Raw genomic sequence first — 97,614 nt, 5'->3', positions numbered from 1 at the left:
CCGACCGCGTGGCGCTGACCACGACCTGCAGCTTTCACAAAAATGCCTGGTACCTCGACCCGCAACTCAGTCAGCAGGCCGGTTTTGCCTTCACCCTTGAATATGCCTGCCTGAAAGACATTTGCCGAAGCGACGAAGCCTGCGATCAACTGTATGCATTCATCGAGCGCCATCCGCAATTTAGCCGCCCGCTGTACTACACCTTGCCCTACAGCGAACAAACCGGCTTATGGGTGCAATACGCCTTTTTGAATGCGGCGGGCATGACCGTATTTAACAACTCCCGCGGGTTGTTCGAGCAACTGCGCAGCATTGAACACGGGCGTTTACCGGCCTTGGACGACCTGCCTGAAAGCAAGCGTATCGTCGCCAACGCCGCGCAAAATAGCTTGGCGCCGGCCCTGAACCGCGGGCTGGAAAAATTATTGGCCGAATTTGCGGAGGTGTTCAAAGGGCACACCATGCCCGACCTTGATCAACTGTTTCGCAACCTGCCCTTTGCGTTGAAATCGAAAATTCTGCAAGCCGCAAAAACCGAAGGCGTGACCTTTAAATTTGCCACCCCGGAAGAAAAAGCCAGCCTGCGCTACACGCTGCAAGAAGTACTCAAACAACGGGCTGAAATGAGGAAGCTTAAACGCGAGCGTAAACAAGCCAACAAGATTGCGCGGAGCAAGGGAGGAAAGGGACACACATCGGCTCAATCGGTTGAAGTTCAGCAGAAGATTAATTACCTGAACTGGCAATTGGACTCGGGCGAAAAGCGACTGGCAGCAAGTATCAGCCCGATAGTGGAACTGCCGGATGAACAGGCACGGCTGTTCGGGGCAACCCCCGAGCGCGCCGGGTTGACGGTCATCTTCCCGAACGAAGGCCAACGGCAAGCTGCCGGGTTAATGAGGGATTTTCGCAATGGCGTGAAGAGTGCGTCGGCATTGAGTGTGCTGGGGGATGGGGCGGCGTTGTTGCTGTTTGTGGCGCAGGCGGTGAATTTGGCGCAGATATTTAAAGAAACGTACTCATTGCCAGCACATGAAAAGCAATGGGGTGCATTTTTGATTGCTGCAACTGCTACAGGAGCTGCTGGTTTTGCGGCAGCGCAGGGAGTATTTGATACGGCACTTAGTGCGCAGGCAAAAGCTTTGGGTGTCAGTCTGAAATCGAATGCCCTCAGTCGTTTGCTAGTCACAATAGGTAAGTTGCATGTTGGGTTGGGGTTTGGGACTTATGTTTTTGGCTTGATTGCAGCGATCGTTAGTTTTAAAGGCTATCACGGCCAATGGTTACAAGCGGTGCGTAGTGGCAATCGTGGCGCACAGCAGGGTGCTGTTTTGTCGATGATCGGTTCGGGAGGCTTGGCTCTTAGTAATACCTATGGTCTGTATAACACCACGAAAGCAGGCCTGAACGTACTGATGGCCGCTAAAGGGGCAGCCCGAGAAGCTGCGTGGGTTGCTTCAGGCACACGTCTGGCAACAGTGTTTTTTCGGGCCAATTTGTTCGGTGGAATGTTCACTCTCTTGGAGTTGGGCGGAACTTGGTTATACAACCGCTACAACACCAGCCCTCATGATGAGTGGTTACAAAGCACTCCATGGAGTCGCGATACAGATAAGCGTAGACGCTTGACTCTTATAGAGTTTCAGAACCATTTAACCAAACTTTTACAGGCCCCGTTCGTGCAGATTAAGGGCGTTTCTGGTGAATCGTTCTGGCTTAGTCTCTTACCCAACACTAAGGTGGGGGAAATTTTCATGATTGTCCCGGGTTTGAGTGTCGCGGATTTCCACGCTTCACTGGAGGGGGAAATAAGGAATAAATTATTTATAGGTGCTCAGCGTATTACAAAAATAATGCATGGCGGTCGTGAACGTCCTGCGGAGCAGTGGGAAGTGATCAGTGATGAAGTGTGCTTGGGTCTGCAGCAGGCGGTGAGTAATCAAAAGGAGAAGGGGAATACCGAACCATTGATGTTGAAACTGAGCTATCCGCGAAATCCTGAACCAGTTGTTGGCAAAGTTTCAGAAGAGTTATTGCTGGTGATTAACCTTCAGTATTTCGATGAGAATGAACAAGTGATGGAGCAGACACGCTGTATCCGTTTCAATATTTTGGAAGAGGGGCGCTTTCCTTCGGTGGAATACTCAATAACTGTTCAGAAGACACCGCTGGTTGGTGTGGAAGTAACTGCATTGGACGTGTCGCAATGAGTGGGCCGGTAAAGAACAGCGCTTCTAATAATCGCGCGGGCGATGTCGAATATTTCCCCTCAGGTCGCCAAACTTATTTAGCCCCCTTGCCCTTGCCGACATGTGAGCATCCGTTCTGTCCCTATATCAGTGGATATAACGACACCTTTCTGGATTTCGGTGGAGGAGAACCCAATGTTTTTTCCTATCAGATCTGGCTGGGGGGACCTTTTACGTGTGCATGTATCGCTGCTTTTGGATTTCCACTCCTAGGTGGCTGCATGGGACTTATGCTGGATGGTAACTTTGAAAAAAGTTTGCAGGCTATGGTAGGGATATTCGAAGCTTCTTGGGGAACTGCTTTGCTAATGTGGCTACTATCCTCAGCCATTTGCCTATTCGTCTGGTTCCAAGCCCACAATCTCTTCACCAAAGTCATCCCCACCCGTTTCAACCGTCAGCGCCGTGAGGTGTGCTTTATGCCCGATGGCGCCACTGAACCTTTGTTCGTCCCCTGGGAATCGCTTTCTGCGTGGGTCGTTCAGGCCCAAGGCGCCACCCAATATGGCGTCACCCGCCAATACGGTATGGGCATGGGGTTTGAGCATGAGGGGGAGTTAGTCCGGGTCGAGTTCCAGTGCGGCAGTGTGCAGTTGGCAATTTCCAACTGGGAGGCTGTTCGCGGGTATATGGAATACGAACTCAACGACCTCTCTACCCTTCAAGATCCCCTTGGACTGCAAGAACCCGGCGATCCGCCTCACGAAGGCCTTCATACCTTCCGCAATGCCCGCGCCGGTATGCATCGGCGCTTGCGCGATAAGGAAGTGGGCCGGATCTACGCTTTCTTTTGGTACGTCTACCACGTCATGACGCTGTGGACGCTGCCTAACCGGTTGGTGGAATGGGAAATAAAACGCATCGCCAAAGTCGGCCGCCGGGCGTTGCCGCCCGCCATGCAAGCATGGTCCGAGCCGTTGCCGCCCGAACAATGGGCCAAACCCAGCAGTGAACTGTTGCAACTGAGCGCCAAGGTCAAAGCCCTGATCAAGCGCTACCCGCGTAAGCCTATTACTGAGGTATATGCCGAGGTGTACCGCAATGACAGTCGGACTTAAAAGTAAATCCGGGGCTAATCGTGCGGGAGATGTCGAATATTTCCCTTCGGGTCGCCAAACTTGTTTAGCTCCCTTGCCTTTGCCAACCAGTGAGCATCCCTTCTGTCCCTATATCAGTGGTTATAACGATGCTTTTATGGATTTCGGAGGCGGGGAGCCGAAGGTATTTACGTATCAGTTTAATTTGGGCGTTCCATTTACATTCGTGTGGTTGGTTGCATTCGGTTTTCCGTTATTAACCTTTCTCATTATTTTTTTGGTTGGTAAGACTAATGTCAGTAATAGTTTTCAATTTTCATTGGAGTTTTTTCATGTGATGTGGCCGCAAGCTTTAGGGATGGGACTATGCCTTTCAGTAGTGTTACTTATCATCTGGCTCTACCATCACAACCTCTTCACCAAAGTCATCCCCACCCGTTTCAACCGTCAGCGCCGCGAAGTGTGCTTTATGCCCGATGGCGCCACTGAACCTTTGTTCGTCCCCTGGGAATCGCTGTCCGCGTGGGTCGTGCAGGCTCAAGGCGCAAGTCAATACGGTGTCACCCGCCAATACGGCATGGGCATGGGGTTTGAGCATGAAGGCGAGTTAGTCCGGGTCGAGTTCCAGTGCGGCAGTTTGCAGTTGGCGATTTCCAACTGGGAGGCTGTTCGCGGCTATATGGAATACGAACTCAACGACCTCTCTACCCTTCAAGATCCCCTCGGACTGCAAGAACCCGGCGATCCGCCTCACGAAGGCCTTCACACCTTCCGCAATGCCCGCGCCGGTATGCATCGGCGCTTGCGCGATAAGGAAGTGGGCCGGATCTACGCTTTCTTTTGGTACGTCTACCACGTCATGACGCTGTGGACGCTGCCCAACCATTTGGTGGAGTGGGAAATTAAACGCATTGCCAAGGTCGGCCGTCGGGCATTGCCACCAGTCATGCAAGCATGGTCCGAGCCGCTACCGCCTGAACAATGGGCCAAACAGAGCAGTGAACTGCTGCGACTGAGCGCCAAGGTCAAAGCCCTGATCAAACGCCACCCGCGCAAACCTATGACTGAGGTCTTTGCCGAGGTGTATCGCAGTGATCGGTGAGGCTTCACTGCGACACTGAAGGGAGGGGCTGCCCGCCAGAACAACGCTGCGTTAGCGCAGGCAAACCGCTGTGACACCTTGCTTAAAACTCGAACTGATACTGCGCGTTAACGCTTTGTTCCCGTGACCGGTTGCCGCGCTGGTCGGCAATGTTCAGGCTCAAGGCGCTGTCACGTGTTAGACGAGCAACAGCGCCCGCATTGATGTTTACAACCGAACGGTTGAGCGGCGCACCGGCAATGCGCATGCTGCTGGCACCTTGCCAGGAAGCATCCACAGTGGGGCTCAAGTCGCCACTGGCGCGGGTGTACGCAACACCGCCGTTTAGGCTTAGCCACGAAGGGCCCATGGACGTTTTGCCCATGTCGAGACTGAGGCGTACACCGCCTGTGTTCAGGTTGACAGCCTGGCTGGCGGGTTTGCCCTTCAAGGCTGTGGTACCAGCGGTTTCACTGAATCCGGCGCTACGGGTGTTGATATGAGCAAACTGCACATAGGGCTGCACGTCCCATGGGCCAAGCGCCCAGCGGTAAGTGCCTTCGGTAAAGAGTTGTCGGGTGTGATTCACATACCGGGTAGACAGGCTGTCATCAATATCGCTGAAACTCACTCCACGCTTGCTGTGTATTGAGTTTCGGTCGTAGGCGACCCCGCCATAGACGCCGAACGCGCCCCACGTGTGGCCCGCATGCATGCCTATCTGGTAGGTGTCGACCGTGGCTTTGCCTGCGTTTGCAGTGGTCACGCTGCCTTCTGTGCTCGCCAGCAGCACGCCAGCACGCGTGCCTTGATCGAAGTCACGGTCTGCGCCGATCATCACGCCTTTGCGCGAGTGGCTGATACGTGCGGCGTTGCCGTCACCGTCGAATCGACCGGTACTGTGGATCGACTGTACCCATACGGCTTGACCGGCAGAGCCAGACGGTCGCCAGGTGTTGTCCCCCGCGCTGCGTGCCCGCTGCAAGGCAGCTTCACGCATGACGCGGCTGTCTTCGATCATGGCCGACTGGATGCCGGGGTACAGTTCGCCGCTTAATTGATCCAGTGCGCGGGTGGCTTCCTGCGGGAAGAGCGAGGTCAGGCGCTGCGCCAGGGGTTGCGACATGTCCAGCGTATCGGCTGCATGCGCCGTGGCGCGTTGGTTGGCGGTGTTAGCCGCTGTAACCAGTGGCAGGCCACGACCCACATCAAACCCTAATGTGTGTGCATCACGGGTCTGGGTAAAGCTTAGAAACGGCGAGAACTGGCGATGGTCTATCGAAGTGAACTGGCCATGGATCCCTGCATCGGCTTGTAATACGCCGTAATGCTTGCCCAGAGGAAAAGCGTCGTGCAGAGGTGTCAGGCGCAATGTCCCGCCCTCAATGTGCGCCAAGCCGCGCACCTGTAGCGAGATGGACGCCGGGTTAAGGGCTTGGCCTACAACCATGGTTGACCCTTCGATCTGTCGATACTCGCCGTTGATCGTCAACGGACGATGATCGCTGCCGGGCACAATCGTACCTTGGACGTGGGTATCAGAGAGCTGGCCATCTCCACTGAGCACGCCCGCCACACTGACGCGGGTCAGCCCCCGCTGTTGTCTGCCATTGATCTGTGCGATCCCCCCTTTTACGTTCAGATCGGTGTCCTGCAAAGACCCGTTAAGTCGCAGTAACCCTCCCTGAACCGTTAAATCGCGGCTCAACCGGTTGTGACCATCAAGCTCTAAAAGGCCGGCATAAACGGTTGCACCGGCAAAACTGTTGTCACCGCTCAGCCTGAGCCAGCCTTCACCGGCTTTGCTTAGGTGCCCGGGGCCACTGATGTCGTTGCGCCAATCGTCCCAGGCATTCCCTTGCCAAACCACGGCGCCGCCCGCACGGCGATCCATCACCACGGTGGTGTCGACGCGTATTTGGCCGGGACCGTCGATGGCTTTTTTCAGGTCTATCAAACCCCAGCCATAGACGTCATCGACGCCAGGCTCGCCCAAATCCTGCGCAGTGGTCAGTAACACGTCACGGATTTGCGGGTTATCGAGGTAAGGGAATCGTTCTATCAGCAACCCCAGCGCGCCGCTTACATGCGGCGCTGCCATAGAGGTTCCCGTATAGGTGTCGTAATCAAAGTCCAAGCGCTCATCTATCACCTTGAATCCTTGCACCTCATCGTTTTCGTCGTAAATGTTTTCGACCTTGACCCAGCCATCGATCACGGATGAATGAATACGGGTACCTGGCGCAGCCACGCACCAATCCTTGCTGTACCCGCAACGGAATGAAGTGGGATCAAGCGTCAGGTCTTGATTGAGGTTGACCACGGTTAGCCAGTAAGGCTCCAGTTCGGGCATGGCGCGCGGCAGCGAAGCCAGCGCATCCGCGAAGGGCGCCGTGTCAGGCGTTTGATTTCGGATCACCGAGTTACCCGCCGCCCAGACTTGTAACAAGCCGCCGTCCAGGGACATGTTGCCCAACACAGTGCCGAGCGATGAGCGCTGCACGCTTAGAGCTGCATCCAGTTGCTCAACGGTATCAAGGTCTTCAGGAATACCCCAACTGTGGTTGATGACGCGCACGTTCTGTTCTTGCATGTGCTTATACGCAGTTGCGTACGCCTCGTTACTCGCGCTAACCGTCTTGATTCGATTGAGTGAGTAGGGCGCATCGTTATAGAGGTGACTGAAAAGCCGGATCGGACTCAGGTTTGCCCCGTAAGCCACGCCGTGCATGCCATTGCCGTCACGATTGGCCAGCATGGTGCCCGCCACGTGGGTGCCATGAGGCTCGTAAGACGCGCCCAACATGCCTTTGTATCGATGAAGTTCCAGGCTGGACAGGGTTCCGTTGGCGACCATGTCTTGCAACATAGCCAATGTTTTGGGGGGTAAATCGTTGTATTCGATACTGGCCCGATCGCCCTCTGAATAGAAGCAGCCGGGCTGAGTGGCGGTCGGCATTATTTCCCTGTGGCAGCCTTCATCCGCCAAGCGAATCGGACGATGATCTTTTGCGCCAAACTCACTGTGACGCAGGTCAGTACCAGAATCAGCCAGGCTCAGACGAACGCCATCACCGCTCAGTCCTCGGGCATAGGCTGCATCCGCCCCGATGGCCGCTAACCCCCAATTCGAGGTGAACTCATGGCTGCGCCAACTGGCCGTGTCATGCAGACGCCCTTGCTCGGAATAGGCCAGCGCGTGCGACGCGAAGGCCCACACACCCGCCATCAGGCTCAAGGTAAGAGGTGTCTGGGAAGGGTGTTTCAAGTTCGGCATAGGTAAAGCTCCATTGGAATAAAGTCCTCCAAGGAGCGTGGGGAAGTTGCAACAGAATGCGTATCGGACGGAGTTGGATTGCGCGGCAGACGGCTCCGTTTCAATCGTAGGGGAATGCAATTCTTCTTACATTTATAGCTAGATCGCTACTGGAAGGGCAGTGGACGGAAGGGCGGCGGGCGCACGATTATCGTCATACGTGATCGTACAACCGCCTTGAGCTATTATGTGGGCATGTTTAGCCCCCGATACCTCTGAATTCGAGAACGATCTACACCATGGAAAACCCAAACGACATACCGCGCCTTCCTCGCAAACGCCGTAGCCTCGCGCAGGAATTGGTGACGGTACTGTCCGATCAGATTCGCGACGGTTTGCTTAAGCGTGGCGATAAGCTGCCCACCGAGTCCGCGATCATGGAAGCGCATGGCGTTAGCCGAACGGTCGTGCGCGAAGCGATTTCCCGCCTTCAGGCCGCTGGCCAAGTCGAAACCCGGCACGGCATCGGCACCTTTGTGCTGGACACGCCGAGCCCCAGCGGCTTTCGCATTGACCCTGCCACCATTGTTACTTTGCGCGATGTGCTGGCGATTCTTGAGTTGCGCATCAGCCTCGAAGTGGAGTCAGCGGGCTTGGCTGCACAACGTCGCAGCCCTGAGCAATTGGCGGCGATGCGTGCCGCACTCGATGCCTTGAACGAAAGTACCGCCCGCGACGGGGACGCAGTGGCTTCGGACTTTCAGTTCCATTTGCAGATTGCGCTGTCGACCGGTAACCGTTACTTCACCGACATCATGACGCATCTGGGCACCAGCATTATTCCTCGCACGCGGCTTAATTCGGCGAGCCTGGCCCATGATGACCAGCAACGTTACATGAACCGTCTGAGCCGTGAGCACGAAGAAATCTACACCGCGATTGCTCGTCAGGACTCCGATGCGGCACGTGCGGCCATGCGATTGCATTTGACCAACAGCCGTGAGCGTTTGCGTCACGCCCATGAAGAGGCCGAAGCGCGAGGGTAAGTCTGGCGCGATTGCCCGGCCGGCCGGCCAAATACCTGTAGACGCTGTCGAGCGTTGCGATGCTGTGATCAGAGGCAAAGCGGTCGTAAAGGCTGACGTACGATCTGTCTTTAAATTAAATTTTCTAACTTATTTCGCGATTGAAGCGCTCTAGATCAGGCTATCTATGGTTTGGAGTGCGCCAATTTAGCGGCCATTGAAAGAAATGGGATTGACGATTGTTTTTATAGTTGTACGATGACGTACGACACAGCCAAGCGCTGCTGGCTTTTTAATAACAACAAGCTCCCAGGGTGTTCGAATAATGAATCCACAAGAACTGAAGTCCATCCTCTCTTCCGGCCTGCTGTCTTTCCCGGTGACCGATTTCAATGCTCAGGGTGATTTTCACCGTGAGGGCTACATCAAGCGTCTGGAATGGCTGGCGCCGTATGGTGCTTCGGCCTTGTTCGCAGCGGGCGGCACCGGTGAGTTTTTCTCCCTGGCGGCCAGCGAATATTCGCAAGTGATCAAGACTGCCGTCGACACGTGCGCCACCAGCGTACCGATTCTTGCCGGTGTCGGCGGCTCGACTCGCCAAGCCATTGAGTACGCTCAAGAAGCCGAGCGCCTGGGGGCTAAAGGTCTGTTGTTGCTGCCGCACTACTTGACCGAAGCCAGCCAGGATGGCGTTGCCGCCCACGTTGAAGCGGTATGCAAGTCAGTCAAAATCGGTGTGATCGTCTACAACCGTAACGTATGCCGTCTGACCGCACCGTTGCTGGAACGTCTGGCTGAGCGCTGCCCTAACTTGATCGGTTACAAAGATGGCCTGGGCGATATCGAGTTGATGGTTTCGATTCGCCGTCGTCTTGGCGACCGATTCAGCTACCTGGGCGGCTTGCCGACCGCAGAAGTTTACGCCGCTGCCTACAAAGCATTGGGCGTGCCGGTTTACTCCTCGGCCGTGTTCAACTTCATCCCGAAAACCGCGATGGACTTTTACCACGCCGTGGCCCGCGAAGATCACGCCACCGTGGGCAAAATCATCGACGACTTCTTCCTGCCGTATCTGGATATCCGCAACCGCAAAGCCGGTTACGCCGTGAGCATCGTCAAGGCTGGCGCGACTATTTCCGGTTACAGTGCCGGGCCTGTGCGTACGCCACTGACCGACTTGTTACCAGAAGAATACGAAGCACTGGCCGCCTTGATCGACAAGCAGGGTCCGCAGTAAGCAATTATCAAAGCCGCTGAGAAATCAGCGGCTTTTTGCGTAAAGGAATACGTTGGCACGCTGCACCGCCCCAAGCGACACCCGAAGAGATTCACCCGCGTATAAAAATAATCAGTGGGAGTAGTTTTTACATGCAAGCGACCAAGCCTACGCATGTCCGTTATTTGATCTTGCTCATGCTGTTTCTGGTGACCACGATCAATTACGCCGACCGTGCCACCATCGCCATCGCAGGCTCCAGCCTGCAAAAAGACTTGGGTATCGACGCCGTCACCCTGGGGTATATCTTCTCCGCCTTCGGCTGGGCCTACGTGGCCGGGCAAATCCCCGGCGGCTGGTTGCTCGACCGCTTTGGCTCGAAAAAAGTCTATGCGCTGAGCATTTTCACCTGGTCTCTGTTTACCGTGTTGCAAGGCTTTGTCGGTGAGTTCGGCATGTCCACTGCCGTGGTTGCGCTGTTTATGCTGCGCTTTCTGGTGGGGTTGGCCGAAGCGCCATCCTTTCCTGGTAATGCCCGCATTGTCGCCGCGTGGTTCCCGACCGCAGAGCGGGGCACCGCGTCCGCCATATTCAACTCGGCGCAATATTTTGCCACCGTGCTCTTCGCCCCCCTGATGGGCTGGATCGTTTACTCCTTCGGTTGGGAACATGTGTTTATCGTGATGGGGATGTTTGGCATCGTCTTCTCGGGTATCTGGTTGAAAGTGATCTACAGCCCGCGTGAACACCCACGTATCAACGAGGCCGAGTTCAAGCATATTGCGGAAAACGGCGGCATGGTCGACATGGACCAGAAAGGCAAAAAAGCTGACGGTCCCAAGTGGGATTACATACGCCAACTGCTGACCAATCGCATGATGCTGGGCGTTTATCTGGGCCAGTACTGCATCAACGGCATCACCTATTTCTTCCTGACCTGGTTCCCGGTGTATCTGGTGCAAGAGCGTGGCATGACCATTCTCAAAGCGGGCTTTATTGCCTCATTGCCGGCCATCTGCGGGTTTGTCGGCGGCGTACTGGGCGGGGTGATTTCCGATTACCTGCTGCGCAAAGGCCATTCGCTGACGTTCGCCCGCAAGGCGCCAATCATCGCCGGCCTGTTGGTCTCGAGCAGCATTGTGGCGTGCAACTACGTGGACATTGAGTGGATGGTCGTAGGTTTCATGGCCTTGGCGTTCTTCGGCAAAGGGGTTGGCGCGCTGGGTTGGGCGGTGGTGTCGGACACCTCGCCCAAGCAGATTGCCGGCCTGAGTGGTGGCCTGTTCAACATGTTTGGCAATATCGCTTCGATCACCACCCCGATTGTCATTGGTTACATCATCAGCGCAACCGGATCGTTCAAGTGGGCGCTGGTCTTCGTGGGCTGCAATGCATTGGTCGCCGTGTTCAGTTACCTGGTCATCGTCGGCCCGATCAAACGCGTAGTCCTCAAAGAACCACCGGCCAGCGGTCCGACAATCGTTGAACTTTCACCCGCCCATAGTTAAGGAACGGCGCCATGACGTTGATTGAACATTCCGACTCACCGCGCTCGATCCGCTTGCACCCGCGCGATAACGTGGCCGTGGTGGTCAACGACCAGGGCGTGCCGGCTGGTACGGTGTTCGCCGACGGGCTGGTGACACTGGATTTCGTGCCGCAAAGCCACAAAGTCACCCTGGTGGACATCCCGCAAGGGGGCGAAGTGATTCGCTACGGCCAGACCATCGGTTACGCCTTGCAAGCCATTGAGCGAGGCCGTTGGGTCAATGAAGACCAACTGCGCATGCCCACCGCCCCGCCCCTGGACAGCCTGCCCATGGCCACCGAAGTGCCTGAAGCAGCGGCGCCGCTGGAAGGTTATACCTTCGAGGGGTTTCGCAATGCGGATGGCACCGTCGGTACACGCAACATTCTGGGCATCACCACCACCGTTCAGTGCGTGACCGGGGTGCTCGACCACGCGGTCAAACGCATTAAGGAAGAACTGCTGCCGCGCTACCCCCACGTCGATGACGTGGTGGCGCTGACCCACAGTTATGGCTGTGGCGTCGCCATCACGGCGGCCGATGCTTACATCCCGATCCGTACAGTGCGCAACCTGGCGCGCAACCCCAATCTGGGGGGCGAAGCGCTGGTGATCGGTCTGGGTTGCGAAAAATTGCAGGCCGGGCAGGTCATGCACGAAAACGATCCCTCGGTGGATTTGAGCGACCCTTGGATGTACCGCTTGCAGGATTCCAGTCACGGTTTTACCGAAATGATCGAGCAGATCATGGCGCTGGCTGAGATCCGTTTGAAGAAACTCGACCAGCGCCGCCGCGAGACGGTGCCCGCATCCGAACTGATTCTGGGCATGCAATGTGGTGGCAGCGATGCCTTTTCAGGCATCACCGCCAACCCGGCGCTGGGCTATGCCTCGGACTTGCTGCTGCGGGCGGGGGCCACGGTGATGTTCTCCGAAGTCACCGAAGTGCGCGATGCCATCTACTTGCTGACCTCGCGTGCCGAAACCCAAACCGTCGCCCAGGAACTGGTGCGCGAAATGGACTGGTACGACCGCTACCTGGCCAAGGGCGAAGCGGACCGCAGCGCCAATACCACACCGGGCAACAAGAAAGGCGGCTTGTCGAACATCGTTGAGAAGTCGTTGGGCTCCATCGTCAAATCCGGCAGCAGCGCGATCAACGGCGTGCTCGGCCCTGGTGAGCGAGTCACCCGCAAGGGCCTGATATTTTGCGCGACGCCGGCCAGCGATTTTGTCTGTGGCACCTTGCAACTGGCGGCCGGGATGAACCTGCACGTATTCACCACGGGCCGCGGCACGCCCTATGGGCTGGCGATGGCGCCAGTGGTGAAGGTCTCGACCCGTACCGAACTGGCGCGCCGCTGGCCCGACTTGATCGACATTGATGCCGGACGTATTGCCACGGGACGGGCCTCAATCGAAGACCTCGGTTGGGAGCTGTTCCGTTACTACCTAGACGTGGCCAGCGGCAAAAAACACACCTGGGCCGAACAGCACAAACTGCACAACGACATCACCCTGTTCAACCCGGCGCCGATTACCTGAGTGGACCCAGACCCGTAGCAGCTGCCGCAGGCTGCGTTCGATTGCGCAGCGATCGCAAATCTGAAAACTCGGTAGAACCGACATCCCGAGTTTCCTGGATTTGCGACGACTGCGTCGTCGAACGCAGCCTGCGGCAGCTGCTACGTGAGAAAAGCCGTTTCACTTCGCCGTAATCACCGACAGTTTGGTGATGCCCGCCCGTTCAATCGAGGCCATGGCGCGGGCCACTTCGCCGTAGTTCACGCCGTTGTCAGCCTGTAGTTGCACACGCACTTCAGGGTCTTTGGCTTTGGCCGATTTAAGGTTGAACTCCAGCACGTCCGGCTGCACTTCGTCCTTGTTGATGAACACTTTGCCCTTGTCGTCGATGCTCACCACCAACGGGTCTTTTTGCTCCACCGGGGCGACCGATTCGGTCTTGGGCAGGTTGATCGGGATCGAGTTGGTCAGCAGGGGCGCGGTGACGATAAACACCACCAGCAGCACCAGCATCACGTCCACCAGTGGCGTGACGTTGATTTCGCTCATCACTTCATCGCTGTCTTGCGTCGAGAAAGCCATATCAGGAAGCCTCTTTGACGTTTTGTCCGGCGCCGGTGGTCGCAGGCTTGTTCAACACCGGGTGCAACAGCACGCGGAATGCATTCTTTTGCGCAAGGCTGTAGAAGTCGTGGGCAAAGTCATCCAGGTCAGCAGCGGTCAGTTTCAGGCGGCGCAGAAAGTAGTTGTAAACCAGCACCGCGGGCACCGCGACCGCAATACCCACCCCCGTGGCCACCAGTGCCGCACCAATCGGCCCGGCCACGGTTTCGAGGCTGGCAGAACCTGCGGCACTGATGCCTTTAAGCGCCGACATGATGCCCCACACCGTACCGAACAGGCCGATGAACGGCGAAGTGCTGCCGATACTGGCGAGGACTGCCAGACCGGTTTCCAACGAGCGGCGTTCGCGCACGATTTGCTGGCGCAGTGAGCGTTCAAGGCGGTCTTGATGGTTAATCGCGTGGCTCAAGTCGGTGGCGTGAGTGCTTTCACCTACTTGAATGGCGGCATAGCCCGCCTGGGCGACACGGGCTGCTGCGCCGGGCAACTGGCTGGCGAGTTCGGCGGCCGAGTCCAGGCTGGTGGCCCCCCAGAATTGTTTAAGAAAGCGTTTGTCCTGACGTTTCAGGCGGTTGAACTGCACACCCTTGAGCAGGGCCAAGCCCCAGGTGGCGACGGAGAAAATAATCAGCAGCCAGATGACCGCATGTTCGATGGATTCAAAAGGGGACGCGATCAGGTTCATGGTGTGGCTCTCCAACAAGGCATTGAGTCGTGTGTAGCGATGCGCCTTTTGTCAGGTAGCCCGCAGGGTTCGATAGGGGTGTAATCAGTTGATCTTGAAGTCGATGGGCACGCTCACCCAGCCGTCCTGGGCCACATCGCCCTGTTTGGCCGGGACAAAACTCCAACGTTTAACAGCGGCCAGTGCGGCGTCATCCAGTGGGGTGCGGCCACTGCTTTTCTGAATCTGGATCTCGCCGGGTTTGCCGCTCGCCAGCACGTGAATACGCAGCAGTACTGTGCCTTCCCAGCCGCGGCGCATGGCCAGTGACGGATATTCCGGCGCCGGGTTGTGCAAGTAGCCGGCGTTGGCGGATGCCGGGGTCACCGGTTTGGGCGCTGCGGGAGCAGGGGGCGCGGGTGCAGCAACGGGCGGCGCGGGCGGTGCTGGAGGTTGCTCGACCGGTTTGGCCACAGGTTTGGCGACCGGCTTTATGACTGGCTTAGGTTTTGGCTTTGGCTTTGGTTTGGGGGCCGGTTTCGCGGCCAGTTCATCGACGACAGGCGGCGGCGGTTCCACGACGGGCTGTACCACAGGTTCAGGCGGTGGGGGCGGTGTTTCAATCACCGGCGCTGGCGCGGAAAACTCGATGGTCATCGGTGGCACTTCCGGCGGCACGATGGGCAACACGGTGGTCGGTGACTGGCTGACCCAATAAATCACCGCGCCGTGCAGTGCCAGGGCGAACAGCCCGAGCAACACGGCTTCGCCACGGCTCAAAATCCGCTTGGGTGTGCTTTGCAGGCGTAACAGCGCCAGCGGTCCGCGATAGATCTGCCCCAGATCGACCAACTCGCCGATCGGTGCCTGGCGCCACAACGCCTGCGGCACAGCGCCTGCGGTTTGGACATTACCCATTGAATGACTCCACAGTGAAGGTCGTTTAATGGGTCAGAGCAATAAGTGTGCCCGCACCTGCTGTAGCCGCTGCCGCAGGCTGCGATCGGATGCGCAGCGCCCGTAATACGGCGCCGTGAATGGCCATGACACACCACGGTGTCAGGTCGCGACTGCTGCGCAGCCGAACGCAGCCTCGTACCTCGTCAGCGGCTACACGGCACTCACACAACAACAATGTTGCTGCGCTGTTGCTAGGCCAACACTTGCGTAGGCTCGATTAGAGGTGGTGTCCGGGTGGGTGAGGTGGCAATATGCTACCCCTTTTTGAGCGCCCCTCTTTTTCCACTGCTCACTGCCGCCATTCTGACAAGGACTCGTTGGATGTTCGTCGCACTCGTCGTCTTGAACGCGATCTATCTGATCTGCAGCCTGTTCTTCAACGCTGAACTGTTGAACATGGCCGGGGCCGACATCCCTCTCAAAAAACTCGAAGCATTGGAAACCTTCAGTCAGATCCTGGCCTCGACCAGTATGTGCTTGCTCGTTTGGGGGTTGTGCCACGATCGTTTCAAAGATAAAGGGCGGGTGTTGTGGATCTGGCTGGCCGCCTCAACGCTGATCGTCACCCCCGCCACCTGGTGGTTTCAAGGGGCTGCGCCGGACTGGATTGCCGAACAATTCCCGGCCCCGTTGCGGGTGAGCAGCCTGTACGCCTACGTGACTAAAAAAGGTCTGCTGTACGACTCGCTGACCATTCAGGGCTTGCCCTACAAAGCGTACAAGGACCGGGGCGAAGGCAAGGCCTTTATCGCCAATATTGGCGTGCTGATGAGCGTGCAGGGTTCTTATGTAGAGCGTATCGACAGGAATTTTCAGGGCTTTGCCGCCGCCGTTTTTCGGGGCTATACCGTGCGAAATGGCGAGGCGTTGTACGAGCGCCTGACAGAAAACACTGTGCCTTCAGCTGAGGACATCATCCGGGCCTACGCAAAACTTGAGGGCCTGCGCGCCGCAGGGATAGGTGGCAACGACCACAAGCCGATCCCTTGGCCCCGTGCGGGACGCGATCTGGGCTACACGCCGTCAATTGACGAATACGCCCGCTCTATCCAGCCGGGTATCCGCAGTCGCGACGCGTTGATGACCACCCCCGAAATTCGCCATATGGCCCAAACCACACTCGGCCCGCTGTATGTGAAGGGGATGAACCTGTTCGCCACCCGCGAGCAATTCCAGCGTTACCTGCCCGCCATTGCCGACAACATGGCCGTTGATGTCGCCCACACAGACATCAAGGGGCTGGAAGGCCTGAATGTGGTCAAAAACATGTGGTTTATCCCCTTTTCGCTACTCAGCGGTTTGTTCTATAGCGCGATCAGTCTGGTGAAGTTGGTCATCTCCAGTATTGAAGCCAATAGACCGCTGCGCCGGCGTATCCGCTTTGTGCGGCCGCTGGCGATCGCCGTGATCATCAGCGTGCCGCTGGCGCTCAGCAACGGCATCGTCGACTCCGCGGGTTACCGCGATGCCTTCAGAAGTCAGGGCCGGCAACCGGTGTTGGTGGCTTCGGTATTCGACTGGGCCATGACCTCACAAGCCATGCTTTACAACCTTACAAAACCTCTGCTGAGAGCGGAGTGATGCGACACACAAGGGAGAGTCACCGTGCGTAAAAAGTTCATCGTATCCATGCTCGCTGTAGCGATTGCGACCAGCTCTGGCTGTGCCCAAATGGGCAATATCAACAAGCAGCAATACGGCACCGCCATTGGCGCTGTCGCGGGCGCTGTTGCTGGATCGTTCATCGGCAGTGGCAACGGCAAAATCATTGCGGTGCTGCTGACCACAACCCTCGGTAGTTTGATCGGCAACAAGATCGGCGCCATGCTCGATGAACAAGACAAGCAAGCCTTGGCACTGCGCACTCAACAAGCGTTGAACCAGTCGGCCACGGCGTCTGCACAGCCCGTGAAGTGGACGTCTGCTCACTCGGGTGCGACGGCCGAAATCGTGCAGGGTAAAGAGTTCACGCAGAGCAAAACGGTTGAAGTGAAGCGCGCGCCGAAGATCGCAGCGGTGCCTTCGCTGCAATTGATCAACGAGCCGTACATGACCAAAAGCAGCTCCAACGTGCGCTCGGCTCCTAACAAGAATGCCAGCAAGGTCGGTGGCCTCAAGCCCGGCACCGAGTTCACGGCCGTGGGTTCGACGGGCGACTGGATTCTGGTAGGGCGCAAGGGCGTGACCGTGGGTTACGTGCACAAGGATTTGGTGCAACCGTCCTCGGTAGCTCTGGCCAAAAACATCAAACCGGCGGTCAACCTCGACGACATGAACGTCTCAGCCGACAAAGAAACCAAAGCGTTCGACCTGGACGCTATCCCGTCGCTGCAAACCCAGCAAGTGGTCGCAGAGACCTCGTGCCGCCCGGTGACCGTCAGCCTCAAAGCGGCCAACGGTGATAACGAGCAAGAGAACAACACGTTCTGCAAACAAGCCAACGGCACCTGGGAACTCATTTAAGGACCCCCATGAAGAACCATGCACTCGCTCTCGCAGTGGTGAGTGCTTGCGGCCTTGTGCCTCAAGCGTACTCACATGAATTAGCGTATTCCAAGTCTGAACAGATCCACGTGTTGGTAGAAGGGGACGCGACCAACTGGTGCAAGCCTGAAATCGCCATCACCATGCAACGTCCCGTTTGGGATGATCAGAAACCCTTGAACGGCCTGCTCAGCAAGCTGCCCTTTATCCTTGGGCAAGAATGCCCGAGCGCCAAGGTCAGCTGGAAAGCCGTTGATGCCAAGGGGGCGGTATACGCCACAGGCGTCGGCACGGCGACTCAAATGGGCCTCGCGACTTTGACTGCGGCCCCAGCGGTGGTTGAAGCGCCGGTGGCCGCACCCGTTGCGGCTCAAACGCAAGCGCCAGCATCCGTGGCGGCGCCGGTTGTTGCGCAAGCAGCCGCTCCTGCTGCTGCGCCGGTTGCGGCTCCAGCACCGGCTCAGGTCGCTGCTCCGGTGGTTGCCGAAGTGCCAGCTCCGGTTGTTGCCGCACCTGTTGCACAAGCGCCAGCAGCAGTAGCGCCCCCGGTTGTCGCTCAAGCCCCAGTTCCTGTTGCCGTCCCAGCGCCGACCCCGGCGCCTGTGGTCACGCCGGTCAGCATCGAGCCTGCTGTTGTCGCACCACAAGCGCCCAAAGCGGCAATTGCCGCAGCCCCCACGGCTGATTTCGGCCGCTCGCTGGTTGTGGGCAACAAAAACCTGATGACGATCACTGACGGCGCAGGCTGCAAGTGGCTGCTCAGTAAAACCGCCATGGACTCCAGCGACCCAAGTATCGCGTTCGCCTCGTCACCGGCCATGCCTTGCGCAGCTTCCGGGTACGCCGAAGGTGAGTTCGACAAGGTGCGTTGGTCGATCCCCAACACCTATCGCGGCGACTCCTGGAACCGTGCCTACGCCCACCCAAGCGGCCTGATGTTCGGTCAGTCGACAGCCTCGGTGGTCAAGGGCAAGTCGCTGTCGTACCTGAGCCCCAATGCCGATCAAGCCTTGTTCGAGTTAGGTGAAATCCCGGCCCGCAGCATGAAGGTCTACCTGGCATTTGATCGCTCGCGCTACCGCGTGCTGACACCGTTCAACAGCGACCCGTATTACGTGGCGGTCACCACGAACGAAGCGTTTGCCCTGGACCCGGTTCAGTACAAACAGGCCGTGACCGAGATTTTCCAGCTGATCAAAACCCTCTCGCCGACCACCGCGCGGGTTAACAACCTGTTTATCGCCAAGAACTTGGACACGCTCTACCCAGAGGGTTACAGCTCCAGCGACGACCTGAAAATCGTGCGCACCCGCATGGGTGAAAACCGTGGTGAGTTCTATTTTGATGTACGCGAAGGCACCAATTTCAGCCAGCGCCGTGAAGCGTTGCGCGTGCGCGAAGCCCGTCGTCAGCTTGAGCAACAAGCCCGCTTGCACGCCCGCATTTTGGAGCGCTACGAGCAGCTGAAAAATGGCATGAAGGCGTTTGAAGGTCGCGAGACGGAAGCGCTGGCGCAAATGGCCGGTATCAAAGTGGCGTTCCCGGCACCGATGGTGTTGCTCAACCCGTCGAGCTCAAAATCCGCTGAGCCGATGATGATCCACGTCACCGGCAAACGTGGTGATTTCTATGACATCGACTTCCCGCGCATAGGCCGCGTGCAGGCTGAAACCGATCTGGAAGAGCAGTGGTACGTGCTCTATGCCGCCAACATGACGCCCTACGTGCCGCTGGTGGATGGCCGCGCCGTTCCAACGTATCGCGTGTACTCGGCGGGCATCCCCGAGGCATGTGCACAGGATCACTGCGCCGACCGCGTGTCTTTCGGCGTGGTGCTGGCCAAGGAGTTTCCGAACGCCGGAATCGACTTTAGCTGGACCCCTGACGTGTCCCAGCAGTTTGTGAATGCCTGGCAGCAAGCATCTGCCCAAGTTGAGGCCTCGTCCCTATGAAAGCGCTGAACAAGAAACAAACAATCATCGCCGTGGCCGCCGCCGTCGTGGTGGTCTTCGGGGTGACGGCGTCGATGATGTCGAGCGCCGGTAAAAAGAAAACACTGGGTTACTACGAAGACTTGAAAGAGCAGTTCTTCCTCACGGATGTGCTGAATGAAGGGGATGTTTCCTATTCCATCTTCTCCGGCAACCTCACCGTGGATGAGCCTGAAATTCGTCTGGTCGCGGCGCAAACCAACGGCGCGCAAGGCTTTCTCAAAGGCATGCTGTCATTGCTGGGCGGTGCCAACGGTGCGTCCAATGAAACCGGGCTGTCAGCGTGGTCGCGTTACCTGCTCAACGCCAGCACCGGCGGTGGCAATGCAGGAGGCGTATACCTGAAGGCCGATTCACTGAAAATCAGCCGCTCCGGTGACAGTAAGGATGGTGAAATTCGGGTCCAGCTCAAAGGCCTGGACATGGCCAACCCGTACATCTCCCACGCGGGCTCCGAAGTCGTATTGGTCTCGGAAGTGGCGGATGAAATTCAGCCGCGTGCCGAACTGGACGCCAACGGGCGAGTGGTCAACTCCAACTACTCGTGGGGCAGCAACATCGTGTCGCGTCTGCCTTTTGCAGGGGCGTTCCTGAGCACTGCGACGGGCGATGTCGGGGTCAAGGTTGACCTGGACTTCACCCTTAAACGTTCGGACGACGGTGAGGGCTCGATGAAGTTTGTTGTGGTGCACCGCAATGATGGCAGCGAGACCGGTCGCATCACTCGCACCGCTGAGTTTGCCACCTTGCCGCCTCTCGATGACGTGCAGGAATTGCTCAAAGGTGCGTACAGCGGCTTCATCATGGGCGCCTACAGTACGTCCATGGGGCAGTCGGTGCTGGCTGATGCAGCCGCAAACTTTGCCCGCAAAGCCAAAGTGGCCAACTACTCGTTGACCTACAAAGGTTTCGATCAGTTGGAAGACGGCTTCAAGCAATACCAGAGCGCAACCAAGCGTCAGGACTTCGAAGGTTACTGTGAACAGACAGGGCTTTCGGACTACCAGAACGACTTCGGTGCCAAGGCGAAAAAGCACAACGACTCCGAGTGCGGCATCGCCCAGAAATTGGTCAGCGAAGGCAAGTTCACTGAGGACTACACCTTCAAGGAGGACAAGTCCTTGTTCGCCGGCCTGTTCGTGAGCAAAAGCTACACCCTCGAAACCAACTGATCGTCAACACCTGAAGCCCGGCCTGTCGGGCTTCAGTTCCCCGCTTTTCTACCTCTCCCCGGCGTCTCGTTCGCCTCTGCCATGCGCACTCTAAACATTGCGTCTATGCTCCACCACGCGGTGGATTCCGGCCGCCCGTATTAACGCGTTTAAGCAAAAAGAGTCGTACGAATTCATCTCACAGGAGTGGTCTCGATGAAGTGCAGTTCTCACTGGTTAGTCTTGGCGTTAAGTTTCAACAGCATGCTGGCCTTCGCTGAAGAGGCGCCCAAAGAGGCCCCTAAAGACGCGAGCGAACAAACCCGGCAGGCCAATGCTGCGGTCTATAAAGAGTTACCGTTTGCGGATAAACAAGACTTTGAGGACGCCAAAAAAGGCTTTATCGAAACGCTGGTGCCGATGACCATCAAGGATGCCAAAGGTCAGACAGCGTGGGACTTGACCACCTATGACTTCATCAAAGGCGAAGCGCCGGACACGGTGAACCCCAGCCTGTGGCGCATTGCAGAACTGAACCTGAATAACGGTCTGTTCAAAGTGACCGACAAGGTCTATCAGATTCGTGGTTTCGACCTCTCCAACATGACCATTATCGAATCGGACAATGGGCTGATCGTTATCGACCCGCTGGTTACAGCCGAAGTGGCCAAAGCCGGCCTCGACCTTTACTACAAAAACCGTCCCAAGAAACCCGTGAAGGCGGTGATCTACACCCACAGTCACGCCGACCACTATGGCGGTGTCAAAGGCATCGTCAGCGAAGACGATGTGAAGGCTGGCAAGGTCAAGATCATTGCGCCAGAAGGCTTCCTGGAAGAGGCCGTGAGCGAGAACGTGCTGGCCGGCAACGCCATGAGCCGTCGCACCCTTTATCAGTACGGCGCCTTGCTGCCGCGCAGTGCGCGAGGCCAACTGGATGCGGGACTGGGCAAAACCACCTCAATGGGTACGTTCACGCTCATTCCTCCGACCGACACTATTTCCAAGACCGGCGAGAAACTCACCGTCGATGGTGTTGAGATGGAATTCCAGATGGCGCCGGGCACCGAAGCTCCGTCAGAAATGCTCATCTGGTTCCCGCAATTCAAGATGCTCAACACCGCCGAAGACGCCACCCACACCCTGCATAACCTCTACACCTTGCGTGGCGCCCAGGTACGCAACGCCGCTAACTGGTGGAAAACCCTTAATGAGGCGATCAACACCCACGGCGACCAAGTGGAAGTGGTCATAGCCCAGCACCATTGGCCAATGTGGGGGCAGGAACGCATCGTCAGCTTCCTCGGTGATCAGCGTGACATGTTCAAGTACATCCATGATCAGTCGCTGAACATGGCGAACAAAGGCCTGACCATGAACGAAATTGCCGAGCAACTGCAATTGCCCGACAGCACGGGCAAGCAGTGGCACGACCGGGGTTACTACGGTTCGGTGAACCACAACGCCAAGGCCATTTACCAACGTTACCTGGGCTGGTACGACAGCAACCCGGCGAATTTGCACCCGCTACCGCCGGTTGAAGCGGGCAAGAAGTACGTCGAGTTTATGGGCGGTGCCGATGCGATTATCGCCAAGGCCAAGGAGTCGATTGCTCAAGGGGATTACCGTTGGGCAGCCGAGGTACTCAAGCACGTGGTGTTTGCTGATCCGACCAACCAGACAGCACGCAACCTGCAAGCCGACGCGTTCGAGCAACTGGGCTACCAGACCGAAAACCCGACCTGGCGTAACGAGTATTTGATGGGCGCGTATGAGCTGCGTAACGGCGTGCCAAATGTTCCGGGCATCTCTACCTCCAGCGCCGACATGGTGGCGGCCATGAGCCCTGACCTGATGCTCGATTATCTGGGGGTGCGCCTCAACGGCCCGAAAGCGATCGGCAAACACCTGTTGCTGAACTGGAAGCAACCCGATGGCGAGAACTACGCGATAGAGCTGCGTAACGGCGTGGTGATTTACACCAAAGATAAAGTCGTCGATAAGCCGGATGCTACCCTCACCGTAGACAAAGAAGGGTTTGCGGGGCTGATGATGGGCGGCGCGACCCTGGACAAAGAAATCGAAGCGGGCAAGGCGAAAGTGGAAGGCGACCCGGAAAAAATCAAGGAGCTGCTGGGCTTGCTGGATACCTTCCCGACCATGTTCAACATTGTCACTCCCTGAGACTGACTGAAGCCCCGGCAACCGTTGCCGGGGTTTGCTCATACACGTACTGGGGAGACACACAATGGGCCTTCGCTCGCGCACGTGCAGCGCTACGCTGCTTGGCTTTACCGTAGGTTTGTCATCCGTCGCAGTCCATGCGGACAACGCACGCGACTGGCAAAACCTGCCGACTGACCTGAACATGATTTTTGGTTATTACAACCGGATCGACTCCAACACACCGATAGACACCTCGCTGCCTATCGACGGGTTATCGCTCAAGGGCGACCTTTACCTTTTGCGTTATGCCCGTTCATTTGCGGTTGATGGTCGTAACTCAGCGATACAAATCATCCAGCCCTATGCCGATGTCAGTGCGTCTTTTGATAATGCCCGGTTCTTCGACGGCACCAAACATAACGGTGGAACCGGCGACACTCAGGTCGTCCTGGTGCATAACGTATTCGGTGGGCCTGCGCTGAGCCAAGAGCAATTTGCCAACTGGCAACCGGAAACGTTTCTGACGGGCGCGTTGTGGGTCACGACCCCCACCGGTGATTACGACAAAAACCGGGTCATCAATATCGGCGCGAATCGGTGGGTATTCAAACCCGAGCTGGCATTCGGCACACCCATCGGCCCCACGTGGCTAGAACTCAACGCCTATGTATCGCTGTACGGCGACAACGACGACTATTTGGGCGATAACAAACTGGAACAGAAGGCGCTGTATGCCATTGAAGGCCACTACAGTTACACCTTCAATCGGGCGCTGTGGGCATCGCTGGACACCACCTACAGCACAGGGGGCGAAACCAAAATCAACGGCGCCAATCAAGACAACAAGCAAGAGAACACAGTGGTGGGCGCCAGCCTGGGCTTTATGCTTTCGCCTCAGTTCGGCGGGTTGATTGCCTACTCCGATACGGTGGCTGAGCGCAGCGGTTCGCCGGATGTGAATACCTGGACGCTTCGTATGCAGTACGTGTGGTGAGGGGGGGGAAATAACCCGCCAAGGGGCCACAGTCTGTTGGATGAGCAACAGTTGCTCGGCAGACTGTTTGCCCCGCAACACTTAACGGCTTAAGCATTTACCACCTCATTGATCTTTTAGGAAAACTCGTCTGGCACGTTTACTGCTCCAGTCCTCTTTACCATGACTGAAGCGAGTAAACACATGAGCCAGACCCCCATCAAGTTTGCTTACTGGGTGCCCAACGTCAGCGGCGGTCTTGTGGTCAGCAAGATCGCCTTGAACGGCTTTAGTCGCGAAGTGAAAAGCGCCGGCGCTGCCAGCCCCGAAGGTGAAGGTAACTGGGCCAAGTCGACGTTTGAAGATCTGGTTCAGTACAACGATGGCTTCAAGACCAACCTGATTGGGACCCCCCAGCAAATTGCAGAACGCATCGTTGCGCTCAAAGCGGTAGGGGTTGATCTGGTGCTCAGTGGCTTCCTGCATTGCCAGGAAGAAGTGGAATACTTTGGCCGCAGAGTGTTGCCGCTGGTGCGTGAGTTGGAGCTGCAGGCTGTGGCGGAGCAGCTGACTGTTCAGGTGTAAGGGTGGCACGCAAGGACCATAAGGCGCTGACAGCCCATATCGCCCCTCATGTTATTCACCATGAAGGGGCGATAGCGCATCAATGGCCGCTGATGAGCTTCTGCTTACGGCCGCTCATCGTTATCAGGCGGGCTGAGTAGCGGCTGAGTGTCGAGGGCAGTACGCTCTGTTATCGCGGGGCACATGGGGTGTGTCAGTAAGTGCGAGTTACCCTTGTTATTTTGGGTTGAGGACTGACCATCCGTGATCAAGCTGTGGAAGGGTTAATCGGCCAAAAGCAGACGTTATTACGCCACCACCTACCTTTATTGTTAGACAATTAAACATTATGTATATCCGCTCGTCCGGCCATGCCAATTGAACGGCAAAAAAACTTGCCCGGGAATATATATGTGCTTTTATAGTTCGGCACACCGAGCCATCGCATTCAAAGGATGAAGTGATGAATACCGTCAATAAAGCCCGTACAGTTCCGTTGTCGCAAACAGAGCAAGATTCAATAAGCGCTGTTACTCAGAAAATCACCCAGCACAGTAATGAGCTGCGCCAACGTTATCGCTTGTTAAATTACCAAAATTTAATAGGTGCTAGCGTGATGGCAGTGTCTGTAACGGGCATGATTATTATGGGTGTCCTCTACATTAAAGGATTGATCCCAGGTTGGCTTTGCATTGTGGTTAATGCGTTGCTGACGTCACTTATACATGAACTTGAGCATGATTTAATTCATCGTTTATATTTCAGAAAACAACCCCTCGCGCAAAACCTGATGATGTTGTTGTGCTGGATAACACGGCCGGGTATGCCAAGCCCTTGGTTAAGGCGAGGGTTGCATTTTCATCACCATAAAGAGTCAGGAACAGAGACCGATGTTGAAGCCTGGATTACAACCAGCGGTAGCCCTTGGGGGGCCAAGAGGTTATTAAAGCTTGTTGATGGGTTTATATTTGGCATTGTGAATGCTTTGTGTGCACCCACCTGGCGAGAAAAAATCCGACTGACCCTCAAGGTGCTGCGGTTGAACGCCCCGCTAGGCCTACTGTACTGGGGCTGCTGGTATGTGTTTCTGGGGTATCATTTCTACGAATGGACAAGCTCACTTGTCGGTGTAACCCCTGAGCCTTCCCCGGCAATGTCTATGTTAATGACCGTGGTAAACAGCGCGGTGGTTATTGTCATAGCGCCCAATATAATCCGTCAGTTTTGCCTGTTCTTTGTCAGCTCCAACATTCATTATTACGGCGATGTCATGCCGCGCAATCCTTTGCAGCAAACTCAAGTCATGAATCCATGGTGGTTATGGCCATTTCAGTTGTTTTGCTTCAACTTCGGAAGCACTCATTGCATTCATCATTTTGTGGTTAAAGATCCCTTCTACTTGCGTCAACTGACAGCGCCGTTCGCTCATAAAGTACTGGCAGAAGCCGGCGTGCGCTTTAATGATTTTGGGACGTATAAGCGCTCAAATCGTTACTCGCTGAATTCACAAAAAATCTGAACGGCTACGGTACTTATCTGTTTCGCCGATACCTAGTAAAGAAGTGCGTAGGCAATAAAGCGTTGCCATTCACCTGCTTATTAACGGTATGAGCGTGCCCTTTTATTAATGGCACTTAGGCTGTCATTGCGCGCCTCTCAGGCACGGGTTAAATGTATAAACACATGGAGTGTAAAGCATGGAAGCAAACGGGATATGTGCACCTGAATTCGAAAGTCTAAAGTCAGCTTTCGAAGCTATTTTTAATGATCCGCAGGAGCGAGGGGGAGGCTTGTGCATCAAGGTGGGCGATGAAACCGTTGTGAATCTCTGGGCAGGTTCATCGGACCTTGAGGGTAGTAAGCCTTGGGATGAAGATACGCTCGTCAATACATTTTGTGTGGTCAAACCTTTCGCTGCCGTTGCTGCATTAATGCTGGTCGAGAAAGGAACGTTAGAACTGGATATACCGGTGGCTCATTACTGGCCTGAGTTCGCACAAGGCGGGAAAGACACCATCACCTTGCGTCACGTAATGAGCCATACCTCCGGAATTCCGGCATTGAGACTTCCTGACCGAAATCCTGCGATGTATGACTGGCAGCAGATGACCAATACCCTGGCCGCGGAGCCTGTGTGGTGGCAACCAGGCACCGAACTGGGTTATGGGACCTTGACCTATGGCTGGATAATCGGAGAACTGATTCGGCGCACTGATGGCCGTAACCCCTGCACGTTTATCCATGAAGAAATAACTCAGCCCAATGGCCTGGAGGTTCATCTTGGCGTAAAACAACCCGATTATTACCGGATAGCCCGTTTTTGCGCGGCCAAGGGACGAACAGGCGATCCTTACTCGCAGAATTTAAGAGCGCGAGTCGCGACGGATTCGCACGACATTTCGACACTGGCATTTACCAATCCGGGAATGTCTCCCAAGCGCTCCTCTGACCCAAGGTGGTGGGCCTTTAAACAACCCGGTGCGTGCTCACATAGCACGGCAAATGGTTTAGCCGGCTTTTACAGTGCATTGCTGGCAGGGCGTTTGATCAGCGCAGAGACGCTCAATGAGTTCACCCAAGAGCAAAGCAGTGGCATGGATCGAATCTGGAAACGGCCCATGCGCTACGGTTTGGGTTGCATGCTGGAACAACAGGTCGATCCGCATGCATCACACCGTATGGGGCCCAATGCCTTTGGGCATATAGGGCTGGGCGGTCCAATCGCTTTCGCAGATGCTGATCGCGGTATTAGTTTTAGCTTTGTGACAACCACATCAGGTGCTCACGCCATGATTGATCCCCGCGCACAGAACCTCGCAGCACTCGCCTACGCGGTTGTTTAACCCCTCCCAAGTCCACTGGGTAGCAGGGCTGCCCGTGCCATGCCCCCATAGGTGTCCCCTTAACCGTGGGATGGCCTGAGATCAGGTCGGAAAACGCGGGCAATAAAAAGCCGTAAAGCTTGGGTTTCTCCACGCTTTACGGCTTTTAAGGGTCTTGCTGGGAAGACTAAATATAACCGTCCTGGCATCCCGTCTTGCATAACTAAACCGGTTGCCTGCGACGCGTCAGCTTGGGCGGATTATTGTATGAGTAGGGCTTTAAGCGTCTTGGTGCAAGTGCGTCGTTTTGGCTGCATGGACGATTCGCTTTAAAAGACCAGAAAAGGTGTCCACTTAAAAAGAGTGCGTTCTACGCACTGTCTGGAGCAAGCGTGCGCCCAATGAGAAAGTTCGGTGGTTAATACAGGGCTTCAGAGCGTTGAACTTATTGGGTCATGCCTAACGTGTCGATCAAGTCATCAAAAGTTGCAGGGGGGATGCAAGTACCTAACGTGTTTTACAGCGATAAAAGTGGGTGAGTGAATAACATTTACTGGCGTCAAAAAAGTGACATTTATTTGAAATTAGAACCGTACAGCGGTTATTTAGACAACCTATTGACAGTTTCTCCCCAGTCTCACATGATTTGCGGCGATTTAATGGCCTACCGCCATCAATCTTTTTTTGACATGGCCCGTTTTATCGAGTGTTCGATCTAATTAGTTAGGGCAATACCCGAATCAGAACGATAGGCATTAACCGCTATAAGGCTTAACAACCATTTAACAAAGACACTGCCAGCGGTTTTTTACGACAGTATCCGCTGAACTTCAGGACACACTAATGCTTGATGGACGAATTCTGGTCACTGGCGGTGCGGGTTTTATTGGCTCTCATCTTGTAGATGCATTGTTAGGCAAAGGCTACAAAGTGCGTGTGCTGGATAATATGTCAACCGGTAAGGTTGGCAACTTGCCGGTTAGTAACGCCAATTTGAAGCTGATTGTCGGAGATGTTGCCGACAGCGCGGCTGTCAAAGAGGCCATGCGCGATTGCAGCGCGGTCGTGCACTTGGCGGCGGTGGCCTCCGTACAAGCATCAGTGGATGACCCGGTCGCCACCCATCAAAGCAATTTTGTGGGCACGCTCAACGTGTGCGAACAGATGTTGAACGCCGGGATCAAGCGAATGGTGTTTGCTTCCAGCGCCGCGATTTATGGCAACAATGGTGAAGGCTCGGCCATCGACGAGGACACCCCTAAATCACCGTTGACGCCCTATGCCAGCGACAAGTTGTCCAGCGAGTACTATCTGGATTTCTACCGTCGTGAGCATGGGCTTGAGCCGGTAATCCTGCGTTTTTTCAACATCTTCGGGCCGCGCCAGGATCCTTCCTCCCCGTACTCCGGCGTGATCAGCATCTTCACAGAGCGTGCTATGTCGCAAAAGCCTGTGGTGATTTTCGGCGACGGCGAACAGACCCGTGATTTTGTCTACGTCAAAGACTTGGTCAGTATTCTGGTTCAGGCGGTAGAAACGAGCGACCCGAAACCCGGCGCAGTCAATGTCGGGCTCAGTCGCTCTACCAGCCTCAATGATTTGATCGCTGAACTGGGAGACGCCTTGGGTACCCCTATGGCAGTGACCAATCATGCGGCACGTCAGGGCGACATTCGCCATTCGCGCGCCAACAACACACGCTTGCTAGACCGCTTCACGCTTGCGGCTCCGACCTCGATTGGCGACGGTTTAGCACAGCTTTTGCGCAGTTTGTAACCCCGCCAATTCCACACGATCCGTGTGCAGGCAGTCCTGGTTCGGTTCCTTTCAAGAGTGAGTTATGGAAATTGTTTTTCGCAGGACGCGTCTGCGCTCGGCCGCTAAACGGCTGTTAGCTGCATTGGCGCTGTTTGTCAGCGTTCCGGCCGTTCAGGCTGCATCATTACCCCAACCGGCCAGCGTGGCTTTCTGGTACGCAGATCAACCGCCGATTCCCGAGTTGGCCCAATTCGACTGGTCGGTTGTCGAGCCGGGGCACATGACCCGTGACGACGTCAAAACCCTGCGCACGTTAGGCAGCCAGCCATTCGCTTACTTGTCCGTAGGCGAATTCAGCGGCACCAAAGCTGACATTGAGAAGGCCGGTTTGAACGAGGCCGTCAGCCCCGTGCGTAATGACTCGTGGGACAGCCAAGTCATGGACCTGTCTGCGCCCGCCTGGCGTGAACATTTGTTCGGCGCGGCCAAAGATCTTCAGGCTCAGGGCTATAGCGGCCTGTTCCTCGATACCCTCGACAGCTTTCAGTTGTTGCCCGAAGCCTCGCGAGAGTCACAGCGTGTCGCCCTCGCCAGTTTCCTGCGTGAACTGCACCAGCGCGAACCCAAGCTGAAACTGTTTTTTAACCGCGGTTTTGAAGTGCTGCCTGATCTCGACGGGGTGGCGGCAGCGGTAGCGGTTGAGTCCATTCATGCCGGTTGGGATGCGTCCACCAAGCGCTACCGCCCAGTGTCCGAATCCGATCGTCAATGGCTCGAGACTTACCTTCAACCCTTGCGTGCCAAAGGCATTCCGTTGGTAGCCATTGACTACTTGCCGCCAGAGCGTCGCGAAGAAGCGCGCAAACTGGCCAAGCGTCTGCGTGATGAAGGTTTCATCCCTTACATAGGCACGCCTGACCTGAACTCGATGGGCATCAGCAGCCTTGAAGTTCAACCTCGCCGCATTGCACTGGTTTACGATCCGCGCGAAGGCGATCTGGCGGATAACGCCGGCCACACTTTGCTCGGCGGGTTGCTGGAGTACCTGGGTTATCGCGTCGATTACCTGCCCACCACCAGCAACATGCCTAACTATCAGTTCAGTGGTTTGTACGCCGGTGTCGTGACCTGGATGACCAGCGGCCCGCCACAGGACAGCCCGGCGTTTAACCGCTGGATTGGCCAGCGACTCGACGAACACGTTCCGGTGGTGTTCTTCGCAGGGTTGCCGATTGAAGACACCGCTCTGCTCAAGCGTCTGGGGCTAATACGCGATGTGCCTCCAGGCACTCAAACATTGACCATTACCCATCAGGACAAGACGCTGATCGGTGCGTTTGAAGCACCGGTGATGCCCAGGTCGCGCGACCTGACTGCCGTGTCAGTGCTGCCAAACGGGCCGACGTCCGTCTTATCGCTGACCAACGCCGCAGGGCAGGTTTACACCCCGGTGGTGGTGGGCGAGTGGGGTGGGTTTGCGCTTGCCCCTTATGTCCTTGAAGTCAACAACGAGCGCAGCCGTTGGATTCTTGATCCGTTTGCGTTTCTTCAGGCCAGTTTGCGTCTGCCGGTGCAGCCGCGTCCGGACACCACCACGGAAAACGGCCGTCGCATTGCAACCGTCCATATTGATGGCGACGGTTTTCCGTCCCGTGCCGAGGTGCGTGGCACGCCCTATGCTGGCCGACACACGCTGGAAGATTTCATTAAGCCCAACCCGTTCCTGACCTCGGTGTCGATCGTCGAAGGGGAAATTTCGCCGCGTGGCATGTACCCGTATCTGGCCCGTGAACTGGAGCCAATTGCCCGTGAAATTTTCGCTAACCCGAAAGTTGAAGTCGCGAGCCACACCTTTAGCCATCCGTTTTTCATGCAGCCGGAAAAGGCCAAGAAACGCGAGAATTTCAAACCCGAATACGGCTTGAACATGGCGATACCGGGTTACGACAACATTGATTTTCGCCGGGAGGTCTTTGGCTCCAGAGACTACATCAATGAACACCTGACCACCCCGGAAAAACCGGTGAAGATGATCTTTTGGCCGGGTGACGCCTTGCCATCGGCGGCGACGCTGAAGCTGGCCTACGACGCCGGACTGAAAAACGTCAACGGCGCGGAGACCATGATGACCAAGGCCAATCCGTCGTTGACCGGCCTGAACCCGCTGCTGCGACCTACCGAAGGTGGCTTGCAATACTACGCGCCGATCATAAACGAGAACCTGTACACCAATTTGTGGAAAGGCCCGTACTACGGGTTCCATGAAGTGATCGACACCTTTGAGCTGACGGACAGCCCACGCCGTCTGCGTGGGCTGAACCTCTATTACCACTTTTATTCGAGCACAAAGCAGGCGTCGATCAAGGCGATGCACGACATCTACGGCTTTATGCGCGAGCAGCACCCCATGTCCCTGTGGATGAGCGATTACATCGATCGTCTGCACGGCTTGTACCAGGCCAGTATGGCGCGCACCGCCGATGGTGCGTGGCAAATACGTGGCATGGACGCACTTCGTACCGTGCGTATTGACCCGCAAATGGGCTGGCCGGATCTGTCGCACTCACAAGGCATTGCCGGTGTGCGCGATTTGCCGCAAGGCCGTTATGTGCACTTGAGCAGCGACCGCGCGTTGCTGGTTCTGCGACCCGATCGGGACGACAGACCGGCGCTTGAGGAAGCAAATGTGCCGTTGCTGGAATGGAGTTACCTGGATGATCAGCGTGTGAACTTTTCCTTTGCCGGTCAGTTCGATCTGACCTTCTCGGTACGTTCGGCAAGGCCTTGCCGGGTGGAAGTGGATGGACAGCGTTTTGCCGGCAAGGCATCCGCCGGCCTGTGGACTTTTCAATTACCCATGAAGCAGGTGAGAAATGGTCAGCTCGTCTGTAACTAAAAACAGCCGCCTGCTCAACCCTTGGGCATTGGCGGTAGTGGCGGTGGCGGTAGGCGGCCTGCTCTGGGCGACGTTCCAGCGCGAAGAAACGTTCCATCCCGATGGCCGTGAGCCGGATGCAGTCTCGGCCAACTATGCCGAGTTGTTACTGACAGCTCACCCGGATGACGATCAATTGCGTTTACAGCTGGTCGACCTGCTGATTCGTTTGGGTGAATACGCCAAGGCACGCCAACATGTGGAAGCCTGGCCCAAACCACAGCCGGAAATCCAGGCGTACTACCGGATTGAACTGGACTCATTGGTCGCGGCAAAAAACAACGATCTGATTGTTCAGCAGGCGTTGGTGGAGCGCTTGAACAGTTTCGACTACCGCAAGCTGCCGGTCCCCCTGTTGCAAAAGCTGGCAAAACTGGCGCTGACTTTACAGGCTCCGGCGTTTGCCGCCGGTGTCTACGAAGAGATTGCCGACCGCGACCCCACGTTGCATAACGAGTCACTCGAAGCGGCCGCACACTGGTACATGGCGGGAGAACAACCGGGGCGTGCTGCGCAGATCTATCTACAGCTCAGGCGTGACAGTCAAGAGGCAGCCGAGCGGCGCAAATATGCGCAACTGGCGTTCAATGGCCTGCTGTCTGCGGGGCGAGATAACGATGCTGCCCAAGTGCTGTCCGACGAATTGCCTCTGCTCAACAACCCGCAAACCGATGCGGCGTGGCTGGAACAGGGTGTTGATGTCGCCGTGGCGAGCAAGCATTTCGCTCTGGCGCAGCGCGTGCTCAACCAATGGCGAGTGTTGCAGCCGGACAATCCACGGGTCGCGTTGAAAGATTTCCACATGCGCCTGGCCATTGGCGATCTCGCTGGCGCTTGGGATACCGGTCAGCAGCTAGTGGTTGATCACCCCGACGATCAGGCGCTGCTCGAACAAATGGCTCATCTGGGTGAGTGGCGAGGCAATAATCAGGCGGCACTGGATTACTGGATCCAACTGCTGGCGCTGAAAGAAGACCCGGCGGTTCGCGAACACGCGTGGCGTCTGGCGAGTCAGCAGTTCGACTTTGATCGTTCGATTCCGTTGCTGGGCGACATCATGCACCAGCGAATGCTCACCGATGTCGAGCTTGATGCGCTGATTTACGGTCATGAATCGCGCGGCACGCCCGTCCAGGCCCAAGCGTGGTTGCGTGCCTACCTGCACACATACCCGATGCATCGTCTGGCATGGTCGCGCTTGTTGCAGAGCCTTGAAAATACCGGGCAGTTCGCGGCCAAGGCTGAGGTTTATCAGGATTTTTCGAAACGTTTCAAACTGACCTCCACAGAGCAGGTCGATTGGGCTAACACGTATCTGAAACTGTTTGATAACGAAGCGGCATGGGGTGTGTTGCAAGCGGGCGACGAGCACATCGATGACGCTGAATACTGGCGCGCTCGTGCCTCTCTGGCGTGGGACCTGGAGCGCGATGAAGACTTGCGCGTGTCCCTGGAAAAAATGCTCGCCCTCGACGGCAAGTTGACCAGTGGCGACGAGAGCCAACTCATCACGCTTTATCGCACCCGCGATCCTCAGCGTGCTCTGGCCTTGATGGTTGCCAGTTGGAAGCATGGCAAAAATCCGCAGCGTCTGGTCGAGGCCTTGCAGCAAGCGCAAGCCTTGCAGGACTGGCCACAAGTCGTTGCACTGCTTAAAGATGCCGAGCAGTACCCGAACGCCTATGAACAGTCGCAAGTGCTGGCAATACGCGGCGAGTTGGCCGCCCACGACGGGCAGGGCGAAGAGGCCGAGCGCCTGTATTTATTAGGCTTGGAGCGTTTTCCGGACGAAAACCTGTTCCGCGAGCGTCTGGTCTGGCTTTACGTCGATCAGGCCAATATCGGCAAACTCAAACCGTTGCTCACTCAATGGCGGGCGCGTGCGCGTGAAGACCGTGTTTTATGGTTGCCGTTCGCCAGTGCCAGCCAGATGCTGGGCCTTGAAAGCGAAGCGTTAGCCTGGTACCGGATGTACCTCAAAAGCAGCCCGAACGACTGGCTGGTGCAGGCGGCCTATGCCGATGCACTCGAAAGCGCCGGGTATCGGGACACCGCTCAGCGCCTGCGCTTGAAATTGCTGCGCAACCCCGAGGGTGAAAACATTCAGCCGTCGTCCCAACGTTACGCGACGTGGTTACGTCTGATTGCGAGCAGCTATTCACCCGGCAAAGCGCTGCGGGAAGTGTCGAAGTGGAAGGACGGTTCGCCGGCCATGCTTAATCTGTGGTTTGGACGTTTGCTGGCGAATCTGGACGCAACAAATCAGCAATCGCACAAAGATCAGTGGCTGGAGTGGGCGCGCGGTCAGGGCCTGAAAATCGAGCGCTACGAGCAGATCCAAGAGGCCTTGCGCAGTCGCAATAATCAGCAGATCGAAACCTTGTTGGCCAGCAGTGATCTGAACCCGGCGCAGCGTGCTCAGGCGCTCAGTCGTCTGGGACGTCTGGGTGAGGCGCTCGACCTCAGCTTGTCCGAGCTCGGCGACAATCAGCCAATGGCGGTGCGCGAACAATTGCGGCTTCAGGCAGTGGAGATCCATGAAGCGACACCACAAGGCGCTCAGTTGTCCTGGCATGAACAGGATTACGGCGGCCTCGACTTCAGCGGCCCAAGGGTTCAGATCGCCCATAACGTGGGTGACACGTGGTACGCCAATCTGGACGTGGAGCAAGGCACGTACAGCGGTGACACCATTAAGTCCTCGCGCATTGGCGAAGAGCGTAACGCGGCGCTGACCTTGCAGCGGTTTGTGGAAAACGGCAGCTATAAACTGTTCGCCGACACCAGTCAGCGCAAAGACGATGACCGCAATGGTTTAGGCATTTCCCGCAGTTGGCAATTGACCCCAAGTCATGTCATCGAGCTCGGTTTAGATTGGCACCGCATGAGTGAAGAAAGCGGTCTGATGCGCGCCTTCGGTCAGCACGACGCGGTGTGGGTTGGCGGACGCCATGGCCTGACCCCTCGCGATCAGCTCAGTTGGGAAGTGGCGCAAAAGTCATTTTCAACCCGGGCTGGTGACAATCTCGGCACGGGGCAGGCGCTCAAACTTGAACTCAACCATACCCTGGAATTCGCCGGGCCTAACTGGACCGTGCGCAGCGGTGTCGATTACCAGCACAACACGGTGAAGAACCCCACGCTGGATTATCTGGCCTTTGAAAATGGCGGCGCGGTGACCAACGTCAAGGGGGCGGATGACCCCGTCAAGGTACTCGCCAGCGATCTGCTGCAAAGCCGATACGGCCAGTTGTACGTCGGCAGCTCCTGGCGTCGGGGGATTCCGGGCGCGCTGGTACGCACCAAGCCACAGTACACCTGGCTGGTGGACGTGACGGCGGGCTGGCAATGGTTTGATCAAACATTTAACTACGGCATCAACACCGGGATCGGCTTCGAAGTTCTGGGTGATGACGAACTGGCCCTGACCTTCGGCTACCAATCCGCACCACAAGGTGGGGACGGTAAAGCTGGCGGCACTCTGGGTGTGAGCTACGGCGTGCGTTTTGGACGCTGATCATGGAACGTCTACGGGAGAAATACCGATGCAAGTAATTCGTAATTTGGGCTTGGCCATGGCCGTCCTGTTCGTCGCCGGCTGCGCCAGCTTCACTCATGATGCCAGCCCGAAACTGCCGCGCGATGCGCAGTGGGGCATTGTGCCCATGGTCAACTATTCGCAGACGCCGCAGGCCGGTGAACGCAGCGAGCAGATATTGCTCAGTGTGCTCAGCGAGCACGGCCTGCGCCCTCAGGTTTACCCGGCCAGCACCCAAGGCGAGCAAGCGTTGATGGAGGATAACGAGCGTCTGGCGGTGGCGCTCGATTGGGCCCGACAGCAAAAACTCGATTATGTGGTCGCCGGTAGCGTTGAAGAGTGGCAATACAAGAACGGTCTGGACGGTGAGCCTGCGGTAGGCATCAGCCTGCGTGTGCTCGATGCCCGTACCGGTCAAGTGCTCTGGAGCAAAAGCGGCGCGCGCGCCGGTTGGTCCCGTGAAAGCCTCGCGGGGACTGCTCAAACGGTGCTTAACAAACTTGTTGGCGCCCTTCGATTCGAGTGAATGCAATGAAATCTCCACACATGGATTACAGCCTGGCGCCACGCGCCAGCGGCCCGGTGTCATGGCTGGAAACGATATTGGTGACCGGTTTGGCCATCGGTCTCGGGTTGTGGCTGACACCTGAGGATCCGTTGCAGATGCACGCGGGTTTCCCTTGGCCGATTCTGGCGCCGCTGTTGGTAGGTGTGCGTTACGGCTTTGTGCGCGGCCTGGCCAGCGCCGCCTTACTGGTGTTGGCCCTTTTAGTCCTGCGCTACCGGGGACATGACAGTTACGCAGAGCTTGAACCGTCGTTTATCGTCGGCGTCCTGGTCTGCGGCATGCTGGTGGGCGAGGTTCGCGACTTGTGGATGCGCCGCCTGGAGCGGCTGCAAATGGCCAACGAATATCGTCAGTACCGTCTGGACGAGTTCACCCGCGCACACCAAATCCTGCGGGTTTCCCACGATTTGCTGGAACAACGCGTGGCCGGTAGCGACCAGAGTCTGCGCAGTTCCTTACTGGGCTTGCGCGAAAACCTGCGCGTGTTGCCGAACGAAGACGATGCACTGAGCGCGCTGGCAGAGCCGATCGTGGCAATCCTTGGGCAGTACGGCGCCTTGCGCATGGCCGGGCTGTACCGAGTTGACGAGCGTGAAGAGCATGTCTTGCCTGAACCCTTGGCAATGATCGGCGTGATGGGGCCGCTGGGTACCGAAGACGGGCTGGTCAAATTGTGCCTTGAACGCGGCGAACTGGTCAGCGTGCGTCAGGAATTGATCGACTCGGGTCATTATTCGCAGTTCTCATCATTGCAGGCCTGCATTCCGTTGATCGACGCCGAGGGGCGTCTGCTGGCTATTCTGGCGGTCAGGCAGATGCCTTTTTTCGCCTTTCAGGACCGTACGCTGAGCCTGTTGGCGCTGCTGGCCGGACACATAGCTGACTTGATGCGCCGTGATCCGCAGGTGCTGCAACTGCCTGACGCCGATGCCCAGCAATTCACCTTGCAACTCAAGCGATCGCTGGTGGATGTTGAACAACACACACTGCCTGCCGGGCTGTTTGCATTTGAGTTGACCCGTCACAACGATGAACTGCCGCGTCTGTTTCAGCGCAGCCAGCGGGGGCTGGACTTGCATTTGCCGGTGCGTAACAACCGTGATAACCACCTGATATTGGTGTTGTTGCCGTTGACCAGCCCGCAAGGCACCGAAGGTTATCTGGCCCGCCTCAGTGGGTTGTTGCATGAGCACTTCGGGAATGAGAGTGACATGCAAAGTCTGGGCGTGCGGGTCTTGCCTTTTAATCTGGAGCCCGGCTGTGATCGCAACGGGCTGCGTAACTTCCTCTTCAACGAGTGTGGCCTGAATGATCAGCAAGTGGCTGTTTAGCGGGGCCTTGTTATTAGAGGCGGGCAGTTGGGCGAGTTTGTGGCTTGCGGTGCCTGAGTTACAACAATTGCTGGTGTTCATCTTCAGCCATGGACTGGCGTGCGTATTGCTGTGCGCTGCGGTGTGGCTGTTATTGCCGGAACGCTACCGCTTACCGTTGCCCTGGAGCCCGCTGTTTATTTTCAGCCTGGCCTTCTTTGTGCCGGTCATCGGCGCTCTCGGGGTGATTGCAGCGATCTTCCCCGCGCTGTACCTGCCGCGTAAACGTCATAAGCAAGCCTGGCAAGCGGTCGGTATCCCGGGCCTGCCGTTTCGCGCGCAGTTGCAGCACCACTCGCCCATTTTTGCCGATGGCGGTTTGCAAGATGTGTTGCGCCACGCGCCAGACCCGGATCAGCGGTTGGCTGCCTTGCAGGCGACTCGGCGCATGCCTGGCAAGGATGCGGTGCCGATCCTTAAGCTGGCGCTGGGTGATCCGAGCGATGACGTGCGGCTGCTGGCGTACTCAATGCTCGACAAGCAGGAAAGCGAGATCAACTTGCGCATTCAACATGCACTTGGGGAGTTAACAGGCGTAACGGCCAAGAGCGCTGGTGCGCTGCATGCCACGCTGGCGCGCTGGTATTGGGAGCTGGCGTACCTTGGCCTCGCGCAAGGCAGCGTGCTGGAGCACGTGCTTGATCAGGCCAGTGAACATGCCGAAAAAGGGTTACACGCGGGCGAGGGCGGTGAACTGTATTTACTGGCCGGGCGCATTGCATTGCAACAAGGTGATGTCGTACGCGCCGAAGTGCTTTTGCATCAAGCTCAGGACAACGGCATGGGCGCTGCTCAGGTGCTGCCATTTCATGCGGAGCTGGCGTTCGAGGCCGGTCGTTACCATGAAATTCCCCAATTGCTTGCCAAACTTCCTGAAAAAACCCGTCAGCGTCCTCGTTTTGCTGAGCTGGTGAGGAGCTGGACATGAACCACAAGGAAAAGGCAGCGACGGCTGACATTTGTCTGCTGCTCGAAGGCACGTGGCCTTATGTGCGCGGTGGGGTATCGAGCTGGATTCATCAGATGATTCTCGGCCTGCCGGAGTTAACCTTTTCGGTCATGTTCATCGGCGGGCAACGTTCGGCGTATTCAGAACGTCGCTACGAAGTACCGTCGAATGTCCTGCATATCGAAGAGGTGTTTCTCGAAGACGCGACTCACCCGGTCCAAATGTCGGGTACACCCCGCAAGGCCGATCAGCAGCAGCTTGAGGACTTGTATCGCTTCCTGCATCACCCGGATGCGCCCGACCCTCAATTGGGCGAGCGCCTGCTTGACCGCATTGCGCAGGGTCACTTGACCCTTGACGACGTGCTGCGCAGCCGCGCCAGCTGGGAGGTCTTGAGCGAAGGGTATCGGCAACATTGCGCCGATCCGTCCTTCGTCAACTATTTCTGGACCCTGCGCTCGATGCAATCACCGTTGCTGATGCTCGCCGAGGCATCGCGCAACATGCCCCGGGCGCGGGTGCTGCATTCGATCTCCACCGGTTACGCCGGGTTGTTGGGCTGCATTCTCAAGCAGCGATGGAATTGCACCTATCTGCTGAGCGAACACGGGATTTACACCAAGGAGCGCAAGATCGACCTGGCCCAGGCCAGCTGGATCGCCGAGAGCTCCGTGCAAGCGCTGAACAGCAGCCTGGACGCCGGCTCGGGTTATATCCGCACGCTGTGGGTGCGCTTTTTCGAACGCATTGGTCAGCTGACGTACAACAGCGCCGATCACATCATCGCGTTGTACGACGGCAACCGTCAGCGGCAGATCAAAGACGGCGCTGACCCCGCCCGCACGCAGGTTATCCCCAACGGCATCGACCTGCCTCAATGGACCGCGGCACTGCAATCCCGAGCGCCAGGTATCGCACCGGTGGTGGGCCTGATTGGTCGAGTGGTGCCGATCAAAGACGTCAAAACCTTCCTGCGGGCGATGCGCGGTGTGATCAGCGCCATGCCGCAGGCGGAAGGCTGGATTGTGGGGCCCGAAGAAGAAGCCCCGGAATATGTCAGCGAATGCCGCAGCCTGATGGCCAGTCTGGGGTTGGAGGGCAAGGTGCATTTCCTTGGCTTTCAGCGCATTCAGGACATCCTGCCCCAGCTCGGGTTGATGGTGCTGACCTCCATCAGTGAGGCGCAGCCGCTGGTGATCCTCGAAGCCTGGGCCGCCGGCACGCCCGTGGTCTCCAGTGACGTGGGTTCATGCCGAGAATTGATCGAAGGTGCCAGCGCCGAGGATCGCGACCTTGGGCTGGCGGGTAATGTGGTGGCCATTGCCGATCCACAGGCCACGTCCGCCGCCATTCTTGAACTGCTACGCAGCCCTCCACGCTGGAAGGCCGCGCAGGCCAGCGGCTTGCTGCGAGTCAGTCGTTATTACACCGAAGCCTTGATGCTGCAGCGTTATCGCGACTTGTATAAAGCTGCCATGGAGAACAGTTAAATGGCCGGTATTGGCTTCGAACTACGCAAAATTCTTTCGCGCGACTCCTACACGGCGACCTTGCACGCTTACGTCTATGCCGGCTTGATCAGCTCCGGGCCGTGGGTGTTATCGATCATCAGCGTTATGTTGGTGGGCGTTATCAGCCTGGGCTTGCTGTTGCCCAACGTCCTGGTGGGGCAATTTTTGGTCACAGTGACGTACCTGATGGCCACCTCGCTGATCCTTACAGGTGGCTTGCAGCTGTTCTTCACCCGGTTTGTGTCCGATCGCCTGTTTGAACAAAAATACGACCAGATTCTGCCTAACCTGTTGGGCATTCTTCTGCTGGTGACGATTCTTGCCGGGGTGCTGGGCATCATCGTACTGGGCTTGCTCTTCGACCAGCCGTTGATCTACAGGGTGCTGGTACTGTCGAATTTCGTGGTGCTGTGCAACTTGTGGCTGGTGATCATCTTCCTCTCGGGGATGAAGGCCTATAACCGCATTTTGCTGGTGATGCTGGTGGGCTATACGCTGATGGTGGCGAGCGCGTACCTGCTTAGCTTCCTGCAGATGCCTGGCCTGCTGCTGGCGTTGTTGATCGGGCACAGCACACTGCTGTTCTTGTTTCTCTACGACATCTTGCGCGAATACCAGGCGGACAAACTGATCGCCTTCGACTTCCTCAAACGTCGCCAGGTATTTCTAAGTCTGCTGGCCACCGGGTTCTTCTACAACTGCGGCATCTGGATCGACAAGTTCCTGTTCTGGTTCAACCCCGGCACCTCCCACGCCATCGTTGGCCCATTGCGCGCCTCGATCCTTTACGACCTGCCGATCTTCCTCGCCTACCTGGCGATCATCCCCGGTATGGCGGTGTTTCTGGTGCGAATCGAAACCGACTTTGCCGAATGGTACGACCGTTTATTTCGGGCTATTCGCGACGGCGAAACCTTGCAGCATATCGGTCAGCTGAAAACCGAGATGACCTTATCGATTCGCCAGGGACTACTGGAAATCTGCAAAGTGCAGGGGCTTACGGTGGTGCTGCTGTTCCTGTTCGCCCCGCGCTTGCTTGAATGGTTAGGCATCTCCAGCTACTACCTGCCCCTGTTCTACATCGACCTGATCGGCGTAAGTATTCAGGTGGTATTTATGGCGCTGCTCAACGTGTTCTTCTACCTCGACAAACGAACAGTGGTGTTGGAGCTGTGCGTATTGTTTGCGGTGTTGAACGGGGTGCTGACGCTATTGAGCATGTATCTGGGCCCAAGCTTCTTCGGTTACGGCTTCACCCTCTCGCTGCTGATCTGCGTCTTGCTGGGGTTGCATAGACTGACCACGGCGCTGCAAGACTTGGAGTACGACACGTTTATGCTGTCTTCGCGGTGAAGGGGCAGGCGGCCGGTACGGCAAGGACCTGAATCTTCCCATCCCCGATTGTTGAAGGGGGGGGCGCTCGGTGCCAAGCACCGGGCGAAACGGTGCACGGGTGAGTCAGACCGCACCCATTGCGGTTGACCGCAGCGCACCTACAGCCGCTACAACGCTGGCATTGCACAGCCAAAACAAATCTTCCAGGCACAAAAAAGGCACTTGCGATAAACGCTAAGTGCCTGATTTTTGTAGCTTGTTTGGTGGAGCCGGGGGGATTAAAAATGTACACATAAGCTATTGTTTTTAATGTATTTATTTATAGGTTTATGCGTAAGTGCCCCCTTAAGTGCCCCCATGCACGTATTTCCGATGAGCGGTTATTTGAGGAGTTGAACTGGCGTCCTGAGTTATCGTTTCGCGACCGTGCGAGGCCTGTCAACCACCGGGAAGCATTCAATAGAGTCGGTCGGTACAGCATAACCTCGGTTATGTGGCCAGGAGGGTTTGAGCCCAGCTCAGACCGGGTGCTGGGTAGATGTCAGGTCACGCAGTTGGGTTTTTTCCGCGGTAGCGCACCATGGGCTCATCTAGGACGATTTGAGCTGAGGTGCGGTATGAGACACTCGATGGTTACCTGTCACAACTGTGGCAAAGCGATGGTTCCGAGAGCGTCATATAGCCGTGGTTTCTGGGGGTATTCGCCTTCGTCCAATCATTGCCCCTTTTGCCTGAGTGAGAACTGGCACGGCGGAAATCCTGGGTTAGGGGCTCGGCTGCTCGCTTTGGTTGGCCTGGCTCTTGGTGTTCTGGCCTGCGTGTTGGTAGGAGCTCTTCTGTTCAAGGTGCAGTGGTGGCTTGGTGTCGAAGGACAGTGGCCTCTATTGACGCTGGGCACATGTGCTGTATCGGTTAGCGCGGGATACCATTTCTACAACTGGTTTGTTGATTGCTGACCGGTGATCATGCTGTGGAAGGCAGCAATCGGCCAAAAGCAGACATCTGCCCAGTAAATAAATCTGTCCCCTTTTCACTGCGCTACATCCAGCCCAAGGTGCGCATGATCGTCGATGCCTTGCTGGAAATGGCGCAGCGCAATGCTGCGGTGTTCAGGCCGGACTGAGAGCAGCTGGACGCGGTAGATGGCAGTACCGCACCCGGCCGGGCTTTAGATTCGGAGCATCTGGAGGCAGCCCTTACAGGGTTACTTCGAATGATCCCAGAACTGGTGGTTCATGTTGGTCTCAATTTCCCGGATGGATTTAATCAACTCCTTTGCTTTTTCCCTAGGGATGGTGCCTTTGCTGGCTGCCAGCTGAATTTCTTTGACCTGGGCTTTCCGGTCTTCGAAGCGCTTGCGATTCAGCTTGAGCCCTTCAATCATGAGCCTGGAGGCGATGCTCATCAATTTGTGGTATTTCAAGCAGAACTCGATCGCGGGTCTGACTTGCTCGGTGACGTCTTCCCACTGAAGATGATTGTCAGCCAGCTCATCAAATTTTCCGGGACTCAATACGCTGTCATTTGGGATGCCGATCCCCGTAACACCTGTATGCAGAAACACCTTCCGGGCCAACTCAGAGCAGTAGGCTGCGGCTTTCATTGGCTTTTTAGAGGGCAGGATTTTGTAGGGCTGCGCCAGATAGAACGCACATGCCTGGTAAATACTGTCGAGGTGTTCCGAGCCAAGTTTCTTACACCGAATTACCCGCCAATCAGGCTTCACATCGCTCAAGACATCTGACACCAGCCTATTGGAAACACCCAGGCTAGGCATAGCATCGACGCAGACGAAGTCTGCATGAACCAGCGCGACGTGACTGGATCTTGCGTGCTTATAGCCAAGTTTTTGCCCTTTGGTGATAATTTTCGCGCCGGTGGTGTTTCCGGTGCTCAGAATTACATCCCCAGCTTTAAGCAGGTTGTCGACGAGGCTCAGTTCGTCCTTGAAAGGATTGTCCTGGCCTCTCACCATGGCACGATAGATCTCCAGCTGGTCATCTGGAATTCCTTCATGACGAGCACTGAAATCTATCATCGCATCAGACTGCCCGCGAACTTGAGCAAGTAGCTTTTGGCTCTTCTCCTCGGATGACATGGCCGCAAAAATATCGGCTGCGGCATTGTGCCGAGCGTTCTGTCGAATTTGATCCAGATCCATGTGGGTCACTCTTTCAGTCAAAGTTGGGCAGCCAGGCGCCGCGATAGATGAGAATGCTGTAATGAGGTCTCGATCATGGGATTGCAAGACCGTTGATGACTACGGCGCAGCTCTAACTGGCGGTTCATTCTCGCTACAGCAGATAGCTGTTTCGAGCAAGGCGCAGCGGGCCTGTCCCAAAGGTGTACTGCTTAGCGAGTACACCTGCGATGAGGGCAGCTGTGTGACACGGATGCGGTGAACTCCCATGCCGAGCAGGCAGCGATATTACGCATAGCGCTCAGCGTGGCCCTCAGAGGTCGATGTGTCCGAGGACTGCTGCCACAGAAGGTTGGCTTTCTGACTGCATGCCGCCGCTGCGATACCCGCTGATGACCTATGGCTTCCCCTCCTTTGTATCTCTTTGCGCCAAAGCCAAGCACAAGGAAGCCACGGCGCCGCCTCTGGCCGATAGCCCGTATTGCAGTATGCAGACTCCTTAGCGCTCCATAGGTACATAGTGCGTAACCGTCCGGCCAACTCACCTTCCTGACCCCGACGCCAAAGGCGATGGTGTCCACCTAATTTAAGTGGACACCATTTCTAGCCTTTTAAGCGGGTCTTTCCATGCAGTCACAACGCCGTTCCTATTCAAAATCCTTCAAGGCCCAAGTTGTCCAAGAGTGCGCCCAGCCCGGCGCATCGATTGCCAGCGTCGCGCAGAAGCACAGCCTTAACGCGAACCTCGTACATAAATGGATTAGGGTACTCACGAACAAAACTATGGCGCTGCAACCTGCTTTCATTCCAGTGCCCTTGCCGCTAGCCGGAGGACATTCGCAGGCAGCTTCATCAAGTATCTGCATTGAAATCCAGCACCCGCGTGGCACCGTCAAAGTGAACTGGCCGACCGAAAGCGCTGTCGCCTGTGCCACCTTTCTGCGAGACCTGTTGGAATGATTCGGATCGATGCCATCTGGCTTGCCACCGAGCCTATGGACATGCGCGCCGGTACCGAGACCGCGCTGGCCAGGGTGATCGCGGTGTTCGGTGTGGCGAAGCCGCACTGCGCATACCTCTTCGCTAATCGCCGTGCCAACCGAATGAAAGTCTTGGTGCATGACGGTGTGGGCATTTGGCTGGCAGCGCGACGATTGAACCAAGGCAAGTTTCATTGGCCCGGCATCCGTCACGGATCGGAAGTCGAACTCGATAACGAGCAACTTCAAGCCTTGGTACTGGGTTTGCCGTGGCAGCGGGTCGGCGCAGGCAGCGCGATCACAGTGCTTTAGCCCCTGCCATTAGCCCATCGGTTTATCGCTGTTGACGACCTGCTCTGACACAATCAGCGGCATGACTTCCTCGCCCAATCTCGACCAGATGACACCGGAACAGCTGCGCGGCTTGGCCGAACAGGCTATGCAGTTGCTGTCCCAGGTCGACTCCATGAGCCAGAAAATCCAACGCCTCGAAACGGTCAACGAGCAACTGGCTCATGAAATCGCCATCCTCAAGCGACACAAGTTCGCCAAGCGCAGCGAGCAACTGAGCCCCGACCAAGGCAGTCTGCTTGATGATCTGCTCGATACCGATATCGCAGCTATCGAAGCCGAGCTGAAGGCAGCCAATCCGCCGGCCGCACCGGCCGAGCCACGTCATAAGCCCAAGCGTGCACCACTGCCGCCGCAGTTTCCGCGAACCGTGATCCGTCACGAACCAGAGAATACTCAGTGCGTGTGCGGCTGCCAGCTTCAGCGAATCGGCGAAGACGTCAGCGAGAAGCTCGATTACACTCCGGGCGTGTTCACAGTTGAGCGGCATGTGCGTGGAAAATGGACGTGCCGTCAGTGTGAAACACTGATCCAGGCGCCTGTACCGGCCCAAGTGATCGACAAGGGCATCCCGACCGCAGGCCTTTTGGCCCACGTGATGGTGGCGAAGTTCGCCGACCATTTACCGCTGTACCGGCAGGAGAAGATTTTTGGTCGGGCCGGACTGCCCATCGCCCGTTCGACACTGGCGCAATGGATCGGACAGACCGGTGTGCAGCTCCAGCCTCTGGTCGATGCGCTGCGTGAGCATGTGTTGGCCCAGGGCGTGATCCACGCCGATGAGACCCCGGTTCAGATGCTCGCACCAGGCGAAAAGAAAACCCACCGCGCTTACGTGTGGGCCTATAGCACCACGCCTTTCTCGGCCCTAAAGGCCGTGGTCTACGACTTCAGCCCCAGCCGTGCCGGCGAACATGCGCGTAACTTCCTGGGCACGTGGAACGGTAAGCTGGTCTGCGATGACTTCGCCGGCTACAAGGCCAGCTTCGAGCTGGGCATCACCGAAATCGGCTGCATGGCCCATGCACGCCGCAAATTCTTCGACCTGCATGCAGCCAATAAAAGCCAGTTGGCGGAGCAGGCGCTTCACTCGATTGGCGGGTTGTATGAAGTCGAGCGACACGCCAAGGAAATGAGCGACGAAGCCCGCTGGCGATTACGTCAGGAAACAGCGGTGCCCATCGCTGAAAAACTGCATGAGTGGATGTTGGCCCAACGCGAACTTGTGCCCGAGGGTTCGGCCACGGCCAAGGCCCTGGATTACAGCCTTAAACGCTGGGTAGCGCTGACGCGCTACCTGGAAGATGGTGCTGTGCCCATCGACAATAACCAGATCGAGAATTTGATCCGGCCGTGGGCGCTTGGGCGCTCGAACTGGTTATTTGCCGGGTCGCTGCGCAGTGGAAAAAGGGCGGCGGCAATCATGAGCCTGATCCAGTCGGCGCGTATGAATGGGCACGATCCGTATGCCTATCTCAAGGATGTACTGATGCGGCTTCCGACACAGCGGGCGAGCGAAATCACGCAATTACTCCCGCAGCATTGGATGCTTGCCTGAGGCAGGCTAAGTGGACTTCGCCAAATAGTCAGCTCAAAGGCTGATTGGCATCAACAATTCGGAAGCGACTTTTCTCAGCATGTAGGTTTCGCGCAGAATTGACTGCCCCATCGAAGACTCGTGACGCTGCATGACGGCTTCATTGTGTGCGATGGCTTCATGCAGGTTGATCCAGACAGGCCGCATACCATTAGCGATTTCGTGGCTTTCCATTCTCACCGGCTCTAGCTGGGGCGCTACTTCGCATTGATAAAAATGCGAGGTCATGTGCATCAGATCGTACTGTGGCTTTTGGTAGGGCCGGTACTCCTCGATGTAACCGTAGTGCTGGAGCACCTGTATTTCACGAGCACCAGTCTCTTCCTCAAGCTCACGCTTCAGGCCTGCGACAATGTCCTCGTCACCATCAAGGCCGCCTCCAGGAAAGCTGAAATCGTTATAGCGCTCGGTGAACAGCAACAGGATCTGTTCACCCCGCATCACGATGCCGCGAGCTGCATGTCGACGGAATACTCTGCCCTGCTTGGATTTCAGCTCGGGGTGAACAATTTCAGTTATGAGTTGCATGTGGTCTCGTAGCGGCAAGATCAGTTAGTCATCGTCCAGGGTGGCCACGGTATTTCCTCAGTTCTGGAAATACTGTGGCCAGTGGAACTGGCTCAGCGAAGCAGCAATAAGGGTACAGTGGATGTACGCAGCATCGTCGTGGTCGTGCTGCCTATCAGAAACTGCCTGATGCGTGAGTGCCCGTACGCCCCCATGACCAAGAGGTCAATGCCGTGCTCTGCCTGATACGCATGCAGTGTGGACTCTACTTCGCCTGGGCGGATCTCGGAATGCACCAGCGAGCCGGAAGACGCAAGCGTGGTTCGTGCCTTCTCCAGCGCGTTCTGGTTGTCTTCAGAATCCGTTCCAACCATGACGATATGAATTGGCAGGCCTTCGCACAGCGGGCTTGAAGCAAGCATCTGTAAGGTCTTGTGGCCTGTTGCGCTGCCGTCAAATGCCACCATGACCGTTTCAGGTTTCCTGAAATGGCTGGTTGTAATCAGGGTGGGGCGGTGGATAGTTCGGACTATCGCTTCAATCTGGCTGCCAAGACTTTGGGCACTGCGCGTGCTGTCCTCACCGACTCTTCCAATCACCAGTAACCGAATATCGTCTTGGAGATCGCTCAGGCTCTCGACGAGATGGCCATGGCGCTGCTTCATATCAGGTGACATGGCGCCAGAGTGAACTGTTCGCTCGCGAGCTTTTTCAAGCATGTGCTGCCCATGCTCCAACGCCAGTTTTGCCCGCTGCGCATCCAGCATGGCCAACTCTTCCAGCAGATGTTCTCTGCTACCGAGACCGATATTGCCGCTGAGGTCAGCGGATGCAGGATATTTCTCCTTATCCAGCACATGAAGCAAGGTCAGGGGAGCGCTGAGTCGTTGCGAGGCCCATGCTGCGTAATCGCAGACCGCCAATGAGGATTGTGAGTTATCAATGCATGCCATTACGCGGGTCATTGTCGTTCTCCTTAGTGGCTCATGAGCTTGTCGATGGCACCGGGTTTGTCATGCACGCCGAAGCGGTCAACGATTGTCGCGCTGGCTTCATTGAGACCGAGCACTTCAACCTCAGCGCCTTCGCGTCGGAACTTGATCACGACCTTATCCAGCGCTGCGACGGCGGTGATATCCCAGAAATGCGCCTGTGTGAGATCGATGGTGACCTTGTTGAGCGCCTCCTTGAAGTCAAAAACCTCAGTGAACTTGTCCGCAGAGCTAAAGAACACCTGGCCCACGACGCGGTAAGTCCGATGCGATTTCGTCTCTTCAAGAGTGCTCTTGATATCCAGGTAGTGCCCGACCTTGTTTGCGAAGAACAGGGAGGCCAGCAGCACACCTACCAGTACGCCGTAAGCCAGATTGTGAGTGGCCACGACGACCACGACGGTCGCCACCATGACGAGGTTGGTCGACAGCGGATGCTCTTTCAGATTACGCAAGGAATCCCAGCTAAAGGTGCCGATGGACACCATGATCATCACAGCCACGAGTGCCGCCATAGGGATTTTGGAGAGCCACTCGCCAAGAAATACCACCATCAGCAGCAGGAAAACGCCGGCACACAATGTCGAGAGACGGGTGCGGCCACCAGATTTCACGTTGATGATCGACTGGCCGATCATGGCGCAACCTGCCATGCCGCCAAGCATGCCGGCAGCGATGTTGGCCACACCCTGACCTTTGCACTCGCGGTTTTTGTTGCTGGTGGTGTCGGTAAGGTCGTCGACGATGGTCGCGGTCATCATTGATTCGAGTAGACCCACTACTGCCAACGCAGCCGAGTACGGGAAAATGATGCGCAGGGTTTCAAAATTCAGCGGAACTTCAGGCCAGAGGAAGATCGGGAGCGTATCAGGCAGTTGGCCCATGTCACCGACGGTGCGGATATCCAAACCGAGGTAAATGGCGATGGCAGTCAGCGTCAGAATGCACACCAATGGAGAGGGAATCACCTTGCCGATTTTCGGTACATACGGGAACAGGTAGATGATTCCCAGGCCCGCAGCGGTCATGGCATAGACATGCCAGGTGACATTGGTCAGCTCAGGCAATTGCGCCATAAAAATCAGAATCGCTAATGCGTTTACGAAGCCGGTGACTACCGAGCGTGAAACAAAGCGCATCAACGAGCCGAGCTTCAGGTAGCCGGCAAGGATTTGAAGTACGCCACATAGTAGCGTCGCGGCCAGCAGGTACTGGAGTCCATGCTCTTTTACCAGCGTAACCATCAGCAGTGCCATGGCGCCTGTCGCCGCCGAGATCATTCCGGGGCGCCCGCCGACAAAGGCGATGACAGCACAGATACAGAAGGAGGCGTAGAGACCGACTTTGGGATCTACCCCGGCGATGATGGAAAAGGCGATGGCTTCCGGGATCAGCGCGAGTGCGACCACCAGCCCCGCGAGCACGTCGGCACGGACGTTGGAAAACCACGTTTGTCTAAGTTTTTGCAGCATATAAATATCCAAGGCAAAGCATCGCGCACGCCAAGGGAGTGGCGAGCGAATCGATACAAATTCAAATTTTGAGGATTTTTTGCTGTGTGCTTAAGGTGTAAAACCAGGCGTACAGCAGTGAGCACCCGCGAGCGAGGCTAGCGGAAGCAGGTTGTTGCGAGGGGGCGTAGCGCTAAGGCGGCGTAGGCTGCCAGTAGATCGTTTGGAGTACAGTCATGCTGATGTTCCTGTAGCTCAAGGGGTATGCGGAGCCGAAGTATACAATGAAGCCATCGTCGATTGCGACCCGCTGGCAGGCTCTGCATGACCTACGTCAGATACAGGCTTATTCAATGGGTATACCTGCGGGCAAGGCTTTGTTTTCCACCCGTTCTTGTCCGAGCTGGTCTGTGTGCTGAGGGGTGAGTTGGCCAGACGGTTACCATAGTGCCTCACTCTCCGCTTGGGGTGACCGCTCGGTGGCCGCTCGAGCAATCTTTGGAAAAGTACGGCATGTCACGTCACTCCTTCCCTCTAGAGATGGGAATGGAAAGCCTGGTAAATAAGTGGTAAATTTATAATAATTAAATTTACCGCTATGCCAGGACACAGAAATAAATGGGCTTATCATGGTAACACTAGCCGAAAAAGACCTTGAATCTCTTTACCAGCAAGGGGTTCGAGGCAACGCCGCAGCCTTTGCTCTCATAGGCCGTCAGATCGTAAGCAAGCTCAAGAAGACGCAGCCAGAACTTGCCTCTCGTCTAGCCGAGCTCCTCGCATCCGATAGTGGGGTGCGAGGCGCTCCACGCTTGGCGACCCCGGTAGATGCAGACTCTCGACGCAGCCTTTTAAAAGAAGGCGCAGACGCCTTCATTGAATTCGAGCCCAAGTGGGAAATCGCCGTCGAGCAGCAACTGCTAGAGATCATTCAAGAGCGGAAAAGCCACAAAGAGCTCCTAACCGCAGGACTGGAGCCGATTCGCTCCATGATCTTTACCGGCCCACCAGGAGTCGGCAAAACACTGGCTGCACACTGGATTGCCAGCAAGCTCCAGCTCCCAATTTTTACGCTGGACCTTGCATCGGTAATGTCCAGCTTGCTGGGTAAGACCGGCACGAATATCAAGGCCGTAATCGAGCATGCCAAGAGCCTCCCTTGCATTCTGTTCTTGGACGAATTTGATGCGATCGCCAAAAGACGAGACGACGAGAAAGACGTAGGGGAGCTCAAGCGGCTGGTTAACGTTCTGCTGCAAGCCATCGATGAGTGGCCATCCACCTCCATCTTGATCGCCGCAACAAACCATCCAGACATGCTGGATCCGGCTGCATGGCGGCGATTTGAAGCAACGGTTCGCTTTGAAAACCCTCCCATCCAGCTAATTGAGGGGCTTCTAACCGAAGCAAAGGTATCTCCCAAAATCGCCCAGCAACTGGCTACCCACCTGCAGGGAAGCTCGTTCTCGGACATAAACAGAATCGTCCTTACGGCAAGAAAACGGGCAGTTCTGGAGCAGCGCTCACTTAACGACACCATCATCGATATCTCGCTCAAGAACCTCGCTTCTGGAAAGTCGGCTCATAGCACCAGAGATATGAGGATTATCCAGCTCTCCTTGCAGGGTTTATCCCAGCGAAAAATCGCAAGCGAGCTGAATGTTTCCCACCCAACTGTTGGAAAAGTCATAAAGGAATTCAAGGAGAGTACGAATGGCTGATAGGAACCTGCTTTTAGGGAAAGGGGAAGCGCTGGCAACCGCCAAAGAGATCAAGCGTAATTCTGGGCCAAAGAAATACCCGTACACGCTTGAGGAGATCCGTGCCGAGATTTCCTCATCCCTGGAGCAGGTTCAACTATCTCTCTCAGCTCTTCCGAAAGCAGCCAAACCCCGCGGGGAAGGTGTTTTTGAGCTGACGCTGCACCCTGCTTTTCTGGCCAAATCCTACTTCCCCAAGCGCATCCTCAAAAAAGCAGGCTTGCGCGATGTAGGGAGCAAAGAGACTTCGATTGTTCCGAGGCAAGTTACGGACATCCGAGATGCCGGAAAGCTCCAAGCCACAGCGACCCTGTTTATCGCTGGCACCGAAAGCGCCGTCGCCAACCTACGTGGCCTGCTCAAGTCGAGCGACATCCCGGCCACACTGGAAAAAGAGCTCAAGGAGATCGAGTCGGTCCGCTGGATCCAAAACGAGAGCAAGATCCGGGGCCCGCTTCCACAGGGAGACGGTCCGCATGCCTTCGAAGTTGCCCTGCATGCTGGATCCGATGAAGAAGACATCGTTGCCTCTTTCTCTGACTTTGTGAAAGCACATTCGGGCAAAGCTGACCTGAAGCGGCGGATCAAGGTTGGGGGGCTAACGTTCATCCCGGTCTACGCGTCGTCAGAAGCCATTGTGGCCATCGCCAGTCATACGTTCCTTCGCGTTGCTCGGCCTATGCCTGAGCTGCGAATCGCACATCCCACCCTTGCTCGCTCAACGCTAGCCAACTACAGCACGACGCTACCCAGCCACGCCGCTATTGCCCCAGACAAAGCTGCAGCAATCTTTGATGGCGGCCTGGGGACAACGGACCTCGCCGGCTGGGCGACCGAGTACTACTACGAGGACACAGGCGATACAAACGGCCAACTGCTTATGCATGGCAACGAAGTCACATCGACCTTTCTGTTTGGCAGGCTCGCCTCAGAAGTTGACGAGCTCAAACGTCCATACATGAATGTCCACCACTATCGTGTGCTTTCGCCTATCTCTGGCCGAGATCCAGACCTCTTCGACGTACTGATCAAGATCCGGGATGCACTCGACTCTGGAGAATACAAGTTCACCAACCTGAGTCTTGGCCCACGAATGCCGATTAATGACGAAGAGGTGCACGCCTGGACTGCAACGCTTGACCAGGTTTGCTCGCGCCACGGCATCCTGGCCACCGTCGCGGTCGGCAATGATGGCGACGTAGAAGGGGCGAACAGGATTCAACCACCAGGGGACATGGTCAACGCGCTGGCGATTGGCGCTGCAGACACCAGCGGTACTAAATGGAAGCGAGCTGAATACAGTTGCGTAGGCCCCGGAAGAAGCCCGGGCTACGTCAAGCCCGATGGCGTTGCCTTTGGCGGCTCCGACGCTGAACCTTTTAAGGTGTTCAACCCTATTCTGGGGAGCACCGTCGGCGTCCAAGGAACCAGTTACTCAGCGCCGCTGACACTAAGGACTGCGGCAGGTGTTGCTTGCTCGACGTCCTATGAGATGACGGCAATCGCTTTGAAAGCCCTGCTCGTCCACCATTCCGAGTACAAGCGCACAATCAGCCGCAACGAGGTGGGCTGGGGACGTTTCCAAGAGGACCCGCTGGTCCTTCTTGAATGCCCAGACAGTAGCGCCACCATTATCTTTCAGGGTCAACTTGAGAAAGGTCAGTACCTGCGCTGCCCCATTCCCTTCCCAGACATCCCAATCACCGGAAAAGCGCAGATCAAAGCCACGTTCTGCATTCAGGCGCACACCGACCCCGAGCACGCCATCAACTACACCCGCTCAGGGATGGGCGTGGTTTTCCGCCCCAAGGCGGGCGCCGGTATCGAGACAAGCAAAGACTTCTTTGGTCGCGGCTCCCAGTACAAGATGACTGAGAGACAGTTCCGAGATGACGCCCATAAATGGGAAACCTGCCTACATCGTGATCGGAGCTTTGATGGCGAAGACTCTCTGGTAGGTCCGGTTTTCGACATTGAATACCACGCACGCGAGAGCAGTCGTGGCATCTCGCCGAGCTCGGCACCAGACGTCAATTACGCGTTGATTGTGACCGTGCAAGCTGACGATATCCCTGACATCTACAACTTGATCAGACAGAAGTATCAGATCCTTCAACCTGTCGAAGTAACTGTAGAAACCACAATTACGACATAGAAATGGCCACCAGAAACCTTAAGGCGAGGATTCTGATGAAAGCCTCGATATTGCCACAGGTAGCTCGCTCGGGCTCATATTGAGCCCGAGCGAGGTTAAAAGCTGAGTCGGTTCGACATTGGGTTCCGCAGAGCGATGCTTCTGGCCGGTATGGTGGAGTGAGACTGCTGCTGGCCACCCCCTGCCTTTCGTGACGGGCCCAATGCGGCCATTCTGTGCAAAACGTATGGAACACATTCATGCCTTCGGCCCAGGTTTCCTCGCAGTTATCGTCAACCTCATAGGCAAACAGTTTGGCAGCGATGCATTCGGATTGTGATCATGCATGGCACCTCTGCGGATCAATTCAATGTTGCTATCACCGAAGCCAGCCTGCGGTGGCTTTGATTTCGATCGGCGCTACTTCGACATCAAGCACTTAGCCCCTGAAGGCGCTTGGGTTTATTGAATCCGACGCTGTTGCCAATTCGATTTCGGCATCAGAAGATGGAGGTGGAATTTTCGCAGCGACTGGATGTTGACCACGGTACGTTTACAGGAGGTAAACAATATGAGTTCGGCTCGGCATGACTACCAGCAATTCCTAACTTGGCTTCATCTTCCAGAACGCGGTGCTACCGAAGACACTCGACGGTTTGCAAATCTGGTCGACCAAGATTTCGACACCGTGGCCGCACACTCGCGCGCTATGAGCCGCCGATCGGTGCTATTGGCTGCCAAGGCTAAAGAGTCTCTGCTCCAAACCGACTTCACACCTCCCGCAGTTGCGGGAGCGGTTACTGTTGGTGAGTGGGCATGGAGCGCACTGCATAGTCTTACCGTCGGCCCTTTTCGTGGCTTCCGAGTGGCTGAGACGTTCAATTTTCCTAAGCGAATTACCATGTTCTACGGCCCTAATGGCAGCGGCAAAACGAGCCTCTGCGAAGCGTTAGAGCTGGCACTCTTGGGGGCCGTAGATGAGGCGTCGGCTAAGCGAATTCCTGCTCAACGCTATTTCGCGAACCTTCACGAAGATAGGTATGAAGCCCCCACCCTCGCTGCACGAGGCGCGGAAGGTCAGGTGTCGGCAGTGCAAGCGGACTCAGAGGTCTATCGATTCTGCTTCGTTGAGAAAAACCGCATAGATAACTTTTCTCGAATCGCATCTAAGAGCGCAGGTGAAAAGAAGGATCTGATAGCGGCTCTGTTTGGTATGGAGCAGTTCCATGACTTCGTCACTAACTTCAACGAGTCGATGGACCAGCAGCTCAATCTAGTTGCGATCCAACAGCAGGAGCTCGAAACGCAGCGTGCAGCGCTGCAGCGCGATCAAGCAACAATAAATGGCGAGCTCCAGGCAGTTCAGACAATCGCGCAAGAGGAGGCTGCCTATGCTGGAGCGTATGCTGCCGGCCTCTCGTACCAGCAGCTTCTTGAACTCATCGGCAGCGATGCCGCTCCAGGTCGTCTGCATTACCTCAATGCGCAACTGGATGGGCCAACGCCAGGTCTCTATGGCGTCAGCAGCGAGGCGTTGGTTGCGGCATATCAGGTTGCGGATCGTGAGCAGGAGCTGCTCGAGGATGTGGACAAAAGGCTAACTGCCAAGACTGGTGAGACCTCCTTCCAAAATCTGTACAACGCGGTTCTTGGCTTACAAGCCTTGTCGCCCGATAACTGCCCCGCTTGCGGGACGCCAATCAATGGTGATTATAACGTTGTACGTGACCCATACGTGCAGGCGCGTGACGGTCTGGCTCAGCTTCAAGAGCTCGCTAACCTGCAGGCTGAAAAAAACGCAGTACGAGGCGAATGGGAACGTGCGTCCCGAGGCTTGGAGGGGCTGTTAACTGCCTTCGGTCAGCGCGTTAGCGCTCAGCCTGATCATGCCGATGACAGGGTGCGATATCTCGCATCTCCGGGTGCTGACCACCGTGCTGCCTGGTGGAAAGCGAGCTATGTAAAACAAGGCGATGCGCCTTCGATGGCGCAGAGGATCGTCGACTTAGCAGTCGAATGCGAAAGGATCGATACCCAGACAAACCAGGTACTGGCAGATCGCGCGGCACTGGCACAAGAGCGCACTCGGCTTGTTCAGGCAGCGCAAGATGTAGCTGGTTTTCAAACACGTCGCGCTGAGGTAGCCCGGCAAGTCGGCATAGCTAGACAGACAATTGCCAACTTTGACCAAGCGAATGCAGCGCTCATCGATGCTGTGCAGCAAGAGGCAGTGCAGCTCGTACTCAGTCGACGCATTAAAGCGGCCTATGACGAATTCTTGAGGCTGCTCAGGCAGTTCAGATCAGAGCTGCCCGGTACGCTCATAGCTGGGATTAACACTGTCGCTCTGGAGATCTATAACGAGTTCAACAGACGCGATCATGACGGCGACAAGCTAGCGGCACTTTATCTGCCGACCAACGAAGAAGAGCGTATCGGGCTGGCGTTTCGCGCTGCCCCAGATACCAGGGTAGATGCTTTGCACGTCCTCAGCGAGGGACATGTTCGTTGCCTGGGCGTTGCAATCCTTCTTGCAAAGGCACTGCATATTCAGGCTCCGACGATCATCTTTGACGATGCGATCAACGCGATTGACACCGAGCACCGTGAAGGCATCAGAGAGGCGATCTTCCAGAGTGATCGCTTCGCAGCAACTCAAATTATCGTCACGTGCCATAGCAGCGAATTCATCAAGGATCTGCAGAACCATGTCGAGAAAGGCCAATGGACGGCCTACTACTTCATGCCTCATATCGGGGATCACCGGCCGCGGGTAAAAGGTAACGAGATCACCTTCAACTACTTGGAGCTGGCCCGTGCCGCCTTGGACATTGGTGACTGGCGCAACGCACTGGGCGCATCCAGGCAGGCCCTGGAGATGCTTACGGACAAGATTTGGAAGTGGCTCGGCAAGAACGACCTCGGAGTAATAACCCTGCCGTTAGCTGGCCGCGGGGCGGAGCCGAATCTGAGAAATCTCTGCGAGGCTTTGAAAAGACGGCTCGATGACTCGAGAACATTTGTGCACCAGGACAAGCCCGCCGTCGTTCAGGGGCTTAGTGACGTCATAGGTGTTCCGGTGCAATCGAACGTATGGACGTATCTAAACAAAGGCGTCCATGAAGAGGCTGACAGAGATGACTACGATCCGAACCTCGTCCGCACCATTGTGGAGAACCTTGAAAGGATGAATCAGCTTCGGCTTGGCTCAATGCCTGTTGCTATCGCTGGAGCCGCCCAAGCGGCAGTTATGCAAGCGGTCGCTGACGTGGCTAATCCGCTATAACTGTTTTCCGTCATCGGTAACCCGGCGACACATACAGAGGAATAGCCAGGCTCTTCCAGTGCTGTCTACGACCTCGGGGAGTTGCATATGGAGTGCTTCAGAGTCGACGAAAGTGGCTATACCGGATTTGACCTGCTAAATCTCGAGCAGAGGTTTCAAGGGGCCGCAGCCATTGCCATTGATGATGATCAGGCCAGACGCTTGATCCAAGAGCACTTTCCTAAGCTACAAGCGGAAGAGCTCAAGTACCGGGCTCTGTCACACCGGCCAGCCAATCACCCACGGCTTCTGGCGTTAATGCGTGATGTCCTGACCCATCACAAGTGCGTTACCTACGTCTGTGATAAGCGCTTTCTGCTGCTGCTGATGTTTCTGGATTACGCAGTTGAACCGTACTACTACGAGCGCGGATGCGACTTTTATAAGGATGGGCAGAACTACGCGCTCGGGTCGCTGCTTTATGTGGCGGGCCCCACCCTTCTTGGAGAGGCAGCCTTTGAGCAGTTGCTCGTTTGTTTCCAGCGCGCAGTAAAGGAAAAAAGCCCTGCAGCACTTATCGACCTCGTGGCTGCTGTTCGCGCCACACGCTGGCAGGAACTACCGGAAGCTTTGGGGCCTTTGGCGCAGTATGCCGCGCCGGAATGCCTTCAAGCGATCGCCACATCAGGTGTCACCACTGACGCCGCTTTTGTGGTGTTGCAATCGCTGATAAGCCGGATGGAAGTCATGGCTGATGGCCCCTACTTGGTTGAGCATGATCAGTCCAAGAACCTGCTCACTTACCATGACTTGCTGCTGCGCTTTATTAATCACAAGAACGAGGTCACATTTCGCCAATCGGAGATCGCGAGCCTCACCTTTCCACTCAAGCTCCAGTCAGTGACACAAGTCGACTCGAGGACCAGTCCTGCAGTACAGCTGGCGGACGTTGTGATTGGTGCTGCCATTGAGGCGACTAACACGCTTACGGGACAGCGCGCCGGAGGGTTGAATCCTCATGATGTTATTTCCCTCTACGCGGATCATCAGATAATCCACATGCTGCCTTCGACTGACTTCGAAGGGCTGAAACGTTTTCGCCAGGGTACGCAGGCCAATGAGGTAATAGATTACTTCAGCAAAAATTTCAGTAAGCCCTAAGTGATATTCCGCTTCGAGTGGAAAGCTGCCTTCATCAGGCGGCTGCTTCTGGCCGATTTCTGCCTGTCGTAACTGGCAGAAGTCGGCCAGTTGCAGCTAGGCAGGGATACACGCCCGCTCGCTATCATCTGCTTTTAACATGTTGATCTTGATCCGCTCAGGGTAAAGGCTGCCGTCGTCATCTGTTGTGCATCCTTCGCACGTTATGTTTTTCTGCGACTGACATGTCGTCATCCGTCGATCATCTGACGCGAGGTAGGTTGATAGTGTGAGCCAGTCCACCCACTTTCGGTAGATTTCCGACGGTAGAACGGTCTGAAATCGAATTCCGGGGGCTCAGCGATCGGTCACCATTTTGGCTCTTACAGCGAAGAGAGCCTTGGCCATGAGTAAAGAAGCACAAACGATAGTCACCCTGCTGGATCAGCAGTACGAGCAGCTGCTTGCGGACGCGAGATACCTGGCTGCAAGCTATATGGATGCGTCCATGAAGATATACAAAAAGACCGGGGTTAAATCTGTCGTGGCTGCAGTGTCAATCAAGCAAACGAGCCCGAATGCTTACTCGATCTACTGGTGCAAACTGGTGCCACTGCAAGGGCAAAAAAACAAGTTCGCGCCCCTGACTATTCCCAAAGGCAACGGCAAACACAAATACCCGGCTTCCTCGTTTGAGTTTGTGAAATCCCCTTACCGCGGCCTCGTTTTACAGGTTGAGGAGCGTCTGGCTGAGATTCGCAGCATCGCCAGTGAGAATCGTCAGCTGCGTCGGACGTTGGTCGCCTATGAGAAAAAGCTGTGTAGATATCAAGCGCTTGATCATGGCGACCTCTGCTCGGAGGAGTAGAGTCTGAGCACACTATAAGCAGTGCCAAACGGATCTGAACCGACTTAAATACCCGAAAGCCCCGTGCTGCTTGGTCTGACGGGGCTTTCTCGTATCAGCAGTGAACTCCGGCGAGACATACTGCTGCGCTTGGTCAGGGACGGCGACGGGTACGGGCTATAAGCAGTGTAGGGCGCTAAATCTACTCGCTGTCAGCCAGCAGGCCCGTGCAGGTGGGGGCGGAGGCCGTATTTGCTATTAGCAGTGACGCTTACGACCAAGTCAGCCGCCCAGCTGCGATCTGTATTAGTAGTGAAAGGCTTCACTTTCATAAAATAATCTTTGGTAGGTGCCGGCCTAGCTGGTACCCGTGTCGCGTAGCGGGTGGCGACGGTGACGCGCTACTCCTCAGTGCCTCGCTGCTTTTCGAACGCAATACGGTTCATTACGCACATGGGGATGGGGTAGCCCTGGATGTGGGTCGTGAGGGCCTCGTTGCCTGCTATCACCGTGATGCAGGATAGGCCTCTGCTGAAGCGCATTCCTCGTCCCGAGTAATTGCGCGGGATGATCTCCCAGGATTCGTCGTCGTAGTAAAAACCAACGATTTCTGACCAGCGCGATTTGATGCCCGCGCCCATGATGCCCACTGGTGTCAGGCAGAAAATCTCTACCTGGGTTTCCTGCCCAAGAGGTACAGCATAAACCCGACCGTTGGGCGCAATAGGTGGGAAGTACAGCCCGTTACCGAGGTGACGAAATTCCATGCTTGTGCTCCGGATAGATGAGGTCGCTAGATACTCTCCGGTAGCTTTCGGAAAACCCAAGATCAGATGTTGCCAGCGAGTCGGCGCACGAGTTTTAGCGTACTTGGCAAGCTAGCTCGCCACATGGAGGGCGTGCATGTTGCTGATCTAAACGCTTCGGCGCTCCTGTCACTTTCGCTAGGGTGCGGAAATTGACAGCCCTTCCGAAGTCATCCCATGACCTCATAGGCTTGGGAAAATACTGCGTATCGCAGCGGTAGGGTGCCTTGCCGATGGATTTGGGTAAGCGCCCGCTGCCAAGGGGCAGCGGACAGTTCGTTGCAGGTATCTGGCCGTTCCGCTGAAGGCTCAATCGTCGCCGTGCTTCTTGTCCAGGTACGCTGCGACCATATAGCCAATTACACCTGCGATAGTCAGCGCACTGATGACGGCAAGCACGGCATATACAAGCAATTCAAAACGATCCATACCCTGACTCCTTTAATTCGAGCTCTGCCAAGGTTAAGGGTGTCTGATCTAATCCCAAATCTGCTGTGTGATGGCTTAGCGATTGGTACCGGCGGCTTCCTTCCTCAGGTTGGCTCGGGCACCAACGTACGCATCAGTTTCCCAGATACGCATATTCCCGAGCTCGTAGGCGACGTGATTCCGGGCCTCCAGATCCTCATCTTGGGGAGCTTTGCCCCCAAGAATCGGGGCGTGGTGACCAGACAATCGCCAGTAGAGCTCGCAGGCATATGCCGCGCGACAATCATCAATGTTTAGTCCGTGAGAAAGTAAAAGCTCTTGAGCTGCAGGTAGGTTCTTTAATTTCCATGTACGCCAAGCTGCTGGTGTCGCGTGGCTGCTGCCCTGAAGTTTTTGAAATGCCGCGGCCTTCTTCAAAATTATAATTTGCTCAGGGGCAGAGATATTAATGATCCGATGCTCATGTTTATCTTTGCTGAATACATAAAAGATGTTTTCTTCTTCGGCGTCCTTGTGAGCATCTTCTGCGTCGAAGAAAAAAGCCTCAAGCAATGACATGCCGAGGTATCGAACTGACCTGATTAATGTTGCTAGCTGCTCTGAGTGGAGAGCCTGAATATCCACCATCGCGGCTTCAAACTTAGTACGGTCAAGACTGCGCGGTACGGTAATCCGTGCATAGCTCGGAAAGCCAAGACGGCTACCGACGTTAGCCGCTGCGCCTTTCCAGTGCCCATTAGTTGCGAAGCCCATCACTACATATACAGTCTCAAGCAGGCCCGACACGCTTTGCAGTGGGAGATTTCCTTGGTATGTCTGGATATAGAGCTCTTCCCCGTACTCCCTCACCAATTTTTTATTGACGAATTCCAAGATGTCTACCTCATGAGACTCGTTGGCATAAGCACTAAACTGCGCCCATTGCTGGTCGTGGATCATGGCCTCGTGCTGACTGAGAAGCCCGCGCCGGACTGCCTCCCTGAGAATTGCCGAACCGGCCTTGGTCAAGTCCCGATCAAAATGTGAGTGGAAACTCTGCTTCATGGTCATTCCTCCATTCAGCTCAGGTGCTGAGCCGCTAAAGGAAATGTTGAGCGAGAAAAAATATCCTGGGCTTCGTTTTCGGTCGCATTCAGCGCCTGAAATTGACGAGCGCATCCATCCCGTAAACGGTCGTTTATGGCACACCTATTCCAGATGAGCTTTTGGGCTTGGGATTTACCACTTTCCTGTCACTTTTCCCGTACCGAAATCAGTGTGAGAAAAATGTATGGGTAAGCGGATTGGGTACGCCCGAGTTTCGACTGATGATCAGAATCTCGACCTGCAGCGAGATGCACTTGCCCTGGCTGGGTGCTCCTTGGTCTACGAAGAGACCATTAGCGGCAAGTCAGCGGATAGGCCGGAGCTGGGGCATTGTCTCAAGGCTTTGCGCAGTGGCGACACTCTGGTCGTATGGCGACTAGACCGCCTCGGCCGCTCCTTGCCTGACTTGGTTGGGATCGTCAGTCGGCTGGAGCAGGAAAGGGTGGGGTTCGAGTCGATCAACGAGCGAGTCGAAACCACCAGCGCTGCCGGCAAGCTGATCTTTCATGTGTTTGCTGCCCTGGCCGAGTTCGAGCGCAACTTGATTCGAGAGCGTACCCGCGCAGGGCTGGCGGCGGCTCGCGCTCGAGGACGTCAAGGTGGTCGTAAACCTGCGCTGGAAGAGGCTCAAGTCCGCGAAATAAAGGCTCTGCTTAAAGATCCACAGATTCAGGTTGGCACTGTAGCCAAGCGATACGGGGTATCGAGAACAACGCTGTATCGGTACGTCGGTAAGGCAGGGCCGAGATAATTTAATTTGCACCTGGCAGCACACGAAACTGCGACTAGGGGATTATGAGCGTCCTGGAAGCGCTGTAAGCCAGTGAGCTGAACGTAGCGTCGTGTATGGCTTTTGGGGGGGGTGAGCAAAAACTGTACAACCTGAGCACTCTACCGCCAGGGTCGCGTGTTGTTGCCGGGAAACGGTCTTAGGTAGCTTCGGGTTTAAAAGCTTCGCCAGGCACTATTGAGCATCGCGGGCACGAAGGTTGACAGATACCATAATTTGCACAAAAATGCCGGTTGACAGTACCTATGTTTTGCACGCTTTTATGGAGAGGCCCATGCCCCCGATCCAACACCCGAGTGAGCTGGAACCGAGGCTAAAGCCGGAACACGTCGAGCTGATCTGCAATAACGCTCTGGATGCGGCTTACCGTGCGTTGGAAGTCACCTCTACTGATGACGATACCAACTGGACTATGGGAACACTTCCGTATGGCCGCGTTCACGGCCGGTTCAAACGCCTACACCGCGATCCGGCCCTTCCGTGGCTGCTGCTCACTAACCGCACCATGGACTTCACGCTGAGTGTGAATGGCGTGCTGATGCAGGTAGTAATGGACGATCCCGAGGTCCGAACGAAAGGGTATCGACTGCAATCCAACCGAGTTGAGCTTTACCAGGCTAGCCTGCTGGGGCCTGCGATCGACAAGAACATTACCTGGCGTTTGTATGTCGATACTGACGGCAACTTTGACGGGCCGACGCTGACTGCTTCGGTTCTGGGCTTCGATACCAACCGGAACGTCGTATGTAAGTGGGTGCATGATTACGTGCCTCTGTTTGCTCCTCGTACCACCGAGCTTCCACAAGAGGTGGCAATCGATGAACCATTAGTCGCTCGTCGGGACAAAGATGCAGACCAGAGCGCAACACGAGATGCTGATCCAGTAAATGAATGACAGAACAGGCTTTCTGCCTCTTGGCGACGAGTTTTCGCCCGACAAGCTCCGTCTCGCTAGATGCGCTGCGGGGCGTTCGCTCGCCGATATTGGAGTGCTCTTGGGCGTTACCCGGCAATACGCGCACAAGCTGGAAGTCAATGCGATTCCTTCGGGCACTCAACTCGCCCAGCTATCCGAAGCCTTGGGCGTGCGCGAGAGTTTTTTCTTCACGCCACGACGCAGTTCGGTGGAGTTGGAGCAATGCCATTTTCGAAGCGTCCGATCCTCCTCGCAGACTCTCAAGAAGACCATTGCGGCTCAGGTCGAGATGTTTGAGCTGCTGATTGACGAGTTGGATAAGGAGGTTGCTTTTCCTGCAGTGAGTTTCAGCATGCTTGAGGAGCCTGTATCCGGTATCAACAAGATCGAGCAGGTTGCTGAAAAATTTCGCCGTGAACAGGGCCTGGGGATCGGCCCCCTGTCCAGTGTGACCAAGCTGGCAGAAAAAGTTGGCGTGCTGGTGGTAAACCTAGCCGAAGCCGATGACAAGGTCGATGCGTTCTCGTTGTCCAACAAACGACCGTTGATCGTGAGGAACACCGCAAAGGTGAACCCATGCCGGCAACGTTTCGACCTTGCCCATGAAATGGGCCATTTGGTGATGCACCAAGGCATTGAGACCGGTTGCCGCCTTACTGAGGATCAGGCTAACCAGTTTGCCAGCGCTTTGTTGATGCCCCGGGCAAGTTTCGCATCAGAGTTTCCCCCTATGCGAGGCAAGTACCTGAACTGGCCGGCACTCAAGGATATGAAGCTTCGTTGGAAGGTAAGCTTCAAGGCGCTCATTTTCAGGGCTCACACCCTCGATCTGCTCACCGCCGAGCAAGCTAAGTCGGGCTTCACGTACCTCAATCGAAAGGGTTTCACGAAGCACGAAGAGTTTGACGAGTTGATCCCTATGGAATCGCCTATGCTGGTACAGAGGGCGGTCAATCTCTTGGATTACGGTACCTGGAAGCGGGTGTTGACAGCTGCCGGGCTTACGGCAGAGATGGTGACCAGGCAGTACATGCTGGATGTACCGTCATCTCCTTTGCGACTGGTCGAGGCTAACGTAGGTTAAGTCGCGCTGAAACTGTCCACGGCAGCCTGCATGCCGGCATTCAAATGGATGCCGCATATGCCAATCGCTGGGAAAGCCTTATGGGGGGCGAACAGATGGCGCTGTGGGTACATGGGCATTCGCACACCGCCGTCGACTATGACGTGGCGGGCACCCGTGTAGTTTGCAATCCGAGGGGTATCCGGGCGAAGAGACTGGCTTCCGCCCGGATTTGATCATCACGATTTAGCTGCGCCTTAGCCGATCAGGCGAGCCGTTTGCGGGTCATATGCGAAATCGGTAATCGACCCATCCCGAATGCGTTCAACCGCCTCATCGATCACATGCAGCGGCACCAGGAACCACTCCCTAGGTTTGACCGGATGGCCGAAGCGGTCTTCGATGGTCAAGTCCAGCTGCGCCGCGCCGAACAGGCGATGGAAGATGTTTTCCAGCCTTGTTCGGTTCAGGTTGTGCAACTTGTAAGTAGCGACCACCTCCACATCAGCCAGCAGGTATGTAGCGTCTTTATCCGCCCCGGCGATGCGGGTTTCCACCTTGCCACCGGTCACGCCGATCTTGTGGATCAGCTCGCGGTGCTCGGCTACGAAGGGGTGGCTGGACTGGCTGCGCAGCACATAGATAGTGCCGCTTTCTATGTCGTCCGGCTCTGCTATGTCGCTGAACAGTGGGCCGGAATCTACCTTGATGAGCCGAGATCCGGCGCGACCGTCACTGTCCTTGTAGAGCGCCCGCTGTAGGGATCGTAGCAGCAGATCGCTTTCCGTCTCATTGGAGTAGATCACGCGCAAACGCCCATTTGTCTCTGCATTCGGCGTTTTGTAGGTGTCGCCGATCTCAGCGACATAGGCAATGAGACCACTCAGAACGAAGAAGTCCCCGGCCTCAATGCTAGCGTTCTTGCCAAAGGGCTTGGTCACCCAGAGTTTTTGCTTGAGGCCTGCTTCCACTTCATCAAACAGCGGCTTGAACTTCTCGAAGTCTTTACATGGGTTCCGAGCGGCAATTTCTTCTGCCGCCTTGATTGCCGCGCTGGAGCGCACATGTCGCAGCACGGTGATGTCGTCCTGGTCGACGTACTCACTGCCGATGCCCAGCTCGGCGAGCAAGGCGTCCTCATCTAGGTCATCCACATTTACTGCGGCGACCGCAGTGCCTGACAGTAGGCCGTGACTATCCAGTCCGGCCAGTAGGGTTTGTGCCTCCGGCAGCTTGCGCAACTGATCCAGGCGCACGGCATACAAGCGCTCGAAGATATCGCGGTCTTCGCCATGCAGTGGGGCGCGGCCGTGGGTCTGATAGTAGCGCTGAATGTCCTCGAAGCCAGCGATGATGCGTTCTTCACGAGGGGTTCGAGTGACTGTCTTGAGCGTGGGGACTTCTACCCCCAGCGCATCCAGCAGGTCGTCATCGTTCATTTCAGCCATTGGCGGATTCCCCCTGCGCCGCTTTGGCTTGGGCACGGTAGCGTGCCAACGCGGCTACGCCTTCAGCCATGCGCTTTTCCCAGGCGTCGGCTGAGTTGATATCAGGCAGGCGGCCACGCTCGTTCTTGAACTGCAAAGCACGCTTGGCCAGCTCTCGCGCCTCATCTTCGGGGATGCTCACCTTCTTGGCCGCAATGCTGGCCTGCACCTGGCGCAGGGATTTTTCATCCATCGCCTTCGCCAGTACTGCATAGGCCGCATCGAAGGGGTTGATGCGGTCGATCAGGTCAATGTCCAGCTCGCGCACGTTAACGAACTTGCGCACGCCATCCAGCAGCGCCGTGCTGCCTTGCACGTTGTCGCTACCGTTTGCATCTGTCTGCGCCAGAGCCAGTTTGGCCTGCTGAGTAATGTTCATGGCGGCGATGGCGTGCTGGCGAATGGCTTCCTGGTCAACGTCGCTCAAGTCGGGGTAGCGCTCGCGCACGATCTTGCCCATGCGCAGTTGGGTCAGCTCTTCCGGCAAGGTGTTTTCCTTGTCGAACAGGCCGCGCTCCAGGACGGTTTTGTCCTGCAGGAAGCTGGTCACTACTTCGTTCAAATCTTCTTTGCAGATGCGCGTGGCTTCTGTGCTCTGCGGTGTGGTCAGGCCATTGATCTCGACATGGAACTGGCCTGTGGTTTCATTCACGCCCAGGTTGGTACCACCTGATTGGTAGCCCTCGCCACCGTTGTAAATGAAACCCTCTTTCGGCCCGGTATCTTTCGGGGTGAACTCATAGCGCGGGGCCAGCACCTGTTCCATCAGCAGGCTGGCTGAAATAGCCTTGAGCATATCGTTCACCGCCTCGACAACGGCAGCTTGATCGGCCATAGGCTCGGCGATCAGGTTGGTGAAGCGCGAGCGCTCCTTACCCTCGGCGTCGCGGGTGGCACGGCCAATGATCTGCACGATTTCGGTCAGGCTCGAACGGTAGCCGATGGTCAGCGCATGCTCGCACCAGATCCAGTCAAAGCCTTCCTTCGCCATGCCCAGCGCGATGATCACATCGACGTTGTCGCGGTTGTTCTTCTGAGCCGGGTCTTTCAGTGCGCCGAGCACTTTGGAGCGCCTGGCTGGGTCGCTGTCATCCACTAGGTCGGCCACTTTCAGCGTACGGCCGTCTTTGGCTTTGATCAGGTGAAAGCCCGTGGCCGGGTCTACACCCTGCCACTCGCCGAGCGCGCTCATGATCTCGTTAACCTCGCGCTCCTTGTCCTTGAGGCTCTCGCGGGCATTTACGTTTGGAATGTGGACGATGGTTTTCAGCGACGGGTCCAGCACCTTGGCTACCGCATCCACGTATCTGCCGGTGTAGAAGAAGTAGCCAATATCCAGCGACTTGAGCCAGCGATAGCCGTTGAGCTGTTCGTAGTAGGTGTACGTCACTGTCTCAAATTTGTTCTCTTCCGACGGAGCCAGCACGGCCTCGCTGTCACCACGGAAGTAGGAGCCGGTCATTGCAACCAGGTGCACCTTGTCGCGGTTGATAAACGCGCTCAGTTGGCTGCCCAGTTTGTTGTCTGGGTTGGCGGAAACGTGGTGGAACTCGTCGATGGCAATCAGGCGGTTATCGAAGGCGTCGATGCCCAACTCTTCCACGGCAAAGCGGAAGGTGGCATGGGTGCAGACCAGCACCTTGTCGCTGCTGTCTAGGAAGGCGCGCACGGCATCTACCTTGGACTTGGCCACACGCGGCTCATCGATGCCAGGGGCATTACACAGGTTCCACTGCGGGCCCACCTGCCAGTCCCAGTAGAAGCCATGCTGGCTCAACGACTCATCGGCGAAGCTACCGCCAATAGAGCGTTCGGGCACTACGACGATGGCCTGTTGCAGGCCCTGGTTATTTAGTTTGTCCAGGGCTATAAACATCAGGGCGCGAGACTTGCCCGATGCGGGTGGCGATTTGATCAGCAGGTACTGTTCGCCGCGCTTGGTATAGGCACGTTCCTGCATGGTACGCATGCCCAGCTCATTGGCCTTGCTGGATGCCCCAGTGTGCGCTGTAGCAATGGATACCGACGGCACTGTGTAGCTGTTGGTTGGGTTGGTAGTGTTCGTCACTGTGATTCGTCCTCCATGAGGGTGCCGTTGCCCGCCAGTTCACGTTCGATCTGTTCAATGCTGGGCAAGCTGGTTTGCAGTTCTGCAGGCAGAGATTCGAGCAATTTGTACTCGGCGATGCCCATGGGCTGGGTCTTATCGCCCAGCGCATATTCGGCCACGATCTTATTTTTGCTCTTGCAGAGCAAAAGGCCGATGGTGGGGTTGTCGTGCTCGCCTTTGACCTGGCGATCCACTGCCGTCATATAAAACCCAAGCTGGCCCAGGTGCTCGGGCTTGAACTTGCCGGCTTTGAGCTCGATCACCACATAGCAGCGCAGCTTGAGGTGGTAGAACAGCAGGTCGATAAAGAACTCATCGCCGCCTACATCCAGCAGCACCTGCCGCCCTACAAACGCAAAGCCTGCGCCCAGTTCCAACAGAAACTCGGTGACGTGTTTGACTAGGGCATGTTCGATCTCGCGCTCCTGCGCCTCATCGCGAAGGCCAAGGAAGTCAAAGCGATACGGATCTTTCAACGATTCGCGGGCCAGGTCGGACTGCGCCTTTGGCAAGCTGACATCGAAGTTAGTGACCGCCGTGCCGCTGCGCTCCAGCAGACGGGTTTCGATGTGGATGTTCAGCACATTGCGCGACCAGCCGTTCGCTATTGCGCTCTGGGCATAGGCCAAGCGCTGCTGTGGGTCTTTCAGCCGGGTCAGCAGTACCAGGTTGTGCCCCCAAGGCAATTGTCCAACAGCCTGTTGGACAATTGCCGCATCCGGCCAGGCCTCGGCAAAGGCGCGCATATACATCAGGTTGGCGCGGGAAAATCCCTTCATCTCAGGAAAAGCGGTGCGCAGGTCATGGGCCAGCCGCTCGATCACTTTGGCACCCCAGCCCTGTTGTGCCTGGCGGCTCAAAATATCGTTGCCGATCTGCCAGTACAGCTGCACCAACTCGCGGTTTACCGCCAGCGTGGCGCGCTGCTGGGCGTTGTGGATGCGACCTTTGAGATCCGCCAGCCACTCGCCGTAGCCCTCGGGTGGTGTGGTCAGGCTGGCAGGGCCACTTTCCATAGATCGACTCATGCCATTTTCCCTCGGGGCTTCTTCGGCGTGGCCTTTGCTGTGTCTGCTGTCATCTTGGTGTAGAGGTCAAACAGTTTCTCCAGCCGCTCGGTGTCGTTCTTGAAGCGACGACCGATATAGATACGTTCCAGGACTTCATCGTTGCGCTCGTGGGCGTGGCGCAGGTTATCCGGCATTGCATCCGGGGCGTACAGGTCGGCGATGGTGGCAGGAAAATGTGCTTCGCGGGCCAGCAAGATGTTCTCGGCACAGGCAGTCAGATCAGCTTTATTCTGTTCGGTCAGCATCGGTACTGGGAAGGTGTTCCAGCCGAGGGTATTGGAGTAGCGAAAATCGGTTTTTAGTTTGCCGCAAATAGTTCCAATCCAGACCAGATGTAGGCGTGAGGCGATGAGTGCCATATTCCAGAGCGGGGCGTCATAGAGAGCGAAGGCTTCGCTCGTCACGGTGCTTCGAGAATCGATTAACCCGTTGGGTAAAAATGGGCGGTTCTCAGACGAGGTTCTAGGAACAGTAATCGTCCAGGTTTGGGCAATTTTCATTTCCCTCATCTGGTGTGCCCGCGCAGACATTTCATTGGCACCACTGTCTCTGCTTGCCAACCGCATCGCTCGCACGCTTTCAATACGCGGCCTAATGGTCTCGATGCGCATCGCTTCCTCTAGGTTGCAATCTTCTATCCATAAGCAATAACGTTCTAAGCCGCGAATGAACTCCGAAGATCCATAGATACGACGAATGAAGCGTTCATGCTGCTCTAACGTTAGGCCAAGTGCATCGACTTCATCTCTGGAAAGGAGAAGATGACCACCGTCGACGGGCTTGTTTCCGAAGCTCATTTCCGACTGTCCGCTTAGTGGACGAGATGATTTTTCAATCAGTACATTGGTTCCCGGCACCAAGTAAGCGTTGATGCTTTCAACCTCCTTCACATCCACTACGTCGCCCTTGCCGCTATTGGCGATAGAATAAAGATGAGCTGGCACTTTGAATTGCGACGACAGGCCCACTATCACAACTGTGACGCCCGCATTGTAGCTGGCGAGATTGGTCCACTTGAAGGACGTATACGCAAAGGAGATTTCGTGACCTGTAGCAAATATCTGCGGCCAGAGAATTGGTACTTGCTGCCCTTGGCAAATTGAATTTGTGGATACAAATGCAGCCTTTGCTTTGGTCTTACTTCCATAGTCGGCAGCCTTCATAAACCAGCCTGCCACATAGTCTAGTGACTTCCAGTTCTTGGCTCGTGAGGCAAAGATGGCCTCTAGGTCCGCTTTCTGCTCATCAGTCTGCCAAGTGGAGCCAAGATAGGGCGGGTTGCCACAGATATAGGTTTCTCCTCCTTCGTTAGCAAAGTCGATTTCCGTCTGATCTAATGGTGTATTGAACAAGTCATCGCTGACCAGTTTTACGCCCGTACCTGTAGGCGGGCACACACTCAGCCAATCCAGTTGCAAAGCGTTGTGGCAGATAATCCAATTCTGCGCATTCAGCGGCAGAAACTCAGCCAGAGCATCCTGTTGACCGCGATACAGCACGTCGCATTGAAACTCAGCGATGATCAGCGCCAGGCGGGCAATTTCTGCCGGAAAGTCGCGTAGCTCAATACCACGGAAATTGGTCAGCGGTATTTCCGACTTATTGTGAGCCTCGCTCCGGCGACGATTGATCTCAGCCTCGATCTCGCGCATCTGTTTATAAGCAATCACCAAGAAGTTGCCGGAGCCACATGCAGGGTCGAACACTCGGATGCGGGCTATACGTTTGCGCAGGTTAAGCAGTTTGGCCTTATTGTCACCAGCAGCCACCAGTTGTGCGCGCAGGTCATCCAGAAACAGCGGATTCAGCACCTTGAGGATGTTGGGCACGCTGGTGTAGTGCATGCCCAGTGCGCCACGCTCCTCATCATCGGCAACCGCTTGGATCATGCTGCCGAAAATATCTGGGTTGATTTTTTTCCAGTTCAGGTTGCCGGCGTGTAGCAAATACGTGCGAGCCATTCGCGTGAAGCGTGGCACCTCGGTGCTGCCCGAGAACAGGCCACCATTCACATAGGGAAAGCTGTTGGCCCAACCAGGAAGCCGAGACTGTGTGATGGCGCGCTCGGCGTCCTTGATGTTCATTGCGCGGAAAATTTCCGACAGCACCTGATGGGTATTGGATCCGTCGCGCTCGCTGTAACGCTCCATGGTGCGTGTGAACAGGCTGTCGCCTCTGAAGATGTCAGTGTCTTCGGCAAAGAAGCAGAACACCAGGCGCGCCATAAAGTGGTTCATGTCAGCGCGGCGCTCGGCTTTGGCCCAGTCCGGGTTCTCATTCAGCAGCTCGACGTACAGTTTGTTCAGGCGGCTGGTGGCGCGCACGTCGATGGGGTTGTCCTTTATCTCCTTGATGGTGGAGATGCCGGCCAGCGGCAGCAGGAAACCGAAGTGGTTGGGAAAGTCCGGGTAGTCACAGGTGATGGTTTCACCCGTGATCAGCTCTTCGGCCTCCAGCGTTAGCCCGTCGGTGGCAAGGATGAACTTGGCTTTGGCTTTTGTGGTGGCCGGGCTGGCGCGCAAGGCCTTGAGCGTTTCGCCCACGCTGCCAGGCTCGCATGTGGCGATATGAATATTGCTGCGCAGTAGCACGCCACCAGGTACGTCCGAGGCGTTGTTATTTCCGATGCGTAGGCGCTTGAGCGCGGTTTCCTTGTTGCCGAATGCGGCCAGGAATGTGAACGGAAACTCCGCCGCGTCAAAGGGCTCTAGGGCCAGGTCCGAAATGGCGGACTCAATTTCTACTGCATTCATGGTTTACCACTGTCCAGATCGCTGATGCGCGAAGGCTGCGATTTTAGCTTGCGTTGTGCCAAATGGCTTCAGTTAGGTGCTTGTTCGAGGCGCTGGAGGGACAAGTGCTCTTCACGAGCCTTGTCCTTCCGTTCGTCAGGAGGCTACTACTGAGCAGCCGATAGTGATTTTGGCCGCTTCAGTATTTTGAGAAGAGATTCCAGGCGTTTACTGACCTCGTGGTTGGGCGGTGATGACTCCGCCGTGGTGGAAGGGCATATTAATTGACCGAGCGATTCAGGAGTATGCGCTAGCTGCAGAGCCAAACGGCTGGCTATGGTCGGTTTTATACGTCCTAGATGCACAGCAACTGAGATGGCAGCCTTTCGACGATCTGCGACGTGTCCTTGGCTAAGTAGCCATTTGACAGGAGCTACCTGACTGCGGCTGTCAGCTACTAGGCGTTGGTAGGCGTTCAGGAACGCCATTCTCGCACCTACCGCATCCCCTGCGTTTAGCACTGGGCGGGCTGCACCCAGTGCGAGCAGAATTTCCTCTGTGAGGACAACGCTGTTGTCTTCATCCGCCGCGGTCACAGCTATTGCCCAGGCCTCGTTCGGCTCAGGCCTACCGTCCAGTTCGTAGAGCTGTTGTTGTATTGCCGCAAGAGTCAGCCTACCCGTCAATGTGCGGCGGCACGCGAGCAGAGCACTGCGAATTTCCTCGGCAGGATATTTGACGAGATCCTGAGCGAAAATTCTCGCGGTAGTCGGGCTGATCGTCTGACCAAGCGCCTCAGCGGTTGCGCAGATGGCGGATGCCAGCGCTGCTTGCTGTTCAGAGGAAAGCATTTTGATCTCCCTCTTGGAATATACGGCCGGCAATCTCAGCTGAATTGAGGTTCGCCTGGGTTGCCTCCATTTGCCTAGCTGTAGTCGAATTTATCTGCTGTCCAGTTGCCCACTGGGTTCGGTAGGATTCTGCTCGTGCCAGCAGGTCGCTCAGGCTGTGGCAGTTGTTCAGAATCCGTGCGTCATTGATCGCGATGTAGAACGCAGCGACTGGCGGGGCCTCATCTGGGCCAAGTCGGTCGATCAGGTGACTAATCTGCCCAGCCGCTTTGCCATTCCAGACAGGCCACACCCCATAGCGCCCGATATAGGCCTCAGCGTACTGACGCCAGGTGAGATAGGTTTTGCTGTTTGTGGATCTAGGTCCGGGTCTGGCTACTGTCGTATTGGTGTTCTCCTGTATTGCCGTGACGGAGAGCGCTGTAGCTGTTTGGGGGTTACCTGATGGTTCTATGGTGGTTATGAGTGAAGCTGCTGCAGGGCGCGGGTGCACAGCCTGCGTGGGGCGGGTGAGAGGATTGGCAGCTGGTTTGTCCTCAGCTGCGTAGTCGTTAGTGCAGCGTGGTGAAAATCCTGCAGGGTGCACGCTCAGCATTGAGGAGCGGCCATGTCGGAGTTTTCTGGTGACTAGCCCCGCATCTACCAACCAGGCAATCGCGTTCTGAACGGTTCGCTCAGAGAGGCCTGTACGTGTAGCTGTGTGACGTACAGATGGCCAGCAGCGCCCGTTTTTATCTGCCTGGTCGCCCAGTGAGATGAATACGAATTTGGTAGTTGCAGGAATCCCGTGGAGTTTCCAGATGGCGCGCGTTATTTCGTTGCTCATTGCTCGCACTCCGTCGAAATAGAGGCTCGGAGCTGCGCACGCGGGCGGCTCAGAATCCAGTCGGATATCTCGGTGCTGAGCCAGCCAACTGATCTGCTGCTGCCCAAATCATATGGTGCAGGGAATTTTCCTGCTGCTATGTCGCGATAGATCGTGGATCGCTTTTTCCCGACAACGAACTCTACCTCGGGCAGGCGTAGGAAGCGCGGTTCCTCTGGGCTGGGTGCAATAGTTTGTGCTGACATTTAACTGGTGCTCAGGCGGTGGCGTTGCAGCGGTCCTCAAGTACTGCAATACGCGTATGTGTTGGGAGTGGCGCTCGGATTTTCCTACTGCAAAGCAGGGGCGTTTGTCGGGCCTCGTATTACGGGCCTCCGAGATTTATTGCCGGCGACAGCTGTGCGCATGACAGCTGAAGCTGTGTCTTTGGCGTGGGGGAGAGGAAAGACCCTGCTGGTACGGAATAGGAGTCCGTACGTTTCTTAGCAGCCTTGTTGCAGGCGAGCAATCGCAACAAGGCCCTGCGAGATGCTGGCGATACCCCAATGAGGCAGCCAGAAAGTCCATCTGCTAACAGCAGATGGACTTCGGATTCTTAACGCCGTAACCGGGGCAGCGTGACGATCCCATGGCGTCCTATGAACGTTAGAGGGATGCCTGATTTTTACCAAGCGGGGATCGGCATTGCAAGCCCAAGTAGTGAGCTCAGGCCTTGATCGCATCCAGGTAATCTGACCAGCGCTGCATCATTTCGCGGCGCTCCGGCAAGAAGGTGGTTCGATCGTACGCACGTCCCAGCGGATTTTTTACCGTGTGAGCAAGCTGATGCTCCAAGAGATCTGGGCGAAATCCCAGCACCTCCGCACCTATGGTTCTCGCTGTCGCACGAAAGCCGTGCCCAGTCATTTCGTCGCCGCTGATGTCCATACGTCGTAACGCGCTGAGGACGGCATTGTTGGACATCGGTCGGTCGCCTCCTCGGGCTGATGGGAAGGCATATCGATGTCTGCCAGTGAGTGGTTTCAGTTCGCGCAGAACAGCGACTGCTTGTTGGCTGAGGGGAACCAAATGATCTGGGCGATCCTGTTTGGTGGCAGTAAGGCCCTTCATTTTGTGGCCAGGAATCAACCACTCGCCAGCGTCCAGATTAACCTCCGACCACTCCATGTGGCGCAGGTCACCGGGCCGGCAGAACAGCAACGGGGCCAGTTTGAGTGCACAACAAACAGGCAGTGTTCCGGTGTAGCTATCCAGCGCTTTGAGCAGTGCACCGAGTTTTTCAGGATCGGTCACGGCAGCAAAGTGTTTCACCCGCTTGGCTGGGAGCGTCCGTGAGAGATTCCCTATCTGGTTGGGCGGGGTGATACCGGCAGCTTCGGCGAACTCGAAAATCTGTTTGTAGATTTGAGCTACACGACGTGCCGTCTCGCGAGCACCGCGCTTGATGATGCGCTGCAGGTTTTCGACCAGCATGGGCGTACTAATGCTGCTGACCGGTAGTTTTCCCAGCCAGGGGAAGGCATTGAGCTCAAGGCGCTGCCGCACCGTGCGGGTGTACTCCGGATCCCAGGTTGACTCGCGAATAGTGAGCCATTGCTTTGCGACCGATTCAAAGGTGTGTTGGTGATCGAACTGGCTGACCACCTTGGCCATGCGTCTTTGCAGTGAAGGGTCTTGGCCGCTGGCGAGCTGGACACGAGCATCATCACGTTTTCGCCGCGCCTCCTGCAGGCTGACCTCTGGGTAAACGCCAAGAGCCAAGCGTTTTTCCTTGCCCAGAAAGCGGTATTTCAAGCGCCAGTAACGGCCTCCGTTGAGCTGCACTTCCAGGTACAAACCTTGTTCGTCATACAGGCGGTACGGCTTGTCCTGGGGCTTGGCGTTGCGGCAGTTGGTGTCTTTCAGGGGCATTGGGGGCACATCCTCTCCGAGCGAGCTGATGAGCGTTTTATGCCCCCATATATGCCCCCGTCAACCGTGGGATGCCCTGGGATTAGGTGGGAAAACGCGGGCAAGAAAAAAGCCGTAAAGCTTTGATTTCTCTAGGCTTTACGGCTTTTCTGGGTCTTCCTGGGAAGACAAATTGGTGGAGCCGGGGGGATTTGAACCCCCGTCCGCCAGTACTCCGCTGTCGGTACTACATGCTTAGCCGTTTCTATTAAGTTAACCCTCAGCGACCCGAAGGGCAGGGTGCTTTGGGCGAGTTGTGTAAGTTTTAGCCGCTTCGTCCACAACGTACTGCACGGCGATCCTGTTCTATATGACAATCACTTCAGGTTTACAGGCATCCCCTAGTGATTGCTGGACCCGAAGGTACCAGGAGGATGGCTAAGGCAGCTTACGCTGCGAGAGCTTGACCCTCGTAGGTTTCGTCATTGGCAACTATAGAAAGTTGCAACAGTGGATTTACGAGTTCTGTTACCAACTCGGCATGCACCTAGAGTTTCGCAACCGGCGTCGAATCCTAAACGGCCCCAGTGCTTGCTGTATGCAACCAGCAAGCTGCGCAGTCTACGCCTATCTCATGCTAAAGGGCAACCTTGCAGAGGACTTTAGCCTTGGCCGCCTTTATTGATATTTTGAAGTTTTTGAAGCACTTGGCTGGTGACGTCAATGCATTCTTTGCTTTTACCGCTGTCCTGATAAGCCTTGGCCTTGGCAATTTCTTTCTGGAGGTTGGCGTCAGTGTTTTCACTCGTTTGGCCAGACGTTGCCATTGCATCGTTAATTTTTGCCAGGTTGATAGCGCACAAATCACCTTTTGCAGGGAGCTCTGTCGCCGCAAACACCGGAGAAGCCAACATCGCAGCGCAAACGAAAAGACCAGCCAATGCGGAACGTTTCATAGGGGAAAACTCCTTGTGCTCATGATAGGCCCGGTTTCTCCAGGCTCGGTTATATGCCCCAAATACGGGGCCTTAAGCCAATTGACTATAGCTGGGATCAGGAGTTCTGCTCTCAGAGGGCCATCATTGAGGATTATTTTTAGCGCCCCAAAACAGGGCGAGCACTGAGGCCGTATAGAGAGCAACCTTCAGCAGCGGCGCGGGGGTGCGTGGCGCTTCAAAATCAGCCATTTCGTACGACAAGTCCCTTTCCATCTGGTGAAACTTCCGAGAAACTCCCGCTCGCTTGTGCCAGTTCCTTTCGGGGCATAGTCTCGGCCCATCGCTGCTCATCAGCGGTCGGGTTTAGTCGCCCGGATAGTCATCTGGCGCATCAGCGCCACCCTCCGTGAGGCGCTTTTTTTGGCCCCGCGTTATGGTGGCCGTGCGCAGGGCGCCCTCGGGCGCGCCGGTTTCCAGATGCACCGGTCGACTAACCTGCGTACGGCTACCACCCATTCGTTTAGTCGCGAGCAGTGGTAGCTCCTTTGACGCATCTGGAGTTACATCATGAAAAAAATCACCCCCGATCCACCCGTCTTCACCCCGCACGATGCTGCTCTGTGTGATGCACAGTCGCTGGACCGTGCCGCCGCTGATCGCGCCCTTGATTACTACTTGCTCGACTTTAAGCCTCCCCGGCAGGAGGTCATGGTCACGTATGCCATCCCCGACAGTGTCAATTTAGAAGCGGCTTTGGCCCAGGCGTCAGACTTGTTGCGCTGCGCGGGTGCTTCGGCCAGTGAGGCGGGGAAGGGTTTGAGCGGGTTGCAGCGCGATTTGGTGTTGTCGGTGACGCATTTGGTGGAGCTGGCCAAGGCGTATGTCGATAAATCGCTGGACGGTTTAGCGACGCACTAAGCAGCACGCGCCTGCTTGGCGACAGGCGCGTTAGATTGCTCGTTGGAGTCGCCTCTTAGCTCGTCACCCGATCCACCAGATAGACCAGCCCGTGGTAATCAATGCCGCCGTGTTGGGTCAGGCCGATCTCGCAGGTACGGCTGGTGGAGATGCCTTCGCTGCAATGTTGCACCGCGTCTTTCAAGGTGCGCAGTGAGTGAGCATTCAGTTCCGGTGTGGTGAACCCTTTGTCACCTGCAAAGCCGCAGCAATGAATCCCTTCGGGTATGACTACCTGTGTACTGCACAGCCGTGCAATGTCGATCAACGCCTGACTTTCCCCCAGATGCTGCGTACTGCACGTGACGTGCACGGCAATGGGCGCGGTTTGAGGGGTGAACCTCAACTTATCCACAAGGTGGGTGCGGATGAAGCGAACCGGGTCGTACAGATCGAGGCGCGATTCGCCCAGGTCTTGCACTAAACGCAAGGTGCAGGGGCTGGTGTCGCAGTAGATTGGATCAAGCCCGCCACGGCTGGCGTGCAGCAGTGCGCCGATCAGTTCCTGGCGTTTGTGTTCAGCCTGTTCGTTATACCCTTTGGAGGCAAACGGCTGGCCACAGCACAAGCTGTCCATGTTGTCGGGGAAGATCACTTGGTAGCCGGCTTTTTCAAGCAAGCCACGGGTTTTGTCCAACAGCGACATTTGCTCTTTGTCGCCTGCTGCCGGGCCCATCACCCGTGATACGCAGGCCGCCAGATAAACCACCCGTGGGCGCGCATCGTCAATGGGCGGGGTAAAGCGAACCGCCCGCTCAGGCTGAGGCATGGCGTTGGTCCACAGTGGCACCCGGCCTTTACTGGCCTTGGTCAATGCCGACGAGATTTTCGCCAGACGCGGTGCGCCCAGCAGCATGCGGGCACCGTTGGCCGCGTGAAGCGTGAAGCGGGCGCCTTGCAGGGTGGTGGCAAAGTGATTGCCCAGCCAGTCGGCTGTTTTGATGTGCGTGGCGTCACGGGCTCGCAGCTTTTTCACCAGCTCGCCGGTATTGATGCCCACGGGGCAGCGTTGGGCGCAAAGCCCGGTGGCAGCACAGGTGTCTATGCCCTGGTAGGCGTAAGCTTCTTCAAGCTCGCGGGTATCAACCCCGGCGCGCTTTTTCGCCTGAATATCGCGCCAGATGACAATGCGTTGACGCGGGCTGAGGGTCAGCCCTTTGGACGGGCACACCGGCTCGCAAAAACCGCATTCAATGCACTTATCCACAATCTCGTCCGCTGCAGGCATCGGCTTGAGGTGTTTGAGGTGGATGTGCGGGTCTTCGCTGAGCACCACGTCGGGGTTGAGAATGCCTTGCGGGTCGAGCAGGCGTTTGAGTGCCCACATTAATTGGTAGGCGTCGCTGCCCCATTCCAGCTCGACAAAGGGGGCCATGTTGCGCCCAGTGCCGTGTTCGGCCTTGAGCGAACCGCCGAATTCGACGGCCACCAGTTGCGCCACGTCGTCCATGAACGCTTGGTAACGGGCCACTTCTTCGGGGGTGTTGAACCCTTGCGTGAAGACAAAGTGCAAGTTGCCTTCGAGCGCGTGGCCGAACAGGATCGCCTCGTCGTAGTGGTGCTTTTCGAACAGCTCGATCAGACGATTGACGCCGATGGCCAGTTGTTCCACCGGGAAGGTCACGTCTTCGATGATGACGGTCGTACCGGTCTTACGCACCGCGCCGACGGCTGGAAAGGTGTCTTTGCGGATGGCCCACAGCTTGGCGTTTTCTTTCGGGTCTTCGGTGAAGTCGACGTGTTTCTCAACCGGGAAACTGGCCAGCGAGGCCATGATGTGCGCCAGTTGTTCGTGCAATAAGGTCTGTGTGGCGGCGCGGGATTCGATCAGCAAGGCGCAAGCATTCGCCGACAATTGCTGTACGAAAGACGGCATGCCGGGTTTGTCCTGCACCGAGCGCAGGCTGCGGCGGTCCAGCAGCTCGACGGCAGAAACAGGTTGGCTTTTGAGCACGGTCACGGCGTTGCAGCAGGTTTCGACGTCGGGGAAGACAATCAGCGCCGAGGCTTTGTTCGGGTGATCGATCACGGTGTCGTACGTCACCGAGCTAATAAAGCCTAACGTACCTTCAGAGCCCACCAGCAAATGGCTGAGAATATCCAGCGGCTCGTCAAAATCCACAAGGGCGTTGAGCGACAGGCCGGTGGTGTTTTTCAGACGGTATTTGTGGCGAATTTTTGCAGCCAACTCAGGATTGGCGCGGGTCTCGCGGCCCAGAGTCGCCAACTGATCGAGCAAAGCCGCGTGGCTTTGGCGAAAGGCCGCGACGTTGGCAGCATCTTCTGTATCGACTCGGGTGCCGTCGGCCAATACCACGCGCATGCCGGCCAGGGTGTGGTAGGTGTTTTGTGCCGTGCCGCAGCACATGCCGCTGGCATTGTTGGCGACGATGCCACCGATTTTACAGGCGTTGATCGAGGCCGGGTCAGGGCCGATCTTGCGTCCGAAGGGGGCCAGCCACGCATTGGCTTGCGCCCCGATAACGCCCGGTTGCAGGCGGATTTGCGTGCCTTGGCCGCGTATCTCTTTGCCGTTCCAGTTGTCGCCCAGCACGATCAGTACGGAATCACTGATGGCTTGGCCAGAAAGGCTGGTGCCGGCGGCGCGGAAAGTGACAGCCACTTGATCGCGTCGCGCAAGGTGCAGCAACTCGACCACTTCGTCTTCTGACTCAACGCGGATCACCAGCTTGGGGATCAGCCGGTAAAAACTGGCGTCTGTACCGAAGGCCAGCGTCGACAGCGCATCCGTGAATCGTCGATCTTGCGGTATCAGCCGTTCGGCGTCACGCACAAAGGCAGCAGGAAGACTCATGCGTCCTCCAGAATCAGAACCACCAAATCTTTCGGGCCGTGGGCGCCGTACGCCAGCACTTGTTCGATGTCTGCGGTTTTCGATGGGCCGGACACCAGCAACGCGTTGGTTGGCATGCCCGCGGTCCAGTTCATCTCCCGCTGGACTTGATAGAAGTTGTCACGGATTTGACTGGCCTTGAGCAGCGCGAAATGCACCGGCGGAACCAGACTCATCAGGCGGGGTTCTTCGGGGGTGGGCCACAGGATCAGGCTGCCCGTGGCGGCAATGGCGCCCAGGGTCGTGGTCAGGCTGGCTGGGGTGTCGTTGAACAGTTCGGATTTCCACTCCTCAACTGGCCGGCCGTAGGCTTTGAGCAAGGGTAAAGCAGGGTTTTGCGCCCAATGCGCCGTGACTTTTTGCCCGTGTGGGGTCGTTGGTGCAATCAATAGGCTGGGCAGTTGGCGGTCAGTGACCAATTGCGCGAGCAGCGCGGGCCAGTCTTGTTCGGTGCTGAGGTGAATTTCGGTGTGCACCGCTTCCATCAGCTTGCGCAGTTGCGGGATGCGCTGCTCGGCGGTGTACGTCCACGGCTCTGTCACCAGCACTTCGTCAAAGTTGTCAGGCACGGGCGTTGTGCCTGTCAGACTGTTGCGCAGTTTGTTGAGGATGTTTTGCTTAGCGCTCATCGCGAGTCTCCCGATTTTTTCGCCAAATGTTCACGGGCCATGTCGTGCAGCGAACGGGCAGCGGGCTTGGGTGCGCTGTGATTTTGCGTCCAGGGGCCCACCTTGCTCGGTGTCAGCGCGCGCAGGCGAGTCGCCGCTTTGAGGAAGACGCGATACAGGGCGGGTGAGCTGTTGAGCTTGGCCCACATGTTCCAGATCAGGCGTTCTTTGCGCGAGTATTTGCTGCCTTGGCCGCGCATGATGCGGGGTACGGTGTCGGGCGCTTTGACGTTTTCTTCGCGCAGTCGGCGCAGCAGTGCCGGGATCGGTATTTTTACCGGGCACACTTCGCCACACGCGCCACACAGTGAGGAAGCGCTTGGGTGATCCGGCACTTTGTTCAGGCCCACCATATGCGGCGTGATAATTGCGCCAATCGGGCCGGGGTAGACCTCACCGTAGGCATGGCCGCCGATGCGGGTGTACACCGGGCAGTGGTTCATGCAGGCGCCACAGCGAATGCAATTGAGGGTCTGGCGCAATTCGCTGTCGGCAAATGCCTGGCTGCGGCCGTTGTCGAGCAGCACCAGATGCACTTCTACAGGGCCATCCAGCTCGCCGGGCTTACGCGGTCCGGAGATCATGTTGACGTAGGTGGTGATCGGCTGGCCGAGGGCAGAGCGGGTCAGCAGCGACACCAGCGGTACAACGTCACGCAGATTTTCGACGACTTTCTCGATTCCGGTCACGGCAATATGCACAGGCGGCACGGTGGTCGACATGCGGCCGTTGCCTTCGTTTTCGACCAGCAGCAGGGTGCCGGTTTCAGCGACGGCGAAGTTGACGCCGGACACGCCGATGTCTGCTTCGAAGAATTTTTGGCGCAGCACGCGACGGCCAATCTGGATCAGTTGGTCGACGTCTTTGGTGTAGTCCACGCCGAGTTTTTCATGAAACAGGTCGGCCACTTGCCCGGCATTCTTGTGAATGGCGGGCATGATGATGTGTGACGGTTTCTCGTTGTCGAGCTGAACGATGTACTCGCCCATGTCAGACTCCAGGCATTCAATGCCTTGGGCGCCGAGCACGTGGTTCATCTCCATCTCTTCGCTGACCATCGACTTGCCTTTGATCACCTGTTTGGCGGCGCGGCGGCGGGCGATGGACATGACGATTTCATTGGCTTGTTCAACTGTTTCTGCCCAGTGCACCTGCACGCCATTGCGGGTCAGGTTGGCTTCCAGTCGCTCCAGCAGGTCGGGCAGTTTGGACAAGGCGCGGGCGCGGATGGCGTTGCCCAGTGCGCGTAAATGTTCGCGCTCATGGGCGTCACTGAAGGCCACTGCGCGCTTGGTCATCAGAGAGTCCATAGCGCTGCGGAAGTTGTTTCGCAGTTGCGTGTCGGCTAGCGCCTCATGGGCGCGCTCGCGGAAGTCTTCTTCCACTGCAACGGTAGGAATCAGTGCGCTGGTGCTCATTGTTCACCTCCGGTGCGCTGCCACAGGAAACTGGCCAGATGTTGGCCGCGCAGGGCTTGTTTCTGTTTTTCCAGCGAGCCGTTGATGTTCATCAGGCAGCCGCAGTCAGCGGTCAGCACTTGATGCGCGCCAGTTTCAATCAGGGCGCGGGTCTTGTCGGCGACCATCGCGCCGGAAATGTCCGGCATGCGCACGCTGAATGTCCCACCAAAACCGCAGCATTCACTTTCATGGCTGTGATCGATACGTTCCACATTGCTCAGTTGCGCGAGCATTTCGCGGCCGTGCAAGTGGGTGTTCATTTCGCGGCGAGCGGAGCAGGAGGTGTGCAGGGCGACTTTGACCGGAGCACCGTGGTCTTCAAATTGCACTTTGCACACAAACAGCAGGAATTCGGTGAGTTCAAAGGTGCGTTCGGCCAGTGCGTGGACCTTTTTCAAGGTCTCGGGCTCATCTTTGAACAGGTCTTCGTAGTGCTCGCGCAACATGCCGGCGCAGGAGCCGGAGGGCACGACCACCGGGTAGTCTTCGGCAAACAGGGCCAGTTGCGATCGGGCCACTTCCCGGGCCTGTTCGGTGTAACCCGAGGTGTAGGCGGGTTGGCCGCAGCAGCTTTGGCCTTGGGGGTAATCGACTTCAATACCTTCACGTTCAATCAGATGAATCGCGTCCATCCCGGCTTCGGGAAAGAACAGGTCGACGACACAGGTGCCGAACAGGTAAACCTTGCGCGGTTTTTGCGCGGGGTATTGGCGGGGCACAGGCAAGGGCGGGGCGACACGGGTCGCATTCGGCACGGCGTTGTAAAAAAGCTCGCTCATCAGGCGTCTCCGGGTGGTCCCGGTTATATGTCCACTTCAGTGGACCGGGTCGTGAATTACAGGCACCGGGGAGAGCCCCGGCACCTTTAACGTGCAGTAACCATAGCCCTTATCAGTGCACCAGCATGCCGGTAAACCAATAGGCTTGGGCCAAGGTGATCAGGCCGACAATGGTGGCGAAGAACAGGCTGTGTTTGAGGGTGAAGCGGAACAGGTCGGATTCTTTGCCCACCAGGCCGGTGGCCGCACAGGCGACGGCGATGGATTGCGGGGAAATCATCTTGCCGGTCACGCCGCCGCTGGTATTGGCGGCCACCATCAGGGTGTCGCTGACGCCGATCTGGTGCGCGGTGGTGGCTTGCAACGAACTGAACAGGGCGTTGGACGACGTGTCCGAGCCGGTCAGGAATACGCCCAGCCAGCCGAGGAACGGCGAGAAGAACGGGAACGCTGCGCCAGTACCCGCCAACACCAATGCCATGGTGGAGGACATGCCGGAGTAGTTGGTGACGAAAGCAAAGGCCAACACCATGCCGATGGACAGGATCGGCCAGCGCAGTTCATAGAAGGTCTCTTTCAAAGTGGTCAGACCGGTTTTGAAATCGATTTTCAAAATCATCATCGAGATCAGCGCCGAGAAGAAAATCGCGGTGCCGGTGGCCGAAATCGGATCAAGCTTGAACACCGCCGCAATGGCGGTAGGTGCGTTGACGATCGGTGCAGTCTTGATCACCAGTTGATCAAGGTGCGGGATCGCGAAGTTGAAGACCCAGCCGTACATCGCGCCGCCGGGTGAGAACAGTGCCTTGAAAGGTTTCAGGGTCCAGATGGTGACCAGTACGGTCAAGATCAGGAACGGTGACCAGGCTTTGAGGATCTGCATCAGGCTGTAAGGCGAGGCCAACAGGTTACTCGGTTTGCCGAAGCCCCCTGCGCTGGCGGTCACAATAACGTCAGAGCTGACGCCAGCAATCTGGGCGCCTGCGGTGCGTTTTGGCTGCCAGACTTTCAGGAACAGCGTCAGGCTGATCAGGCTGGCGAGGGCCGAGGTGATGTCTGGCAGTTCAGGCCCAATGTAGTTTGAGGTGAAGTATTGGGTGATGGCAAAGCTCAAGCCGGCCACCAGCGCTGCCGGCCAGGTTTCACGCACGCCGCGCAGGCCGTCCATCATGAAGACCAGCCAGAACGGCACGAACAATGACAACAGCGGCAGTTGGCGACCGGCCATTGCACCGATTTTGAAGGCGTCGATGCCGGTCACTTGGCCCGCCACGATGATCGGGATGCCCAAGGCACCAAAGGCAACCGGTGCGGTGTTGGCGATCAGGCACAGGCCTGCGGCGTACAGCGGGTTGAAACCCAGGCCCACGAGCAGTGCGGCCGTGATGGCCACCGGCGCGCCGAAACCAGCTGCACCTTCAAGAAAAGCACCGAAGCAGAAGCCGATCAGCAGCACTTGCAGGCGTTGGTCGTCAGTGATCGACAGCACCGAGCTGCGAATAATTTCGAACTGGCCACTTTTCACGGTCAATTTGTAGAGGAACACCGCCGCCACGATGATCCATGCAATGGGCCAGAGGCCGTAGGCAAATCCATAGCCCGCTGCTGCGATGGCCATGTCGACGGGCATCTGGAAGGCAAAGATGGCCACCAAAATCGACAGGGCAAGGGTAATGCTGCCCGCCACATGCCCTTTGAGACGGAACACGGCCAGGGCCAGGAAGAAAAACACAATCGGAATGACGGCCGCGAGTGCGGACCAGCCAAGACTGCCGAGCGGACTATAGAGCTGTTGCCAGGTTTGCATATGGGGTGGCCCCTAATTGTTATTGGTCGATGCCATCAGTGCTATTGGATAATTGGTAATACCAATTTACAATCACTGTTCGCTAGGTTAGAAGCCTCGTGAGGTATGTGTCAATTTGCCGCTGCTAAATCTTTCGTCGGGGTGTTCGTTGTCGCAGCATCTGATGCGGTAGTGGGCAGTGGTTCTGATGGGTGTATACGGCGCGTCAATCGGCGAGAATAGCGGCCGCTCGGCGCATGGTCGGGAGGATGGAGAGCAGTTATGGGGTTTGATCAAATCCGTCAGCGCCGTCTGTCGGACGATATTGTTGAGCAGCTTGAGGGAATGATTCTTGAGGGCACGTTGAAGTCCGGCGAGCGTTTGCCGGCTGAGCGTGCGTTGGCGGAGCAATTCGGTGTGTCGCGGCCGTCGTTACGTGAGGCGATTCAAAAACTGGCGGCCAAAGGCTTGCTGGTCAGTCGCCAGGGCGGAGGCAACTATGTAGCGACTTCGCTGGGTTCGACGTTCAGTGATCCGTTGCTGCAACTGCTCGAAAGCAACCCTGAAGCACAGCGTGACTTGCTTGAGTTCCGTCATACGCTGGAGGCGTCGTGCGCCTATTACGCGGCGTTGCGCGCCACGGAGATGGATCGCGAGCGTTTGCGCTTGGCGTTCGAGCGATTGCAGGATTGTTATGCGCGGGTGGATGAGGTGAGCCGCGCCGAAGAAGGCGAGGCAGATGCCAGCTTTCACTTGGCCATCGCCGAGGCCAGTCATAACGCTGTGTTGCTGCACACGATTCGTGGGTTATTTGACCTGCTCAAGCGCAACGTGGTGACCAATATCGGCGGCATGTACCAACAGCGCAGCGAAACGCGCGACATGCTGATCAGTCAGCATCGCGAGTTGTATCTGGCCATTATCGAAGGGCGTGCAGAAGACGCGCGTGAAGTGGCGAGTCGGCATCTGATGTATGTGCAGGAAGTCTTGGAGGAGGTGCGTCAGGAAGTGCAGCGCATGGCGCGGGCAGAGCGACGTAATGGGTTGTGATTCAATTCGTAGCAGCTGCCGAAGGCTGCGTTCGGCGACGAAGTCGTCGTATTGCCGGTTAATGCGACCTCACTGGCAGGTCGCGTTTCTAGCATTTACGATCGCTTCGCGACCGAACGCAGCCTCGCAGGCTCGTCAGCTGCTACGAGGTGCGGAGGCGCTCGGAAATTAGTCTTCCTTGCCCTTGTTACGCACGGCGCGTTGAAGCTCGCGATCGGAATCACGTTCGCGCTCGGTGTGACGCTTGTCGTATTCCTTCTTGCCTTTACCCAGGGCAATTTCGCACTTGATCAAGTGCTTGCTCCAGTAAATAGAAAGGCAAACGCAGGCGTAACCCTTTTGTTGCACCGCTGCAAACAGCTTCTCAAGCTCGCGCTTGTTAAGCAGCAGTTTGCGACTGCGCGTAGGGTCGGCGATAACGTGGGTGCTGGCGGTCGTCAGGGGGGCAATATGGCTGCCGAGCAACCATGCTTCGCCGTCCTTGAGTAGCACGTAGCTGTCGACCAGCTGTGCCTTGCCTGCACGCAGACTTTTTACTTCCCAGCCGGCCAGGACCAGACCAGCCTCGAACCGATGTTCGATGAAGTAATCGTGTCGCGCTTTTTTATTCTGCGCGATGGTCCCTGTGGGGTGTTTCTTCTGTTTAGCCATAGGGCCGGCATTATAGGCAGTTGCGAGCGTGTCGGCTACGGTCATGCAACGAGTTTACGTGTGCAAGACAGCGCGCTTGAGCCGGTAGGGTGATTCCCGGACAATGCGCCCTCTTTTTTTAGTGGTTGGGCGTAGTAACGATGTCGACAGACAAGGTTTCTGTCCACGGCAGTTGGGCAAGCCGTTGGGTCTTTATTCTCGCTGCGACCGGTTCTGCCGTGGGTTTGGGCAGTATCTGGAAATTCCCTTACATGGTTGGCGTCTATGGTGGCGGCGCTTTCGTGTTGGTGTTTTTGGCCTGCATCGCGCTGATTGGTGTGCCAGTCATGCTGGCCGAAACCCTGATGGGTCGCCGTGCGCGGCTCAGCCCTGCGAATGCCTTGAAGGTATTGGCGGTCGAGGCCGGGCATTCGGCGCGTTGGTCGTGGGGCGCATTTGCCGGGATGATCACGGCACTGCTGATTTTGTCTTTCTATAGTGTGGTGGGCGGCTGGTCGCTCGATTACATCATCAATATGGGCAAGGGCGATTTTCAGGGCGCTACGGCAGATCAGGTCGGTGCTTACTTCGGGGGTGTGATCGCTGACCCGTGGCGGCTAACGTTTTGGCACACGGCTTTTATGCTGTTGTCGGCGTATGTGATTGCCAAGGGGGTGGTGGCGGGGCTTGAGCGCAGCCTGCGGATCATGATGCCCATTCTGTTTGTGCTGCTGCTGGTGTTGCTGGGTTACAGCATGACCACGGGGCATTTTATGGAAGGCGTGCATTTTATGTTCGACTTCAACCCTGATCGGGTACTCGATGGTTTGCTCGCAGCCATGGGGCATGCGTTCTTTTCTCTGAGCGTGGGCGTCGGGTCGATCATGATCTATGGTGCGTATATGCCCAAGAACGCCTCGATCTCCGGGACTGTGGTCGGTGTGGCGCTGATCGATACGTTTGTCTCATTGCTCGCCGGGCTGGCATTGTTTCCAATTGTATTTGCCTCAGGATTGAACCCCAGCGAAGGGCCGGGTCTGATGTTTGTGACGTTGCCGTTTGCCTTTGGCAATGTGGCGTTCGGTCAACTGATGGGCGTAGTGTTCTTTGTGTTGGTGGCCGTGGCGGCCTGGAGCTCGGCGATTTCATTGCTTGAGCCGATGGTGGCCTATCTGGTTGAGCGGACCAAGGTCCGACGCCTGTGGGTGACGTTCTGGTTGGCGTTCAGTTGCTGGTTTGTGGGGCTGGGCACGGTGTTTTCCTTCAATATCTGGAAACAGGCCAAGTTCTTTGTGAGTGAAGATTCAGGTTTTCACCTGTATCAGTGGGGCGCTGCGAGCGGCCTCGACTTCTTTGGTGTCGTGGATTTTCTCACCTCGCGTATCATGTTGCCTTTGGGCGGGCTGTGCTTTGTGGTCTTTGCAGGCTGGATCATGGGGCGTGGTGCGGTACGCGACGAATTGTCGATGCGTAGCCCGGTGCTGTTCGCCTTGACACTTTTTTTGATGCGCTATGTGGCGCCACTCGGCATTCTGATTGTGTTTGCCGCCCAGCTGTGGAAATAACGCTGACATGACTACCCATATTCAACGCTCTGCCTTGCTGCCTTATCCGGCGCAAGCGCTTTATGATCTGGTTAACGATGTGGAGCATTACCCGGATTTTCTGCCGTGGTGTTCTTCCGTTGAGCTGATCGAAAAGTCTGATGTGCTGATGCGTGCCAGTCTGGGCGTGGCCAAGGCTGGGCTGAGCCAGCACTTTGTAACGCGCAATACGCTGGTGCCAGGGCAATCGATTGAAATGAACCTGGAAGAGGGGCCTTTCAAACAATTGCATGGCCTGTGGGTGTTCAAACCTTTGGGTGAGAAGGCCTGCAAGATCAGTCTGGACATGACCTTCGATTACGCCGGGCCGCTGGTCAAGGCGACTTTGGGGCCTTTGTTTAATCAGGCAGCCAATACGTTAGTGGATGCTTTTTGTCAGCGTGCCAAGCAGCTTTATGGTTGAGTCGTTGATTGACGTCGAAGTGGTGTATGCGGCGATTGATCGGCAGCGCTTGCTGGCATTTGCTGTTGTGCAGGGTACAAGCGTGCGCGATGCGCTGCTGGCTTCGGGCATTGGCAATGAGTTCCCGGAGCTTGATCTGACGAGCTGCCCTGTGGGGATCTTTGGTAAGCAGGTGGCTGACCCGCACACTCGAGTGTTGCAGGCGGGGGAGCGCATCGAGATTTACCGACCGCTGTTGGCAGACCCTAAAGAGATACGCCGTCAGCGCGCAGCTAAAGCGGCTCAGGCTAAGCGTCAGGTGTAACAGCGTTATCGCAGACAACAAAAAGCCCGGCATGCCGGGCTTTTTTGTACCGAGCGATAATTACTCGTCGGTATCCAGGGGGTCTGGAGTCGGAACGGGAACCGTTTCGACGCCGTCGACGTCCTTCTGGATTTGATCGAGCAGCGAACCCGGCTTGGCGGGTACGTCGCTCTTCTCTTCAGCAGGAGCGTCAGGCGCTGCCGGCTCAACCACGTTAGTGGCGCCGTCCTTGCCGAGAATGGCTTCATCGCGGCTTACGCCCGGCTTGAAGTCGCCTGACAGGCTGACGAGCTGGTCATTTTCGTTGAAGAACACACTGATGCGTTCTTGTTGGCGCTCGCCGCCGCCGGGCTGCAGGCTATACAAATAATCCCAGCGGTCAGGGTGGAATGTATCGGTCAGCAGGGCGTTGCCCATAATAAACCGCACTTGCCGACGGGTCATTCCCGGGCGTAACTGGTTTATCATGTCCTGCGTGACGACATTGCCCTGTTGGATGTCGATTTTGTAAACCCCGGGGAATGAACAACCGGCGAGTGCGAGCAGTCCCACAAAGGTGAAACTGGTTAGCAAGAGCTTGGTGTTTTGCATCGGTGGGCGACTTCCACTATCTTGGCTGGGACAACGTAAACGCCGATCATACCCGTATTAATAGAAGCTGCGAAGCGGCTTCCGCGAGAAAGCTAACCATGGTTGAAAATAGCGAACTCCGTAAAGCCGGACTGAAGGTGACTCTGCCACGAGTCAAAATCCTGCAAATGCTTGACTCTGCCGAGCAGCGTCACATGAGTGCCGAGGATGTTTACAAGGCACTTATGACCGCAGGCGAAGATGTGGGGCTGGCCACGGTTTACCGTGTACTGACTCAGTTTGAGTCAGCAGGGCTGGTGATCCGCCATAATTTTGATGGGGGTCATGCGGTCTTCGAATTGGCAGATGCCGACGGTGGCCACCATGACCATATGGTTAATGTGGACAGCGGTGAAGTGATCGAATTTTTCGACGAAGACATCGAAAAACTGCAGCACGCCATCGCCGCTAAACACGGTGTTGAGCTGGTGGATCACAATCTTGTTTTGTACGTGCGCAAGCAAACAAAATAAGTCTGTAGCGCGAATTTCTGGTTCGCGAAACCAACAAAGGCGACCCAAGGGTCGCCTTTGTGCAGCCTGATTAACGGCTTTTGCTACCGTTCGTCGCTAAGCTGCAAGAATTTTTGCAGTGACGACCATTTTCTTCGCATGCGCCAACGATTCTTTGGTCAGGTCGATGCCGCCGAGCATGCGTGCAACTTCTTCTATGCGCTCTTTCTTGCTTAGCTTCGACACCGCAGTGCGAGTGGTGTCGCTTTCGCGAACCTTATGCACAAACAGATGTTGATGGCATTGCGCAGCCACTTGCGGCAAATGGGTCACCGTCAGTACTTGGCCGCGTTCGCCGAGTCGACGTAACAGTTGGCCGACGATTTCAGCAGTCGGGCCGCCAATGCCGACGTCGACCTCGTCGAATACCAGAGTCGGTACCCGTGAGGTTTGCGCGGTGATGACCTGAATGGCCAGGCTGATGCGTGACAGCTCGCCGCCTGACGCTACTTTAGCCAACGCTTTAAGGGGTTGGCCGGGGTTGGCGCTTACCAGTAGCTCTACCTGCTCCAAGCCATGTGGCATCGGGTCGAGGCTGGCCTGTGGACGCAGCTCGATCGAGAAGCGACCCCCGGGCATGCCTAGTCGCTGTATTTCTTCTTCTACTGCACCGCTCAGGCGTGATGCTGCTTGACCGCGCAGGTTGCTGAGTTCACGTGCACATTCTTGATAGTGGCGTGTATAGGCTGCCAGTTCGTGGGTCAGGCGTTCGATGGATTCGTCGTTCGCATTGAGGCTTTCGAGCTCATCCAGCAGCCTTTGTTGCAGGGCAGGGACCTCACTTGGTTGTACACGATGTTTGCGAGCGAGTGTGTAGATGGTGTCCAGACGTTCTTCCAGATATTGCAGGCGCCCCGGGTCAGCATCAAAGTGATCTAGAAAACGGTTGAGTTCACCTACGGCCTCTTCGACCTGGATTTGTGCGCTGGCCAGCAGGTCGGTTGCTTCGCTCAGAGAACCTGAGCTGTTGTTGATGCTCGAAAGTCGATTCAGGCTGACGGTCAATGCATTAAGGACGTTGCCGGAGTCGTTTTCGCTGCACTGTTCAACCACTTGGCGACAGATCGTGAGCAAGGTTTCAGCGTTGGTCAGGTTCTTGTGTTCCTGCTCCAGCTCTTCCAGTTCGTTTTCGCCCAGTGACAGCGTTTCGAGCTCTTCAAGTTGGTAGCTCAGTAACTGATGACGTGCGCGTTGTTCATCGCCTGAGTTGGAGAGGTGTTCAAGTTCTTGCCGTGCCTGGCGCCACTTTTGGGCGGCCAGTTGGACCTGGCGGGACAGATCGGTGGCACCCGCGTATTCGTCCAGCAAGCGACGGTGGGTATCGGGTTTAAGCAGTGACTGGTGCTCATGCTGACTGTGGATATCAATCAACAATTCGCCGAGGGCTTTCAGGTCACCTTGAGGGCAGGGCGTGCCGTTGATATAGCTGCGCGAACGTCCTTCAGTGGTGATCACGCGACGCAGAATGCACGGGCCATCCGTTTCAAGGTCGCGCTCGGCGAGCCAGGCTTGTGCTTCGGGAATGTCTTGCAGGTCGAAGGTAGCAAGAATGTCGGCTTTGTCGGCGCCTGGTCGAACTACGCCGCTATCGGCACGGTCTCCCAGTGTGAGGCCCAGTGCATCAAGCATGATCGATTTGCCTGCACCGGTCTCGCCAGTGATTACACTCATCCCGCGATCCAGTTCAAGATCGAGATGTTCAACGATGGCGTAGTTATGAACGGACAGGTGCACCAGCATAGGAGCTGCTCCAAAACGTAATGTCTGGTTATTTATACAGTGTTTTGTTTCGTGCTGACAATGGCTGTCTTTAGTACGATTTGCTTGGTGTTTTTGAGTTTTTAGCGCGTTTTGATTTTTTAGCGGAGATTGCGGGCAGGACAAAGACGCACTGTTAGTGCCTTGCGGCTCTTGAACCTGAAAATTGCGACCCCATATACCTTGGCAGAAGCGCGAGTCGAGCTCGCGGACAAAGTTCGAAAGGAGAAATCTATGGCAGACGAACAGACTATGGATACGCAAAACCAAGAAGCAAATCAGGCCGCCGATGCCTCTGGCGAAGATCTGGTCGCGCGTGTTCAGTCGCTTGAAGAGCAACTGGCCGCCGCTCATGACCAGGCTTTGCGTGTTGCTGCTGATCTGCAGAACGTTCGCCGCCGCGCTGAACAGGACGTCGAGAAAGCACACAAATTCGCATTGGAAAAGTTTGCTGGCGATCTGTTGCCGGTGATTGACAGTCTTGAGCGTGGTCTTGAGCTGTCCAGTCCGGATGACGAGAACATTCGTCCAATGCGCGAAGGGATCGAGCTGACACTGAAAATGTTCCAGGACACTCTGAAGCGTTATCAGCTGGAAGCGATCGATCCACACGGCGAGCCTTTTAATGCCGAGCATCATCAGGCAATGGCCATGCAGGAAAGCGCTGACCTGGAGCCGAACAGTGTGCTCAAGGTGTTTCAAAAGGGCTATCAGCTCAATGGCCGCTTGCTGCGCCCGGCTATGGTCGTAGTCAGCAAGGCGCCAGCGCCGGTTTCGCCATCGATTGACGAGCAGGCTTGAAATCGGCCGCAAGGCCCCCATTTAGAAGTCAAGCGTTAAGCAGTGCCGCAGTTGGTCATTACTGCTGCGGCAAAAAAATTCAAATTTAGGGAGAGTAGACATGGGCAAAATTATCGGTATTGACCTCGGGACCACTAACTCGTGTGTTTCGGTTCTGGAAAACGGTAAAGCAAAAGTTATCGAAAACGCAGAAGGCGCGCGTACTACGCCGTCGATCGTTGCGTACGCCAATGATGGTGAAATTCTGGTTGGCCAATCGGCCAAGCGTCAGGCAGTGACCAATCCGCATAACACCCTGTACGCGGTGAAGCGTCTGATCGGTCGTCGTTTTGACGAAGAAGTTGTACAGAAAGACATTCAGATGGTGCCTTACAAAATCGTCAAGGCTGACAATGGCGACGCATGGGTTGAAGTGAACGGCCAGAAAATGGCTCCGCCACAAATCTCGGCTGAAATTCTGAAGAAAATGAAGAAAACCGCCGAAGATTACCTCGGCGAGGCAGTGACTGAAGCGGTCATTACCGTTCCGGCCTACTTCAACGACAGCCAGCGTCAGGCGACTAAAGACGCCGGCCGTATTGCGGGTCTGGACGTAAAACGCATCATCAACGAGCCTACCGCTGCTGCTCTGGCTTACGGTATGGATAAAGCGAAAGGCGACCACACTGTCATCGTTTATGACTTGGGTGGCGGTACTTTCGACGTGTCGGTCATTGAAATTGCCGAAGTGGATGGCGAGCATCAGTTTGAAGTGCTGGCAACTAACGGTGACACGTTCCTGGGTGGTGAAGACTTTGACATTCGTCTGATCGACTACCTGGTTGACGAGTTCAAGAAAGAAAGCGGCATGAACCTTAAAGGTGATCCGCTGGCCATGCAGCGTCTGAAAGAAGCTGCTGAAAAAGCCAAAATCGAACTGTCTTCGAGCCAGTCGACTGACGTGAATCTGCCTTACATCACTGCAGATGCCACCGGTCCTAAGCACTTGAACGTGAAAATTTCGCGCGCCAAGCTGGAATCGCTGGTTGAAGACCTGGTTCAACGCACCATCGAACCTTGCCGTATCGCGTTGAAAGACGCAGGTATCGATGTGTCGAAAATCAACGACGTGATTCTGGTCGGTGGTCAGACTCGTATGCCGCTGGTTCAAAAGCTGGTAACCGAGTTCTTCGGTAAAGAAGCACGTAAAGACGTGAACCCGGACGAAGCTGTTGCAATGGGTGCTGCTATCCAGGGCGCGGTATTGGCCGGTGATGTTAAAGACGTTCTGCTGCTGGACGTGAGCCCGCTGACTCTGGGTATCGAAACCATGGGCGGCGTAATGACTGCTCTGATCGAGAAAAACACCACGATTCCTACCAAGAAATCGCAAGTATTCTCGACCGCTGACGATAACCAGGGCGCTGTGACTATTCACGTGCTGCAAGGTGAGCGTAAGCAAGCGGCTCAAAACAAGTCGTTGGGCAAGTTCGACCTGGCTGACATTCCACCTGCTCCACGTGGCGTGCCTCAGATCGAAGTGACCTTTGACATCGATGCCAACGGTATCTTGAACGTGAGCGCGAAAGACAAGGCGACTGGCAAATCTCAGTCGATCGTGATCAAGGCCAACTCCGGTCTGTCCGAGGAAGAAATTGCTCAGATGGTTCGCGATGCCGAGATCAACGCTGAGGAAGACCGCAAGTTCGAAGAGCTGGCAGCTGCCCGCAACCAAGGTGACGCACTGGTTCACTCGACTCGCAAAATGGTCGCTGATGCCGGTGACAAAGTGACCGAAGAAGAGAAAGCTGCAATCGAAACCGCAGTGGTTGCTCTTGAAGCTGCTGTAAAAGGCGACGACAAAGCCGCTATCGAAGCCAAGGTTGAAGAGCTGTCCAAAGTGTCTGCTCCAGTTGCTCAGAAGATGTACGCCGAGCAAGCGAACCCGGCAGACGCAGCGGCCAAGCCAGCTGATTCGGCTGAAAAAGCAGACGACGTTGTCGATGCTGAGTTCGAAGAAGTAAAAGACAACAAGTAATTAGCTTGTTTGTCGCCCGGTTGACCGCACGCTGGCGGTGACTGGTAGGATGTCGCCGCGCGGGAGCTTGCTCCCGCGTTGGCGTGTCTGGAGTAGAGGAATTTTTACAGCATGCGACAAGGTCGGATGCTGGCGGTTGGGCTCGGAGATTTTTACGTTCCGCCCGCACGAAACCGCTCCTGTCAGCCAATGCATTGGCTGTTAATCAGAAACCAATATCGTTGAAAAAGACGTGAGTCGAGTCTGATGTCTATCGGGTTTGGCGGGTTTGGTGAGGCTCGGGAGGGTTTTGCCGAACGTCCTTGAGAGTGCAAAGAATTATGGCAAAGCGCGATTATTACGAAATATTGGGTGTCGAGCGTACTTCCACTGAGGTGGAGTTAAAGAAGGCATACCGACGTCTGGCAATGAAGCATCACCCGGACCGTAATCCGGATGACAAGGCTTCAGAAGAGCTGTTCAAAGAAGCTAACGAAGCTTACGAAGTCCTGTCGGACTCCAGCAAGCGGGCCGCCTATGATCAATACGGGCATGCCGGTGTCGATCCGCAAATGGGTGGCGGCGGGGCAGGATTTGGCGGGCAAAACTTCTCCGATATTTTTGGCGATGTGTTCAGTGATTTCTTTGGCGGTGGTCGTGGCGGCTCCCGGGGCGGCGCTCAGCGTGGTAGCGATTTGCGCTATACGCTGGAGCTGGATCTGGAAGAGGCTGTACGCGGTACCACGGTCAATATCCGTGTTCCTACGCTGGTTAATTGCAAGCCGTGTGACGGTTCTGGCGCCAAGAAGGGTTCTTCGCCTGTTACCTGTACGACCTGTGGCGGTATTGGCCAGGTACGTATGCAGCAGGGGTTCTTCGCGGTGCAGCAGACCTGTCCGCGCTGCCATGGTCAGGGCAAGATCATTTCCGATCCGTGCGACAGCTGCCGTGGCGAAGGCCGCGTAGAAGAGTACAAAACCCTGTCGGTCAAAGTGCCTGCGGGTGTTGATACAGGCGATCGTATTCGTCTTTCGGGTGAGGGCGAGGCAGGCGTACAGGGTGGGCCTGCGGGCGATCTGTACGTGGTGATCGAGGTGCGCGAGCATGCGATTTTCCAGCGCGACGGCAAGCATCTGTTCTGTGAAGTGCCGATCAATTTTGCTGATGCCGCATTGGGGGCAGAACTTGAAGTGCCGACGCTTGATGGTCGGGTCAAGTTGAAAGTGCCTGAGGGGACGCAAAGCGGTAAGCAATTCCGCATTCGCGGTAAAGGTGTTGCTCCTGTGCGTGGGGGTGGTGCTGGTGATTTGATGTGCCGTGTTGTGGTTGAAACACCGGTGAAGCTGAACCGACGTCAGCGTGAGCTGATGGAAGAGTTCCGCTCTACGCTGGAAGGTGACAGCAGTCACTCGCCTAACGCAACGGGCTGGTTCGAAGGCGTTAAGCGCTTCTTCGGCGACTTATAAGGGGCGAGGCATGCGACGTATAGCTGTAATGGGCGCTGCCGGGCGTATGGGTAAAACCCTGATCGATGCGGTGCAGCAGCGCTCGCCGCTGTGCGGTTTGACCGCTGCGATTGTTCGCCCGGGTAGTTCGTTGATCGGTGCTGATGCCGGTGAATTGGTCTCTCTGGGTCGGCTGGGTGTGCCGTTGTCGGCTGACTTGCAGGCGGTCGTGGATGACTTCGATGTGTTGATCGATTTCACGCTGCCCGAAGTTATGTTGAAAAACCTGGAGATTTGCCGTCATTCAGGCAAGGCGATGGTGATTGGTACTACAGGGCTCAATGCAGCGCAAAAACAATTGTTGGCTGATGCTGGCAAAGACATTCCGATCGTGTTTGCAGCGAACTTCAGTGTTGGCGTCAATTTGTCGCTTAAGTTGCTGGATATGGCGGCACGGGTGATGGGTGAGGATGCGGACATCGAAATCATCGAAGCCCATCACCGTCACAAGATCGACGCGCCTTCGGGTACGGCCCTGCGTATGGGTGAGGTGATTGCCGATGCGTTGGGGCGTGACCTGCAAAAGGTTGCGGTCTATGGTCGGGAAGGGCATACCGGCGCACGTGAGCGCGAGACTATTGGTTTTGCGACTGTACGCGGTGGTGACGTGGTCGGTGATCACACGGTGTTGTTCGCCACTGAAGGTGAGCGCCTTGAGATTACCCACAAAGCGTCCAGCCGCATGACGTTCGCTAAGGGTGCGGTTCGCGCTGCGCTTTGGCTGGAGGGGCGCGAGCCGGGCCTGTATGACATGCAGGATGTGCTCGACCTGCGTTGAAATGCCTCTGTATTATCGGGCTATTGCGCTATCAATAGCCCGGTTTTTACCCGCTAAGCGATGTCCTGTCGCATTCCTCAGCCTTTTCGGCACTTTAGCGGTAGACCAAAAAAGCCTTTTTCTGTAAGCTACAGCTTTAGTGTGTCCACTAAAAGCGCGCAGAATTATTCAGTGAAGAAGCGGGGTGACGTGTCCATACGTCACTCCGCTTTTTTACAACCTGCGATCGCCCTTTCAGGCTTTATTTACGGGAGGTCTTCTTGACTAAGCAAGCCATACTCGCCCTCGCTGATGGCAGCATTTTTCGCGGCGAAGCCATTGGTGCCGACGGTCAAACCGTTGGTGAGGTGGTGTTTAACACCGCAATGACTGGCTACCAGGAGATCCTGACGGATCCTTCCTACGCTCAGCAAATCGTGACCCTGACTTACCCGCATGTCGGCAATACCGGTACTACACCGGAAGACGCCGAGTCTGATCGTGTTTGGTCCGCAGGTTTGGTAATCCGTGATCTGCCACTGGTTGCCAGCAACTGGCGCAACACCCTGTCGCTGTCTGACTACCTGAAAGCCAACAATGTTGTGGCTATCGCCGGTATCGACACACGTCGCCTGACACGCATTCTGCGTGAAAAAGGCGCACAAAACGGCTGCATCATGGCTGGCGACAACATCTCTGACGAAGCTGCCATCGCCGCTGCACGTGGTTTTCCAGGCCTTAAAGGCATGGATTTGGCGAAAGTAGTCACCACCGATAAAGCCTATGAGTGGCGTTCCAGCGTCTGGAACCTGGCGACCGACAGCCATCCGACTATCGAAGCCAGCGAGTTGCCTTATCACGTTGTGGCTTACGATTACGGCGTAAAGTGGAACATCCTGCGCATGCTGGTTGAGCGCGGCTGCCGCGTGACCGTGGTTCCGGCTCAGACGCCTGCCAGTGATGTACTGGCGCTGAGTCCTGATGGTGTGTTCCTGTCCAACGGCCCGGGTGATCCCGAGCCTTGCGATTACGCAATCAAGGCGATTCAGGAAGTGCTGACCACCGAGATTCCAGTGTTTGGTATTTGCTTGGGCCATCAGCTGTTGGCACTGGCTTCGGGCGCCAAGACTGTGAAAATGGGTCATGGCCACCATGGTGCTAACCACCCGGTTCAGGATCTGGACACAGGTGTTGTGATGATCACCAGCCAGAACCACGGTTTTGCTGTGGATGAGGCCACCTTGCCAGCCAATGTGCGTGCGATTCACAAGTCGCTGTTCGACGGCACCCTTCAGGGTATCGAACTGACCGACAAGAGCGCTTTCAGCTTCCAGGGTCACCCTGAAGCCAGCCCGGGCCCGAACGACGTAGCGCCGCTGTTCGATCGTTTCATCAATGAGATGGCCAAGCGCCGCTGATCAATGCTCCGTTGCGCTCCGATGGTGGCCCCGAACTTCGGTGGCCCCTCGGGCGCTTCAGCATCTTGATTGACGGCTTGCCGACTGACCTGCGGATTTGAGTGAAAAACCCATGCCAAAACGTACAGACATTAAAAGCATCCTGATTCTCGGCGCTGGCCCGATCGTTATCGGCCAGGCCTGCGAATTCGACTACTCCGGCGCCCAGGCCTGTAAGGCTCTGCGCGAGGAGGGTTACCGCGTTATTCTGGTTAACTCCAACCCAGCCACGATCATGACCGATCCGGACATGGCCGACGCTACCT

73 protein-coding genes, 1 other RNA gene and 2 pseudogenes (1 of these 76 cut by a window edge) are annotated in these 97,614 nt (G+C 56.3%); 48 read left to right on the top strand and 28 right to left on the bottom strand.

Going from position 1 to position 97,614, the window contains the following annotated elements; genetic code table 11:
* From ACI7MX_RS16330 to ACI7MX_RS16320, 3 genes and pseudogenes are all read left to right on the top strand, one after another.
* Positions 1–2,210, top strand: a pseudogene (locus ACI7MX_RS16330) (hypothetical protein); the annotation flags it as partial.
* Positions 2,211–2,557: 347 nt separating this feature from the next.
* The gene (locus ACI7MX_RS16325; RefSeq protein WP_405590240.1) at positions 2,558–3,307 is read left to right on the top strand and encodes a hypothetical protein; all 750 of its coding nucleotides are present in this window, start codon (positions 2,558–2,560) and stop codon (positions 3,305–3,307) included.
* A 358-nt stretch (positions 3,308–3,665) separates the two neighbouring features.
* Complete coding sequence (locus tag ACI7MX_RS16320; RefSeq protein ID WP_405590237.1) at positions 3,666–4,388, top strand: hypothetical protein; 723 nt, start codon at positions 3,666–3,668, stop codon at positions 4,386–4,388.
* Between the two features lie 82 nt (positions 4,389–4,470).
* Here the strand turns inward: ACI7MX_RS16320 and ACI7MX_RS16315 are convergent, their stop codons facing one another.
* Positions 4,471–7,644 carry a S8 family serine peptidase gene (locus ACI7MX_RS16315; protein ID WP_405590234.1) on the bottom strand — a complete coding sequence of 1,058 codons (3,174 nt, stop codon included), beginning with the start codon at positions 7,642–7,644 and terminating at the stop codon, positions 4,471–4,473.
* A gap of 278 nt (positions 7,645–7,922) precedes the next feature.
* Between ACI7MX_RS16315 and ACI7MX_RS16310 the strand changes: the two genes are divergently transcribed.
* The 4 genes from ACI7MX_RS16310 (at position 7,923) to garD (ending at position 12,937) form a co-directional block, all read left to right on the top strand.
* The gene (locus ACI7MX_RS16310) at positions 7,923–8,669 is read left to right on the top strand and encodes a FadR/GntR family transcriptional regulator (RefSeq protein WP_153380213.1); all 747 of its coding nucleotides are present in this window, start codon (positions 7,923–7,925) and stop codon (positions 8,667–8,669) included.
* A 304-nt stretch (positions 8,670–8,973) separates the two neighbouring features.
* Positions 8,974–9,885 (top strand): 5-dehydro-4-deoxyglucarate dehydratase, encoded by a 912-nt coding sequence (kdgD, locus tag ACI7MX_RS16305; protein ID WP_314485770.1) that lies wholly within the window; start codon positions 8,974–8,976, stop codon positions 9,883–9,885.
* A gap of 131 nt (positions 9,886–10,016) precedes the next feature.
* Positions 10,017–11,372, top strand: coding sequence for an MFS transporter (locus tag ACI7MX_RS16300; RefSeq protein ID WP_122783756.1), 1,356 nt, complete (start codon positions 10,017–10,019; stop codon positions 11,370–11,372).
* 11 nt (positions 11,373–11,383) lie between these two features.
* Positions 11,384–12,937: a galactarate dehydratase gene (gene garD / locus ACI7MX_RS16295; RefSeq protein ID WP_405590229.1), complete on the top strand. Its 1,554-nt coding sequence runs from the start codon at positions 11,384–11,386 to the stop codon at positions 12,935–12,937.
* 159 nt (positions 12,938–13,096) lie between these two features.
* Here garD and ACI7MX_RS16290 read toward each other — a convergent pair whose 3' ends face one another.
* The 3 genes from ACI7MX_RS16290 to ACI7MX_RS16280 form a co-directional block, all read right to left on the bottom strand.
* The gene (locus ACI7MX_RS16290) at positions 13,097–13,498 is read right to left on the bottom strand and encodes a biopolymer transporter ExbD (RefSeq protein WP_153380221.1); all 402 of its coding nucleotides are present in this window, start codon (positions 13,496–13,498) and stop codon (positions 13,097–13,099) included.
* 1 nt (position 13,499) lies between these two features.
* On the bottom strand, positions 13,500–14,225 hold the full coding sequence (locus ACI7MX_RS16285) for a MotA/TolQ/ExbB proton channel family protein (protein WP_314485764.1): 726 nt from the start codon (positions 14,223–14,225) through the stop codon (positions 13,500–13,502).
* 84 nt (positions 14,226–14,309) lie between these two features.
* Positions 14,310–15,122 carry an energy transducer TonB gene (locus ACI7MX_RS16280; RefSeq protein WP_405590224.1) on the bottom strand — a complete coding sequence of 271 codons (813 nt, stop codon included), beginning with the start codon at positions 15,120–15,122 and terminating at the stop codon, positions 14,310–14,312.
* Positions 15,123–15,485: 363 nt separating this feature from the next.
* On the opposite strand from ACI7MX_RS16280, the gene ACI7MX_RS16275 reads away from it, so the two are divergent.
* The 18 genes and pseudogenes from ACI7MX_RS16275 (at position 15,486) to ACI7MX_RS16190 (ending at position 42,402) form a co-directional block, all read left to right on the top strand.
* A complete protein-coding gene (locus ACI7MX_RS16275; protein WP_314485760.1) occupies positions 15,486–16,745 on the top strand; it encodes a hypothetical protein in 1,260 nt (419 codons plus the stop codon).
* A 24-nt stretch (positions 16,746–16,769) separates the two neighbouring features.
* Positions 16,770–17,627, top strand: a complete 858-nt coding sequence (locus tag ACI7MX_RS16270; protein WP_405590221.1) for an SH3 domain-containing protein — start codon at positions 16,770–16,772, stop codon at positions 17,625–17,627.
* 8 nt (positions 17,628–17,635) lie between these two features.
* Complete coding sequence (locus ACI7MX_RS16265; RefSeq protein WP_405590218.1) at positions 17,636–19,600, top strand: hypothetical protein; 1,965 nt, start codon at positions 17,636–17,638, stop codon at positions 19,598–19,600.
* Positions 19,597–20,811, top strand: a complete 1,215-nt coding sequence (locus ACI7MX_RS16260; protein ID WP_314485755.1) for a hypothetical protein — start codon at positions 19,597–19,599, stop codon at positions 20,809–20,811. The genes ACI7MX_RS16265 and ACI7MX_RS16260 overlap by 4 nt, the downstream gene beginning before the upstream one ends.
* 195 nt (positions 20,812–21,006) lie before the next feature.
* A complete protein-coding gene (locus ACI7MX_RS16255) occupies positions 21,007–22,974 on the top strand; it encodes an alkyl/aryl-sulfatase (protein WP_405590215.1) in 1,968 nt (655 codons plus the stop codon).
* Positions 22,975–23,038: 64 nt separating this feature from the next.
* Positions 23,039–23,950, top strand: coding sequence for a transporter (locus ACI7MX_RS16250; RefSeq protein WP_314485751.1), 912 nt, complete (start codon positions 23,039–23,041; stop codon positions 23,948–23,950).
* Positions 23,951–24,205: 255 nt separating this feature from the next.
* Positions 24,206–24,514 (top strand): annotated as a pseudogene (locus ACI7MX_RS16245) (dimethyl sulfone monooxygenase SfnG); the annotation flags it as partial.
* A 442-nt stretch (positions 24,515–24,956) separates the two neighbouring features.
* Positions 24,957–26,012, top strand: a complete 1,056-nt coding sequence (locus ACI7MX_RS16240; RefSeq protein ID WP_405590212.1) for a fatty acid desaturase — start codon at positions 24,957–24,959, stop codon at positions 26,010–26,012.
* Between the two features lie 178 nt (positions 26,013–26,190).
* On the top strand, positions 26,191–27,336 hold the full coding sequence (locus ACI7MX_RS16235) for a serine hydrolase domain-containing protein (protein ID WP_405590209.1): 1,146 nt from the start codon (positions 26,191–26,193) through the stop codon (positions 27,334–27,336).
* A gap of 822 nt (positions 27,337–28,158) precedes the next feature.
* A complete protein-coding gene (locus ACI7MX_RS16230; protein WP_314485745.1) occupies positions 28,159–29,091 on the top strand; it encodes an NAD-dependent epimerase/dehydratase family protein in 933 nt (310 codons plus the stop codon).
* 64 nt (positions 29,092–29,155) lie between these two features.
* Positions 29,156–31,969 (top strand): bifunctional glycoside hydrolase 114/ polysaccharide deacetylase family protein, encoded by a 2,814-nt coding sequence (locus ACI7MX_RS16225; RefSeq protein WP_405590206.1) that lies wholly within the window; start codon positions 29,156–29,158, stop codon positions 31,967–31,969.
* On the top strand, positions 31,947–35,525 hold the full coding sequence (locus tag ACI7MX_RS16220; RefSeq protein ID WP_405590203.1) for a tetratricopeptide repeat protein: 3,579 nt from the start codon (positions 31,947–31,949) through the stop codon (positions 35,523–35,525). Before ACI7MX_RS16225 ends, ACI7MX_RS16220 begins: the two co-directional genes overlap by 23 nt.
* Positions 35,526–35,553: 28 nt before the next feature.
* Positions 35,554–36,072 carry a penicillin-binding protein activator LpoB gene (locus ACI7MX_RS16215; protein ID WP_405590201.1) on the top strand — a complete coding sequence of 173 codons (519 nt, stop codon included), beginning with the start codon at positions 35,554–35,556 and terminating at the stop codon, positions 36,070–36,072.
* A gap of 5 nt (positions 36,073–36,077) precedes the next feature.
* The gene (locus ACI7MX_RS16210; RefSeq protein ID WP_405590199.1) at positions 36,078–37,445 is read left to right on the top strand and encodes a PelD GGDEF domain-containing protein; all 1,368 of its coding nucleotides are present in this window, start codon (positions 36,078–36,080) and stop codon (positions 37,443–37,445) included.
* The gene (locus ACI7MX_RS16205) at positions 37,423–38,412 is read left to right on the top strand and encodes a HEAT repeat domain-containing protein (RefSeq protein WP_405590196.1); all 990 of its coding nucleotides are present in this window, start codon (positions 37,423–37,425) and stop codon (positions 38,410–38,412) included. The genes ACI7MX_RS16210 and ACI7MX_RS16205 overlap by 23 nt, the downstream gene beginning before the upstream one ends.
* Entirely contained in the window at positions 38,409–39,923 is a 1,515-nt protein-coding gene (gene pelF / locus ACI7MX_RS16200) for a GT4 family glycosyltransferase PelF (protein WP_405590193.1), read from the top strand. Before ACI7MX_RS16205 ends, pelF begins: the two co-directional genes overlap by 4 nt.
* Complete coding sequence (pelG, locus tag ACI7MX_RS16195; protein ID WP_314485734.1) at positions 39,924–41,297, top strand: exopolysaccharide Pel transporter PelG; 1,374 nt, start codon at positions 39,924–39,926, stop codon at positions 41,295–41,297.
* Between the two features lie 931 nt (positions 41,298–42,228).
* Positions 42,229–42,402: a hypothetical protein gene (locus ACI7MX_RS16190; protein WP_153570273.1), complete on the top strand. Its 174-nt coding sequence runs from the start codon at positions 42,229–42,231 to the stop codon at positions 42,400–42,402.
* An 81-nt stretch (positions 42,403–42,483) separates the two neighbouring features.
* On the opposite strand, the gene ACI7MX_RS16185 is transcribed toward ACI7MX_RS16190, so the two are convergent.
* The gene (locus ACI7MX_RS16185) at positions 42,484–43,440 is read right to left on the bottom strand and encodes a hypothetical protein (RefSeq protein ID WP_049239417.1); all 957 of its coding nucleotides are present in this window, start codon (positions 43,438–43,440) and stop codon (positions 42,484–42,486) included.
* Positions 43,441–44,046: 606 nt separating this feature from the next.
* On the opposite strand from ACI7MX_RS16185, the gene tnpA reads away from it, so the two are divergent.
* The 3 genes from tnpA (at position 44,047) to tnpC (ending at position 46,308) form a co-directional block, all read left to right on the top strand.
* Positions 44,047–44,379 (top strand): IS66-like element accessory protein TnpA, encoded by a 333-nt coding sequence (gene tnpA, locus ACI7MX_RS16180; protein WP_009684096.1) that lies wholly within the window; start codon positions 44,047–44,049, stop codon positions 44,377–44,379.
* The gene (tnpB, locus tag ACI7MX_RS16175; RefSeq protein WP_009684097.1) at positions 44,376–44,711 is read left to right on the top strand and encodes an IS66 family insertion sequence element accessory protein TnpB; all 336 of its coding nucleotides are present in this window, start codon (positions 44,376–44,378) and stop codon (positions 44,709–44,711) included. The genes tnpA and tnpB overlap by 4 nt, the downstream gene beginning before the upstream one ends.
* 61 nt (positions 44,712–44,772) lie before the next feature.
* Positions 44,773–46,308 (top strand): IS66 family transposase, encoded by a 1,536-nt coding sequence (gene tnpC / locus ACI7MX_RS16170; protein WP_009684098.1) that lies wholly within the window; start codon positions 44,773–44,775, stop codon positions 46,306–46,308.
* Between the two features lie 33 nt (positions 46,309–46,341).
* Here tnpC and ACI7MX_RS16165 read toward each other — a convergent pair whose 3' ends face one another.
* The 3 genes from ACI7MX_RS16165 to ACI7MX_RS16155 all read right to left on the bottom strand — a co-directional run bounded on the left by ACI7MX_RS16165 (position 46,342) and on the right by ACI7MX_RS16155 (position 49,318).
* Positions 46,342–46,875: an NUDIX hydrolase gene (locus ACI7MX_RS16165; protein WP_009684099.1), complete on the bottom strand. Its 534-nt coding sequence runs from the start codon at positions 46,873–46,875 to the stop codon at positions 46,342–46,344.
* Positions 46,876–46,967: 92 nt separating this feature from the next.
* Complete coding sequence (locus ACI7MX_RS16160; protein WP_012316922.1) at positions 46,968–47,819, bottom strand: universal stress protein; 852 nt, start codon at positions 47,817–47,819, stop codon at positions 46,968–46,970.
* 11 nt (positions 47,820–47,830) lie between these two features.
* On the bottom strand, positions 47,831–49,318 hold the full coding sequence (locus tag ACI7MX_RS16155; RefSeq protein WP_009684101.1) for a SulP family inorganic anion transporter: 1,488 nt from the start codon (positions 49,316–49,318) through the stop codon (positions 47,831–47,833).
* A 608-nt stretch (positions 49,319–49,926) separates the two neighbouring features.
* Here ACI7MX_RS16155 and ACI7MX_RS16150 point away from each other — a divergent pair.
* From ACI7MX_RS16150 to mobI, 5 genes are all read left to right on the top strand, one after another.
* Positions 49,927–51,018 (top strand): AAA family ATPase, encoded by a 1,092-nt coding sequence (locus tag ACI7MX_RS16150; protein WP_034061305.1) that lies wholly within the window; start codon positions 49,927–49,929, stop codon positions 51,016–51,018.
* A complete protein-coding gene (locus ACI7MX_RS16145) occupies positions 51,011–53,212 on the top strand; it encodes a S8 family peptidase (protein WP_034061308.1) in 2,202 nt (733 codons plus the stop codon). Before ACI7MX_RS16150 ends, ACI7MX_RS16145 begins: the two co-directional genes overlap by 8 nt.
* A 550-nt stretch (positions 53,213–53,762) precedes the next feature.
* The gene (locus ACI7MX_RS16140; protein ID WP_041477917.1) at positions 53,763–56,477 is read left to right on the top strand and encodes an AAA family ATPase; all 2,715 of its coding nucleotides are present in this window, start codon (positions 53,763–53,765) and stop codon (positions 56,475–56,477) included.
* 87 nt (positions 56,478–56,564) lie between these two features.
* Entirely contained in the window at positions 56,565–57,617 is a 1,053-nt protein-coding gene (locus tag ACI7MX_RS16135; RefSeq protein ID WP_034061313.1) for a DUF3800 domain-containing protein, read from the top strand.
* Between the two features lie 385 nt (positions 57,618–58,002).
* Positions 58,003–58,464 (top strand): conjugative transfer protein MobI(A/C), encoded by a 462-nt coding sequence (gene mobI / locus ACI7MX_RS16130; RefSeq protein WP_034061316.1) that lies wholly within the window; start codon positions 58,003–58,005, stop codon positions 58,462–58,464.
* A gap of 380 nt (positions 58,465–58,844) precedes the next feature.
* Here the strand turns inward: mobI and ACI7MX_RS16125 are convergent, their stop codons facing one another.
* Entirely contained in the window at positions 58,845–59,210 is a 366-nt protein-coding gene (locus ACI7MX_RS16125; protein WP_034061318.1) for a hypothetical protein, read from the bottom strand.
* A gap of 543 nt (positions 59,211–59,753) precedes the next feature.
* Positions 59,754–60,722 (bottom strand): hypothetical protein, encoded by a 969-nt coding sequence (locus tag ACI7MX_RS16120; RefSeq protein WP_034061321.1) that lies wholly within the window; start codon positions 60,720–60,722, stop codon positions 59,754–59,756.
* Between the two features lie 226 nt (positions 60,723–60,948).
* Between ACI7MX_RS16120 and ACI7MX_RS16115 the strand changes: the two genes are divergently transcribed.
* The 3 genes from ACI7MX_RS16115 to ACI7MX_RS16105 all read left to right on the top strand — a co-directional run bounded on the left by ACI7MX_RS16115 (position 60,949) and on the right by ACI7MX_RS16105 (position 63,554).
* Entirely contained in the window at positions 60,949–61,515 is a 567-nt protein-coding gene (locus ACI7MX_RS16115) for a recombinase family protein (protein WP_034026566.1), read from the top strand.
* 313 nt (positions 61,516–61,828) lie between these two features.
* Complete coding sequence (locus ACI7MX_RS16110; protein WP_034074010.1) at positions 61,829–62,449, top strand: hypothetical protein; 621 nt, start codon at positions 61,829–61,831, stop codon at positions 62,447–62,449.
* The gene (locus ACI7MX_RS16105; RefSeq protein WP_034026572.1) at positions 62,442–63,554 is read left to right on the top strand and encodes an ImmA/IrrE family metallo-endopeptidase; all 1,113 of its coding nucleotides are present in this window, start codon (positions 62,442–62,444) and stop codon (positions 63,552–63,554) included. Before ACI7MX_RS16110 ends, ACI7MX_RS16105 begins: the two co-directional genes overlap by 8 nt.
* A 236-nt stretch (positions 63,555–63,790) precedes the next feature.
* Here ACI7MX_RS16105 and ACI7MX_RS16100 read toward each other — a convergent pair whose 3' ends face one another.
* The 10 genes from ACI7MX_RS16100 to ACI7MX_RS16055 form a co-directional block, all read right to left on the bottom strand.
* Positions 63,791–64,981, bottom strand: coding sequence for a GIY-YIG nuclease family protein (locus ACI7MX_RS16100; protein ID WP_034026574.1), 1,191 nt, complete (start codon positions 64,979–64,981; stop codon positions 63,791–63,793).
* Positions 64,974–67,088, bottom strand: a complete 2,115-nt coding sequence (locus ACI7MX_RS16095) for a DEAD/DEAH box helicase family protein (RefSeq protein ID WP_034026576.1) — start codon at positions 67,086–67,088, stop codon at positions 64,974–64,976. The genes ACI7MX_RS16100 and ACI7MX_RS16095 overlap by 8 nt, the downstream gene beginning before the upstream one ends.
* Positions 67,085–68,146 carry a YhcG family protein gene (locus ACI7MX_RS16090; RefSeq protein ID WP_034026579.1) on the bottom strand — a complete coding sequence of 354 codons (1,062 nt, stop codon included), beginning with the start codon at positions 68,144–68,146 and terminating at the stop codon, positions 67,085–67,087. Before ACI7MX_RS16090 ends, ACI7MX_RS16095 begins: the two co-directional genes overlap by 4 nt.
* Positions 68,147–68,154: 8 nt before the next feature.
* Complete coding sequence (locus ACI7MX_RS16085) at positions 68,155–70,953, bottom strand: DNA methyltransferase (protein WP_034026582.1); 2,799 nt, start codon at positions 70,951–70,953, stop codon at positions 68,155–68,157.
* Between the two features lie 146 nt (positions 70,954–71,099).
* Positions 71,100–71,783, bottom strand: a complete 684-nt coding sequence (locus ACI7MX_RS16080) for a hypothetical protein (protein WP_052392149.1) — start codon at positions 71,781–71,783, stop codon at positions 71,100–71,102.
* Positions 71,770–72,609: a helix-turn-helix domain-containing protein gene (locus ACI7MX_RS16075; RefSeq protein WP_034026584.1), complete on the bottom strand. Its 840-nt coding sequence runs from the start codon at positions 72,607–72,609 to the stop codon at positions 71,770–71,772. The genes ACI7MX_RS16080 and ACI7MX_RS16075 overlap by 14 nt, the downstream gene beginning before the upstream one ends.
* Positions 72,606–72,854, bottom strand: a complete 249-nt coding sequence (locus ACI7MX_RS16070) for an AlpA family transcriptional regulator (RefSeq protein WP_034026586.1) — start codon at positions 72,852–72,854, stop codon at positions 72,606–72,608. The genes ACI7MX_RS16075 and ACI7MX_RS16070 overlap by 4 nt, the downstream gene beginning before the upstream one ends.
* Before the next feature lie 460 nt (positions 72,855–73,314).
* Positions 73,315–74,520, bottom strand: coding sequence for an integrase arm-type DNA-binding domain-containing protein (locus ACI7MX_RS16065; protein WP_034026588.1), 1,206 nt, complete (start codon positions 74,518–74,520; stop codon positions 73,315–73,317).
* 173 nt (positions 74,521–74,693) lie between these two features.
* Positions 74,694–75,085: a transfer-messenger RNA gene (gene ssrA, locus ACI7MX_RS16060) on the bottom strand.
* A gap of 76 nt (positions 75,086–75,161) precedes the next feature.
* Positions 75,162–75,455 (bottom strand): hypothetical protein, encoded by a 294-nt coding sequence (locus ACI7MX_RS16055; RefSeq protein WP_314485722.1) that lies wholly within the window; start codon positions 75,453–75,455, stop codon positions 75,162–75,164.
* A gap of 549 nt (positions 75,456–76,004) precedes the next feature.
* On the opposite strand from ACI7MX_RS16055, the gene ACI7MX_RS16050 reads away from it, so the two are divergent.
* Positions 76,005–76,355, top strand: coding sequence for a DUF6124 family protein (locus ACI7MX_RS16050; RefSeq protein ID WP_405590174.1), 351 nt, complete (start codon positions 76,005–76,007; stop codon positions 76,353–76,355).
* A gap of 55 nt (positions 76,356–76,410) precedes the next feature.
* Here the strand turns inward: ACI7MX_RS16050 and ACI7MX_RS16045 are convergent, their stop codons facing one another.
* The 5 genes from ACI7MX_RS16045 to ACI7MX_RS16025 all read right to left on the bottom strand — a co-directional run bounded on the left by ACI7MX_RS16045 (position 76,411) and on the right by ACI7MX_RS16025 (position 83,962).
* Positions 76,411–79,209 carry an FAD-binding and (Fe-S)-binding domain-containing protein gene (locus tag ACI7MX_RS16045; RefSeq protein WP_405590171.1) on the bottom strand — a complete coding sequence of 933 codons (2,799 nt, stop codon included), beginning with the start codon at positions 79,207–79,209 and terminating at the stop codon, positions 76,411–76,413.
* Positions 79,206–79,877: a lactate utilization protein C gene (locus ACI7MX_RS16040; protein WP_405590168.1), complete on the bottom strand. Its 672-nt coding sequence runs from the start codon at positions 79,875–79,877 to the stop codon at positions 79,206–79,208. The genes ACI7MX_RS16045 and ACI7MX_RS16040 overlap by 4 nt, the downstream gene beginning before the upstream one ends.
* The gene (locus ACI7MX_RS16035) at positions 79,874–81,334 is read right to left on the bottom strand and encodes a LutB/LldF family L-lactate oxidation iron-sulfur protein (protein WP_405590165.1); all 1,461 of its coding nucleotides are present in this window, start codon (positions 81,332–81,334) and stop codon (positions 79,874–79,876) included. Before ACI7MX_RS16035 ends, ACI7MX_RS16040 begins: the two co-directional genes overlap by 4 nt.
* On the bottom strand, positions 81,331–82,155 hold the full coding sequence (locus ACI7MX_RS16030) for a (Fe-S)-binding protein (RefSeq protein ID WP_314485710.1): 825 nt from the start codon (positions 82,153–82,155) through the stop codon (positions 81,331–81,333). The genes ACI7MX_RS16035 and ACI7MX_RS16030 overlap by 4 nt, the downstream gene beginning before the upstream one ends.
* 112 nt (positions 82,156–82,267) lie before the next feature.
* Complete coding sequence (locus tag ACI7MX_RS16025) at positions 82,268–83,962, bottom strand: lactate permease LctP family transporter (protein ID WP_314485707.1); 1,695 nt, start codon at positions 83,960–83,962, stop codon at positions 82,268–82,270.
* Positions 83,963–84,223: 261 nt separating this feature from the next.
* Here ACI7MX_RS16025 and ACI7MX_RS16020 point away from each other — a divergent pair, with 261 nt between their 5' ends.
* Positions 84,224–84,991: a GntR family transcriptional regulator gene (locus ACI7MX_RS16020; RefSeq protein ID WP_405590161.1), complete on the top strand. Its 768-nt coding sequence runs from the start codon at positions 84,224–84,226 to the stop codon at positions 84,989–84,991.
* 168 nt (positions 84,992–85,159) lie between these two features.
* On the opposite strand, the gene smpB is transcribed toward ACI7MX_RS16020, so the two are convergent.
* Positions 85,160–85,642 (bottom strand): SsrA-binding protein SmpB, encoded by a 483-nt coding sequence (smpB, locus tag ACI7MX_RS16015; RefSeq protein ID WP_048365986.1) that lies wholly within the window; start codon positions 85,640–85,642, stop codon positions 85,160–85,162.
* A gap of 140 nt (positions 85,643–85,782) precedes the next feature.
* Here smpB and ACI7MX_RS16010 point away from each other — a divergent pair, with 140 nt between their 5' ends.
* Genes ACI7MX_RS16010 through ACI7MX_RS16000 form a run of 3 tightly spaced genes read left to right on the top strand, consistent with a single transcriptional unit; the run spans position 85,783 to position 87,932 of the window.
* Complete coding sequence (locus ACI7MX_RS16010; protein ID WP_405590157.1) at positions 85,783–87,186, top strand: sodium-dependent transporter; 1,404 nt, start codon at positions 85,783–85,785, stop codon at positions 87,184–87,186.
* Between the two features lie 7 nt (positions 87,187–87,193).
* Positions 87,194–87,628, top strand: a complete 435-nt coding sequence (locus ACI7MX_RS16005; RefSeq protein ID WP_122783722.1) for a type II toxin-antitoxin system RatA family toxin — start codon at positions 87,194–87,196, stop codon at positions 87,626–87,628.
* Positions 87,621–87,932, top strand: a complete 312-nt coding sequence (locus ACI7MX_RS16000) for an RnfH family protein (RefSeq protein ID WP_405590153.1) — start codon at positions 87,621–87,623, stop codon at positions 87,930–87,932. Before ACI7MX_RS16005 ends, ACI7MX_RS16000 begins: the two co-directional genes overlap by 8 nt.
* A gap of 60 nt (positions 87,933–87,992) precedes the next feature.
* Here the strand turns inward: ACI7MX_RS16000 and ACI7MX_RS15995 are convergent, their stop codons facing one another.
* Positions 87,993–88,523 carry an outer membrane protein assembly factor BamE gene (locus ACI7MX_RS15995; RefSeq protein WP_314492879.1) on the bottom strand — a complete coding sequence of 177 codons (531 nt, stop codon included), beginning with the start codon at positions 88,521–88,523 and terminating at the stop codon, positions 87,993–87,995.
* 98 nt (positions 88,524–88,621) lie between these two features.
* On the opposite strand from ACI7MX_RS15995, the gene fur reads away from it, so the two are divergent.
* Positions 88,622–89,035 carry a ferric iron uptake transcriptional regulator gene (gene fur, locus ACI7MX_RS15990; protein WP_122783720.1) on the top strand — a complete coding sequence of 138 codons (414 nt, stop codon included), beginning with the start codon at positions 88,622–88,624 and terminating at the stop codon, positions 89,033–89,035.
* A 96-nt stretch (positions 89,036–89,131) separates the two neighbouring features.
* Here the strand turns inward: fur and recN are convergent, their stop codons facing one another.
* A complete protein-coding gene (gene recN / locus ACI7MX_RS15985; protein ID WP_405590150.1) occupies positions 89,132–90,814 on the bottom strand; it encodes a DNA repair protein RecN in 1,683 nt (560 codons plus the stop codon).
* Between the two features lie 252 nt (positions 90,815–91,066).
* On the opposite strand from recN, the gene grpE reads away from it, so the two are divergent.
* The 6 genes from grpE to carB form a co-directional block, all read left to right on the top strand.
* Positions 91,067–91,633 (top strand): nucleotide exchange factor GrpE, encoded by a 567-nt coding sequence (gene grpE / locus ACI7MX_RS15980; RefSeq protein WP_405590147.1) that lies wholly within the window; start codon positions 91,067–91,069, stop codon positions 91,631–91,633.
* 100 nt (positions 91,634–91,733) lie between these two features.
* Complete coding sequence (gene dnaK / locus ACI7MX_RS15975) at positions 91,734–93,650, top strand: molecular chaperone DnaK (protein ID WP_405590144.1); 1,917 nt, start codon at positions 91,734–91,736, stop codon at positions 93,648–93,650.
* 320 nt (positions 93,651–93,970) lie between these two features.
* The gene (gene dnaJ / locus ACI7MX_RS15970) at positions 93,971–95,095 is read left to right on the top strand and encodes a molecular chaperone DnaJ (protein ID WP_405590141.1); all 1,125 of its coding nucleotides are present in this window, start codon (positions 93,971–93,973) and stop codon (positions 95,093–95,095) included.
* Positions 95,096–95,105: 10 nt separating this feature from the next.
* The gene (gene dapB, locus ACI7MX_RS15965) at positions 95,106–95,912 is read left to right on the top strand and encodes a 4-hydroxy-tetrahydrodipicolinate reductase (protein WP_405590138.1); all 807 of its coding nucleotides are present in this window, start codon (positions 95,106–95,108) and stop codon (positions 95,910–95,912) included.
* A 260-nt stretch (positions 95,913–96,172) separates the two neighbouring features.
* Positions 96,173–97,309, top strand: coding sequence for a glutamine-hydrolyzing carbamoyl-phosphate synthase small subunit (gene carA / locus ACI7MX_RS15960; RefSeq protein ID WP_405590135.1), 1,137 nt, complete (start codon positions 96,173–96,175; stop codon positions 97,307–97,309).
* A 112-nt stretch (positions 97,310–97,421) separates the two neighbouring features.
* Positions 97,422–97,614, top strand: partial view of a carbamoyl-phosphate synthase large subunit gene (carB, locus tag ACI7MX_RS15955; protein WP_405590133.1) — the start only. 3,029 nt of this gene lie beyond the right edge of the window; 193 of the gene's 3,222 nt are visible here — the first part of the coding sequence; its start codon is at positions 97,422–97,424; its stop codon lies beyond the right edge, outside the window.

The organism is Pseudomonas sp. 2024-210, from assembly GCF_045062345.1.
Lineage (GTDB): Bacteria > Pseudomonadota > Gammaproteobacteria > Pseudomonadales > Pseudomonadaceae > Aquipseudomonas.
This window is presented reverse-complemented; position numbering and strand designations above follow the sequence as displayed.

Bases quoted from the DNA above. Each gene is read 5' to 3' on its own strand.
- fur (WP_122783720.1), top strand. From the start codon at position 88,622: ATGGTTGAAAATAGCGAACTCCGTAAAGCCGGACTGAAGGTGACTCTG.
- ACI7MX_RS16250 (WP_314485751.1), top strand. From the start codon at position 23,039: ATGGGCCTTCGCTCGCGCACGTGCAGCGCTACGCTGCTTGGCTTTACC.
- ACI7MX_RS16080 (WP_052392149.1), bottom strand. From the start codon at position 71,783: ATGCTTTCCTCTGAACAGCAAGCAGCGCTGGCATCCGCCATCTGCGCA.
- tnpA (WP_009684096.1), top strand. From the start codon at position 44,047: ATGCAGTCACAACGCCGTTCCTATTCAAAATCCTTCAAGGCCCAAGTT.
- ACI7MX_RS16020 (WP_405590161.1), top strand. From the start codon at position 84,224: ATGGGGTTTGATCAAATCCGTCAGCGCCGTCTGTCGGACGATATTGTT.
- ACI7MX_RS16240 (WP_405590212.1), top strand. From the start codon at position 24,957: ATGAATACCGTCAATAAAGCCCGTACAGTTCCGTTGTCGCAAACAGAG.
- ACI7MX_RS16055 (WP_314485722.1), bottom strand. From the start codon at position 75,455: ATGAAACGTTCCGCATTGGCTGGTCTTTTCGTTTGCGCTGCGATGTTG.
- ACI7MX_RS16005 (WP_122783722.1), top strand. From the start codon at position 87,194: ATGACTACCCATATTCAACGCTCTGCCTTGCTGCCTTATCCGGCGCAA.
- ACI7MX_RS16120 (WP_034061321.1), bottom strand. From the start codon at position 60,722: ATGAAGCAGAGTTTCCACTCACATTTTGATCGGGACTTGACCAAGGCC.
- ACI7MX_RS16030 (WP_314485710.1), bottom strand. From the start codon at position 82,155: ATGAGCGAGCTTTTTTACAACGCCGTGCCGAATGCGACCCGTGTCGCC.
- recN (WP_405590150.1), bottom strand. From the start codon at position 90,814: ATGCTGGTGCACCTGTCCGTTCATAACTACGCCATCGTTGAACATCTC.
- ACI7MX_RS16075 (WP_034026584.1), bottom strand. From the start codon at position 72,609: ATGAGCAACGAAATAACGCGCGCCATCTGGAAACTCCACGGGATTCCT.
- ACI7MX_RS16235 (WP_405590209.1), top strand. From the start codon at position 26,191: ATGGAAGCAAACGGGATATGTGCACCTGAATTCGAAAGTCTAAAGTCA.
- ACI7MX_RS16285 (WP_314485764.1), bottom strand. From the start codon at position 14,225: ATGAACCTGATCGCGTCCCCTTTTGAATCCATCGAACATGCGGTCATC.
- ACI7MX_RS16040 (WP_405590168.1), bottom strand. From the start codon at position 79,877: ATGAGCGCTAAGCAAAACATCCTCAACAAACTGCGCAACAGTCTGACA.
- grpE (WP_405590147.1), top strand. From the start codon at position 91,067: ATGGCAGACGAACAGACTATGGATACGCAAAACCAAGAAGCAAATCAG.
- ACI7MX_RS16225 (WP_405590206.1), top strand. From the start codon at position 29,156: ATGGAAATTGTTTTTCGCAGGACGCGTCTGCGCTCGGCCGCTAAACGG.
- garD (WP_405590229.1), top strand. From the start codon at position 11,384: ATGACGTTGATTGAACATTCCGACTCACCGCGCTCGATCCGCTTGCAC.
- ACI7MX_RS16230 (WP_314485745.1), top strand. From the start codon at position 28,159: ATGCTTGATGGACGAATTCTGGTCACTGGCGGTGCGGGTTTTATTGGC.
- dnaK (WP_405590144.1), top strand. From the start codon at position 91,734: ATGGGCAAAATTATCGGTATTGACCTCGGGACCACTAACTCGTGTGTT.
- ACI7MX_RS16315 (WP_405590234.1), bottom strand. From the start codon at position 7,644: ATGCCGAACTTGAAACACCCTTCCCAGACACCTCTTACCTTGAGCCTG.
- ACI7MX_RS16160 (WP_012316922.1), bottom strand. From the start codon at position 47,819: ATGACCCGCGTAATGGCATGCATTGATAACTCACAATCCTCATTGGCG.
- ACI7MX_RS16050 (WP_405590174.1), top strand. From the start codon at position 76,005: ATGAAAAAAATCACCCCCGATCCACCCGTCTTCACCCCGCACGATGCT.
- ACI7MX_RS16165 (WP_009684099.1), bottom strand. From the start codon at position 46,875: ATGCAACTCATAACTGAAATTGTTCACCCCGAGCTGAAATCCAAGCAG.
- ACI7MX_RS16110 (WP_034074010.1), top strand. From the start codon at position 61,829: ATGCCCCCGATCCAACACCCGAGTGAGCTGGAACCGAGGCTAAAGCCG.
- ACI7MX_RS16090 (WP_034026579.1), bottom strand. From the start codon at position 68,146: ATGGAAAGTGGCCCTGCCAGCCTGACCACACCACCCGAGGGCTACGGC.
- ACI7MX_RS16310 (WP_153380213.1), top strand. From the start codon at position 7,923: ATGGAAAACCCAAACGACATACCGCGCCTTCCTCGCAAACGCCGTAGC.
- pelG (WP_314485734.1), top strand. From the start codon at position 39,924: ATGGCCGGTATTGGCTTCGAACTACGCAAAATTCTTTCGCGCGACTCC.
- ACI7MX_RS16135 (WP_034061313.1), top strand. From the start codon at position 56,565: ATGGAGTGCTTCAGAGTCGACGAAAGTGGCTATACCGGATTTGACCTG.
- tnpB (WP_009684097.1), top strand. From the start codon at position 44,376: ATGATTCGGATCGATGCCATCTGGCTTGCCACCGAGCCTATGGACATG.
- ACI7MX_RS16290 (WP_153380221.1), bottom strand. From the start codon at position 13,498: ATGGCTTTCTCGACGCAAGACAGCGATGAAGTGATGAGCGAAATCAAC.
- smpB (WP_048365986.1), bottom strand. From the start codon at position 85,642: ATGGCTAAACAGAAGAAACACCCCACAGGGACCATCGCGCAGAATAAA.
- ACI7MX_RS16145 (WP_034061308.1), top strand. From the start codon at position 51,011: ATGGCTGATAGGAACCTGCTTTTAGGGAAAGGGGAAGCGCTGGCAACC.
- dnaJ (WP_405590141.1), top strand. From the start codon at position 93,971: ATGGCAAAGCGCGATTATTACGAAATATTGGGTGTCGAGCGTACTTCC.
- ACI7MX_RS16260 (WP_314485755.1), top strand. From the start codon at position 19,597: ATGAAAGCGCTGAACAAGAAACAAACAATCATCGCCGTGGCCGCCGCC.
- ACI7MX_RS16150 (WP_034061305.1), top strand. From the start codon at position 49,927: ATGGTAACACTAGCCGAAAAAGACCTTGAATCTCTTTACCAGCAAGGG.
- kdgD (WP_314485770.1), top strand. From the start codon at position 8,974: ATGAATCCACAAGAACTGAAGTCCATCCTCTCTTCCGGCCTGCTGTCT.
- ACI7MX_RS16035 (WP_405590165.1), bottom strand. From the start codon at position 81,334: ATGAGCACCAGCGCACTGATTCCTACCGTTGCAGTGGAAGAAGACTTC.
- ACI7MX_RS16000 (WP_405590153.1), top strand. From the start codon at position 87,621: ATGGTTGAGTCGTTGATTGACGTCGAAGTGGTGTATGCGGCGATTGAT.
- ACI7MX_RS16085 (WP_034026582.1), bottom strand. From the start codon at position 70,953: ATGAATGCAGTAGAAATTGAGTCCGCCATTTCGGACCTGGCCCTAGAG.
- ACI7MX_RS16220 (WP_405590203.1), top strand. From the start codon at position 31,947: ATGGTCAGCTCGTCTGTAACTAAAAACAGCCGCCTGCTCAACCCTTGG.
- ACI7MX_RS16185 (WP_049239417.1), bottom strand. From the start codon at position 43,440: ATGGATCTGGATCAAATTCGACAGAACGCTCGGCACAATGCCGCAGCC.
- ACI7MX_RS16045 (WP_405590171.1), bottom strand. From the start codon at position 79,209: ATGAGTCTTCCTGCTGCCTTTGTGCGTGACGCCGAACGGCTGATACCG.
- ACI7MX_RS16325 (WP_405590240.1), top strand. From the start codon at position 2,558: ATGTGGCTACTATCCTCAGCCATTTGCCTATTCGTCTGGTTCCAAGCC.
- ACI7MX_RS16100 (WP_034026574.1), bottom strand. From the start codon at position 64,981: ATGGCTGAAATGAACGATGACGACCTGCTGGATGCGCTGGGGGTAGAA.
- ACI7MX_RS16010 (WP_405590157.1), top strand. From the start codon at position 85,783: ATGTCGACAGACAAGGTTTCTGTCCACGGCAGTTGGGCAAGCCGTTGG.
- ACI7MX_RS16210 (WP_405590199.1), top strand. From the start codon at position 36,078: ATGAAATCTCCACACATGGATTACAGCCTGGCGCCACGCGCCAGCGGC.
- ACI7MX_RS16205 (WP_405590196.1), top strand. From the start codon at position 37,423: ATGATCAGCAAGTGGCTGTTTAGCGGGGCCTTGTTATTAGAGGCGGGC.
- ACI7MX_RS16115 (WP_034026566.1), top strand. From the start codon at position 60,949: ATGGGTAAGCGGATTGGGTACGCCCGAGTTTCGACTGATGATCAGAAT.
- ACI7MX_RS16065 (WP_034026588.1), bottom strand. From the start codon at position 74,520: ATGCCCCTGAAAGACACCAACTGCCGCAACGCCAAGCCCCAGGACAAG.
- ACI7MX_RS16025 (WP_314485707.1), bottom strand. From the start codon at position 83,962: ATGCAAACCTGGCAACAGCTCTATAGTCCGCTCGGCAGTCTTGGCTGG.
- pelF (WP_405590193.1), top strand. From the start codon at position 38,409: ATGAACCACAAGGAAAAGGCAGCGACGGCTGACATTTGTCTGCTGCTC.
- mobI (WP_034061316.1), top strand. From the start codon at position 58,003: ATGAGTAAAGAAGCACAAACGATAGTCACCCTGCTGGATCAGCAGTAC.
- ACI7MX_RS16215 (WP_405590201.1), top strand. From the start codon at position 35,554: ATGCAAGTAATTCGTAATTTGGGCTTGGCCATGGCCGTCCTGTTCGTC.
- ACI7MX_RS16070 (WP_034026586.1), bottom strand. From the start codon at position 72,854: ATGTCAGCACAAACTATTGCACCCAGCCCAGAGGAACCGCGCTTCCTA.
- ACI7MX_RS16125 (WP_034061318.1), bottom strand. From the start codon at position 59,210: ATGGAATTTCGTCACCTCGGTAACGGGCTGTACTTCCCACCTATTGCG.
- ACI7MX_RS16265 (WP_405590218.1), top strand. From the start codon at position 17,636: ATGAAGAACCATGCACTCGCTCTCGCAGTGGTGAGTGCTTGCGGCCTT.
- ACI7MX_RS16300 (WP_122783756.1), top strand. From the start codon at position 10,017: ATGCAAGCGACCAAGCCTACGCATGTCCGTTATTTGATCTTGCTCATG.
- ACI7MX_RS16155 (WP_009684101.1), bottom strand. From the start codon at position 49,318: ATGCTGCAAAAACTTAGACAAACGTGGTTTTCCAACGTCCGTGCCGAC.
- ACI7MX_RS16275 (WP_314485760.1), top strand. From the start codon at position 15,486: ATGTTCGTCGCACTCGTCGTCTTGAACGCGATCTATCTGATCTGCAGC.
- ACI7MX_RS16280 (WP_405590224.1), bottom strand. From the start codon at position 15,122: ATGGGTAATGTCCAAACCGCAGGCGCTGTGCCGCAGGCGTTGTGGCGC.
- ACI7MX_RS16255 (WP_405590215.1), top strand. From the start codon at position 21,007: ATGAAGTGCAGTTCTCACTGGTTAGTCTTGGCGTTAAGTTTCAACAGC.
- ACI7MX_RS16140 (WP_041477917.1), top strand. From the start codon at position 53,763: ATGAGTTCGGCTCGGCATGACTACCAGCAATTCCTAACTTGGCTTCAT.
- dapB (WP_405590138.1), top strand. From the start codon at position 95,106: ATGCGACGTATAGCTGTAATGGGCGCTGCCGGGCGTATGGGTAAAACC.
- ACI7MX_RS15995 (WP_314492879.1), bottom strand. From the start codon at position 88,523: ATGCAAAACACCAAGCTCTTGCTAACCAGTTTCACCTTTGTGGGACTG.
- ACI7MX_RS16105 (WP_034026572.1), top strand. From the start codon at position 62,442: ATGAATGACAGAACAGGCTTTCTGCCTCTTGGCGACGAGTTTTCGCCC.
- tnpC (WP_009684098.1), top strand. From the start codon at position 44,773: ATGACTTCCTCGCCCAATCTCGACCAGATGACACCGGAACAGCTGCGC.